General features: G+C 61.8%; 105 protein-coding genes. 65 read left to right on the forward strand and 40 right to left on the reverse strand.

The features are described from left to right. Window positions 1-408: 408 nt before the first annotated feature. The 3 genes from dcp to AC1DE1_RS17355 all read left to right on the forward strand — a co-directional run bounded on the left by dcp (window position 409) and on the right by AC1DE1_RS17355 (window position 3,728). The gene (dcp, locus tag AC1DE1_RS17345) at window positions 409-2,619 is read left to right on the forward strand and encodes a peptidyl-dipeptidase Dcp (RefSeq protein WP_477179162.1); all 2,211 of its coding nucleotides are present in this window, start codon (window positions 409-411) and stop codon (window positions 2,617-2,619) included. A 368-nt stretch (window positions 2,620-2,987) separates the two neighbouring features. Further along, window positions 2,988-3,335, forward strand: coding sequence for a hypothetical protein (locus tag AC1DE1_RS17350; protein ID WP_477179163.1), 348 nt, complete (start codon window positions 2,988-2,990; stop codon window positions 3,333-3,335). A gap of 120 nt (window positions 3,336-3,455) precedes the next feature. Then, a complete protein-coding gene (locus tag AC1DE1_RS17355) occupies window positions 3,456-3,728 on the forward strand; it encodes a hypothetical protein (protein WP_441603981.1) in 273 nt (90 codons plus the stop codon). 91 nt (window positions 3,729-3,819) lie between these two features. On the opposite strand, the gene AC1DE1_RS17360 is transcribed toward AC1DE1_RS17355, so the two are convergent. From AC1DE1_RS17360 to AC1DE1_RS17380, 5 genes are all read right to left on the reverse strand, one after another. Next, window positions 3,820-4,215 (reverse strand): STAS domain-containing protein, encoded by a 396-nt coding sequence (locus tag AC1DE1_RS17360; protein WP_441603980.1) that lies wholly within the window; start codon window positions 4,213-4,215, stop codon window positions 3,820-3,822. After that, on the reverse strand, window positions 4,205-6,529 hold the full coding sequence (locus AC1DE1_RS17365; RefSeq protein WP_477179164.1) for a SpoIIE family protein phosphatase: 2,325 nt from the start codon (window positions 6,527-6,529) through the stop codon (window positions 4,205-4,207). The genes AC1DE1_RS17360 and AC1DE1_RS17365 overlap by 11 nt, the downstream gene beginning before the upstream one ends. A gap of 313 nt (window positions 6,530-6,842) precedes the next feature. After that, window positions 6,843-7,169 carry a hypothetical protein gene (locus tag AC1DE1_RS17370; RefSeq protein WP_477179165.1) on the reverse strand — a complete coding sequence of 109 codons (327 nt, stop codon included), beginning with the start codon at window positions 7,167-7,169 and terminating at the stop codon, window positions 6,843-6,845. A 93-nt stretch (window positions 7,170-7,262) separates the two neighbouring features. Then, window positions 7,263-7,706 (reverse strand): MarR family winged helix-turn-helix transcriptional regulator, encoded by a 444-nt coding sequence (locus AC1DE1_RS17375; protein ID WP_441603977.1) that lies wholly within the window; start codon window positions 7,704-7,706, stop codon window positions 7,263-7,265. A gap of 207 nt (window positions 7,707-7,913) precedes the next feature. Beyond that, the gene (locus AC1DE1_RS17380; protein ID WP_477179166.1) at window positions 7,914-9,590 is read right to left on the reverse strand and encodes a c-type cytochrome; all 1,677 of its coding nucleotides are present in this window, start codon (window positions 9,588-9,590) and stop codon (window positions 7,914-7,916) included. 204 nt (window positions 9,591-9,794) lie between these two features. On the opposite strand from AC1DE1_RS17380, the gene AC1DE1_RS17385 reads away from it, so the two are divergent. Further along, window positions 9,795-11,912 (forward strand): TonB-dependent receptor family protein, encoded by a 2,118-nt coding sequence (locus AC1DE1_RS17385; RefSeq protein WP_477179167.1) that lies wholly within the window; start codon window positions 9,795-9,797, stop codon window positions 11,910-11,912. 47 nt (window positions 11,913-11,959) lie between these two features. Here the strand turns inward: AC1DE1_RS17385 and AC1DE1_RS17390 are convergent, their stop codons facing one another. Then, a complete protein-coding gene (locus AC1DE1_RS17390) occupies window positions 11,960-13,507 on the reverse strand; it encodes a M56 family metallopeptidase (RefSeq protein ID WP_477179168.1) in 1,548 nt (515 codons plus the stop codon). Then, on the reverse strand, window positions 13,507-13,881 hold the full coding sequence (locus AC1DE1_RS17395; protein ID WP_441603974.1) for a BlaI/MecI/CopY family transcriptional regulator: 375 nt from the start codon (window positions 13,879-13,881) through the stop codon (window positions 13,507-13,509). Before AC1DE1_RS17395 ends, AC1DE1_RS17390 begins: the two co-directional genes overlap by 1 nt. 261 nt (window positions 13,882-14,142) lie before the next feature. Between AC1DE1_RS17395 and AC1DE1_RS17400 the strand changes: the two genes are divergently transcribed. The 5 genes from AC1DE1_RS17400 (at window position 14,143) to AC1DE1_RS17420 (ending at window position 17,495) form a co-directional block, all read left to right on the forward strand. Beyond that, window positions 14,143-14,688 carry a DoxX family protein gene (locus AC1DE1_RS17400; RefSeq protein WP_477179169.1) on the forward strand — a complete coding sequence of 182 codons (546 nt, stop codon included), beginning with the start codon at window positions 14,143-14,145 and terminating at the stop codon, window positions 14,686-14,688. 90 nt (window positions 14,689-14,778) lie between these two features. After that, window positions 14,779-15,360: a TMEM175 family protein gene (locus AC1DE1_RS17405; RefSeq protein WP_477179170.1), complete on the forward strand. Its 582-nt coding sequence runs from the start codon at window positions 14,779-14,781 to the stop codon at window positions 15,358-15,360. A gap of 363 nt (window positions 15,361-15,723) precedes the next feature. After that, the gene (locus AC1DE1_RS17410) at window positions 15,724-16,398 is read left to right on the forward strand and encodes a hypothetical protein (protein WP_477177160.1); all 675 of its coding nucleotides are present in this window, start codon (window positions 15,724-15,726) and stop codon (window positions 16,396-16,398) included. A gap of 127 nt (window positions 16,399-16,525) precedes the next feature. Continuing rightward, window positions 16,526-17,110 carry a hypothetical protein gene (locus tag AC1DE1_RS17415; RefSeq protein WP_477179171.1) on the forward strand — a complete coding sequence of 195 codons (585 nt, stop codon included), beginning with the start codon at window positions 16,526-16,528 and terminating at the stop codon, window positions 17,108-17,110. A gap of 16 nt (window positions 17,111-17,126) precedes the next feature. Then, a complete protein-coding gene (locus AC1DE1_RS17420; RefSeq protein WP_477179172.1) occupies window positions 17,127-17,495 on the forward strand; it encodes a hypothetical protein in 369 nt (122 codons plus the stop codon). 120 nt (window positions 17,496-17,615) lie between these two features. Here AC1DE1_RS17420 and AC1DE1_RS17425 read toward each other — a convergent pair whose 3' ends face one another. Further along, a complete protein-coding gene (locus tag AC1DE1_RS17425; RefSeq protein ID WP_477179173.1) occupies window positions 17,616-18,524 on the reverse strand; it encodes a LysR family transcriptional regulator in 909 nt (302 codons plus the stop codon). 81 nt (window positions 18,525-18,605) lie between these two features. Between AC1DE1_RS17425 and AC1DE1_RS17430 the strand changes: the two genes are divergently transcribed. Both AC1DE1_RS17430 and AC1DE1_RS17435 read left to right on the forward strand, forming a co-directional pair. Beyond that, window positions 18,606-19,919 (forward strand): MFS transporter, encoded by a 1,314-nt coding sequence (locus AC1DE1_RS17430; RefSeq protein ID WP_477179174.1) that lies wholly within the window; start codon window positions 18,606-18,608, stop codon window positions 19,917-19,919. Window positions 19,920-19,931: 12 nt separating this feature from the next. Continuing rightward, on the forward strand, window positions 19,932-20,450 hold the full coding sequence (locus tag AC1DE1_RS17435) for a VOC family protein (RefSeq protein ID WP_477179175.1): 519 nt from the start codon (window positions 19,932-19,934) through the stop codon (window positions 20,448-20,450). A gap of 36 nt (window positions 20,451-20,486) precedes the next feature. Here AC1DE1_RS17435 and AC1DE1_RS17440 read toward each other — a convergent pair whose 3' ends face one another. Continuing rightward, window positions 20,487-21,374 (reverse strand): LysR family transcriptional regulator, encoded by an 888-nt coding sequence (locus AC1DE1_RS17440; protein WP_441603965.1) that lies wholly within the window; start codon window positions 21,372-21,374, stop codon window positions 20,487-20,489. Between the two features lie 148 nt (window positions 21,375-21,522). Here AC1DE1_RS17440 and AC1DE1_RS17445 point away from each other — a divergent pair, with 148 nt between their 5' ends. Both AC1DE1_RS17445 and AC1DE1_RS17450 read left to right on the forward strand, forming a co-directional pair. Continuing rightward, on the forward strand, window positions 21,523-21,951 hold the full coding sequence (locus AC1DE1_RS17445; RefSeq protein ID WP_477179176.1) for an ester cyclase: 429 nt from the start codon (window positions 21,523-21,525) through the stop codon (window positions 21,949-21,951). Window positions 21,952-22,010: 59 nt separating this feature from the next. Continuing rightward, window positions 22,011-22,235: a DUF2798 domain-containing protein gene (locus AC1DE1_RS17450; RefSeq protein WP_441603963.1), complete on the forward strand. Its 225-nt coding sequence runs from the start codon at window positions 22,011-22,013 to the stop codon at window positions 22,233-22,235. A gap of 38 nt (window positions 22,236-22,273) precedes the next feature. Here AC1DE1_RS17450 and AC1DE1_RS17455 read toward each other — a convergent pair whose 3' ends face one another. Continuing rightward, a complete protein-coding gene (locus AC1DE1_RS17455) occupies window positions 22,274-22,849 on the reverse strand; it encodes a TetR/AcrR family transcriptional regulator (protein ID WP_441603962.1) in 576 nt (191 codons plus the stop codon). Window positions 22,850-23,189: 340 nt separating this feature from the next. Here AC1DE1_RS17455 and AC1DE1_RS17460 point away from each other — a divergent pair, with 340 nt between their 5' ends. After that, window positions 23,190-24,560, forward strand: a complete 1,371-nt coding sequence (locus tag AC1DE1_RS17460; protein WP_477179228.1) for an amidase — start codon at window positions 23,190-23,192, stop codon at window positions 24,558-24,560. A 30-nt stretch (window positions 24,561-24,590) separates the two neighbouring features. Further along, on the forward strand, window positions 24,591-25,655 hold the full coding sequence (locus AC1DE1_RS17465; protein ID WP_477179177.1) for an SOS response-associated peptidase family protein: 1,065 nt from the start codon (window positions 24,591-24,593) through the stop codon (window positions 25,653-25,655). A gap of 49 nt (window positions 25,656-25,704) precedes the next feature. On the opposite strand, the gene arsH is transcribed toward AC1DE1_RS17465, so the two are convergent. Next, window positions 25,705-26,499: an arsenical resistance protein ArsH gene (arsH, locus tag AC1DE1_RS17470; RefSeq protein ID WP_477179178.1), complete on the reverse strand. Its 795-nt coding sequence runs from the start codon at window positions 26,497-26,499 to the stop codon at window positions 25,705-25,707. Window positions 26,500-26,594: 95 nt separating this feature from the next. On the opposite strand from arsH, the gene AC1DE1_RS17475 reads away from it, so the two are divergent. The 3 genes from AC1DE1_RS17475 (at window position 26,595) to AC1DE1_RS17485 (ending at window position 28,616) form a co-directional block, all read left to right on the forward strand. Beyond that, a complete protein-coding gene (locus tag AC1DE1_RS17475) occupies window positions 26,595-27,113 on the forward strand; it encodes an arsenate reductase ArsC (RefSeq protein WP_477179179.1) in 519 nt (172 codons plus the stop codon). Continuing rightward, window positions 27,110-28,192: an ACR3 family arsenite efflux transporter gene (gene arsB / locus AC1DE1_RS17480; RefSeq protein WP_477177148.1), complete on the forward strand. Its 1,083-nt coding sequence runs from the start codon at window positions 27,110-27,112 to the stop codon at window positions 28,190-28,192. The genes AC1DE1_RS17475 and arsB overlap by 4 nt, the downstream gene beginning before the upstream one ends. 64 nt (window positions 28,193-28,256) lie before the next feature. Further along, window positions 28,257-28,616: an ArsR/SmtB family transcription factor gene (locus AC1DE1_RS17485; protein WP_441603954.1), complete on the forward strand. Its 360-nt coding sequence runs from the start codon at window positions 28,257-28,259 to the stop codon at window positions 28,614-28,616. A 40-nt stretch (window positions 28,617-28,656) separates the two neighbouring features. Here the strand turns inward: AC1DE1_RS17485 and chrA are convergent, their stop codons facing one another. Both chrA and AC1DE1_RS17495 read right to left on the reverse strand, forming a co-directional pair. Next, complete coding sequence (chrA, locus tag AC1DE1_RS17490; protein ID WP_477179180.1) at window positions 28,657-29,853, reverse strand: chromate efflux transporter; 1,197 nt, start codon at window positions 29,851-29,853, stop codon at window positions 28,657-28,659. 172 nt (window positions 29,854-30,025) lie between these two features. After that, a complete protein-coding gene (locus AC1DE1_RS17495; RefSeq protein ID WP_441603952.1) occupies window positions 30,026-30,430 on the reverse strand; it encodes a MerR family transcriptional regulator in 405 nt (134 codons plus the stop codon). A 62-nt stretch (window positions 30,431-30,492) separates the two neighbouring features. On the opposite strand from AC1DE1_RS17495, the gene AC1DE1_RS17500 reads away from it, so the two are divergent. Further along, window positions 30,493-31,125 (forward strand): cation efflux transmembrane domain-containing protein, encoded by a 633-nt coding sequence (locus AC1DE1_RS17500; RefSeq protein ID WP_477179181.1) that lies wholly within the window; start codon window positions 30,493-30,495, stop codon window positions 31,123-31,125. Window positions 31,126-31,127: 2 nt separating this feature from the next. Then, complete coding sequence (locus AC1DE1_RS17505) at window positions 31,128-31,388, forward strand: GDCCVxC domain-containing (seleno)protein (RefSeq protein ID WP_477179229.1); 261 nt, start codon at window positions 31,128-31,130, stop codon at window positions 31,386-31,388. On the opposite strand, the gene AC1DE1_RS17510 is transcribed toward AC1DE1_RS17505, so the two are convergent. The 8 genes from AC1DE1_RS17510 to AC1DE1_RS17545 all read right to left on the reverse strand — a co-directional run bounded on the left by AC1DE1_RS17510 (window position 31,379) and on the right by AC1DE1_RS17545 (window position 40,525). After that, window positions 31,379-31,726: a copper-binding protein gene (locus AC1DE1_RS17510; protein ID WP_477179182.1), complete on the reverse strand. Its 348-nt coding sequence runs from the start codon at window positions 31,724-31,726 to the stop codon at window positions 31,379-31,381. The two genes, AC1DE1_RS17505 and AC1DE1_RS17510, sit on opposite strands and share 10 nt — an antisense overlap. After that, on the reverse strand, window positions 31,723-34,902 hold the full coding sequence (locus AC1DE1_RS17515) for an efflux RND transporter permease subunit (RefSeq protein ID WP_477179183.1): 3,180 nt from the start codon (window positions 34,900-34,902) through the stop codon (window positions 31,723-31,725). The genes AC1DE1_RS17510 and AC1DE1_RS17515 overlap by 4 nt, the downstream gene beginning before the upstream one ends. Continuing rightward, window positions 34,899-36,185, reverse strand: a complete 1,287-nt coding sequence (locus tag AC1DE1_RS17520; RefSeq protein WP_477179184.1) for an efflux RND transporter periplasmic adaptor subunit — start codon at window positions 36,183-36,185, stop codon at window positions 34,899-34,901. Before AC1DE1_RS17520 ends, AC1DE1_RS17515 begins: the two co-directional genes overlap by 4 nt. Continuing rightward, on the reverse strand, window positions 36,182-37,327 hold the full coding sequence (locus AC1DE1_RS17525) for a TolC family protein (RefSeq protein WP_477179185.1): 1,146 nt from the start codon (window positions 37,325-37,327) through the stop codon (window positions 36,182-36,184). The genes AC1DE1_RS17520 and AC1DE1_RS17525 overlap by 4 nt, the downstream gene beginning before the upstream one ends. 219 nt (window positions 37,328-37,546) lie before the next feature. Beyond that, entirely contained in the window at window positions 37,547-37,960 is a 414-nt protein-coding gene (locus AC1DE1_RS17530; RefSeq protein ID WP_477179186.1) for a hypothetical protein, read from the reverse strand. Between the two features lie 91 nt (window positions 37,961-38,051). Next, window positions 38,052-38,627 carry a DUF4136 domain-containing protein gene (locus AC1DE1_RS17535; protein ID WP_477179187.1) on the reverse strand — a complete coding sequence of 192 codons (576 nt, stop codon included), beginning with the start codon at window positions 38,625-38,627 and terminating at the stop codon, window positions 38,052-38,054. A 65-nt stretch (window positions 38,628-38,692) separates the two neighbouring features. Next, the gene (locus AC1DE1_RS17540; RefSeq protein WP_441603944.1) at window positions 38,693-39,391 is read right to left on the reverse strand and encodes a response regulator; all 699 of its coding nucleotides are present in this window, start codon (window positions 39,389-39,391) and stop codon (window positions 38,693-38,695) included. 279 nt (window positions 39,392-39,670) lie between these two features. Next, window positions 39,671-40,525, reverse strand: a complete 855-nt coding sequence (locus tag AC1DE1_RS17545) for a hypothetical protein (protein ID WP_441603943.1) — start codon at window positions 40,523-40,525, stop codon at window positions 39,671-39,673. Window positions 40,526-40,880: 355 nt separating this feature from the next. Between AC1DE1_RS17545 and AC1DE1_RS17550 the strand changes: the two genes are divergently transcribed. Continuing rightward, window positions 40,881-41,486: a hypothetical protein gene (locus AC1DE1_RS17550; RefSeq protein WP_477177133.1), complete on the forward strand. Its 606-nt coding sequence runs from the start codon at window positions 40,881-40,883 to the stop codon at window positions 41,484-41,486. A gap of 161 nt (window positions 41,487-41,647) precedes the next feature. Here AC1DE1_RS17550 and AC1DE1_RS17555 read toward each other — a convergent pair whose 3' ends face one another. Further along, entirely contained in the window at window positions 41,648-42,217 is a 570-nt protein-coding gene (locus AC1DE1_RS17555) for an OmpA/MotB family protein (protein WP_441603941.1), read from the reverse strand. 361 nt (window positions 42,218-42,578) lie between these two features. Here AC1DE1_RS17555 and AC1DE1_RS17560 point away from each other — a divergent pair, with 361 nt between their 5' ends. From AC1DE1_RS17560 to AC1DE1_RS17605, 10 genes are all read left to right on the forward strand, one after another. After that, window positions 42,579-43,250: a MarC family NAAT transporter gene (locus AC1DE1_RS17560; RefSeq protein WP_477179188.1), complete on the forward strand. Its 672-nt coding sequence runs from the start codon at window positions 42,579-42,581 to the stop codon at window positions 43,248-43,250. A 750-nt stretch (window positions 43,251-44,000) separates the two neighbouring features. Then, window positions 44,001-45,104 (forward strand): AI-2E family transporter, encoded by a 1,104-nt coding sequence (locus AC1DE1_RS17565; protein ID WP_477179189.1) that lies wholly within the window; start codon window positions 44,001-44,003, stop codon window positions 45,102-45,104. 57 nt (window positions 45,105-45,161) lie between these two features. Beyond that, window positions 45,162-45,638, forward strand: coding sequence for an ion channel (locus AC1DE1_RS17570; RefSeq protein WP_441603934.1), 477 nt, complete (start codon window positions 45,162-45,164; stop codon window positions 45,636-45,638). A 307-nt stretch (window positions 45,639-45,945) separates the two neighbouring features. Next, the gene (potE, locus tag AC1DE1_RS17575; protein WP_441603933.1) at window positions 45,946-47,277 is read left to right on the forward strand and encodes a putrescine-ornithine antiporter; all 1,332 of its coding nucleotides are present in this window, start codon (window positions 45,946-45,948) and stop codon (window positions 47,275-47,277) included. 89 nt (window positions 47,278-47,366) lie between these two features. Further along, the gene (locus AC1DE1_RS17580; RefSeq protein WP_477179190.1) at window positions 47,367-48,263 is read left to right on the forward strand and encodes a transporter substrate-binding domain-containing protein; all 897 of its coding nucleotides are present in this window, start codon (window positions 47,367-47,369) and stop codon (window positions 48,261-48,263) included. A 146-nt stretch (window positions 48,264-48,409) separates the two neighbouring features. After that, complete coding sequence (locus AC1DE1_RS17585) at window positions 48,410-49,885, forward strand: DcaP family trimeric outer membrane transporter (protein ID WP_477178606.1); 1,476 nt, start codon at window positions 48,410-48,412, stop codon at window positions 49,883-49,885. 68 nt (window positions 49,886-49,953) lie between these two features. After that, window positions 49,954-52,287, forward strand: coding sequence for an Orn/Lys/Arg family decarboxylase (locus AC1DE1_RS17590; protein ID WP_477179191.1), 2,334 nt, complete (start codon window positions 49,954-49,956; stop codon window positions 52,285-52,287). Window positions 52,288-52,379: 92 nt separating this feature from the next. Then, a complete protein-coding gene (locus tag AC1DE1_RS17595) occupies window positions 52,380-54,692 on the forward strand; it encodes an Orn/Lys/Arg family decarboxylase (protein WP_477179192.1) in 2,313 nt (770 codons plus the stop codon). A 12-nt stretch (window positions 54,693-54,704) separates the two neighbouring features. Beyond that, complete coding sequence (locus AC1DE1_RS17600) at window positions 54,705-56,000, forward strand: amino acid permease (RefSeq protein WP_477177124.1); 1,296 nt, start codon at window positions 54,705-54,707, stop codon at window positions 55,998-56,000. A 155-nt stretch (window positions 56,001-56,155) separates the two neighbouring features. Then, entirely contained in the window at window positions 56,156-56,839 is a 684-nt protein-coding gene (locus AC1DE1_RS17605; RefSeq protein ID WP_441603927.1) for a hypothetical protein, read from the forward strand. 54 nt (window positions 56,840-56,893) lie between these two features. On the opposite strand, the gene AC1DE1_RS17610 is transcribed toward AC1DE1_RS17605, so the two are convergent. Next, window positions 56,894-57,568: a VOC family protein gene (locus AC1DE1_RS17610; protein WP_477179193.1), complete on the reverse strand. Its 675-nt coding sequence runs from the start codon at window positions 57,566-57,568 to the stop codon at window positions 56,894-56,896. Between the two features lie 406 nt (window positions 57,569-57,974). On the opposite strand from AC1DE1_RS17610, the gene AC1DE1_RS17615 reads away from it, so the two are divergent. Both AC1DE1_RS17615 and AC1DE1_RS17620 read left to right on the forward strand, forming a co-directional pair. After that, window positions 57,975-58,955 carry a fatty acid desaturase gene (locus AC1DE1_RS17615; protein ID WP_477179194.1) on the forward strand — a complete coding sequence of 327 codons (981 nt, stop codon included), beginning with the start codon at window positions 57,975-57,977 and terminating at the stop codon, window positions 58,953-58,955. A 136-nt stretch (window positions 58,956-59,091) separates the two neighbouring features. Then, window positions 59,092-59,568 carry a hypothetical protein gene (locus tag AC1DE1_RS17620; RefSeq protein WP_477179195.1) on the forward strand — a complete coding sequence of 159 codons (477 nt, stop codon included), beginning with the start codon at window positions 59,092-59,094 and terminating at the stop codon, window positions 59,566-59,568. Window positions 59,569-59,797: 229 nt separating this feature from the next. On the opposite strand, the gene AC1DE1_RS17625 is transcribed toward AC1DE1_RS17620, so the two are convergent. Next, complete coding sequence (locus AC1DE1_RS17625; RefSeq protein ID WP_477179196.1) at window positions 59,798-60,178, reverse strand: DUF5329 family protein; 381 nt, start codon at window positions 60,176-60,178, stop codon at window positions 59,798-59,800. Window positions 60,179-60,427: 249 nt separating this feature from the next. Between AC1DE1_RS17625 and AC1DE1_RS17630 the strand changes: the two genes are divergently transcribed. Beyond that, window positions 60,428-61,993 carry a phospholipase D family protein gene (locus AC1DE1_RS17630; protein ID WP_477179197.1) on the forward strand — a complete coding sequence of 522 codons (1,566 nt, stop codon included), beginning with the start codon at window positions 60,428-60,430 and terminating at the stop codon, window positions 61,991-61,993. A gap of 34 nt (window positions 61,994-62,027) precedes the next feature. Here the strand turns inward: AC1DE1_RS17630 and AC1DE1_RS17635 are convergent, their stop codons facing one another. Together AC1DE1_RS17635 and AC1DE1_RS17640 are read right to left on the reverse strand one after the other, a co-directional pair. Further along, entirely contained in the window at window positions 62,028-64,856 is a 2,829-nt protein-coding gene (locus AC1DE1_RS17635; RefSeq protein WP_477179230.1) for a C1 family peptidase, read from the reverse strand. Window positions 64,857-64,980: 124 nt separating this feature from the next. After that, window positions 64,981-66,006, reverse strand: coding sequence for a DUF1254 domain-containing protein (locus AC1DE1_RS17640; RefSeq protein ID WP_477179198.1), 1,026 nt, complete (start codon window positions 66,004-66,006; stop codon window positions 64,981-64,983). 456 nt (window positions 66,007-66,462) lie between these two features. Here AC1DE1_RS17640 and AC1DE1_RS17645 point away from each other — a divergent pair, with 456 nt between their 5' ends. Beyond that, complete coding sequence (locus tag AC1DE1_RS17645) at window positions 66,463-67,251, forward strand: anti-sigma factor (protein ID WP_477179199.1); 789 nt, start codon at window positions 66,463-66,465, stop codon at window positions 67,249-67,251. Window positions 67,252-67,281: 30 nt separating this feature from the next. Here the strand turns inward: AC1DE1_RS17645 and AC1DE1_RS17650 are convergent, their stop codons facing one another. From AC1DE1_RS17650 to AC1DE1_RS17660, 3 genes are all read right to left on the reverse strand, one after another. Beyond that, window positions 67,282-67,812 carry a dihydrofolate reductase family protein gene (locus tag AC1DE1_RS17650; RefSeq protein ID WP_477179200.1) on the reverse strand — a complete coding sequence of 177 codons (531 nt, stop codon included), beginning with the start codon at window positions 67,810-67,812 and terminating at the stop codon, window positions 67,282-67,284. Between the two features lie 24 nt (window positions 67,813-67,836). Then, window positions 67,837-68,184, reverse strand: coding sequence for a YciI family protein (locus AC1DE1_RS17655; protein ID WP_477179201.1), 348 nt, complete (start codon window positions 68,182-68,184; stop codon window positions 67,837-67,839). A gap of 124 nt (window positions 68,185-68,308) precedes the next feature. Beyond that, window positions 68,309-68,575: a hypothetical protein gene (locus AC1DE1_RS17660; RefSeq protein ID WP_441603917.1), complete on the reverse strand. Its 267-nt coding sequence runs from the start codon at window positions 68,573-68,575 to the stop codon at window positions 68,309-68,311. Window positions 68,576-68,923: 348 nt separating this feature from the next. Between AC1DE1_RS17660 and AC1DE1_RS17665 the strand changes: the two genes are divergently transcribed. From AC1DE1_RS17665 to AC1DE1_RS17675, 3 genes are all read left to right on the forward strand, one after another. Then, complete coding sequence (locus AC1DE1_RS17665; RefSeq protein ID WP_477179202.1) at window positions 68,924-72,820, forward strand: ATP-binding protein; 3,897 nt, start codon at window positions 68,924-68,926, stop codon at window positions 72,818-72,820. A 209-nt stretch (window positions 72,821-73,029) separates the two neighbouring features. Continuing rightward, entirely contained in the window at window positions 73,030-73,227 is a 198-nt protein-coding gene (locus AC1DE1_RS17670) for a hypothetical protein (RefSeq protein WP_477177112.1), read from the forward strand. Between the two features lie 660 nt (window positions 73,228-73,887). Beyond that, entirely contained in the window at window positions 73,888-74,088 is a 201-nt protein-coding gene (locus AC1DE1_RS17675; protein ID WP_441603913.1) for a hypothetical protein, read from the forward strand. A gap of 40 nt (window positions 74,089-74,128) precedes the next feature. Here AC1DE1_RS17675 and ligD read toward each other — a convergent pair whose 3' ends face one another. Continuing rightward, window positions 74,129-76,669, reverse strand: coding sequence for a DNA ligase D (ligD, locus tag AC1DE1_RS17680; RefSeq protein WP_477177111.1), 2,541 nt, complete (start codon window positions 76,667-76,669; stop codon window positions 74,129-74,131). Window positions 76,670-77,140: 471 nt separating this feature from the next. Between ligD and AC1DE1_RS17685 the strand changes: the two genes are divergently transcribed. After that, on the forward strand, window positions 77,141-77,845 hold the full coding sequence (locus AC1DE1_RS17685; protein WP_477179203.1) for a hypothetical protein: 705 nt from the start codon (window positions 77,141-77,143) through the stop codon (window positions 77,843-77,845). A gap of 103 nt (window positions 77,846-77,948) precedes the next feature. On the opposite strand, the gene AC1DE1_RS17690 is transcribed toward AC1DE1_RS17685, so the two are convergent. Then, the gene (locus AC1DE1_RS17690) at window positions 77,949-78,704 is read right to left on the reverse strand and encodes a molybdopterin-binding protein (RefSeq protein ID WP_441603910.1); all 756 of its coding nucleotides are present in this window, start codon (window positions 78,702-78,704) and stop codon (window positions 77,949-77,951) included. Further along, window positions 78,697-79,665 carry a cytochrome b/b6 domain-containing protein gene (locus AC1DE1_RS17695; protein WP_477179204.1) on the reverse strand — a complete coding sequence of 323 codons (969 nt, stop codon included), beginning with the start codon at window positions 79,663-79,665 and terminating at the stop codon, window positions 78,697-78,699. The genes AC1DE1_RS17690 and AC1DE1_RS17695 overlap by 8 nt, the downstream gene beginning before the upstream one ends. 147 nt (window positions 79,666-79,812) lie before the next feature. Here AC1DE1_RS17695 and AC1DE1_RS17700 point away from each other — a divergent pair, with 147 nt between their 5' ends. Beyond that, window positions 79,813-80,124 carry an OmpA family protein gene (locus AC1DE1_RS17700; RefSeq protein ID WP_441603908.1) on the forward strand — a complete coding sequence of 104 codons (312 nt, stop codon included), beginning with the start codon at window positions 79,813-79,815 and terminating at the stop codon, window positions 80,122-80,124. 119 nt (window positions 80,125-80,243) lie between these two features. Here the strand turns inward: AC1DE1_RS17700 and AC1DE1_RS17705 are convergent, their stop codons facing one another. Further along, window positions 80,244-80,666: a VOC family protein gene (locus tag AC1DE1_RS17705; protein ID WP_477179205.1), complete on the reverse strand. Its 423-nt coding sequence runs from the start codon at window positions 80,664-80,666 to the stop codon at window positions 80,244-80,246. A 218-nt stretch (window positions 80,667-80,884) separates the two neighbouring features. Between AC1DE1_RS17705 and AC1DE1_RS17710 the strand changes: the two genes are divergently transcribed. Genes AC1DE1_RS17710 through AC1DE1_RS17725 form a run of 4 tightly spaced genes read left to right on the forward strand, consistent with a single transcriptional unit; the run spans window position 80,885 to window position 82,760 of the window. Beyond that, window positions 80,885-81,505 (forward strand): hypothetical protein, encoded by a 621-nt coding sequence (locus AC1DE1_RS17710; protein WP_477177110.1) that lies wholly within the window; start codon window positions 80,885-80,887, stop codon window positions 81,503-81,505. 19 nt (window positions 81,506-81,524) lie between these two features. After that, window positions 81,525-82,001, forward strand: coding sequence for a GNAT family N-acetyltransferase (locus tag AC1DE1_RS17715; RefSeq protein WP_477177109.1), 477 nt, complete (start codon window positions 81,525-81,527; stop codon window positions 81,999-82,001). A 30-nt stretch (window positions 82,002-82,031) separates the two neighbouring features. Continuing rightward, on the forward strand, window positions 82,032-82,280 hold the full coding sequence (locus tag AC1DE1_RS17720; protein WP_441603904.1) for a hypothetical protein: 249 nt from the start codon (window positions 82,032-82,034) through the stop codon (window positions 82,278-82,280). Window positions 82,281-82,331: 51 nt separating this feature from the next. Continuing rightward, window positions 82,332-82,760 carry a DUF4259 domain-containing protein gene (locus tag AC1DE1_RS17725; protein WP_477177108.1) on the forward strand — a complete coding sequence of 143 codons (429 nt, stop codon included), beginning with the start codon at window positions 82,332-82,334 and terminating at the stop codon, window positions 82,758-82,760. A 160-nt stretch (window positions 82,761-82,920) separates the two neighbouring features. On the opposite strand, the gene AC1DE1_RS17730 is transcribed toward AC1DE1_RS17725, so the two are convergent. Further along, on the reverse strand, window positions 82,921-83,124 hold the full coding sequence (locus AC1DE1_RS17730) for a hypothetical protein (RefSeq protein ID WP_477177107.1): 204 nt from the start codon (window positions 83,122-83,124) through the stop codon (window positions 82,921-82,923). Window positions 83,125-83,596: 472 nt separating this feature from the next. Here AC1DE1_RS17730 and AC1DE1_RS17735 point away from each other — a divergent pair, with 472 nt between their 5' ends. The 14 genes from AC1DE1_RS17735 to AC1DE1_RS17800 all read left to right on the forward strand — a co-directional run bounded on the left by AC1DE1_RS17735 (window position 83,597) and on the right by AC1DE1_RS17800 (window position 98,642). Beyond that, window positions 83,597-83,857: a hypothetical protein gene (locus AC1DE1_RS17735; RefSeq protein WP_477177105.1), complete on the forward strand. Its 261-nt coding sequence runs from the start codon at window positions 83,597-83,599 to the stop codon at window positions 83,855-83,857. Window positions 83,858-83,932: 75 nt separating this feature from the next. Beyond that, window positions 83,933-84,673: a ZIP family metal transporter gene (locus AC1DE1_RS17740; protein ID WP_441603901.1), complete on the forward strand. Its 741-nt coding sequence runs from the start codon at window positions 83,933-83,935 to the stop codon at window positions 84,671-84,673. Then, entirely contained in the window at window positions 84,670-85,638 is a 969-nt protein-coding gene (locus AC1DE1_RS17745; RefSeq protein WP_477179206.1) for a CDP-diacylglycerol diphosphatase, read from the forward strand. The genes AC1DE1_RS17740 and AC1DE1_RS17745 overlap by 4 nt, the downstream gene beginning before the upstream one ends. Further along, window positions 85,592-86,920 carry a phospholipase D-like domain-containing protein gene (locus AC1DE1_RS17750; RefSeq protein ID WP_477179207.1) on the forward strand — a complete coding sequence of 443 codons (1,329 nt, stop codon included), beginning with the start codon at window positions 85,592-85,594 and terminating at the stop codon, window positions 86,918-86,920. The genes AC1DE1_RS17745 and AC1DE1_RS17750 overlap by 47 nt, the downstream gene beginning before the upstream one ends. Window positions 86,921-87,158: 238 nt before the next feature. Beyond that, window positions 87,159-89,405 carry a GH92 family glycosyl hydrolase gene (locus AC1DE1_RS17755; protein WP_477179208.1) on the forward strand — a complete coding sequence of 749 codons (2,247 nt, stop codon included), beginning with the start codon at window positions 87,159-87,161 and terminating at the stop codon, window positions 89,403-89,405. 59 nt (window positions 89,406-89,464) lie between these two features. Then, window positions 89,465-90,598 carry a phosphatidylinositol-specific phospholipase C1-like protein gene (locus AC1DE1_RS17760; RefSeq protein WP_477179209.1) on the forward strand — a complete coding sequence of 378 codons (1,134 nt, stop codon included), beginning with the start codon at window positions 89,465-89,467 and terminating at the stop codon, window positions 90,596-90,598. 287 nt (window positions 90,599-90,885) lie between these two features. Next, complete coding sequence (locus AC1DE1_RS17765) at window positions 90,886-92,262, forward strand: S41 family peptidase (RefSeq protein WP_477179210.1); 1,377 nt, start codon at window positions 90,886-90,888, stop codon at window positions 92,260-92,262. 255 nt (window positions 92,263-92,517) lie between these two features. Then, complete coding sequence (gene mdcA, locus AC1DE1_RS17770; protein WP_477179211.1) at window positions 92,518-94,164, forward strand: malonate decarboxylase subunit alpha; 1,647 nt, start codon at window positions 92,518-92,520, stop codon at window positions 94,162-94,164. An 11-nt stretch (window positions 94,165-94,175) separates the two neighbouring features. Continuing rightward, window positions 94,176-94,493 carry a malonate decarboxylase acyl carrier protein gene (gene mdcC / locus AC1DE1_RS17775; RefSeq protein WP_441603894.1) on the forward strand — a complete coding sequence of 106 codons (318 nt, stop codon included), beginning with the start codon at window positions 94,176-94,178 and terminating at the stop codon, window positions 94,491-94,493. After that, the gene (locus AC1DE1_RS17780) at window positions 94,490-95,437 is read left to right on the forward strand and encodes a biotin-independent malonate decarboxylase subunit beta (RefSeq protein WP_477179212.1); all 948 of its coding nucleotides are present in this window, start codon (window positions 94,490-94,492) and stop codon (window positions 95,435-95,437) included. The genes mdcC and AC1DE1_RS17780 overlap by 4 nt, the downstream gene beginning before the upstream one ends. Further along, window positions 95,424-96,149, forward strand: a complete 726-nt coding sequence (mdcE, locus tag AC1DE1_RS17785) for a biotin-independent malonate decarboxylase subunit gamma (RefSeq protein WP_477179213.1) — start codon at window positions 95,424-95,426, stop codon at window positions 96,147-96,149. The genes AC1DE1_RS17780 and mdcE overlap by 14 nt, the downstream gene beginning before the upstream one ends. Then, a complete protein-coding gene (mdcG, locus tag AC1DE1_RS17790) occupies window positions 96,124-96,798 on the forward strand; it encodes a malonate decarboxylase holo-[acyl-carrier-protein] synthase (RefSeq protein WP_477179214.1) in 675 nt (224 codons plus the stop codon). Before mdcE ends, mdcG begins: the two co-directional genes overlap by 26 nt. Window positions 96,799-96,806: 8 nt before the next feature. Continuing rightward, window positions 96,807-97,700, forward strand: coding sequence for a triphosphoribosyl-dephospho-CoA synthase MdcB (mdcB, locus tag AC1DE1_RS17795; RefSeq protein ID WP_477179215.1), 894 nt, complete (start codon window positions 96,807-96,809; stop codon window positions 97,698-97,700). Window positions 97,701-97,703: 3 nt separating this feature from the next. Next, a complete protein-coding gene (locus AC1DE1_RS17800; RefSeq protein WP_477179216.1) occupies window positions 97,704-98,642 on the forward strand; it encodes an acyltransferase domain-containing protein in 939 nt (312 codons plus the stop codon). Window positions 98,643-98,735: 93 nt separating this feature from the next. On the opposite strand, the gene AC1DE1_RS17805 is transcribed toward AC1DE1_RS17800, so the two are convergent. Continuing rightward, a complete protein-coding gene (locus AC1DE1_RS17805; protein WP_477179217.1) occupies window positions 98,736-99,230 on the reverse strand; it encodes a DUF417 family protein in 495 nt (164 codons plus the stop codon). 178 nt (window positions 99,231-99,408) lie between these two features. Here AC1DE1_RS17805 and AC1DE1_RS17810 point away from each other — a divergent pair, with 178 nt between their 5' ends. Then, window positions 99,409-100,374: an AraC family transcriptional regulator gene (locus AC1DE1_RS17810; protein WP_477179218.1), complete on the forward strand. Its 966-nt coding sequence runs from the start codon at window positions 99,409-99,411 to the stop codon at window positions 100,372-100,374. Window positions 100,375-100,486: 112 nt separating this feature from the next. On the opposite strand, the gene AC1DE1_RS17815 is transcribed toward AC1DE1_RS17810, so the two are convergent. Next, window positions 100,487-100,693 (reverse strand): universal stress protein, encoded by a 207-nt coding sequence (locus tag AC1DE1_RS17815; protein ID WP_477179231.1) that lies wholly within the window; start codon window positions 100,691-100,693, stop codon window positions 100,487-100,489. A 362-nt stretch (window positions 100,694-101,055) separates the two neighbouring features. Here AC1DE1_RS17815 and AC1DE1_RS17820 point away from each other — a divergent pair, with 362 nt between their 5' ends. The 3 genes from AC1DE1_RS17820 (at window position 101,056) to AC1DE1_RS17830 (ending at window position 102,455) form a co-directional block, all read left to right on the forward strand. Then, entirely contained in the window at window positions 101,056-101,643 is a 588-nt protein-coding gene (locus tag AC1DE1_RS17820) for a c-type cytochrome (protein ID WP_477179219.1), read from the forward strand. A gap of 32 nt (window positions 101,644-101,675) precedes the next feature. Beyond that, window positions 101,676-101,918 (forward strand): hypothetical protein, encoded by a 243-nt coding sequence (locus AC1DE1_RS17825; protein ID WP_477179220.1) that lies wholly within the window; start codon window positions 101,676-101,678, stop codon window positions 101,916-101,918. Window positions 101,919-102,014: 96 nt separating this feature from the next. Further along, on the forward strand, window positions 102,015-102,455 hold the full coding sequence (locus AC1DE1_RS17830) for a hypothetical protein (protein WP_441603885.1): 441 nt from the start codon (window positions 102,015-102,017) through the stop codon (window positions 102,453-102,455). Window positions 102,456-102,743: 288 nt separating this feature from the next. Here AC1DE1_RS17830 and AC1DE1_RS17835 read toward each other — a convergent pair whose 3' ends face one another. The 3 genes from AC1DE1_RS17835 to AC1DE1_RS17845 form a co-directional block, all read right to left on the reverse strand. Further along, the gene (locus AC1DE1_RS17835) at window positions 102,744-103,451 is read right to left on the reverse strand and encodes an acid phosphatase (RefSeq protein ID WP_477179221.1); all 708 of its coding nucleotides are present in this window, start codon (window positions 103,449-103,451) and stop codon (window positions 102,744-102,746) included. Next, entirely contained in the window at window positions 103,451-105,661 is a 2,211-nt protein-coding gene (locus AC1DE1_RS17840) for a TonB-dependent receptor (protein WP_477179222.1), read from the reverse strand. Before AC1DE1_RS17840 ends, AC1DE1_RS17835 begins: the two co-directional genes overlap by 1 nt. Before the next feature lie 282 nt (window positions 105,662-105,943). Next, window positions 105,944-108,046 (reverse strand): S9 family peptidase, encoded by a 2,103-nt coding sequence (locus tag AC1DE1_RS17845; RefSeq protein WP_477179223.1) that lies wholly within the window; start codon window positions 108,044-108,046, stop codon window positions 105,944-105,946. 404 nt (window positions 108,047-108,450) lie between these two features. Between AC1DE1_RS17845 and AC1DE1_RS17850 the strand changes: the two genes are divergently transcribed. Both AC1DE1_RS17850 and AC1DE1_RS17855 read left to right on the forward strand, forming a co-directional pair. Next, window positions 108,451-109,764: a hypothetical protein gene (locus AC1DE1_RS17850; RefSeq protein ID WP_477179224.1), complete on the forward strand. Its 1,314-nt coding sequence runs from the start codon at window positions 108,451-108,453 to the stop codon at window positions 109,762-109,764. Between the two features lie 4 nt (window positions 109,765-109,768). After that, window positions 109,769-110,536, forward strand: coding sequence for an Ig-like domain-containing protein (locus AC1DE1_RS17855; protein WP_477179225.1), 768 nt, complete (start codon window positions 109,769-109,771; stop codon window positions 110,534-110,536). Window positions 110,537-110,625: 89 nt separating this feature from the next. On the opposite strand, the gene AC1DE1_RS17860 is transcribed toward AC1DE1_RS17855, so the two are convergent. Then, window positions 110,626-112,098, reverse strand: coding sequence for a mechanosensitive ion channel domain-containing protein (locus AC1DE1_RS17860; protein ID WP_477179226.1), 1,473 nt, complete (start codon window positions 112,096-112,098; stop codon window positions 110,626-110,628). Window positions 112,099-112,601: 503 nt separating this feature from the next. Between AC1DE1_RS17860 and AC1DE1_RS17865 the strand changes: the two genes are divergently transcribed. Beyond that, window positions 112,602-113,327, forward strand: a complete 726-nt coding sequence (locus tag AC1DE1_RS17865) for an MBL fold metallo-hydrolase (protein WP_477179227.1) — start codon at window positions 112,602-112,604, stop codon at window positions 113,325-113,327. Window positions 113,328-113,447: the final 120 nt, after the last annotated feature.

Consider the following 113,447-nt stretch of genomic DNA (forward strand, 5'->3'; position numbering starts at 1 on the left):
CGTGGTCGTGGTCATCGAGGTTGAAGGCGTAGAACAGCGGTGCTTGCGCAGCTTGCTGACGACCCATCATCGTGGCAACGTCCACTTGTCCGATGGGTAGGCAGTGAATCAGCTTCAGACGGCCGATTCAACTGACTTTTTCAACACAATCGACCAGAAGCAGACCCCAGCTGCCAGCAGACCGGCTCATCCGCTTGATTGGGAAGCTGAAGCTGGCGTCGCAACGGGCGCATTGCGGGGCTGTCGGGCCGAAAGTTCCTGGCTGCCCGGCATCGCGACATTTCGCGAATGGTTGGTAATGGAGGGGCGGCGGCCTGCTGAATAGGTGCGGGCCTGACTTTCGACCCATGGCAGGCGAGGCAAGGTGTGGTTAGGTGGGGGTTTGTGCAGTCCACCGGGGAAGTCCTGATGCCACGCCTTCGTACGCTCGTCATAGCCACGTCCATTGCTCTGGCTGCCTGTTCGCAGCAATCGAACGATCAGGCCGCGCCGCCTGGTCCCGCTGCCGCCGGCACCGCGCCAGCCAAGGCGTCCTCGGTGGCGCCGGCCGCCGAGGTCAATGCCGTCAATCCGTTCCTCTCGCCCAGCACGCTGCCGTTCGAGGCGCCGCCGTTCGACAAGATCAAGGATGGCGACTACCAGCCCGCGCTGGAGGAGGGTATGAAGCAGCACCTGGAGGAGATCAACAAGATCGCCGACAACCCGGATGCGCCGACCTTCGAGAACACCTTTATCCCCATGGAGAAGTCGGGGCAGCTGCTCTCCCGCGTTCGTCGCGCGTTCTTTGCGGTAACGGGTGCCAACACCAATGACGTACTGCAGAAGGTGCAGCAGGACGAAGCGCCCAAGTTTGCGGAGCATCAGGACGCCATCGTCCTCAACGACAAGCTCTTCAAGCGCATCCAGACGATCTACGACCAGCGCGATTCGCTCAAGCTCGACCCGGAATCCAGGCGCCTGGTAGAGGTTACCTACAAGAACTTCGTGCGCGGCGGCGCGAAACTTTCCGATGCCGACAAGACCAAGCTCAAGGACCTCAATAAGGAAGAGTCCGGCCTGCGCGCTCAGTTCACCAAGAAGCTGCTGGCTGGCACCAAGGCCGGTGCGCTGGTGGTAGATGACAAAGCCAGGCTCGACGGGTTGTCCGATGGCGATATCGCCGCCGCATCGCAGGCGGCAGCCGGTCGCAAGATGGATGGCAAGTGGGTGATCCCGCTGCAGAACACCACGCAGCAGCCGGCGTTGCAGAACCTCAACGATCGCGCTACGCGCGAGCAGTTGTTCAAGGCGTCGTGGAACCGTGCGGAAAAGGGCGACGACAACGATACGCGTGAACTGATTTCGCGCATCGCGCAGATCCGCGCCGAGCAGGCCAAGCTGCTGGGCTTCTCCAGTTACGCCGCGTGGAAGCTGGAAGACCAGATGGCCAAGACGCCGGAAGCGGCGATTACCTTCATGGACAAGCTGGCCCCGGCTGCCACGGCACGCGCCGAGCGCGAAGCCAAGGACATCCAGGACGTGATCGACCAGCAGAAGGGTGACTTCAAGGTCGAGGCGTGGGACTGGAACCACTACTCCGAGCAAGTGCGCAAGGCCAAGTACGATCTGGACGAATCGCAGATCAAGCCGTACTTCGAGTTGGACAACGTGCTGCAGAACGGCGTGTTCTACGCCGCCAACCAGCTCTACGGCCTGACCTTCAAGGAGCGCAAGGACATCCCCGTCTGGCAGCCTGACGTGCGCGTGTTCGAAGTGTTCGACAAGGACGGCACCTCGATGGCGCTGTTCTACTGCGACTACTTCAAGCGCGACAACAAGCAGGGTGGCGCCTGGATGAGCAACCTGGTGGCGCAGTCCAAGCTGCTGGGCACCAAGCCGGTGGTGTTCAACGTCGCCAACTTCACCAAGCCCGCGCCGGGTCAGCCGGCCCTGCTGTCGTTTGACGACGTGATCACCATGTTCCACGAGTTTGGCCATGGCCTGCATGGCATGTTCGCCAATTCGCAGTATCCGAGTCTTTCGGGTTCGGCAACGGCGCGCGATTTCGTGGAATTCCCCTCGCAGTTCAACGAGCACTGGGCGACCGATCCGAAGATCTTCGCCAACTACGCGAAGAACTATCAGACCAAAGAGCCGATGCCGCAGGAGCTGGTCGAGAAGCTCAAGAAGGCCAAGACCTTCAACAAGGGCTACGACATGACCGAACTCCTCGGTGCCGCGTTGCTCGACATGAGCTGGCACAGCCTGAGCGCCGATGCGCCCAAGCAGGACCCGGACAAGTTCGAGATGGATGCGCTCGCCAAGGCCAAGATCAACCTGAGCTACGTGCCGCCGCGTTATCGCTCCAGCTATTTCCAGCACATCTGGGGGAACGGCTATGCCGCCGGCTACTACGCCTACTTGTGGACGGAAATGCTGGCCGATGACGCCTTCCAGGGCTTTGTCGACAAGGGCGGCTTGACCCGCGAGAACGGTGACCGCTTCCGCGCGATGATCCTCTCGCAGGGCAACACGCAGGACCTGGCCACCATGTACAAGAACTGGCGCGGCAAGGATCCGAGCATCGAGCCGATGCTGCTCAACCGTGGTCTGAAGGAAGCGCCGCCGAAGAAGCAATGACGTCCAGGCGTTGAAACAGGAAAGGGTCGGCTACGCCGGCCTTTTTCCTTTTGGACGGCCATCAAGAACGTTGGCGACTTTCCGGCCAGCTGCCAGGTTCGGAGTGTTTGAACATCAAGTCCGACAAGAATGGGGTGCCCCGTCCATGCCGCAGCGTGGCCGGGCCAATCCCGGCGGATTGCGTGATAAATGGAAGCGTCTGACAATCGTTGTCGACGGAGCCACTGTAGGGGCCCGTGACTGGCTATGACCACAGGGAGTGTCTCGCCATGCATCGATGTGCACAGGGTTTAATCGTTTCGTCTGTTCTTTTCGTCGCCACTTGCGCCATGGCTCCGTTCGCCTCCGCGATGCCGGCGGTTGCTGCAATGACGCCGATCACAACCGTCGGTGTGACCTTTGTTCGCGGCGGCAGGATAGTCAACCAGACCTCGCTATCAGTCCCCGACGATCAACCGTCGGAGTACGCCTCAACGGATTCCGTCGAAGGCGACCATGCCGCCTTTCGGGTGCGCGTGTCGATCAGGCGGATTTGCAAGGACCCCAAGCAGCTGCATGTCTCGCTGATGACCGAAGCAGTCGCTCCCAATGCTCCCGGCAGTCCCTCTGACAATGCGTGGTCTGGGTGCATGGAGCTTCCCGTCGATGAAACCAGGACGATACGCCTGGGCGGACAGTGGCAAGTGCAGCTGCTGAAAGGCGTCGAGCGCTCCTAGGGTGACAAGAGCGGCTCGCATGTGACGCAAGCCCTCGCGGCCTGCCATGGGGCCGCTGACGGGCAGACATGATCAGCGGCGCGAATAAGGCGCGATGAAGCACACGGGAGGAACGCGAGGATGGAAAGCGTATTTGTCGTCCAGCATAGGCACACTCTTCCAGGCGGCATCGAAGATTGGAAGATGATCGGCGTCTATCGCACCCAAGTTGCTGCGCATGCCGCCATTGACCGTCTGGCGGTGCTGCCGGGCTTCGCCAATCATCCGAACATCATTGACCCCCATGCTGCAGACGATGAAGACGGCTTTGACGTCTCAGAGCGCCTGTTGGACAGCGACAGCTGGACAGAAGGGTTCGTAACCATGGTCGGTGACCAGGAGTATGTCCCCTAACCATGCATGATTCCGGCCCATGGCGAAAAGCTCATGGCCTCAATTCGTGGCCCCATGACTCCTGCCGGACCCCATCGTAATCACCCATGCGTCAGGGATCGCCGGCCGGGTCGTCACCGGTGATGTTGCGTTGCATGCGGTCGAGATACTCATCGAGTTCCCGCGCGTCGGCGAACACCTCGTTCACCGGCACCGCTTTGACGATGTCAAACACTTTGCGTACCTGCGGCTGGGGATTGAGCAGCAGCGTGTGTCCGTTGCGTGCACGCATGGTTCGACGGATCTTGGCGATGCTGCGCAGGCCGGCGCTGCTGATGTACCCAAGTTCGGATAGGTCCAGCACGATCGTGCTTTCCTCAGGGACGCGCGGGAGCAGGTCCAGCATGGCCAGATCGAAATCATTGAAAGTCTGCGCGTCGAGCCGGCCATGGAGATGGAGGATGGTTCGCTTGGGCGACTCGTTTTCAACGTTCAGGCTAAACGTCATGGTCTGGCTCCGGTCGTGCGGGATGGAGGAAGCGTAGCTGCAAGTGGTTGCCATGCTCGTCGTGGCTGTAGCTGAGTTCGCTGGCCATGGCGCGCACGAGGTGGATGCCCAGGCCGCCGACTTCGTCGGCGTCGGCAACATCGCCGGTGAGCGCGGGCGTGGGTACCTGCAAGGGATCGAAGGGATGTCCATCATGGTGGAGATCGATCAATACGGCGTCGTCGCCCAGACGCATGTGCAGTTCAATCTTGCGGTCTGCGCCGCCTGCATGACCGTGCTGCACCATGTTGACCATGAGTTCCTCCAGCACCAGCCGCACGTCGTCCCGCACGGCGGGCGACACGCCTTGGTCGCGCAGCGAGGTGTCGCAGCGATCAAGCGTGTCAAACACATCGTCCATCGACGCATGGATGGTCAGCTCGAGCATGAGTGCTTTCCCGTCGGCAAGGGCATGATGCCAGTTCAGGGCGAGGACGGTGATGTCGTCGGCTTGCCCTGCGCCTTCGGCGAAACGGTCGACCTCGGCCAGCAGGCCGGCAGCAAGATCGGCGGCGGATCCCGACGGGGATCGCCCCAGGCATGCCAGCATGCGTTCGGCGCCGAACAACTGCTGATCGGTGTCGGTCGCCTCGGTGATGCCATCGGTGTAGAGCAGCAGGGTCTGGCCGGGGCCCAGGCGCAGTGTACGCGGCGGATAGCGGGCCTCGTCATCAAGGCCGAGCGCGGCGCCGGTATCCAGTTCGATCAGGCGGACGCCGTCCGCGTCGCAGAGCACGGGCGGTTCATGGCCCGCGCTGGCCATCACCAGTTCTCCGGTCGTGGTATCGAGCATGCCGCACAGCAGGCTCACGAACATGCAGCTGTCGTTATTGCGGCAGAGTTCGACGTTGAGCATCGACAGCAGGTGCTGCGGTGAGCGCGCTCTTGGCGCCAGTGCCTTGGCGAGCGTGATAGTGCGCGCCATGAACAGTGCGGCGGGAATGCCCTTGTCGGACACGTCGCCCACCATCACGCAGAAGCGCCGCTCGTTGAGCATGAAGTAGCTGTAGAGATCGCCGCCAACGGCCCGGGCGGGTCGCAGCAGCGCATGCAGCTCGAAGTTTTCGCAGTGCGCGTCGAGGTAATGCTCGCCCGGCAACAGTGCTGTCTGAATCTGGTGGGCGATGTCCAGCTCGCTGGCCAGGCGCTGCTGTTCCTTCGCGTTGCGGGTGAGCTCCGCGATGTGCAGTGCCAGCTCCGTGCGCATGCGGTCGAAGGCCTGGGTAAGGCGGCCGACCTCATCGGGGAAGCGGGGAGGGGGCAATTCAAAGGTCAGTGCGCCGCGTGCCACCTGTTCGGCGCGCGAGGCGAGCATGCCCAGTGGGGTCAGGATGCGTCGCGTCACCGCCAGCGTGATCACCGCCAGGGCGAGCAGGGCGAGCAATCCCAGCAACAACGCTTGCATGAAAGCTTGCCGCACGCCGGCGTAGATCTTGGTCTCCGGTATGGCGAGGCCGAAGCGCCAGTGCGTGCCTTCGACGGGCACGAAGTAAATCCACACCGGCTTGCCTTGAGCCTGCGGGTTCTGCGCGACGGCAAGCCGTACGCGGCTGGCCTGGTGACTGGCCAGCGCCTCCAGCAAATTGGCCTGCCCACGCTTGCCGACCAGGGCAGGGTTGTCGTGGGCAAGGTACGCGCCGCTTTCGTCCAGCACAAAGGCATAGGCGCCAGCGGGCTTGCCGAGCTCCTTCAAAATGCGGCTGAGCCAATCCAGGGAGACGTCCGCGTTGACCAGGCCCGTCGGGCGGCCGCCGCTGCTGATGGCCACGGAGTAGTTGATCATTTCGCGCTGACGCGACTGCGAATAGAAGTGGCGTTGCCAGCAACCTTGCGCGCAGCTCAGGCCCGCCAGAAACCAGTTCGTGTCCCAGTACGGGTTGTTGTCTTTGCGCAGGTCGCGCCAGCCCAGCGAGCCGTCGTCCTGGCGATTGATGAAAGGCGACACGGGCGGGTTGTCAGCGGTGGGCACGAAGGCCACGGCCAGGCCGGAAAGGTCGGCATTGCGCGCGAGCGCGCCGCGCAGCGTGGCCTCGGCGCCGTCCGGATGCGTGCCCAGCACAACGGCCAGGGTCTGGGCGGTGTCGGCTACGCGCGCCAGGCGCTGTTCGATCCGGTTGCCGGCCTCATTGGCGAGCGCCGTCGCTTCGCCATGCGCTTTCTCCAGGATTTGCCCGCTGACCCGGTAGAACAGCACGCCGCCGGCAATGGCCAGTACCAACACGGAGCCGGCCAGCACCCAGAGAGACAGCCGCGTAGCGATGCTGCGCAAAACCATGGCGAAACCCCTGTAGACCTTGCCATTCAGCCATGCGCGGCCCGTTTCGGCAAGACAGCCGGATGACCGTTGTGCGCTGTGACGCATTTGCTCTCAGGCCGTGCGTGTTGGCTTTGCACCCGATTTGAGAACGCGCGCGACTGGGATGACCGCCTGCGCCGCGTTGGCGGAGCCGCTAAGGGTGAACATCGGCGTCGATATCGCACATTTGTCGCTGTAGTAGATGGTTTTGAATGTCCGTTTTCTAACCGGGGCGGACATGGATTACGAACCATTCCCTAGCCTCCCGCGGGCGCAGGAGGCGCATGCAAGATCAACTCTGCAGGTTGCCGCCATTGAAGCGACCGAATCGCTTGGCCAGCGCAAGACTGATCAGTAACGCGCCAAGTCCCAGCGCCACCATGGGTTGCGCGTCGCGGATATCGAGATTGCCTACGCGAACAAGCAGAAGATAGGCGAGCACGAAATTCACGAAGCTCCAGATGACGTTGATCGTCGAAGACGACAGGCCCTCACCGCGTGGGCGGGCGAACGGCGACTGGAATGGACGTCCGGAGATGCCCCAGACAAAGTGAGGAAAGGCATTGGCGAGAAACATGCCGCCGAAGAAATAGGAAAGATCTTGAAGCCACGTGACCACGATGTCACTCCTTTGCAGGTTGTAAGGCGTTGAGTGCCGAGAAGACACATCCACCCAGTTGACGAACTACGCGACGAACCCGGCAGCGTTGGGTTATGGCTCGCCCAGGCGCTTGATCAGCGGGATCGCATCCAGAATGGTTCGCTGTTCGTCGGGCTCAAGTCGCATCAATGCAGCAAGCAGCCATTCGCGCTTGGCGTGGCCGCGTTTGCGTCGAACGTCGACGCCTTTGCCCGTCACTGCGAAAAGAACTTGGCGACCGTCGGACGGATGAAGCTTGCGCTCCACTAGTCCCTCCTGTTCCAGGTTCGCGAGAACCGTTCGCATCGATTGGGGCTTCATCGATGCGGCGCGCGCGAGATCCGCCGTGCTCATGGGGCCGTGCAGATCCAGCTTCTCCAGGACACCGGCTTGCGAAAGATTGAGTTCATCCGTGGCCGTCTCTGACCGCAGGCGGCGTAGCAACTGCCCAACAGCCGTCGCCAGTTCATTGGCTGCCGATGCCATGGTGGCTTTGGAATGGGGTGTCTTGACCATGGGGCGAGTCTAGAATTTGACAGTTTAACTTGCAAGTTAAACTGTCAAGTTTACGTCACCCGGGAAACGACTGGGTGGATGAGTACCCAACCATTGCAAGGTGGTTTTGGGCATCTGGATCGCGTGGGCCGGGGTCCGCTTCCGGCCCATCGATACTTTCGCTAGGTCGAACCGCCGTGGCGACGACCACGGGGGCGGCGATCGCCCTCAGCCCCCGCCGTAGCTCACCCGCCAGATCACATTGGATCCATCGTCACTGACCAGCAGCGAGCCATCGCCTGCCGTGGTGATGCCGACAGGGCGACCCCAGGCCTGGCCGCTGGGCAGAACGAAGCCGGTGAGGAAGTCCTCGTAGTTGCCGCTGGCACGTGCGGTGCCGTGGCGTGGCACGCGGATCACTTCGTAACCGACGCGCGCGGAACGGTTCCATGAGCCATGCTCAGACGCAAAGATGTCGCCGCGATAGGCCTCGGGGAATTGCGCGCCGTCATAGAAGGTGAGTTGCAGCGAGGCGTTGTGCGGATTGAGCAGGACATCGGGCACGATGGCCTTGCTGGCCAGCTCCGGGTGCTTGCCGGCGTGGCGCGGGTCCTGATGGTTGCCGATGTACCACCACGGCCAGCCGTAGAAGCCGCCTTCCTGCACGTGGGTGATGTAGTCGGGCACCAGGTTGTCGCCCAGGCCATCGCGCTCGTTCACCGAGCACCACAGCTCGCCGCTCTTGGGGTCGACCGCGAGCCCGACTGCGTTGCGGATACCGTTGGCGAAGACACGCATGTCCGAACCATCGGGCTTGAACACGAGGATGTCCGCGCGGTTCTTCTCTTCCGGTGTGGTGTCGGTATCGTCCACGTTGGATTTCGAGCCGACCGAAACGTACATGCGAGCGCCATCGGGCGAGAAGGCGATATCGCGCGTTGAGTGTCCGCCGTCGCTGTGCGGCAAATCGGCGATGTGCTCGGGCTTGCCCGATGGCTGCACATCGCCTTCCTTGTATGCGAAGCGCACGACGGCATCCGTGTTGCCCACGTAGACCCATTGCGGATGGACGGCTGGATAGAACGCGATGCCGAACGGTTCGTTGAGGCCAGTGGCGTAGACGTGAGTTTCCTTCGGGCGGCCATCAGCGGTGATGCCGCGGAACATCGTAATGCGACGCGCCCCGGTCTCGGCCACGAACACGTCACCATTGGGCGCGGTGCGCAGCAGGCGCGGATTGTCCAGCCCCGTGGCGTACAGCTCCACCTTGAAGCCCGGAGGCGCCTTGGGCCATGCATCGGCCGGACGTTCCACCAGTTGCGGCGCATTGCCCACCGACTTGGTGGCGTACGGCTTGGGCAGGTCGGCCGCAGTGATCTTGCGGCTGGTGCCCGGCGATTCGTAACGGAAATCAGTGAAGGGCGGCGTCGGTGCAGGCCAGTTGCCTGGCGTCATCGAGGCGACCGCCTTGGGCGCTCCTGCGGCGGGCTTGCCGGGTTCCAGTGATTCCAAATAAGTCACGATCTTCCAGCGCTGATCCTCACTGAGCGAATCCCACGCAGGCATGCCGTTGGAGACGTCGCCGTGCGTGATGAACCAGAACAAGGCGCCGGGCGGAGCCTTCTTTACCGTTTTGCTCGCCAGTGGCGGCACGTTGCCGTTGCCCTGCGCAGCCGCGCCATGGCAGGCCGCGCAATAGGAGCCGAACAGCGTCTTGCCGTCGTTGGTCGCGTCAGCCTTGCCGGCGTAGGGATTGGGCGTGTTGTCGGTGGAGGCGGGCGCATTATGGAAACGCGCCAGGTCCTGCTGGGCCAGTGCAGGCATGGAAACGATGGCGATCAATGAAGCAAGCGCCAGGAGCGTGCCGGCACGGCGGGACTTGGRGGCGGGCCTTGAGCCGTTCATGTCGTTCCTTGGGGGTAGGGCGGAAGCACTGTCATGTAAAAGTCATGGGCCATCAAACGGACGTCCAGATGACATGAAGAGGCTGCAAGCATGCCCTAGCGCGCGTGCAAGTGGCGCATGTCGCGGATGACATATTTGTCACTTGCATCCATCGATGTCTATTCGTGATGATAGTCTGCTGCCTTCGATGCCACGGGAGGGGCGATGCATCCGCGGCGTGTCCACCTGATGATCGGCGCGGCGTGCATGACGTGTTGGCCGTGGATGGCCAGTGCACAGCAGGCCACGTTGCCGGCCGTGCAAGTCAATGCCAGTCGCCTCGACATGCCTGCGCTGGATGTTCCGGCGGCGCTCAGCATCGTCAAGGTGGCGCCGGCCGAAGTCGGCAATCCCGGTGTCAATCTTTCGGAGGTGCTGGTGGGCGTGCCCGGCATCCTGGCGCGCGACCGGCAGAACTATGCGCAGGACGAGCAGATATCGATCCGTGGCTTCGGCTCGCGCAGTACCTTCGGTGTGCGCAGCATTCGTCTTTATGTCGACGGCATTCCTGCGACGTTGCCGGATGGCCAGGGCCAGGTGTCGCACTTCGATTTTGATGTAGCCGAGCGTGTGGAGGTGTTGCGCGGCCCGTTCTCTGTCCTCTACGGCAACGCCGCCGGTGGCGTGGTGCAGCTGTGGAGCGCTCCGGGTACGGCCACGGCGCAGACCACGCTGGGCGTTTACGCTGGCAGCAACGACAGCTTCCGCTATCTCGCCGATACGCGCGGCACCGTCGGCGCCATGGATTACAACGTCGCCGCTTCGCAGTGGCTATCGGGCGGCTACCGTGACCACAGCCGCGTCAATCGCCAGACGGCACATGCGCGCCTCGGCTTTGACCTGGGGCAGGGACAGACACTCACGCTGGTGCTGAACCACCTGGATCAGCCCGTGGCGCAGGATCCGATGGGCCTCACCAAGGCGCAGCTGCAGGCGGATCCGCGGCAGGCGTCGCCCGCGGCGGAGCAGTTCGACACGCGCAAGAGCACTCGTCAGGACCAGTTGGGCCTGATCTACGAACGGCCTTCCGGCGACGACGGGCAATGGCGCGCAATGGCGTATTACGGCCAGCGCGAGATCACCCAGTACCAATCCATCCCCGTCGCCACGCAAGCCAATCCGCTACAACCCGGCGGCGTTGTTCAACCCGATACGCACTACGGCGGCGCGGATCTTCGTTGGACGCATCGCGGCGACTGGCTGGGTGGCGATGACGAATTCGTGCTCGGCGGCGGTGGCGACTACCAGCGGCAGCACCGCCTGGGCTACGAAAACTTCGTGGGCGACACGCTGGGCGTGAAAGGTGCGCTGCGTCGCGATGAGGACGACAACGTCAACAATGTGGACGCGTATGCGCAGTGGTACTGGCACTTTGCGCCAGCGTGGGCGCTGATGCTCGGATTGCGGCATGACGATGTGCGCTTCAGTGCGCACGATTACTACATCACGCCGTCGAATCCCGATGACAGCGGCGACGTAAACTACTCTGCCACCACGCCGGTCGCCGCCCTGCAATGGCGGCCAGGGGAGACGCTGCGGCTCTACGCCAGCTACGGCGAAGGCTTCGAAACACCCAGCTACAACGAGCTGGGATATCGCAGTGATGGCGCGCCGGGCCTTGCCCTCAACCTTCGGCCCGCGCGCAGCCGCAACATCGAGCTGGGCGCCAAGTGGCAGGCCACGCAAGCACTCGCTTTCAACGCGGCCTTGTTCCGCGCCGACACGCGCGACGAACTGGCCATTGATACCAGCGTCAATGGACGCACCACTTATCGCAACGTGCCTGAGGCGAGGCGGCAGGGCGTGGAGCTATCGATGGATGGCGAGATCGCGCCATCCTGGCATCTGGTCGCCGGCTATACGCACTTGCAGGCACAGTTCCGCAGCCATTTCCTCACTTGCACCGCCACGCCATGCCTCGCGCCGAACGTGCCGGTGCGCGCCGGCAGCCGCATGCCAGGCGTGCCGGAGGACTACGGCTCCTTGCTGCTGCGCCATGGCGGCGACGCGCGCTGGAGCCAGGGCCTCACGCTTACCGCGGCGGGCCCGACGACAGCCAACGATTTTGGCACCGCCCGCGCCGCCGGCTATGTCGTCGCGGACGCCGATGTAACCTACCGCTTCCCGCTGGGGCAGGCGGCGCGCATGCAACTGAGCGCCCGCGTGAATAACCTTGCTGACCACCGCTATGTCGGGTCGGTGATCGTCAACGACGGCAATGGTCGCTATTACGAACCAGCCCCGGGCCGAACGTGGATGTTCGGCGCGAGGCTGGTGTTCTGAGGAATCTTGTCCATCAGTTGGGGAGCTGCGACTGCGCAGCGGATGGCTCACGGGCGGCGGAACGCACCGTCGATGGTTCCATTACGGTCGAGCACAAAGGCAACTTCCTCGGTGCCATTCGCATGGCGAACCAGATACTTGTCCCATCCCTGGGGCGTGACTCCGGCAAACTCGTGGGATGTGACCGGACCAAGCCCGCTTAGAAAGGCATCGGCGCGCGGCTTCTGTTCGCGCATCAGCGCGGCCAGATCGGGGCTCAGGCGTGGAGCGTCGGGATTATAGGCAAGCAGGATCTGCAAGACCTGCTCGCTGTCGGGATAGGGCTGCTGGGCGCTCACACGTGTGTCGAGTGCGGTCTGGATGCCCTGGGCCGCTGCCGCGTCGATGCGCGGCGCCAAGACGTGGTTGCCGTTCTGGTAGAACTCGATGGCCGTGCTCTGGCCTTGCGCATTCACCACGAAATTCATATGTGCGTTGACCACTTTCAGGAAGAACGCAACATTGCTGCTCGGATAAATGGGAATGAATCGCTGCCCGGTAAGTTGCGTGGATAGCTGCGCCCCTTCCAGCTTCACCGTCATCACCGAGTAAGGGCCGAATTGATAGGTGCCCACATAGTTGGCGAGAATGGCGGGGCTCACATTCACCGCCTGCTGCGCCGAGGCATCGGCCACGTTGGGCGGCGTCACCTGCGCCGCGAATGCCGCCATGCCTACCGAGGCACCGATCATCGCCAGCGCGGTCAAGCGCGCACGCTTCCCTGGTTTAAGCAACATGATTTTGATCCTTTGCTCAAGAAATGATCCGGACTCCGACATGGCAGCCACGGCGCCTATGGAGCGGGACTGGTTCTGTCCCACTTGAATCAACGTTTCGCAGTAGCCCTTCACGGCCGACCCGCCGCGGAGGACGCGGGCGTCGCAATCCACTTCGATGGCGCGACGCAGCCGATGGAATTGCCACCACAGCGGTAGATTCCACGGCATGGCAACCAGCAAACACAGCGCGATGGAAAGCACGTGCGGGTCGCCTGCGTCCAGGTGCGATTGCTCGTGTGCAAGAACAAATCGCTGCTGCGCGGCGGGTTGTTGCAGTAACCAGGTCGGCATGACGATGCAGGGGCGAAGCAAGCCGACGACGGCGGGTCCGGCATCCGGGGCGATCAGCACCGGTGTGCCCAGGAGACTTCCCCGCGACCACAAACGTTTCCGCCAATACAGCAGGCTGCCGCTGAGCACCAATCCAGCCAAAACGAGCAGTGAAGTCGCCAGCCAGACCCCATGAAACAACGTCTCGAGCCGGGCGGGTGCGATGCTGGCGTTCTGCATGCCGTGATCGAGGGCTGCCATCGGGAGGTGCACCGAGGTTGCCTCACGCAACACGATCCGTTCCTGGACGCGTGCCTGCTTGATCAGGCTCGGCACCTGGATCGTGACGTTGGGAATGATCACCGGCAGCAGCAATGAGGCGATCATGGTGGTCAACCAGATCCAGCGCTTTGATGCCTGGCGCTGCGTGGCGGCGTGTTCGGCGATCAGCGCCGCCAGGCCCAGTAGCACGCCTACGATCAGTACATAACCAATCATGGAGAGCATTACGGCTTGTCCTTGTCGGACTGTGCAGCCAGCAACTGGCGCATGCGCCTGATCTGTTCCGGGCTCAGTTTCTGATCGGACACCAGGTGCGAGAACAGCAATTCCGTCGAACCCTTGAACAACTTGTCGGTCAGATGCTGCAGGGCGTTCTTGCGCGCCGCCTGCTGCTTCACGCTGGCAAAATAGCGATGACCGCGACCTTCCTCTTCGTGCCCTGCATAGCCCTTCGCTTCCAAGGTCCGCAGCACCGTGAGCACCGTGGTATAGGCAAGGGGATCGCTTAGACGCTCGCGGACCTCCGCGACGACCGAGGGGCCGTGGTCCCATAGCACCTGCATCACATCCGCCTCTCGGTCGGTGAGCGAGATCTTCATGGCGACGCATCCATCTACTATGTTGTTAGTAGATTCTATGCATCGGCGCGTGATTGTCAACTAGATCATTAGTAGATGCGCCATTCCGCCAATGCGGGTTGGCCCTGGATCCAGGGAAAGCCAAACGATGCGCGCCTATGGGCGCCACAAGTCGCGTTCGCCGGCCCAGACCTGGAAGTTGGTCAACGCACTCGACCCGGACCATCAGGCAGGCGTCTTGTCGCTGCAGGTAACTCTTGGAGGATCATTGGCGAATGGGCTATGGAGTCAGTCCCGGAATTTCTGCGGCAGACCCGTTGCATCGAGGAACCTGCTTTGACACCTATCACTCGTTTTCTACGCAACCTTGCCATTTCGCCGCTACCGGTGCCTGCGTCGTGGTACGCGCTGCCGCTGCGACTCATCGTCGGATTTGGTTTCGTCGAGCACGGCTATGCCAAGTTGGCCCGTGGATCGGAGGCGTTTGTCGCGATTCTCCACGCGATGGGCATGCCTTTCGCCGAGGTGTTTGGCTGGGCGACGATTGCCATCGAGGTCGTTGGTGGCTTGCTTGTGCTCTGCGGCGCCTTCGTGCCTGTTGCCGCGCTGCCCATGGCCATTGTGTTATTGGTGGCCATCGTTACGGTTCATCTGCCCAATGGTTTCAGTTCGATCAAACTGATGTCCTACGATGCCGCTGGTGCGCATTTCGGTCAGCCTGGGTATGAAACGGATCTTCTCTACCTGGCGGCATTGATTGCGTTGTGCATCGGCGGCGCCGGCCCGTTCTCGGTCGACGGCTTTCTTCGCAAGCGGCGATCGAGCTGATCGACTTGCCGATGGTGGAGTTGCCGGCAGGACCTTGCCAGCGATTCGCAAGCGATTCGATCCGGTGGACAGCGACGAGTGGAGACTGTCATGACCGTTCCCAGCAAGAGTCCTGAAAGGCTGATGATCTTTTCCGATGGCGTGTTCGCCATCATCATCACCATCCTGGTGCTCGAATTGCATCCTCCGCATGAGGCGTCGTTTGCAGCGCTGGGAAAACTCTGGCCTTCAGGCGTGGCCTATGCGGTGAGCTATCTCTTTCTCGCGATCGTGTGGGTGAATCATCACCATGTGTGTCGATACGTCGCCGAGGCTTCGCGCTCGTTGATATGGACGAACTTTGCGCACTTGTTCAGCGTGTCCTTTGTGCCCTTTACCACCGCGTGGATCGCTGAGTCGGGACTGGCTTCCGTTCCCGTATTGTTCTACGCCGTCGTCTTCGCCCTGATCAATGCCACCTATGTCTTGCTGTGCAAGGAGGCAATCGATCGGCAAGGCGCGCATAAAGTGACTGCCGCGGATCGACGGGTGATGAAGATCCGGTCACTGACCACCTTGGCCACTTTTGTGGCGGCTGCCTTCATCGCTGCCTGGCATCCGCTGGTGGCAATGGCCCTGATCTGTTGCTGCCTGATCATCTACTTGCGACCGGATGCCTCCAGTCGCACTTAGCGGCATTCTGTGCGTTCGCCGCAGTCGGCTCGCCCGGGACTCGATCCGAAAGGCGCAAAGGCTGCTTGCGACGGGAAGGCATGGCAGACGCTCGGGCGAGCGGATTTCGCGTGCAACCGGGGCGCGATTTTTAACGGGCGTCGTCATCATCGGGCTGCCGCTATGCTACGTCTTCGCGAGCGCGGTGCTGTATCGCCAGCACAGGCGCATGGATGAGCTGAGGGAAGAGGTCGCGAGGCTGTGCAAGAATGATGGTGAACGTTTGGTTGACTGAGTGACGTACCTTGCGTTGGCTCGCCGATGTGCGCCGCCTGGCTCAGGGCCGCTGGAATGAGAGCGCTTTGTTCAAGGATAGGAGGTCCCGTGAGACACGTACTGATCGCCGGCGTCCTGGTTGTGACGAGCTTTTGCACTTGGGCGCAGACGACCCTGCCTGCCGTCAAGGTCACGGCGCCGCCGTATTCATCGGAGTCTGGCGGCTATCTGATCTCCGGCGATTTCAAGGTCGATCCGCGCATGCCGTCGGTGGTGTTTCCCGCACAGCCCCTGGTCAAGGACGACATCCTCAGCATCGAGCCCATCCACCTGCAGGACAACGAATACCTGGTACTGCAGGAGTGTGCATCGGCGGATTGCCACGAGGCCTCGCTGGTCCGTTATTGGAACTCCGACGACATCGGAGGGAACGATACGAGACATAACCGCTTGTGGATCACGCATGAGAACAAGTACTTCATCTGGCTGAAGCGTCTGCCGGAAGTGTCTGGACAGAGCTGCGGGCAGGGCTGGTTCAAGTTCGATGCCACCACGACGAAATGCGGCAGTCATTTCAACCACTTCCAGCAGATCAGTCCGCCGCTGATGCTGATTCCCACGGGCGAATTGGCGGCCTATCACAAGGATATTCTGGAAAAAGCCGTGCTCGCCGACCCCTTGCAAGTGGTGAAGCAGACGCATGAAGGTTCCACGTATGTGGTGACCTATGACGGCGGCAGTACTGTACGCGTGCGACGCATGCATGCTGCACAGATCAATTAGCACGTTGCAGTTGGAATCTCAGCGAGGGCAGGGGTAAGGTTTGCGCCCGACGCATCGGGGGCATTGCCGGCGACCCGGGCGGTCGTCACACTCAATGGCGAATTGAACGATCGGAAAGGAGCTTCGCGTGCGGCCACAGGTGCTGATCGCAGTGATCGTTTTGGGGATGATGCTCCAGGGATGTGCCCGGTCGCCGACCGTGCTTGGCGAGAGTGAGCAACAGTCGCTGAAGTCGATGGCGCTGTTTGGCGACGATGGGAATCCTCGCTTCACGGCCTATGTGGCCTGCACCAGCGAAGATCAAAGCTGCGCCTTGGTCGACAAGGCTTTCTCGGCATGGGCCGAGCAGCGTCGCATTGTCATTAATCTCGTAGAAGATGATGACGCTGCGTTCAAGAGTGGCATTCTTTCGTCCGGCAAGGCATCAAAACCGCCGTATCGGCTGGCCTTGCAGATCAATCCACTGTTGGTCCCGAGCTTCTTTCAGTTTCGCGGCGGCATGCATGCCCAAGGGGGCTATAAGCCGCCACGAGTCGGCTATAGCGCCAGGATCTACGTCTTCGATGCGCAGACCGGAACGCTTCTGAAGGACATGCCGGTGCATCAAGAAGTCACGGCCAATCCCGATAGCACGGCAAACCGTTATATCCAGTCGGAAATGGGCGTTTTGATCAGCTCGGTTGATCCGTATTACCACATGACCAGCAAATGATTTGAGGGCGGTGGGCATGGTCTACCTCTCCATGCTGCTGGTCTATCTGGGCCTCACTGCGATCATGTTTGTTGCCGTGCTCGCTGTTTGGTTCGCTGCCAGGCGCATGCCTGACTCTCGAAGGTCGCTCGTGCTTGTCGTCGTCGCCACCTTGCTGCTCAGCCCGTCGTGGGGGCCGGCAACCATCGTCGTCGTTCCCGTCCCGTTCGGGATCTCGCTCCTCACGACACTGATGACGTGGTCTTGGAGTGAATTGGCCAGGTGGTTGGGCATGTTCCCGCTATGGCATGCGATTGCTTTTCCAGCCACCGCTTGCGTGTCTTACGTTGTGGTTCGAAAGCAGCCATCGGGCAAGTCGGAGACGGGCGGCTCTGCAGCCGTCTAGCTTCGATGGATTTTCAGGGCGAACGGTCCACTTCCGATCCAGGAGTCCGACTGTCCAGGGGAGTGGGGCTATACCGGCGGCCGCGGGGTGATCACCATTGCACGAGTAGCGCCGGTGGCCTCAGTCGATACGCAGCGAGGCAGTCAGCAGTTTGAGGATCGAATCAACCTTGGGGAGCAATTGACGGCTGCGCGGCCACACGAGATTGAGCGGCAGGCCTTCCACTTCCAGCTGCGGAAGAATCTTCACCAGCGTCCCTTGCTGCAATTCGTCCCTCACTAGCCAGGTCGCCAGCTGGGCAATGCCGCAACCGGCCTTGACGGCGCTGACCACCGCCTCGCCGCTGCCGAGGGCCATCGTCGCTTGCACCGTCCATGGTTCCGGCGGGCCGGCCTCTTGTGCGATCAACCAGGGGCTGGTGCTGCCGTCGGCTCGGCCGTAGACGATGGCCGCGTGCCGGGCGAGTTCCGCAGCCGACTGTGGCGCGCCATGCTGTTTGAGATACGCAGGCGAGGCGCACAGGCTCAGGCGTTCGGCGCCCAGGTATCGATGTCCCACGGCTTCTGGCCAGATATTCGCGCCGCCGATACGCACGGCCACATCGATGCCTTCATCCACGATATCGACAAAGCGATCCGTGAATGACAGATGGGGACGAAGGTTGGGATGCTGCTCGAAGAACGGCAACAACACCGGCAACACCTTCATGCGACCAAACGCAGCAGGCAGATCCAGGCGCAGATGACCGATGGGCTCCACGCGTTGCGCAGCGAGTACCGATTCTGCTTCCGCGAGGTCCGTGAGCACGCGCGCGCAAGTCTGGTAGTACGCGGCGCCCGCATCGGTGAGGGATAGTGTTCGAGTGGAACGTTCGAACAGGCGCACGCCCAGTCGCGCTTCCAGTCGCGCCACGCTTTTGCCAACCGCCGAATTGGTGAGATTCAAGCGCTCGGCCGCTGCGGTAAAGCTGCCGGCGTCGGCGGTGAAGACGAACGCCTCAAGCCCTTTCAGTCGTTCCGACGGAGTCATCTTGCGCTCTAATTATGGAAAATCTATCCAGAATATATGGAAATAATACCCTAATAGAGATTATATATCCGCAATAAGCTAGTGAATCCCTGGCTATTCCTCGATACGTTCATGTCTTCTCTACCAACAGCGACGCCGGGCGGCACGCCGTCCGGGCGTGGCGCTGGAGCGATCGCCATCCTGGCGGTGGCCGCCTTCGTCATCGTCACTACCGAGTTTGTGATCGTTGGCTTATTGCCTGCGTTGGCGCGCGAACTGCGCATCTCCATTTCTGCCGCCGGACAACTTGTTACGCTTTTTGCATTCACGGTGATGCTGTTCGGCCCGCTGTTGACCGGCCTGCTGTCGCATATTGAACGCAAGCGTCTATTCGTGATTATCCTGCTGATCTTTGCCGCGTCCAATGCGCTGGCTGCGATGGCGCCGAACATCTGGGTCCTGGCGTTGGCGCGATTCATGGCTGCGCTCTTGCTTCCGGTGTTTTGGGGCACGGCCAGCGAGACCGCCGGGCAACTTGCCGGATCCCAGCACGCCGGTCGCGCGGTATCGATGGTGTATCTGGGCATTTCCGCGGCGCTGTTGTTTGGCATCCCGCTGGGCACGCTTGCCGCGCACGCCTTTGGTTGGCGCACCGCCTTTGCCTTGTTGGCTGGCCTGTCGCTGTTGATGGCGATGTTGATCGCGGCCTTCATGCCGACGCTGGAACTTCCACGACGCATGCGGCTCGTCGAGCAGGCGCGCATTCTCAAGGACCCGCGTTTTGTCGCCCATGTCGGTCTGTCGGTGCTGATCTTCACGGCGATGTTCACTGCCTATACGTACCTGGCGGACACGCTGGAAACCTTGGTTGGCGTTGCGCCTGCGCGGGTTGGCTGGTGGCTGATGGGGTTTGGCGCGATCGGACTGATCGGAAACTGGCTCGGCGGCCGCGCGGTCGATCGCAGTCCACTGGGGGCCACGTCCCTTTTCGTGGTGATCCTTGGTGTCGGCATGGCGGCGAGCGTGTCGCTCGCACGCGCCGGTGGCTGGTTCGACATACCGTTCGTGCTTTGGGGCGTTGCTTACACAGCCCTGTTTCCGATCTGCCAGGTGCGCGTCATGCGAGTGGCCTCGCACTCCCAGGCGCTGGCGGGCACGCTCAATGTTTCAGCTGCCAACGCAGGCATCGGACTTGGCGCCATCATCGGAGGCTTGGTCATACCGCATGGGGGCCTGGGTGCGGTGGGCTATCTGGCGACGGCGATGGCGGGCTTGGCGTTGTTGACGATCCCGTTCATCGCTCGACTTGGAAAACCTCGAGCGCTTGAAGTTGGCGACACATCGCCTGGCGGAGCATTTCCGGCAACGACTGCCGAGTCCGCGGGAAATCACCAAAGGGGCTTTGCATCAAAGTAACTCGGAGAAGACATGAGCATTCCTGGCATCAAAAAAGTTGATCACGTCGGTTTTACCGTGCCCAACCTCGACGAAGCAGTGTCGTTCTTTCGCGATCATTTTGGTTTCGAAGTCGCCTATGAGTTTGGCCCTTTCGCCTCGAACGATGACTGGATGTCGGTGCACCTCAACGTTGCCAGCGACGCGGTCATCGACAGGATCGTGATGATGACCGCCGGCAATACGAATCTGGAGATCTTCGGTTATGCCCCGACCGAAACCCAGGAGAAAACCCCGCCACGAAACTCGGATATCGGTGGCCACCACCTGGCGTTCTATGTCGATGACATGGATAGGGCGGTGGCATACCTGCACCGGATCGGCCTTACCGTCCTCGGCGAGCCCACGGTGATGACGCAAGGTCCATCGGCTGGCGAAACCTGGGTCTATTTCCTCAGCCCGTGGGGCATGCAGCTTGAGCTGGTCTCCTACCCGAATGGGAAGGCCTATCAGTGGGTCGGGGATGCATCGTCCCCGCAGTGCAAGGCGTAGGCTCTGGTCAGACGCCGTCGTACCTCTGCGCAGGCGTTATTTTCTGACTCTCCTGGACGCACCTTCGGTCAGTGCTTCGATCAGCAGCGAGGTCAGGGTCTCGACGATATGGCGCGTCTCTGGCGACTCCCCAAGTACTGACACTTCGACGGTCGGCAGAGCTGGCCAGTGCCGGGAGGGCGCCATGGTTTTCATGCCTTCCTGTACGAGGGACTTGCTCAGCACCGTTACGCCTAAACCTCCCAGCACCGCCGCCCGTACGCCACTGAAACTGCCGACGGTGCAGGCCGCCGTCCATTCGCGTCCCGCTGACTCCAGCGCTTCGATCATGGTCTCGCGATACACGCAAGGCGGTTTCATCATCACCAGCTGTGCGGGAGTCTTCGGATCCATCCGGAATCCCGGATAGGCGGCCCAGACCAGAGGCTCGCGCCAGATCACACGCCCGCGTCGCAAGGCCCCGCTCTTTGGCGTCCTGGCTATGACGAGATCCAGTTGCTGCGATTCGTGGGCTGCGAGCAAGTCCTGGCTGGAGCCTGTAGTCAGATCGAGTGCGACTTCGGGATAGCGGCGACGGAATCCAGCGAGCAGGTGAGGTAGTTGTGTCTGCAGCAGGTTTTCCGAAATGCCGAGCCTGAGTACCGATGCCTTCGGCGGCTGCGTAACCTCCTGCATGAATGCCTGGTAGTGATCGAGCAGGCGTCTGCCCGCGACGAGCACCCGTTCTCCATCCTTGGTCAGATGCAGCGAACGGCTTGTTCTTTCAAACAGGCGCATCTGCAGCGCGTCTTCAAGTCGAAGCAGCTTTTGACTGACTGCGGACTGGGTGCGGCCGATGACTTCCGCGGCCGCCGTAAAGCTGCCCTGATCGGCCACCACGATGAAGGCCTTCAGCAGATCAAGGTCGATGTCGGATGCATTCATAAATAAGAAATATTTCTAGATGAGAGAAATATTATTCGGTTTACTTCTTGACAGCAACAACTGAAACTGCCTCCCTACCGCGCCGAGAGTTCTCAGTACGCAAGGCGCCAACACCTCAAATCTGGCGAATACGCAGGAGACTGATCCCATGGCCGAGAAGCATGCTGTTCAAATCGTCGAGCGATTCTGGCGCGAAGTGTGGCAGGGCAAGAACCCCGGGGCGGCCGATCACATCGTGGCCGAAGACTTTGGCGTCACCTCGGGTGGCGTCTTGATCGAACCGCGTGTTGCATTCAAGACATGGGTCAGGGCATTCCTGCGTTCCATCGACGACTTCAAATTCGACATTGTCGAGATGTTTCCCAATGACACGGGGGATCGAGTCGTTACACGCTGGATCGTCACCGGCCGCAACAACGGCTTCATGGGATTTGAGCCCTGCCATACGCCGATCCGCATGACGGGCACCTCGGTCATTCACGTGCGCGAAGATGGATTGCTTCAACACAACTGGGTGGAGCGCAATGCACTGGAAGTTCAGCGCAGCCTGGCTGCCGTGCGGCGGCAGGATCAGTGAGACGAACTGACCATGCTGTGCGAGGCGCGTTCGCGCTTTCGCATCGGCAGGCTATCCCGATGCGCAAGCTTCCCAAAAAATACTCCCACTATGTCTTTGGTGTGATCCAGTCGGGAATCACTTGCTCGATTGCGGCCGGCATAGCCTGCGCCCCCTTCGTATCCAGCGGGACTTTTCTATCCCATTGGGTCCACGCCTATCTCTATTCATGGGTGATCATGCTGCCGCTCGTGGTGATGGCGGCTCCCGTCATCCGGAAGTTGGCGGGTGCGATCACCGAATGACAGGCGTCACCGGAGGGCAGCCTGGCGGGCGAGGGCGCTTACGATGGCAGCAGCCCGGCCGCCTGGTAGTTCTTGATCAAGGCATCAAAAAGCTTGATATCGGAGCGACCGCGCGCCATCAGCTGCGCGCCCGCTACGGCGGCGAAAATGGCGTTGGCGCGTTTCCTGGCGTCCTTGGTGCCCACGATGCCCGCCGCCACAAGCGTCTTGCCGAGCCACGCGACGTTGACGTCGGTGAAGGTCTCGACCTCTTTTTTTACCGCGTCGGGAAGATCGTCGAACTCGGCGGTCATGAAGCTGCATAAGCAAATGCGGTTGTCGTTCTCCAGCGACTTTCGGAAGGTTCCTGGAAATCGTCGCAAGCGGTCGGCAGGATCGGGAGTCTTGGTAGACAGCACTTCCAGTACCGCGGCCGCATCTTCCCAGTAGCGCCTGGCAACGGCGGCCGCAAGGTCGGCCTTGCTTGGGAAGTGGTGGTAGAGGCTGGCCGCCTTGATGCCAACTTCTTCTGCAAGCGCACGCAGGTTCAGGCCACCGTAGCCATGCGCCTGCGCAATCTTTGTCGCGACGTCCAGGATCTTGTCCCTGGAACTTGTGCCTGCCTGACTATCCACGAATCTATCCTCGATGACTTGAGCTGCGCAGGTAGCACGCCAGCTCGGTAATGGTGTTCACCTGCAGGCCGCCGGCCAGTTGATCGCACGAGCGGGGGGGCGGAATTCGGCCCCGCTTTTCACGATGCATTCTCTCAACAGCCAAGGCCGGGGCCAAACCCCGCGCACCGAAAAGTGGTTGACGGGCGGATAGTATGATGCTTATCCTCCAACCTAACAAGCGTTAGGTAGGCCGGCTCTCTGACCTTGTTATCCCCCTGTCAAACACGTTGAGACTCCCCCTATGAGCAACGAACTTATCTACCAGGATGCAACCAGGCTCGCCGAGCTGATCCGCACCATGGAAGTTTCACCCGTCGAGGTCGTACAGGCGCATATCGACCGCATCGACCAGACCAATCCCAAGATCAATGCCATCGTCGCCATGGCGGACGAGGCGCTGAAAGCGGCGAAGGAGGCTGAGGCTGCCGTTCTGGCGGGTGACAAACTTGGCCCGCTGCACGGCGTTCCCTTCACCGCGAAGGACTCCTTCGACACGGCGGGCGTGCTCACCCAATTGGGCTCGCCGATCTTCAAGGGGCGTATTCCCGATAGCGACGCCACCGCCATCGCGCGAATGAAGAAGGCGGGCGGCATTCTTCTGGCCAAGACCAATCTCCCGGAGTTCTCCTACTGGATCGAGAGTGACAATTTGCTTTCGGGCCGCACGCTCAATCCATGGAATCCTGATCGCACGCCGGGTGGATCAAGCGGTGGTGAGTCGGCGGCCATCGCGGCGGGCATGTCGCCCATCGGCTTGGCGACGGACGTGGCTATTTCGGTGCGCGGCCCGGCGGCCCTGACCGGCGTCATTGGTCTCAAGGCAACCCATGGTCGAATCCCGATGACCGGCGTCTGGCCGCGCGTGCCGCGTCGTTTCTGGCACGCCGGCCCGATGGCTCGTTCGGTTCGCGATATTGCACTCGCTTATGAGCTCCTGGCAGGTCCGGACGGCGCTGATGGATTCTCCACCAGCCCAACCACCCTGGATGCCGGCGTTGGAGCCATGCCGAACCGCCGGGTCCGCGTCGGCTGGCTCGTCGAGCCGGGTTTTGGCGCCGTCGACAACGATGTCGCGGCAACGGTCAAGGCCGCGGCTGAAGCGCTGAAGAGTGCAGGAGTGATCGTGGAAGAGGTGCGCATCCCCGTGCTGGAGCAGATCAATGCGCTCGAACTCCTGTGGAAACTTCAGGCCATGGAGACCAAGCCTGCCTTCAGGAAGGCGACGGCCGGGCACGAAGCGCTGATCTACAAGCATGTCCAGGGCGTCTTTGACACGCCTGACACCTCGATCGAAGACTTTGTGATCGCCGAACAACAGATCGAGACGATGCGTGATGGCTTCGCTCAGTACTTTGCCCGCTATGACGCGTTGCTCTGCCCGGTGACGCCGGTGCCGGCGCATGCGCACGACGCGGCGGAGTTCGTGATCAACGGCCAGACGGTCTCCTCATTGCACGTGATGGATGCGACCGCACCCTTGAGCGTCACCGGTTTGCCGGGCATGTCGATGCGCTTTGGCACGAGCAAGGATGGCCTGCCGATCGGTGTGCAACTGGTGGCGCCGTGGTTTGCGGAATCCACGATTCTGCACCTGGGTGCGCTGCTGGAAGTCCTCAGTCCGGTCCGCGACCTGCACCCCAGCCTGGCCAACATGGGCATCGCGTCGTAATACCGTATTGACGCCGTCAACGGCATTGGATTGGGCCGAGTCGGCAATGACTCGGCCCGTCTTCCACAGAGATTCGAAGGGACGCCCTTTACGCAGGAACCACACGGCAGTTGTAAGCTCAATGCCATGTGCTACTCAGCGCAAATCGAAGCCGACTACGACAAGTTCGTTCGGGAGTTCGGCGCCGTCATCAGCCTGAAGCGCTTCGTCGAGCTGTTCTGGGAGAAGCGCAAGGACGGCGGCTGGAACAAGATCCCCAAGGCCATGCGCGAGCCGTTCCGAAAGCCGCGGGGCGAGGAGGGGTTTGAGCTGGCCAGGATTGTCGCCGAGGGCGATCGGGAATGGGTCGAGAAGCTGCAGGCGGAGCTGACGCTGCAGACGGAGCGGCTGCTCAATGCCGAGGCCATCCTGGCTGGGCCCAAGCCGACCAAAAAGGCTGCCGAAGATCAGCGCATCGCCACCAACAAGATCAAGGCGGCGCGCCGCAATCTGGAGGATCTTGAGCGCAAGGAGCTGCTCGACAAGGACTCGCTCATCTATCCCGGCAGCTATGCCCCGGTGATGGTCGAGCGCGATGGTCAGCGCATTGTCGTTCCCATGCGCTACCAGTGCCGTCTGCCAGGCTGGAACGATGCGATCGAGCGTCGATTTCCAGGTACCTACAATGCGCGCCGCGACAAACTCGAGGAGTCCTGGAGCAAGCTGTTCGGCTATCGCCACGGCATCATGATCGTGACCCGCTTTTATGAAAGCGTGGCACGGCACAAGATGGAGGGCAGGGAGCTGGCGCCCGGCGAGACGGAAGAGAGCGTCAAGCTAGAGTTCGATCCGCAGCCCGCGCAGGAAATGCTGGTTGCATGTCTCTGGAATATTTCGCCAGGCGCGGATCACGGCGTCGACTTGTTCTCGTTCGCCGCGGTCACCGACGAACCGCCGCCTGAAGTGGCCGCCGCCGGTCACGACCGCTGCATCATTCCCATCAAGCCCGAGCACATCGATGCCTGGCTCAATCCCGATCCGAATAATCTCGCCGCGCTGTACACGATCCTGGACGATCGGGCGCGGCCGTATTACGCGCACAAGATCGCGGCGTAGAGCTCGCGCAGAGAGGGGCTGGTGTGCCTCCCGAGCCAGATCAGCAGGCTCAACAGCCTCCGCTTGCGCAGCAGCGGGGCGATTTCGAACGTGCACTGTCCTGAGGATCAGTCGATGCGGCGACAACTTCCACGACCTTTGCCGCGGCGGACAAGGCACGTGCTTCGGCGGCGCCTTTGCGTTCGCTGTAGCGGTCAACCAGGTAGTCGCTACGGTCACGCACCATCAGAGTGAACTTGAATAGCTCTTCCATCACGTCAACCACGCGGTCGTAATACGGTGACGGTTTCATCCGGCCGCTTTCGTCAAACTCCTGCCAGGCTTTGGCAACCGACGATTGATTGGGGATGGTCACCATGCGCATCCAACGGCCGAGCATGCGCAGCGCATTGACGACGTTGAACGACTGCGAGCCACCGCAAACCTGCATGACGGCCAGCGTGCGGCCTTGGGTGGGGCGGACACTGCCTTCTTCCAGCGGCAGCCAGTCGATCTGGTTCTTGAAGACGCCAGTCACCGCACCGTGGCGCTCGGGACTTACCCACACTTGGCCTTCTGACCACAGGGAAAGCTCGCGCAGCTCCTGCACTTTGGGATGGCTCGCCGGCACGCTGTCCAGGACGGGCAGGTCGTTAGGATCAAATACGCGGGTCTCGGCGCCGAACTGTTGAAGAATCCGCCCGGCTTCAAGGGCCAGTTTTCGGCTGAACGACTGCGGACGCAATGAGCCGTAGAGGATGAGGATCCGTGGCGGATGATCGGAGCCTGCGGGCAGGGCGAGCTTTTCCAGGCTGGGCTTGTCGAGCGCGTCGGCCGTGATGTGGGGCAGGTCGTGCAGCGTCATGGCGGGTTTTCGAACCGGTTGCGTCGATGTAACGATTCTATCATTATGGAAATATAGAATTACAACCGTCACTGCCACCCTGGGTACCAGGCACCATGCATCCTTGTCGCGTTCTCTTTATCTGTACCGGCAATTCGGCCCGCAGCATCTTGTCCGAAGCCACCCTCAATCACCTGGGTAAAGGGCGGTTCGAGGCGTATAGCGCTGGCAGCAAGCCGACGGGTCAGGTCAATCCCTATGCGCTGGAGGAGCTGGCGACGGCGGGCATTCCTATCGAGGGGCTGAGCAGCAAGTCGTGGGACCGATTCGTCGGCGAAGACGCGCCGCCGCTGGATATCGTGATCACCGTCTGCGATAGCGCTGCGAACGAGCCGTGCCCGGTGTTGTTTGGCGACTTCGTGCGTTCGCACTGGGGGCTGCCCGATCCGGCGGCGGTCAAGGGCAGTCCCGTGGCCATCAATGAAGCCTTCCGCAAGGCACATATGCTGATCACTTATCGCCTCATGGCGTTGTTGAGCCTGCCTGTCGAGACGATGAGTCAGGAAGACCTCAAGTGGGCGCTCGATGGTATCGGTGCGCTGACCGGTGAAGACGACAACGAGGATGTCGCATGACCGAGGCGACCACTGCCATGGATGTCGCGCCGCAGGCGGAGGTGGCCCGCATCGGTTTCTTCGAGCGTTACCTGACCTTGTGGGTGGCGCTGTGCATCGTGGCAGGCACCTTGCTCGGTCATGTGTTGCCCGGTACGTTCGAAGCGCTGGGCCGCATGGAAGTGGCCAAGGTCAACCTGCCGGTGGCGGGGCTGATCTGGCTGATGATCATCCCCATGCTGCTGAAGATCGACTTCAGCGCGATGGCGGGTGTGCGACGTCAGTGGAAAGGCATTGGCGTGACGCTCTTCATCAACTGGGCGGTCAAGCCTTTCTCGATGGCCTTGCTGGGCTGGATTTTCATTCGGCACGTGTTCGCGGCATGGCTGCCTGCGGATCAGCTTGATTCCTATGTGGCGGGCCTGATCTTGCTTGCCGCGGCGCCGTGCACGGCGATGGTCTTCGTATGGAGCAACCTGTGCGGTGGCGAGCCCAATTTCACCTTGAGCCAGGTCGCGGTGAACGACGCCATCATGGTGTTTGCGTTTGCGCCGATCGTGGGACTGCTGCTCGGCATCTCGGCGATTACGGTGCCGTGGCATACGCTGATGCTATCGGTGATGCTCTATATCGTTGTGCCGGTGCTGATCAGCGTCGTCCTGCGTCGCGCTGTACTGGCGCATGGCGGGCAGGACGCGCTTGAGCGATTGCTGGCCAGGTTGGGGCCGATCTCGCTGGGCGCCTTGCTGTTGACCTTGGTGTTGCTTTTTGGCTTCCAGGGGCAACAGATTCTCGCCCAGCCGCTGATCATCGCGATGCTTGCGGCGCCGATTCTGATCCAGGTGTATTTCAACTCTGGCCTCGCGTACCTGCTTAATCGGAAGCTCGGTGTGCCGCACTGTGTTGCGGCGCCGTCGGCGCTGATCGGGGCGAGCAACTTCTTTGAGCTTGCCGTGGCCACGGCGGTGGGCCTGTTTGGCGTGCACTCCGGTGCCGCATTGGCCACCGTGGTGGGCGTCCTGATTGAAGTGCCGGTGATGCTCTCCGTGGTTCGGATCGTGACCGTGAGCAAGCGCTGGTACGAGGCTGACGCGGCCTGAGTACTCAACGACACTGCCATTGCTCTTACACTTGGAAGGTTCCTGACCGAGCTTCCGGCACGCCATGCAGACCAAACAAGCCATCACCGTCCTGTCCGCACTCGCCCAAGAGTCGCGGTTGGCCGTGTATCGCCTGCTCGTGGAGCACGCACCCGATGGCCTGGCAGCCAGTGCGATCGCCGAGCGGCTGGGGCTGGCCAACGCCACGCTCTCGTTCCACTTGAAGGAGCTCGTCCATGCAGGGCTGATCACGAGCCGGCAGGATGGGCGGTTCATCTACTACTCGCCGGTTCTTGACGTCATGAACGACCTGGTGGGCTATCTCACCGAGAATTGCTGTAGCGCGACGGGACAGTCCTGCGCGCGCCCGCCCGCGGTCAAATCCACCGGCACCCAAGCGCGCACCAGAAAGCGCACGGCATAAGGCCTCGATCGCTCGTGTCGAGATCCCTGGATCGGCCCGATCACATCCATAGCGTTCGCAGCACAGAGGCCACGACGCACCAGGCGACGACTCCCAGCGGAGACCATCGAGCCGCAACCAGCAGCGCAAAAGCGATCAAGGCGATGGCGAAGTCTTCTGCATCGCGCACCGCACTCACCCACACCGGGTTGTACAGCGCAGCGGCCAACAAGCCCACCACGGCAGCGTTAACGCCGGCGAGCATGCGCGCCGCTTGATCGCGCGCAGCAAGTGCCCGCCAAAAAGGCAGGCTGCCCGAGACCATCAATAGTCCGGGGAGGAAGATGGCCAGCAAACTGACCACGGCTCCGAGCATGCCGCCGTAGCCGCCTTGCATCCGTTCGCCCAGGAATGCCGACAGAGTGAACATCGGGCCGGGCACGGCTTGCGCGGCACCGTATCCGGCCAGGAAGGTATCGTTGGTGACCCATCCCGGGTCCACGACGGCCTGCTTCAACAGCGGCAGCACGACATGCCCGCCGCCAAACACCAGGGCGCCGGTTCGATAGAACGCTCCCGCAACCTGGCCAAGCGGCGGCAAGCCGGGTGCGATGGTCAACGCGGCGAGCAGCAAGACGGCATAGGCGCAAAGCAGTGTCGTGCCGAGGCGGCGGCCGTAATGCAACGAGAACGTCTCTCCCTGCCGTGCCGTCACGTTGCGGCACAGCCATGGTCCCAGCGCTGCACCGCCGGCAACCACCAGCAACTGCATCGCCGAACTGGCACTGACGGCAATCAAGGCGGCAGCGAGCGCGGCCATCAAAGCGCGGGGACGGTCCGGCGTGAGGGTTCGCGCCATGCCGAGCACGCCTTGCGCAACGACCGCCACGGCCACCAGCTTGAGACCGTGAATCACGCCCTGGCCGAGCGGGCTGGCAAAGCGATCGCTCAATGCGGCGAACGCGAACAGCAACAGTGCCGATGGCAAGGTGAAGGCGATGAAGGCGGCGATCGCGCCCAGCCAGCCGGCGCGCAACAAGCCCAGGGAGAACCCCAGCTGACTGCTCGCCGGCCCCGGCAGAAATTGGCACAACGCCAAGAGCTGGCCAAAATGTTCTTCATCCAGCCAGCGTCGCCGCTCGACAAATTCCCTGCGAAAGTAACCCAGGTGCGCGATCGGTCCGCCAAATGAGGTCAGGCCGAGCTTGAGGAAGGCGGCGCCCACTTCCCGTGCAGTGCCCTGGGCGGCGGCGTTCAAGTTTTCTTGCGGGACGGGAGACGATGTCGGCTTCATGGGCAATCGCACAGCGCCGCGATGCCATGGTTCCCAAGAAGCTGCCTGTGGCATTGGAGACATGAAAGCCGACACGGGTCGGCAACCACGTCGACCTCCATGGTCTGGCAGCCGCCCGGCAGTGGCGCGTTGTTGATCATGCCGCTGTTCTTTGCGATCCAGACAGGCCGCGCAGAATCGTGCATGTCTCGCGGGTGTCCTTGTGGCATGTATCGATCATGCGATGCAGCTCCTTGGCGAGCGCCGCCAGCTCCTGCTGTTTGGCTTGGACTTGAGCCAGGTGGTTGCGGGCGAGGGCGTCGACTTCCTGGCACGACAAGGTGGACTCAGAGGCCAGTGTCAGCAGACTCTTGATTTCATCCAGATGAAAGCCCAGCGCCCGGCTGCGCACGATGAATTGGAGTCGCTCGACATCCGTCTCACCGTATTGGCGATAGCCGGCGATCGAACGATCAGGCTTCGGCAGCAGGCCAATGCGCTCGTAGTACCGCACCGTCTCAAGGTGACAACCCGTTCGTTTGGCCAAGTCGCTGATGCGCATGGCTTGACTCCGTAGCAGCTACGGACTTTAGCCTAGGCCATTGTTCCAGGGAGCACTAGACCATGGCCTGCTGTGACTGCGAATCCACCGGAAAAGCGCTTGCCCGATCGGCCGCGCAGCGCCGGATCCTGTGGCTCGTTCTGGCCATCAATGTGGCGATCTTTGTGGGCGAGTTCGGTGCGGGCTTCTTGGCGGACTCGACCGCCCTGCAGGGCGATTCGCTGGACAGCCTGGGCGATGCCCTGGTCTATGGGCTGAGTCTGATCGTACTGGGGCGCTCGCTGCGTGCCCGCGCCGGGGCCGCTCTCGTCAAGGGAGGCGTCCAGCTCGCTTTCGCTGCTGCCGTGCTTGCCCAGGTCGTGCACAAACTGATCGCCGGCGCCGAGCCTTTGCCAGCCGTTATGGCCATCGCTGCAGGTGTGGCGCTTGTGGCCAACGCGACCTGCCTCTTGCTGCTGACGCGGTTCCGCAGCGACGACATCAATATGCGCTCGATCTGGCTGTGCTCGCGCAATGACGTGATCGGCAACGCCGGTGTTCTGTTGACGACAGCCGTGATCGCCTGGACGGGCTGGGCGTGGCTTGACCTGGTCTTTGGCGCACTGCTGGCGTTGCTCTTTGTGCGGACCGGGATGGACGTGCTGGCCTCGGCATGGCCGCAGTTCCGCTCGGGCCCGGTTTCATCCGGGTCATGACCATGGATTCAAAACGGACACTCATCCTGCAAAGCACGGTGACCTGTCCGTGGTGCGGGCATCGTTCGCAGGAGACGATGCCCACCGACTATTGCTGGTTTTTCTACGACTGCCCAGGCTGTGGCGAGGTCGTGCGCCCCAAAGCTGGCGACTGTTGTGTCTTCTGTTCCTACGGCACGGCGCCTTGTCCGCCGAAGCAGCAGGAAGGTTCCTGCTGCCATGGAGCCGATGCCGTGCGTTCGGCGCCGTCGGGTCAGGGCTGAACAGGCTTGATCGCCGTTACCGTGCTGTCCATACCTGCCGGATGCAGTGAGAACTGCACTTTGTCGCCGACCTTGATGGCCTTCAGCAGATCCGGCGAGGCCACTTTGAACGCCATCGTCATCGCTGGCCAGCCGGCGGAGGCGATCGCCTGATGCTGCAATGTGACGGTGTTCCTGGCCGTGTCGATCGCCTTGACGACACCGGTTCCGTGCGCATCGGTAGTGTGGGCATCGTGCTGCATGCCGGGCATGTTCGGGTCCATTGCTTGCGCTAGGGCGAAGCCGGGCGCTGCAGCCAGTGCGCCCAGAATGGCGAAGGCGGGCAGGTGTTTTTTCATCGAGTGGTTCCTTGTTCGGGAGCGAGTGCGACGGTCGCCTGGCCGGTCTTGCGCAGTCGATGCAGGACCAGAAGGCGAAACGCGGCCGGGATGACAAGCATGGATAGCAGCGGTGCGGTGAGCATGCCGCCCACCATGGGGGCAGCAATGCGCTGCATGACTTCGGAGCCGGCGCCATGGCCGAGCAGTATGGGAAAAAGACCGGCAAGGATGACGGCGACGGTCATCGCTTTCGGCCGCACGCGCTGCACGGCTCCTTCGCGAATCGCGTTGTCGAGTTCGGCCGGTCCGGCATGCGGATCGAGCGCGAGGTGCTGCTCCCAGGCGTGACGCAGATACAGCAGCATCACCACGCCAAACTCGGCGGCAACACCGGCCAGGGCGATAAAGCCGATCATGGTCGCCACCGACACGGCGTGCCCGAGTAGCAGGACCAGCCACAGCCCGCCGACGAGGGCCAGCGGCACGCTCATCATGATCATCAGGGCTTCGCTGGCTCGATGAAATACGGCATAGATCAGTCCGAAGATGATCAGCAGCGCGATGGGCACCACAAGCTTCAGTCGCTCCGTCGCGCTGGCCAGATACTCGAACTGTCCCGACCATGCCACCGTGATGCCTGGCGGCAAGGTCACTTGCTGTGCCACGACCCGCTGCAGGTTGGCAACGACGGCGCCAAGATCCCGATCCGTAGTATCGACGTAGACGTACGTGGCCAGCTGGCCGTTCTCGCTCTTGAGCATCGGGGGCCCCATGTCCAAGTCGATGTCGGCGACTTGACTGAGGATCAGTTGCGCGCCGCTGGCAGTGGCGATCGGCAACTGCCGCAATGCCGCGACCGAATCACGCGCGATGCGTGGATAGCGGACCACGATCGGATAGCGCTCCCGCCCCTGGATGGTCTGCCCGATGGGATCTCCGCCCACCAGTGTTGCGATCAGCTGCTGTACCTGCTGCTGGGTTAGTCCGTAGCGGGCCGCATCATCGGGACGAACGTGCACGTTGACATAGCGGCCACCCTCGGCGCGCTCGCCAATGGCTGAGCTGACCCCGGGCGCTTTCTTGGCCACGGCTTCGATCTGGTCGGCCACGGTTTGCAATACGGCTGGATCGGCTCCAAGCACTTTGATGCCGATTGGACTCTTGATGCCGGTGGCCAGCATGTCGATACGGTTGCGGATTGGCGGTACAAACAAATTCGTCAAACCTGGTACGCGCACGGCCTTGTCCAGCTCGATCTTGAGCTTGTCCATGGTCATGCCTGGCCGCCAAGCGTTCTTCGGCTTGAACGTGATGGTGGTTTCGAACATCTCCAGTGGTGCGGGATCGGTGGCGGTCTCGGCGCGTCCGGCCTTGCCAAACACGTGATCCACCTCGGGCACGGTCTTGATCATGCGATCCGTGAGCTGCAGCAGCTGCGCCGCCTTGCCGGCAGACAGGCTCGGCAGTGCAGTGGGCATATACAGCAGCGTGCCTTCGTCCATCGGAGGCATGAATTCGCTGCCCAGCTGGTTGATGGGAATCGCGGCGCTGAGTAGCAGGATGGCGGCCGCCACCAGTGTCGACTTCGGATATCGCAGCACGGCTTCCAGGATGGGGCGATAAAGTGCGATGAGGCCTCGATTGAGCGGATTGTCGCGCTCGGCGCGGATGCGGCCGCGCACGAGGTATCCCGTCAACACGGGCACCAGGGTAACGGCGAGGCCGGCGGCCGCCGCCATGGCGTAGGTCTTGGTGAACGCAAGCGGCTTGAACAGCTTGCCTTCCTGGCCTTGCAGTGCAAACACCGGTACGAACGACAGCGCGATGATCAGGAGGCTCACGAACAGCGCGGGCCCCACTTCGACAGCCGACTCCGCCACTAGTGACCAGCGTGCAGCGCCTTGCGGTTCCCGCCCATCGTGCGCATCACGCCAATGCTCCAGATGCTTGTGGGTGTTTTCAATCATTACCACGGCTGCGTCGACCATCGCACCGATGGCAATGGCGATACCTCCGAGTGACATCAGGTTGGCCGACACGCCTTGCAAATGCATCACCACAAACGCAACCAGCACACCGAGCGGCAGCGTGATCACCGCCACCAGGGCGGAGCGCAAATGCCCCAGGAACAACGCGCAGACCAGGGCGACGACAAGGAATTCCTCCAGCAGCTTGCCCCAGAGGTTATCGACGGCCGCATCGATCAGCTCGGAGCGATCATAGGTCGGCACAAGTTCCACGCCGGCCGGTAGACTGCGTTTAAGTTCGGCAAGCTTGACTTTGACGGCGGCGATCGCGGTCTTCGCATTCTTTCCCGTGCGCAATACAACAACGCCGCCGGCGACTTCACCCTGGCCGTCCAATTCAGTGATGCCACGTCGAAAGCCGGGTCCGCGCTGCACTTTTGCGACATCGCGCAGCAGTACCGGCACACCACCGGAGTTGGTGGCAATGGGCACACGCTCGAAGTCCTCACGGTTGCGCAGGTAACCTTCGCTGCGCACCATGAATTCAGCTTCGCCTTGCTCGATGACGGAACCACCGTTCGCGCCGTTGGCAGCGCGAATGGCTTCGACCAACTGCGTGATCGTGAGGTTGCGCGCGGCCAGCGCTTGCGGATCGGGCACGACTTGCCATGCTTGCTCCATGCCACCGAGGCTTGCCACTTCGGCCACATCGGGAACGGTCTTGAGCTGATAGCGCACAAACCAATCCTGCAATGCGCGTAGCTGGCCAATATCGTGCTGTCCCGTGCGGTCAATCAGTGCGTACTCGTAGATCCAGCCCAGCCCGGTGGCATCCGGGCCCAGCGAGGGGCTGACGCCAGCGGGCAAGCGATCGCGTACCTGGCTCAAGTACTCCAGCACGCGCGAGCGTGCCCAGTAGAGATCCGTGCTGTCATCGAACAACACGTAGACGTATGAGTCACCGAAGAACGAGTAGCCGCGGACCGTCTTGGCGCCAGGCACCGATAGCATGGTCGTGGCCAGCGGATAGGTGACCTGATCTTCCACCACCTGGGGCGACTGGCCTGGCCAGTTCGTGCGGAGGATCACCTGGGTGTCAGACAGATCGGGCAGGGCATCGATCGGCGTATGCATGGCAGCGAACGCGCCGGCCACCGCCAGCACCAGGGCAGCCAGCAACACCAAGGCGCGATGCGCGATCGCGGTGCGGATGAGCGTCGCGATCATGGACGATCTCCTGACATCGGAATGCCCGGCATCGACGCGCTGCTCGCAGGAGCAGGATTCGCGCCAGGATCGTTCAAGCGATCGAGCGCCCCCGACAGGCTGGCTTCCGAGTCGATCAGGAACTGGCCGGACACCACCACCTTCTCGCCGCCAGCGAGGCCGTCCAGGACTTCGGTGTAGCCGCCCGCCGAGCGTCCGGTGCGAATCGCGACGGCGCGGAAGCGACCGCGGTCGTTGGCGACGATCACCCGCGTGTGATCACCCGTGGCGATCAATGCATCGTCCGGCACCACTGGAAAGGCTTCCCCTGGCCATGGGTCGAACTGCACGGTGGCGAACATGCCGGGACTCAACGCGCCATCCGGATTGGCAAGCACGATGCGTGCACGTTGCGTGCGGGTAGCCATGTCGATATCGGGCAGCAGCGTTTCCACATGGCCGCGGAACACTTGGCCTGGCAGGGCATCGACGTGAACGTTGACCGGTGTATCCGCGCGCATCGTCCCGGCAACCGCCTGCGGCAACGCCGCTTCGACCCACACCGTGGATAGCCCGTTGATCGTCATCAGGGTCTGCCCGGCGTTGACGCGTTGCCCCTCGCGCACATCGAGCGTACTGATCACGCCTGCTTGCGGCGCATGCAGGGTGATCTGGCCGCTGCTCCCGAGGGCGCCGCTGTCTGCTGGTGACAAGCCCAGTGCCTGCAGTCGCTGTTGCGAGGCGCCGCGCAAGGCTCTGGCCTCTGCCGATTGCACATGTTGCAAGGCCTGCGATTCGGCCACGGCGCTGCTCCACTGCGGGGCGAGCAAGCTGGCTAGCGGCGCACCGGCAGCCACGTTCGCATACGGAGCGCGTACGTACAGCTTGCTGATGACTCCGTCCACGCGAGCACTGACGACGGTCGCCCGGCGCAGATCCCAGCTGATGGTTCCGGGCACTTGAATCGTCGCAGGGAGCGCACGACGCTCCACGGTCGCCGTGCGCATGCCCAGGTTCTGCACTGTCGCCGAATCAATGCGGATGGTGTTCGTGTCGACACCTGCATCGGCATATTTGGGCACCATTTGCATACCCATCGACGACAATCCCGGTTTGTCGGAATGCTGCCCGGGCGTCATCGGGTCGTACCAATACAGGACCCTGGTACGGGCCACCGGTGTAGCGGATCCTGTGGCTGCGGAAGATTCCGCCGGAGCATTGCCGTGGCGGCCTGCCCAGTAGGCGATGATCGCAGTAACGAGCAGTGCCGCGAGAATGAATGAGATCAGGACAGCACGTTTCATGGGGTGTCCCCCTCGGGAAGAAGGTAGGTCAAGGCTGCCCAGGCACGGCCGTAGTCGGTCAGCATGCGAGCAAAGTCGGTGTGGTGAGAGATTTCGTCGCGGCGCGCATCCAGCAAGGGTTGGATATCGCCGCCACCGCGATAGGCCGCCAGGGCCAGCGCAGCACGATCGTTGGCTTGCGGCAGTAGCTGGCTGAGATGTCGACGCACTTGCCGGCCCAGTGCATCCCATTGCGCCCAGGCTGCCTGCACAGCCTCGGCCTGTTGCCGCCGCGCGTCATCGCGCTCGGCTCGAACTGCATCGAGGTCTGCAGCACGCCCGCTGATGCCGCGGTCTTGCCGATTGCGCGTGAACAGAGGCAGGCTCACCCCGACCTGGAGCGACACCATGTCGGACAGGCCGCGCACACGAGAGCCATAGTTGAATCCCACGCTCCACTCGGGATGCTTCTCGGCCTTGGCAGCCTCCAGGGCGGCTTCGGCGGCGTGTTCGCGAGCAGGCCAGCCGAGGAGGTAGCCTTGATGGTCCAGGTTGGACAGCAAGGAGGATTCGTCGTGTGGGAGCACGGTGAAGTCGGGTGCGTCGGCCAGTGGTTCGTTGACCGGCGTGCCCAGCCATCGCGCCAATGCCGCTCGAGCCTGGGCTTCGCGCGAGTTGGCGTCGTCGATGCGGTTTTCCAGATCGAGCGCTTCATTGCGCATGGCCAGTACATCGGCAGCAGAGCCGTTGCCTCCGCGCAATCGCGCTTGGGCCACCACGACATCGATCGCCCACTCACGCCGCATGGCTTGCAACATCTGGAGTTCACGGTGAGCCCCCCATGCGCCGATCCAGGCGACGGCGACTTGTTGCTCGATGGCGAGCCGGGTCATCGCCGAGGTGGACGCGGCTTGTTCGACATTCGCTTGCGCGACGTCGCGCTGCGCCTGGCGCTTGGCCCGAGACGGCAGCGCCTGGGAAAGCCCGACGGTGCGCATGGTCATGGTGTCGCCGCCGGCCGTGAAGGCCCCCGGGCCTTGGATGGCCAGGTTGTCGATGCCCACGGTCAGCTGGGGGTCGGGGAGGGCGCCGGCGCGCCCAGCTTCTTCGCGGGCGGCGTCCTGCTGGGCAAGACGTGCCTGAAGAAGCGGCGCCTGCGCCATGGCGCGCCGGGTTGCTGCGTCCAACGTCAGGGTCGAGGCGGTATCGTCCGCCCAGGCCGAAGATGCCAACAGACCTGTGGCGACCGATAAAAGGCACAGCCAAAAGCGCGCCGTGCAGGCACGCGTCAGAATTCGATGCGAAAACATTGCTAGCTCCGATCACAAAACCGTACGAGCCATGCACGCAGGCATGGCCGCCGAGTGGTTAGCGATCGAGGGCTAGATCAACAGGGAGCAGAACCGCAGTGTCGGCGGCGGATCGGGACGAAGCAGTGCGGCATCAGGCATGGGCGCCTGCTCGGGCGCATGCGCGATGGTTCCCAGCAGCATCGGGGATGCCATGGGCAACAACAGTGGCGGAACGGCTGGCAGGCGAACATCATGTGCCGAACTCGCGTTGCCGGCACAGTGTTCGGCGCAACGCGCATCCGGACTTTGATGTTGGAAAGAGGCTTTCTCCATGGGGCCCGCGCCCATGGCCGCGCAATCGCCCGTCATCACCGTGTCGGCCGGCCTGGTGGGCAGCGTGCAGACATAGGCAGCCATGGCGAGCTGCTGGAACAACAGACAAAACAGCACCACCCCGGTCCAAAGGACGCGGTGACGGCGGCTGATGTGAAGGAGTGTGCGCATGAAGTGTTCATCATAGCGCAGCTGGACCCAGGTCCAGTCAAGAGGGTCCGATCCCGTTACCGGGCTGCCATCTCGGGGCGCCCGCGAGAGGTCAGCGAAGGACACCTTCGCTTTTCAGTTTCGGTATCAGCGTGGCGGCCAGGTCCCTGGTGGCCTGAGTGAGATCATTCGTTCGCACGCCTTGCGTAGTCACCGTCCATACGAGCTTCTCGCTCCTGACGTCCCACACGCTGGTCTCGAGCGTGACCACCTCGTATTGATGTACATCGGGGGTGGATGCCCAGGCTGATCCATACCAACCATTGAAACCTCCGTAGCTCGGGCCGCCCGGTGTCACATTGATCTTTTGCTCGACGCGCTCGACGCGCGTGGTGAGGACGCCATCGATTCCCGTGGTCTTCAGATCATTGAGATTCAGCGATGTGGCGCCTTGCGGAAGCCGGGCATAGCTGCGTTCTGCACGGATGCCTGCAGTCTGCAGTTCTTGGGAGAACACGTCCTCGAACACGCGCTTCATCGTGTCACTACGGGTAATGCCAACGACGAGCACGTTGGATAGAGGCGGTCCCGCAAAAGAGGGATTCCGCCACTGATTGCTGACACTCACCGTTGAGCAACCAAGCATCAGGGCCACAGTGCAAGCTCCCGGCACGATGAACAGCTTCACATCAGCGCTCCCTGTCTCGATGCCAGAGACGTCATGCAGGCGAAGTGACACGCACCCATCGCGGCTCAACTCAGTGCGGGATCCATGGACACTTCTGCCATGCGTCGGGCCATCCCTTGTCGCACGAGACCTTGCTTCTCCGCCTCACGAATAAGCGCGATGCTGTTGTGAACGCCAAACAGGCGCAGCAATGCCTGTCGATGGCTTTCCACCGTGCGGGGTGATATGCCCAGCGAAGAAGCGATCTCCGATGTACGGAATCCATCGGCGACGCAGTTGATGATCTGTCCCTGTCGGCGCGACAGTCGGTGAGTGGGTGGCGGCGCGAGCATGATGGCGGTGAGGGCGCTTGGGCTCAGGTACTGGTAGCCATGCGCAACCGCTTCCACCGCTCTGCAAAGTTCCTCGCTGGCCAGTTGCTTGATGACGTAGCCATTGCAACCAGAGAGCAGGGCCTCGCGCGTGACGGCTGGCTCACCATGCGCAGAAAGAACGATGAAGGGTACGGTGGATCCTCTCTCGCGCAACTGCTGTAATGCCTGCAACCCGCTGAGCAGCGGCAACGTGATATCGGAAACGACCAGGTCGATGGCGCCGGTGAGCGCGCGCTTGACCAGGGAGATTCCGTCGTGGGTGATTTCGAAGGATCCAACAATCGGAGCCAATAAGCCGGCCACTTCCTCGGCTATGCCCTGGTCTGCATCTGCCAGCAGCACGCGCAATGACGGCTTGTCGCTCGTCTGAAATGAAGTGTTCTCTGTCATGGTGGCACATCTCCCTGCTACAGCCTCAATGAACGAGGAGTCCAAGCGAACATCGATCCTTGCAACCGGGACCTGTCACCCTGGCGTGGGCGTGTTCGACACCGCCCTCGCGCCGGGAGATTCAGCAGCACTGTTCGCCCTTTGCTTGACGCTCGTTAACCGTTAGATCGCGTTTCGTTCCCCAGGCGTCGCCGTTCCAAGCCGATTGGGCACCGTGGCATCGACGCATCGATGCCTGCCGGCGAGTCCGCCAGAGAATAGCCCTGGCCAACCCGGATTTCAGAAGTGCCAGGTGTAGTTGAAACTTGGCCCACTGATCCTTGCCTCTTTGAGAAACTTGTCACTGCCGCCTTGCTCATATTTGATATCGCGATAGCTGATGGCGATATCGCCCCAGTGGAATGCGTAGCCCACGCCGACGTTCAATTGGTAGGTGTTGTCGGAGTCGCCCGTGCCGACGTCGGCGTAGTACGGAAAGTACCAGCCCGAGTCAGCGAACGGCGTCCAGCGACCTCGTACGCCGATAATCGCGTTACCGGCATGCGTCTGATTATGCAGGTGGCCACTACCTTGTAGGATCAAGGCATCCTGGTTGTTGACCACGTTGAGGTTCCAGCTGATGTTGCCTTTCAACCACACATAGCGCGCGCCGAAGAGCAGGTCGGCATAACCAAGCGTGCCGTGCCCAAGCGTATACAGCCCGGCCAGCGTAATCAGGCCGCCCTTCATTCCCCAGCGCGTATCCAGGCCGGCGTCGGCTCCGAAGCGTTCGCCTCCAATCGAGGTGAAGCGCCCCTTCTCGTTTGAGAATTTGATCCAGTCGATGTCGCCGAACATGCCCCAGTTCCCCTTGCGAATATCGCCTTCGAGCAGCAGGGCGCCACTGAGGCTGCTCAAGGGGTCTCTCTTGTTTTTGACGGTGACATCCGGGCCACTGGGAAGCTGGTATCGGGTTTCGCCGGACACGCCGGGAAGCCAGCCGTACGGCGTGATGCTGCCGTGCCAGTTTCCGTCCCAATAGTCTTCTGACTGTGCGAACGCCGGCATCGCGAACAATGAGGCAGCACCGGAGGTTAAAACGAGCCCTAGCGCGAGGGTGGCGCGAGCAAAAAGAGAACCGGAACGGCCACTCATGATGACCCCTCATCGCTCTAATCGACAATACATATTGGCGCAACTAATTGGGAATTCACAGCAAAAACTTGCAGCACTAAAGGCATAAGTAGATCTACGCGCTAATTAGATCGTGGGCAATTAGCAAACTCTTGCGTGTGCATTTTAGGTCTGCGTATTTCTACACAGAAATAATCGGTAATTAGCCACTGGAGATCTCATGCATCACAGCCGATGCTTGTAGAAGTCTATGCGCACTGCAGGCATGGGGCGGGGTGGCGTGCTGCGTGATTGGATGAAAAGGGCAGAGCAGCCCCGAAACGGGATGCTCTCATGGCATGTACGCCTTGATTCGTCGCTGACAGAGAGATGTGATATGAGCGCCTTCGACTTCCCACGTTGCTTGCTTCTAGCGGTCGTAGCGGCAGGCACACCTTTCCTGTCGGTCTATGCGCAGACCTCCACGGCGCCGCCGGTGACCGCGACGGCACACGAGCTGGCCAACGAGACGGAGACCGTGACGGCTACGGTGACGCAGATCGATTATCAAAAACGCCTGGTCACGCTTCGAACGGCCGCTGGCAAAGAAGACACGGTAGCGGTGGGGCCGGCCGCCACGCGGTTCGACCAGGTCAAAGTCGGCGACAAGATCACCATGACGTACCAACATGCCGTTGCGCTTGAGTTGCTTCCGGCCAACAGTGCGCAAGCGGGCACCGAGGTTGAAGGCGACATCACGCGGGATGAGAAAAGCAACAAACCGGGTGGTACGGCCGAGCAGGCCGTCACGGTGACCGCGAAACTCACCGCGGTCGACCTGAAGAAGCACACCGTCACGCTTACCGGGGCTGATGGCAAGACCCGTATCATCGAGGTGAAGGATCCCGCACGCCAGGCCCGACTCTCAAAGCTGAAAGTCGGCGACATGGTGCGCATCACTTATGCCGAGGCTTTGGCGGTCACCGTCACCCCGCAGGGGTAAGGGTGCGGCAGGCGGGTAGGACGTCGCGAGCATCACCCGATCCTTGGGTCATGGTGATGACGCAAGCGAACGATTCACGCCGGCGTGGATGTGAAGGTGGGCAACAGGCGACGGGCGCGGTCCATTTGGCCGCACCCGTCAAGTTCGATATCCGCGCCGATTCAGTTGCTCGTACCGGGGCTCGCTACGGTGAGCTCCACGCGACGATTCTGAGCCTTGCCCTCGGCGGTGTCGTTGGACGCTACGGGATTCTCCTCGCCATAGCCCTTGGCCGATACCAGGCTTGGATTGACGCCCTGCGAGATCATGAATTGCTGCACATTGTCCGCGCGCTTCTGCGACAGGATCTGATTGGTCGTGATGCCTTGCTTCGCCAGTTCCGGACCAATGGGTGTGCTGTCGGTGTAGCCGCTCACGTTGATCTTGTTCTTCTGATGAGGGGCAAGGATCTTGGCGACCTTGGCAATGCTGGTCTTGGCCTGCTCTGATATCTCCCAGCCGCCTGATGGAAACAGCAGCTGATCGTTGAGCGAAACCTTGATGGCATCCTGCATGCGCGAGATGCGCACGTCGCGGGACTGAATTTCGCTCCCCATGCTCGCATTGAGCTGCTGGTATTGCGCCTCCAGCTCCGCATTCTTCTGCTGCGACTCATCATATTTCTGCTGAGAGACACACCCTGCCGCCAGGAGTGCCACACCTAGTACGCATAGCTGCGGAAACTTGATCATGGTAGTTCCCTCACGTTGGTGTCTTATCAAAGGAGGCGATCTTCGATTGGTCCTGCCAGATATTTCTGGTTTTTGCTTCCTCTTGTTTATCTAATCTTCGCCGAATTGGCGTTAATAAAGTAGGAAGAAAATAACTCCATTTTTCCATGCATTAAACCATTAGGTGTAAACACGTAGACGCGTTGAGTAGATTGTCGCGACGCGCAATGCCCGGCGATAGAAATGCGCCACCAACGCACCGGTATCTTTGCTCGATGAACGATGATGCTTTCGATGCTCATGCGACGCGCCGGTCACGCTCCCATCATCGCGACAAGTGGATAAGGGCGGAGCTGATTTTCGTTCGCTTAGATACCCAGACATGCCCGCATTTCTCAATGACGTCGCGGTGGGGCTGTTGGGCCTGACGACCATCGCCAATCCAGTCACCAGTGCCACGGTGCTGTTGGCGCTGACAGCGCGCTATCCGGACGCGGAGCGCAATCGGCAGGTCTTGCGTGCCGCCATCTACGTATTCATTGTGCTTCTGGTCTGCTTCTATGCAGGCAGCGTTGTCATGCGCCTGTTCGGGATTTCGATCCCCGGCTTGCGGCTTGCTGGCGGCCTGATCGTCTCGTACATCGGTTTCGGCATGCTATTTCCGCCTGAGCGGATCACGGAGCAGGGGGCGCAGGAAGCATTTTCCGAGGCGACGCCGGCGACGCAGTTCCGGGATATCTCATTTGTTCCGTTGACCATGCCGTGTACCACGGGGCCTGGCACCATTGCCTTCATCATCAGCGCCGCCTCAACCATCCCCACGCGCAGCTATTCCTATTCAGTGCACCTGGCCGTCATTACGGTCGCCGTGCTCTTTACGCTGGAGTTCTGGGCTTGCCTGCGCGGAGCCACAACGATCTTGCGTCTGCTCGGCGAGGGCGGCGTCGATGCGCTGACCCGTGTGATGGGCTTTCTATTGGTCTGCATTGGCGTGCAATTTGCCATCAATGGAGGTCACGAGCTTCTTTTGAGCTGGCACATGGTTGCTTCGTAGGCTGGGTGGATCGAAACCGCGCCGCTGCACTTCGATCGTGTGACTGAGTCCTGAGTATCAATGACTACGTATTATTGCTTACGTCTGCGCGTGGGGATCATGCCGGCCGCTGAGTTCACGCTCGTTGAACGCTGATAGTTTTATTAACCGCCTACAACATCATCGTCGGGCCTGAAGGCGTGATGTTGCCCTGGGGATGCAGCGCATTTCTCGTCCTGCTCTTTGGTGCACCACGGTATTTGTATGCCGATGGGGCTCCTTGAATCGGAAACGCCGACACCATGTTTGGCAGGTTCGCCACGTCTTGCAATGCCATGCTGCAATTCGCCTTGTCGGCGACGACGGCGGCACTCGGCACTGCGGTAGCGATGGAACAGTCAAATCCAGCCCTTGAACTCGTCGGTGCCTGCGGGAGGTGCAGCATGTTTCCCTGGTGTCGCCTGGACACAGGCCTATGCCATGCCTAGAGCCAACATCATCGTCGTCGTGGATGACCGGGACGAAGTCGCGGCGGTTGACGCCTGGTTCTCACGGTGGCGTTCTGCGCTAAGCCGGGTGTCCGAGGATTACGGCTGGAATTGCTGCGTACATATCTGGCAACTCGAGGGTCCGGCGGAAGCCTTGGCCGAGCTTCCGCCCACCATCATTGCTGATGGCGAATGGACGAGCTAGCGAACACCCTCGTTCCAGAGCATTCAAGTTGCAGTCGCACAGGGATAGCTGAAATCCCACCGTTGAAGGGGCTAATCCATGTTGCTGAGACCCATGTACGAGAAAGCCCTGTCACGCGGGCTGCTCGATGTCTTGATTCGCGCCGGCCTGATCGCGGCGCTGGTGATCTTTTGCTTCGAGATCTTCAGTCCCTTCCTTCACCTGATGCTCTGGTCGGTGATCCTCGCGATCACCCTCTATCCCCTGCATCTCAGGCTGCGGGGGAGGCTGGGCAATCGCGATGGCCGCACGGCAACCCTGATCGTGTTGATCGCCGTCATCATCCTGATGGTGCCGGTCTACCTGTTGGGCACGTCGATGACCGAGTCGGTTGAAAAGGCGCTGGACGTGGTCAAGGAGGGTAAGGTCCGCATTCCCTCGCCGTCCGAGTCGGTGGCCAGCTGGCCGCTGATTGGAAAGCCTCTCTATGGCTTCTGGTTGCAAGCGGCCACCGACCTGACCGGCCTGGCACAGAAGCTCGCGCCGCAACTGAAGGAGTTCAGTCTTATGGCGTTGGGCAAGCTTGCCAACGCCGGCCTGGGTTTTCTGATGTTCATCGCTGCCCTGATCATCGCCGGCATCCTCATGGCCTTCGGTGAAAGCGGGGAACGCAGCGCGGTGAAGATTTCCACGCGCATCTTCAGCCCGGGACGAGGGCCGCAGATCACTCACCTGTGCACGGCCACCATCCGGGCCGTCGCCCAGGGCGTGATCGGCATCGCCTTCATTCAGATGCTGCTGGTTGGCGTCGGCTTCGTGCTGATAGGTATTCCAGGCGCCGGCCTCCTGGCCCTCGCCGTGCTGTTGCTTGGCATCATGCAGCTCCCGGCCACCCTGATCACGATACCGGCCATCGCCTACGTGTTCGCCACGGAAGGCGCCAGTGTCGGCACCATCGTGTTTGCGGTCTATGTCTTTGTTGCGGGCCTGGCCGACAACGTACTCAAGCCGCTCTTGCTGGGCCGCGGCGTCGATGTGCCGATGCCGGTGGTGTTGATCGGTGCACTGGGCGGCATGGTCACGGGCGGGATCATCGGCCTGTTCATCGGCCCGGTGGCGCTTGCAGTCGGCTACCAGCTGTTCTGGCAATGGGTTGAGGAACAGCCGCCGATCGACGAACCATCGGCGCCAAAGCAGACCTGACCCGGCCGCGCACGCCTCACCGTTGCCTGCCGCCATCGATGCGCGGAGGAGGTCCCCGTGTTGCTCAATCTATTGATCGGCCTCCCCGTGATGTTGGTTTGCCTGCTGCTGCAGGCGTTCTTCCTCAACATCAGCCTGCGTCAGTATGCCCGCTACAAGCTTTCCCACAGGGGCAAGGAAACGGCAACGGGCAACGTATTGCTGCTGTACACGGTGCTGCTCCTGCTGACGCTTGGTTACTTTGCCGAGACCGTGATCTGGGCGGCGCTGTTCATGCTGCTTGGCGAGTTCGATGATTTCAAGACGGCGCTCTACCACTCGGGGGTCAACTTCGTCACGCTGGGGTATGGCGATGTCGTGATGTCCCCGCGCTGGCGCATGCTCGGCCCGCTTGAGGCGGCCAACGGCATTCTGATGTTCGGCTTATCGACCGCGGTGATGACTGCCGCCGTTATGGACATCATCAACCAGAACAAGGCCAGGATAAAAAAGAGCAGGCGCCCATGGAGGCTTCGTCGGCGTCGAAGCCAATAAAACTACCTAGGAAAACTTGGTATTTCTAATTCAGTAATTACTGCATTGCAGAGTCGTTGGCAGGTTCATGATTAACTAAGTATTTGGCCATATAGCCTTCCAAAGAATTAAGCGCGAGTATTTGCGACGGTTCACGCTGATTTGATTGATGGTGGCTCACTATCGATTAAAGATGTTTTTTGTTGCTTGAGAATTCATTTCACAGGGGCGGGGCAATTCATTGATCGACTGCCGGTCGTTTCGGTCGGCTGCGAGTGCTTGCGTGGCGGGTCGCGCTAACTCCGCAATTCGGAATTGGGAGGCGGTGATGAACGGCAGCACGAAGAAGATGAGCATGATGCAGCTAACCGTCCTGGTGGCGGTCAACATGATGGGCTCAGGCATCATCATGCTCCCGGCAAACATGGCCCAGGTCGGTGCGATCTCGTTGACGTCGTGGGCTGTCACGGCGCTGGGTTCCATGGCCATCGCCTACGGTTTCGCACAGGCGGGGCTGCTCAGTCAGCGCGCCGGCGGCATGGCGGCCTACGCTGAAGAGGCCTATGGGAAGGGCGGCTACTTCCTGACGTTCTTTCTGTACTTCCTGTCGCTGGCCATCGGCAACGTGGCGATCGCCATCTCAGCGGTGGGCTATCTCGCCGCCTTCTTCCCGTGGCTGTCGTCGACGCCCATGTCCACCTGCATCAGCGTGATCGGGTTGATCTGGTTGACGACGCTCGCGAACTTCGGCGGTCCGAGTGTCACTGGCAAAATTGGCTCGATCACCGTATGGGGCGTCATCGTCCCGGTGGCTGGCCTGTCGATCATCGGCTGGTTCTGGTTCAAAGGGTCGACTTTTTCGGCCGCGTGGAATCCTCAAGGCTTGAGTTTCTTCAAGGGCATGGATTCGAGCATTGCGCTGACCCTGTGGGCCTTCCTCGGCATGGAGTCGGCGGCGCAGAACTCCGATGCCGTGGAGAATCCCAAGCGCGACGTGCCCATGGCATGCATGCTCGGCACGCTGGGCGCTGCCGTGATCTACGTCCTGTCCACCACGGTGATCCAGGGCATTGTGCCCAATGCGGAGCTGGCCAAGTCCACCGGACCGTTCGCGCTGGCGTACTCGCAGATGTTCAACCCGACCGTGGGCGCGATCATCCGCGCGCTGGCCATTCTTGCCTGCCTGGGCTCACTGCTGGGTTGGCAGTTCACCATCGCGCAAACGGCAAAGACGGCTGCCGAGGGACGCATGTTCCCGACGTTCTTCGCCAAGACCAACAAGATGACGGCGCCGGTCATCGGCATGATCGTGATGGGCGTGGTGCAGAGCCTGATGGCGTTGTCCACGGCATCACCCAGCCTGGGCGAGCAGTTTGCGGTGCTGGTCAACCTTGCGGTGGTGACCAACGTCATCCCCTATATTCTCGCGCTCTCGGCGCTGATGATCATGATGCGCAAGGCATCGGTTCCCCAACATACCTTCAGGCTCAACGCGTTCGTGGTTACCGTGGCGATGCTTTACAGCACCTATGCCATCTATGCATCCGGTATGGAGGCGGTGCTCGGTGCAACCATCGTGATGGCGCTTACCTTCGCCATTTACGGCTTCCTGGCGCCTCGCTTTTCGGCTCCCTTTGCCGGGGAGCCCCTGCGTGGATAACTCGCCGAGGCAGAACAAGGCTTTCCAGGAGAGACGACATGTCACGCATGAATAGTGTTGTTGTGCGTAACAGCCTGTTGCGCTGGGCGATGATCGGGCTGCTGGTGATGCAGGTGCCGACGATCGTGGCGCAGACCGTGAGCCCCGGCAGCGCTACGCTCGATCGCGTACGTGCGAGCGGCAAGTTCACCATTGGCTACTATGCCAACGCCCGGCCGTTCACCTATCAGGACAAGCCTGGCACCGCCGACGGCTACGCGATCGCCGTGTGCCGCCAGATTGTGGATGCGACACAGGAGCTCTTGCACGCGCCCAATATTTCCACGGAGTTTGTGGCGGTCGACGCAGCCGATCGTTTCAAGTCCGTTGCCGAGGGTCGTGTCGACTTACTCTGTGGGCCGTCCGCGCCATCCCTGAGCGCCATGTCCGAGGTGAGTTTCTCGATCCCGATACTGACGGGAGGTACCGGCGTGATGCTGCGCAAGGATGCGCCGGTCGCGTTGCGCGATCTGCTCGAGACGGGGGAGTCCGGTGGACGCCCGATCTGGCGAGGTTCGCCGATGCTCGCGGTGCTGCAGCAGCGCAACTTTGCCGTCATCGCGGGCTCGCTGTCCGAGAAGTTGCTCAAGGAGCGCCGCGACGAACTGAAGGTCAACAGCGTCGTTTCTTCCGTGCCCGACCTCGATACCGGCCTGAAGGAACTGCAGGATGGCAGGGTCGACGGATTCTTTGCCGAGCGCAATGTGCTTCTGGACCTGGCCAAGAAGGATGGGACGGGCCAGGTCGTCGTGCTCAACCGGGTTTTCGACAATGAGCCGTTGTCGTTGGCCTTGGCGCGCAACGACCCGGATTTCCGTCTGCTGGTCGACCAGGTGCTGAGCCGGCTCTATCGCACGGGAAAGATCAACGGGATCTACGAGCAGTACATGGGCAAGCCTGATCAGTCGGTCAAGGACTGGTTCCGCGATACGGCGTTACCCGAGTAGCGCCAGGAGGGCGCCGGCATACGCTTTGTGCCGGCGCCCTCTCGTTGTGTTTGGTTGAGCTGATGTCATTGCAGCGTTGAGGCGCCGCGCGAAGGTCCGGCACCAGCTTCCCGTTCAGTGCTACTAGGTTGACTGGAGGCATCAGCATGCATCGGCCATCGTTCGGCTTCATGCGACAGCAGACACTCCTGTGTGCGCCACTCCTGATAGGCGGTCTTGCGACCTTCAGTCCGGGGGCGATGGCGCAGTCATCGGAGACTGCAGAGCTCAAGGCACAACTGGAACAGGTCAAGGCGCAGATGCAGGCGCAGCAGCAGGTGATGCAGAAGATGCAGTCGCGCCTGGAGGAGCTGGAAGCAAAGGAGCAAAGCCAGGAAGCCACTGCCGCGCAAGCCAAGGCAGCGGCGCCGGCGCTGACGAGTTCGGCAACGGCTCCGCCGGCACCGACACCCTCCGGGCCGCCGCCCTACCGGCCGCCTTCTGCCGTTGCCGGCGCCTACGAACCACTGCCTGAAGGCTATGTGCGACTGGGTGATACGGGCAATCTGCTGAAGATCGACCTGGTGGCGCAGCTGGATGCGATGGCCGACAGCACTTACATGGGCGCGGCGGATCTGTTTGTTCCCTCGTCGATCCCGGTGCGCGGACAGCCGCTCTATGACAGTGGGAGGCGCTCCACCATGAGCGCCAGGCAAAGCATCTTCCGCATGGATTTCCAGCGCCAGACCGATTACGGGACGCTCAAAGTCGTCTACAAGAACAACTTCTTCGGCAGCGGCAGCGGCGACATGCCGTACAACCTGCAGGCGTTCTACGGCGAGCTGGACAACGAGCATTACTCCTTGCTGGCCGGCTACAACATCTCGGCGTTCACCGATATCGATGTGTTCCCCAACACGCTCGATTACGAGGGACCCAACTCGTTCACCTTCAAATATGGTCCGCAGATCCGCTTCTCACCCGTGCTGTACAGGAGCGGCGAGAGCGCCTTGACCTTGCCGATGTCGTTGGAAAAGCCCAATGCGGACATCAGTGTCATCGAAGGATTCAACACGTATTCGCGTCGCCCCGACATCACTCTCGGCTTGAGGTGGCAGGCGCCCAGCTGGCATGTCCTGTGGGCCAATATTCTTCGCGATCTGCGCGTGGAAAACGCCACGGCGCGCACGCGCAGCACGACGGGCTTTGCAACCCAGCTGACCGGCACCACGGCCCTGTTCGAACATGACAGCGTCCAGGGATGGGCCAGCTACGGCAAGGGTTACGCCAATTTCCTGCAGGATATTTCAGGGCTTGGACTGGACGCCGCCTTTACGACGCAAGGCGACCTGCGCGCCATCCGCGCACGAGGCTACGGCGCGGGTTACACGCACGCCTGGCGCGAAGACCTGACCTCAAGCCTGGCCTGGGGTTATCTCAGGATCAGCCCGCAATCGAACATGCTGATCAATCCGGACCAGCCCAAGAGCACCAAGTTCGGGTCCATCAACCTGGCCTGGAAATTCAGCGAGCGCGCCATGTTCGGTGTGGAGTACCTGTGGGGGCAGAACATTGCGCTTACCGATCTGCGTGGGCAGGGACAGCGTCTGCAAACAACGTTTCGCTATGACCTTAACCCCTGAGGTCGCGCGAATGCGCCGGGTTACCGCCTGTATCGGCAACGCTTGAACTGCACCGGAGTACGCACCTCATGTCGATGAATCATCCATGGATTCTTTTTGTCTCCACCGACTTGCCGAACGAGGGATCGGCCTTCCGGCTTGCGTTGTCCCGCCTGGGCAAGGCCATCGAAGATCGCGGCATCCAGGTCGTGCAGGCCATGAGTGGCGAGGACGGCCTGGCGATCGCGCGCGGCAAGCCCTCGTATTCGGCGGTGGCGATTGACTGGGATCTCGGTGAGACCGGGACGATGGCGGAAGAGTCGGCGATGAAGATCGTGCGTGCCGTGCGCGAGAAGTCGCTGAAGGTGCCGATCTTCCTGCTGACGCGCAGCATCCAGACGCCCGACGTACCGTTGAGTCTGATCTCGGAGGTGCGCGAATACGTGAACGTCGGCAGCGAGACGCCCGAGTTCTTTGCGCGCCGCCTGCAGTTCGCCGTCGACGACTATCACAGCGGCCTGCTGCCGCCGTACTTCAAGGCGCTCAAGAAGCTCACGGAAGAGGGCGCGTATCAGTGGGATGCCCCGGGTCACATGGGCGGTGCCGCCTATCTCAAGCATCCTGCCGGCGCGGAGTTCCATGAGTTCTTTGGCGAGAACATCATGCGGGCCGACATCGGCATATCCAATGCGGAGCTGGGTTCATGGCTGGATATCGAGGGGCCGCCGGCCGATTCGCAGCGCATGGCAGCGCGGGTATTTGGCGCGGACTGGACGTTCTATGTGCTCGCAGGTTCGTCAGCCTCCAATCGCATCGTGGTCCAGGCCTGCATCGGCAAGGACGAGATGGTCATTGCCGACCGCAACTGCCACAAGTCGCTCAACCATGCGATGACTTTGTCGGGGGCGCGGCCCGTTTATTTTCAGCCCAGCCGCAACGGCTACGGCATGATCGGCCTGATTCCTCCCAAGCGTTTCTCCCATGCGCATATCCAGAGCCTGATCGCCGATTCGCCTCTGTCGGCGGGCGCCAAGTCGAAGGAACCTGTCTACGCCGTGGTCACCAATCCAACCTATGACGGGTTGCTCTACCACGTGGACAAGGTGGTGGAGATGCTTTCAAGCAGCGTCCATCGCGTGCATTTCGACGAGGCGTGGTACGCCTACGGAAAATTCCATCCGCTTTACAAGCATCGTTTCGCGATGGGTGTGCCGCGTGACATCAAGAATCGCCCGACCGTCCTCGCCGTGCAGTCGACGCACAAGATGCTTCCTGCATTCTCGATGGCGTCCTATATCCACGTGAGCAACAGCAAGCGTGGCGAGCTGGCGATGGCGCCGGTGAAAGAAGCATTCATGATGCATGGCACCACATCGCCGTTCTACCCGTTGATCGCGTCGCTGGATATCGCCTCGGCCATGATGGATGAGCCATCGGGCCCGGCCCTGCTGCGCGAAACGGTTGACCTTGCCGTGGCGTTTCGCCGGACGGTCGCGCTGGTCGGTCAGCGTCTGCAGGACGACGGGCAATGGTTCTTTTCGCTGTTTCAGCCGCCGCGTGTTCCCATCAAGGGAAAACAGGTTCCATTCCATGAGGCGCCGCTCGATGTACTGGCCGAATCGACAGCGTGCTGGACCTTGCGGGCTGGCGACGCCTGGCACGGCTTGCCGGACGATGTGGTCAAGGATGATTTCTGCATGCTTGATCCGACCAAGGTCACCATTCTTTGCCCAGGCACGGATGCCAAGGGCAAGTTGGCCAAGCGCGGCATACCCGGTGCGGTGTTGACCAAGTTCCTCGATGCGCGACGGCAGGCGATTGCGCGAACCGGCGACTACACCGTGTTGGTGCTGTTTTCCGTGGGCACCACGCAGGGCAAGTGGGGCACCTTGCTGGAGACCTTGCTGTCGTTCAAGCGGCTGTACGACCGCAATGCGACGCTGGAAGAGGCGCTGCCCGACCTGGTGCATGCCTATCCCGATCGCTACCGCGAGATGACCCTGCCGCAGCTGTGCGATGAGATGCACGAGGCGATGAGTGAGCTCGATCTGCAGGCGATGGCGAACAAGGCCGGCGAGACGCTTTCCGAGCCCGTTTTGACCCCGGCGGAGGCTTATCAGCATCTGATTCATGGCACCACGGAAGAAGTGCGCATTGCCGATATGCCAGGGCGGATCGCCGCGCTGATGATTGTTCCGTATCCGCCGGGCATTCCCGTGCTGATGCCGGGCGAGCGCATGGATCCCAAAGGCGGCCCGATCTTTCGCTTCCTGCAGGCCGTGGAGGCCTATGGGCGCAAGTTCCCCGGCTTCGCAAGAGAAGTGCAGAACATGCACGCCGATGCCAATGGCGATATGTGGGTGCGCGTCGTGCTGGATAAGCAGGTTGCGGCCAAGCAGGCAAAGGCTACGCGCAAAAAATGAATGGTGGGCCGTGTCAGTGACGAACGATCACGGCGCGCAGTGGGTTTCAGATGGCGGCGGGCATACGCATGCCGCCAACCAGGAGAATCATCATGCTCGAGCGTCGTAACCTGCGTCAAAAGCTGCGCGTGTTGCTGGTTCACTCCAAAGTCGGCACCGACAGCGCCGGCGGCAGGGCCTGCCGCACGCTGGAGCAGGAGTTTGCCGACCGCAATATCGAGACGACCACGGCCTCGACCGTCGACGACGCGCGCTCCTCCATCGTCTCCGATGCTGCCATCCACGCCATGCTGATCGACTGGTCGCTGCCCAATGCCGAAGGCGTCGAGAAGGACAATGCGGCGGCCATCGGGCTGATCAACGTCATTCGTGCGCGCAACGAGAACGTGCCCATCTTTCTCATGACGGAACCGGAGAAGGCGCAAACGCTGAGCGTGGAGACGGTCCAGGCGATCAACGAGCTGATCTGGCTGTCGCAGGACTCGGCCACCTTTGTCAGCGGCCGTGTGCACGCCGCCATGCGGATTTACCTCGGGACCTTGTTCGGTCCGCTGACCGCCGCGCTGGCCAACTTCAATGAAGTGCACGAATACTCATGGCATACACCAGGCCACACCGGTGGCACCGCCTTCCTCAAGCATCCGACGGGTCGCGCCTTCTACGATTTTTATGGCGAGCATATCTTCCGCACCGATTTGTCCATCAGCGTGGGAGAGATCGGCTCGCTGCTGGACCATACCGGGCCGATAGGCGAGAGCGAGAAGTACATCGCGCGCATTTTCGGCTCGCATCGCAGCTATACCGTCACCAACGGATCATCCACGTCCAATCGCATCATCTTCATGGCCTGCGTGGGGCGCGACCAGGTGGTGTTGTGCGACCGCAACTGTCACAAGTCGATCGAGCACGGCCTGACCATGACCGGCGGCATTCCGCACTATCTGGTGCCGCATCGCAATCGATACGGGCTGATCGGGCCGATCTATCCGGACAAGTTTTCCCAGGCCAGCGTTCGCAGCGCTGTCGCGGCGAATCCCTTGTCGAAGAACCTGGCGGATCAACAGCCGGTGTTCGTGGTGGTGACCAACTCCACCTATGACGGCCTTTGCTACAACACCGCAAGAGTGCTTGAGGAAGTGGGTGGCTGGGTCGATCGCGTCCACTTCGATGAAGCCTGGTATGGCTATGCCAGGTTCAATCCGCTTTACTCCGGGCGACTGGCCATGCACGGGCCGGCCACGGCGCATGATCCGAACGGGCCGACGGTTTTCACCACCCACTCCACGCACAAATTGCTCGCCGCGTTTTCGCAGGCGTCGTATATCCACGTGCGCGACGGTCGCAGCAGCATCCCGCATGCGCGATTCAATGAGTCGTTCATGATGCACGGCTCCACCTCGCCGTTCTACCCGATCATGGCGTCAAACGAAGTCGCCGCTTCGATGATGGATGGTCTGGGTGGCGTGAGCCTGACCCGTGAGTGCATCGATGAGGCGATCCATTTCCGCCAGATCGTGGGGCGCTTGAATCGCGACTTCGCCCAGAAGGGCTCGTGGTTCTTCCGTACATGGAATCCGGAAGTGATCACTGACCTCAATACCGGCAAGAAGATCGAATTTGTCGATGCGGCACCGGAACTGCTCGCGGAGGATGCCAATGCCTGGGTCCTCCATCCCGGCGACAACTGGCATGGCTTCGGCGATCTGGAAGACGGCTACTGCATGCTCGATCCGATCAAGGTGACGGTGCTGACTCCCGGTGTCCAGGACGACGGTTCGCTGGGCGCGCAGGGATTCCCCGCGACGCTGCTCACGGCCTACCTCGGGGCGCGTGGCATCGTGGTGGAGAAGACCAGTGACTTCGGTGTCTTGTTCCTGTTCTCGATCGGCATCACCAAGGCGAAATGGAGCACCTTGATCACGGCCTTCCTGGATTTCAAGCGTGATTACGATGAAGACCGGCCGCTGGAGCGTGTGATGCCGGATCTGGTGTCAGGTCATCCGGAGCGTTACGGCATTCTTGGCTTGCGAGGCCTTGGCGACCAGATGTTTGCGGAGATGAAGCGGACCAGTCAGACGCAGCATCTGCAGCATGCCTATTCGAGCCTTCCCGAAGTGCGCATGTCGCCGGCAGACGCCTATCAACAGTTGCTGCGGGTGCAGATCGAGCGTGTGGCCTTGGCCGATCTGGCCGGCAGAACGCTGGCGACCAGCGTGGTTCCATACCCGCCCGGCATACCGATGCTGATGCCCGGCGAGGTGGCCGGTTCGGCCGATGGCCCTTACGTGGGCTACCTCAAGGCACTGCAGAGCTGGGATCACACCTTCCCTGGATTTGGCCATGACACGCATGGCGTGGAGGTCGAAGACGGTGAGTACTACTTGCAGTGTCTGAGGTCTTACTAGGCGAGTACTCCTATGGTCACCGGCGGCGGCAAGAAAATGGGGCTACTTGGGGCTTCCTCATTGGTCGTCGCCAATATGGTGGGGACCGGCCTCTTTCTGTTGCCGTCGAGTCTTGCCAGCGTCGGTAGTATTTCTCTCTTCGGCTGGATCGTCGCGGCCCTGGGCGCCAGCGCCCTTGGCCTGGTCTTCGCGCACCTGGGCATGGTCGAACCCAAGGCGGGCGGCCCCTATGCCTATGCTCGCGATCACATGGGGGCGTTTCCGGCCTTCCAGACCAACTTTCTCTATTGGGTCGCGAACGTCATCGGCAACGTGGCCATTGCGGTTTCGGTGACCGGCTACCTGGCTGTGTTTTTTCCGGTGCTGAAGGATCCGTGGATCGCCAACGCATGCACCGCCGGCGTCATCTGGCTGTTTGTCTGGCTCAATACGCGAGACGCTCGTGCGGTGGGGCACTTCACTGCGGTCAGCACCCTGGCCGGCATCCTGCCCATTGCATTTGTCGGCGTGCTCGGCTGGTTCTGGTTTCGGCCCGATGTTTTTGTCGCCAGCTGGAATCCCGGCGAGCTGCCCACGCTGACGGCGATCAGCCGAAGTGGCGCCATCGCCCTGTGGGCGTTTCTTGGCGTGGAGAGCGCCGCCGTTTCAGCGGGTGTCATCGAGAACCCGAAACGCAACGTGCCATTGGCCACCATCATCGGCTTGCTGATTTCGACGGCGATCTATATTTCCTGTTGCACGGTGCTGATGGGCATCATTCCCGGGGCCCAGCTGCGCATTTCGGGCGCGCCGTTCGCGGAGGCGGCCCAGGTGATGCTTGGTCCCTGGGCGGCCGTCGTGATTTCGCTGGCGGCCATCCTCAAGGCGTCCGGATCACTGGTGGGTTGGATTCTGATTACCGCCCAGTCGGCCGAGGCAGCTGGCCGCGACGGCATGTTTCCCCATCGGTTCTCCTTGACCAACCAGCAGGGGATGCCGGTTCAAAACCTCATCCTGACCGGCGTGATGATGACCTTGATGTTGCTCATCACGACATCGCCGGACGTGGCGACGCAGTTCTCCCACATTACCGATGCGACCGTCGTGCTGATGGTGCTTCCGTACCTCTATTCAGTCGTAGCCATGTGGCGGCTCAATCGTGAGATCGACATGTCGGCTGGCAAGGTTCGGCTTTATATCGTGATTGGCGTGGTGGCCTGCCTGTATTGCCTGAGCGTCGTGCTGGGGCAGGGCGCGGAACTGGGCCGCAAGGCGCTTCTGATCCTGCTTATTTCCGCGCCGCTATTCGCACTGATCAAAAAGAAATAGGACGGCCGTCTTTACCGCCGCCGCATCGATGCGTTCCAGCGGTCTTCGTGGTGAGACCGATCAGCAGGCCAGCACGTCGATCGCCGTTCCGTTGTCCGCATCCGGGTGCTCACTCGACACGCCCCGGCAACGGACCCGCTTAGAGGAGTAGCGTCATGAATCACGCGAGAAGCCCCTCAGAAGCCAAGCCATCCGTGGTTGCGGGAGCGGGTCTGGATGTGGTGGAGCGCGTTTCAGAGATGTGCTTTGGCCTGCTGATGGCGTTGACCTTTGTCGGCGCTGTCTCGACGGTCGGGCCCGATCAGGAATCCCCATCGACCATGTGGCGCGCCGCCCTGGGTTGCAACCTCGCCTGGGGCCTGGCCGACGCCATGATGTATCTCTTGCATACGCTGACCAGCCGCGGCCATCGGCTGACGCTTGCACTTGATATGAAGAGCGCACCCGATGCGGCGACGGGTATCGGACTGGTCCGAAACGCGCTGCCGTCGTTTATCGAGATCCTCGTGACGGACGCCGACCTGGAGCCATTGCGGGGCAGGTTGGTCCATCTTGAACCGCTGCCGGAACGCCCGCGGCTTTATTTCATCGATTTCTTGCGGGCTGCGCGCGTGTTCTTCATCGTCGTGCTGTCGACGTTTCCCGTCGTGCTGCCTTTCATGCTGATCGATGATGTGCCCAGGGCACTGTTGGTCTCGCGCGTGCTGAGCCTGGCCATGCTGTTCTTCGGTGGCTTCGTATTGGGCAGGTACGCCGGCCTGGGCGCCTGGCGGGCAGGCCTGGGCATGATGGTGATAGGCGTGTGCCTGACCATGGCGATCATCGCCCTGGGTGGGTGATGCATCGAAGCGCACCGGGCCGCATCGCTAGCTGACGCGCCCGGCTGGCGATGCTCACAGCGGCGGATCTTTCCCCGTCTGCTCGCTCATCATGTACTGGGCGTACCAGTCCGGCCAGTTCTCATCGTGTTTGCCGCCGTTGCGTTTCTCGTGCTCGCCGTGCGCGGCCCCCGCACGCCGCAGCGCCGCCGCGAGGTCGGTCGAGGAGGTGTACGTGGCCACGCCGGTGTCGATGCGCCCGGGTAGTCGCTGGGTGATCTCCTGGAACAGCCAGCCATTGCCGTCCGGATCGTGGAACGAGGCGAATGAGCGGTAGCTGTTGCGCTCGGGGTCCGGGCCGCTGACGCGAACCCGCCCGAACAGGTAGGGCTCATCGGAGCCGGCATAGGTGCCGGCACCGTGGAACACTTCACTGACCTGCACACCACGTCCAGCGAGTTCTTTGCGGGCCGCCTCGACGTCGGAGACGATCAAGTACAGGCCCTGGGCGGAGCCTGGCGCCGCCGCCGTCACATTCTTGCCAAAAATGACGGAGCAACCGGAGCCGGGCGGCGTGAACTGGAGAACGCGGAAGTAGCCGTCATCGGAGGCGAAATCGGCGTCCAGCCTCCAACCCAGGCTGACATAAAAGCGCTTGGCGCGCTCGACGTCCGACACGGGAATGACGACGATCTCAAACTTCATGTCGACGCCCCGCGCCTGCAGGGTCTCGGCGGCAGTGCTGCTCATGTGAACCTCCGATGGCTTGGACCGCAACGCGGCCTTTGCGTGGCCACAACAAGGCGGGTGGGCGGGACCGGGGCGGGGACACCAAGATCGCTAGTGTGCCGCGGGGCAGATGAAGCGGTCGTCGTCGACGCGCAGTGGGCTTCCCACCGTCCCGGGTGAGCGGTGCAGGTGCGGGGCGGTTCGCCAGGGTATGGGCCTCGGGCGTCTGGGCCGGGTTCCCCTGCGGGTTATATTCGCCCGGCCCGCCTGCGAACCCGAACTGAGATTTTGCCGGGCATATGGGTTTCAATAGGGAAAGATGGCGAACCGTTGCGGGGGAGCGGTTGTCAGCGCTGCGGATCGACCACTGAATGTCAAAAGGCACCGCTAGTTTAGGCGGGGACCATGGTGCACTTAAGGGTAGGCGATGGATCGACAGGCAGCGGTAGAAGCGGGTGGCGCTCAGGCAGCGACCGAACGGCGAACGTCCAGGCATGTCCCCATCGACCTTCGCGCCAACCTGGCGCTCCTGGGCGTCGTCGCCATCGCCATGCTGATGCAACTCATGGCATGGCCATTCTTGCTGCGGCAGTACGGGGCATCCGCACTGTGGATCGCGGTTCCGCTGGTGGTGGTGACGCCGATGCATTGGGGGCTGATCCATGAAGCCATCCATGGGCATTTGCTGCCCCGGCGCTGGCTCAACGAAGCCGTTGGACGCGCCCTGGCGATCGCCTTCATGTTGCCGTTCGACGCTGCCCGTTTCGGGCACCTGATGCATCACCGCTACACGCGCGAATCCTTTGACCGACCCGATGTGCATGATGGTGCGACGCCTCCCTTGCTTGCTCGCATCGGTTACTACGCGCATTTGCTGGGCGGCCTTTATCTGGCGGAACTTGCGCTGCCCCTGCTCACGCTGCTGCCGGCGCCATGGGTGTCCCGACTCGTCGCCCATAAGCTTCGCAGCGAAGAACCCACCGGCCGTGAGGTGCAACGCCTGTTCGTGGCCTTTGCCGGCAATGCGCAGCGACGCGCCCTGATACGGCGCGACTGGATGCTGTCGGTTGCGCTCCACGCCGTTGCATTTTATCTCTACGGGGCGTGGTGGCCTGTGCTTGCGGCAACGATGTTTCTGCGCGGACTGTGGCTCTCGGTCGCGGACAACCTGCCGCATTACGATGTGCTGCTGGACGAAGATGCGCGCGCCCGCAATTTTCGTGCTCCGGCCATCTGGCATCCCGTGCTGATGAATCACCATCTTCATCGCCTGCATCATCAGCATCCAACACTGCCGTGGACGGCACTTCCGCCGCTCGCTCGTGCGGGTTCCGCGGCTGCGGAAACCGAGACTGACTATTTCCGGGCAGCATTCCGCCAGTTTCGGGGGTTTGGCAAAGTGCGCTGACGAGGGGAGCCTGGTCGCGCCGCAAGCGCTGGGCGGACACTCCCACCATTCATCGACGCTTGCAGGTGTATAACCCGGCGTGCAGCCCTCTCGCGCAGGCAGCCGGGGCGCGCGACGCACGTGGAGGCTTGGATTCATGGCTGACAAACCCACTCAACAAGACGCCGCCCTTTGGCAGCGGCGTCTGGCTTCTCAGGCCAACAATCGAGCCTGGACACTCACCGAAATCGACCACCGCTCGGCTGAGGAAAGCGAAGAGATGCTGCAGGCTGCACATGCAGCCATGTACTTGTGGAAGATCGTCGGCGACGCAAGCAATCATGCCCATGCGGCGCAGCTGCTTGCTCATGCGTATGCGCTGCTCAAGCTTCCTGCGCCGGCAGCTCACTATCTCAGGAAATCATTGCCATACTTCGAGCAACACAACAGCGCACCGTGGGAGTTGGCATTTGCCCAGGCGGTCGCCGCCAATGTCGCCGCCGCCGAGGGCAATGCGGCGGCACATGCCAGGCACTACGCGCAGGCCCAGGCCGCGGCCGCGCTTATCACCGATCCACAGACACGCGAGATGTTTGCCGCCACGTTGCGCGTGGTGCCTGTACCCGATCCCTGATGTAAGCGCTGCGCGCTGACTGACGCATCGGTCGCGCCGGCGATGGCAAAATCCTTCATCGCTCAAGCGGAGCGAACGGAGGATTTTGCAGTCGATTCGAAGCGTGGTGAACGGCACGCTGGGTTTCCGCATGCGTTGGTGATGAGTATCTGCAAGCGAGCCCGCTCGGCAAGAGCGGGCTCGCGCGACATGACTGCTTTCAGCCATGCCCGAAGAGAAGAGACAATACCTAGGGCTGCGTCTTTCGCAGCAGCTGTAGTTCCTCTTTCAGCCAATCCGCCGAGGGCCGATCGGCGCCGCCGCAGTTCACCAGATAAGGCCGGCCGCTGAAACTGCTTACCGTGCCCGCGCGGTCGATGAACTCCTCCGCAGAATTTACTTTGTCTCGCTCCAGCAAGTAGTTGAGCTTCAGCTCAAGATGATTCTTCGCATCGGCCCCGCTATAGCTCTTGCCGTTGCGGATGAAGCTGCAATGGCTCTGGCCGACAAAGCTGAGCAAGGCTGCCACTTCCCGCTGGCCTTGGGCGTCCAGTCCGGCGTGCGCGACGGTCGAGGCGATCACCAGCGCGAACGCCATGACGATGTTGCCGAACGATCGTTGATAGCTCACGGCGTCATCTCGATGAGTAAGGCGTGCGATGCGATCAGTGCAGGTCTGGTGCGCCGCTATTACGCACACGTCGAAGGCCTGGGCGTCAATGCCCTTTATGAATGAAGAGCGAGGACTGTGCATCGCAACGATCGTGAGCGTGCCGGCAGTCAGCGGCGATAGTGCGTAGCTATGTTAACTAAATGATGGAAGTGGAATGGGAGCGGATCCACGATCCGTTGACGGCTTGCCCGATCCGAGGATGTAAACATGCGTGTGCATCGCTGGATCGTCGTACTTTCCTTCACCATTCTTTGTCACGTCCTTCAGGCGTGCTCCACACTGCCGCCCAATACCGACAAGGCACAAACGCATCACCTGCCGCCGGCCACCGATACCGCCTCAGCGCAGTACACGCACGCCGAAGTGGACAGGCATCAGCAGCAGTCAGGCTTCCGCTTGCTGACCTTGAGCACCAACGCTTTGCTGAGCCGGGTGGCGTTGGCCGATCACGCCGCGCACTCGATCGACCTGCAGTACTACATTTTCGCCAACGACATGACGGGGCATCTGATGTTGCAGCACCTGCTTGCTGCGGCGGATCGCGGTGTGCGTGTGCGCATGCTCATCGATGACAACAATTTCGACGACAAGGATCACCTGTTCGAGGCGCTGGACTCCCACCCGAATATCGAGATCCGCCTGTTCAACCCCTTTCAGACGCGCGATCCGAGCCTGTTGTCGCGTGCCACCCAGTTCATGCTGGAGTGGCGGCGCCTGAATCGACGTATGCACAACAAATCCTTCATCGTCGACAACAACGTGGCCATCGTTGGTGGACGCAACATCGGCGACCCCTACTTTGATGCGGGGAGCGACACGCACTTTCGCGATCTCGATGTTGTGGCCATCGGCCCCGTCGTGCAGCAGGCGTCCGAAGCGTTCGATGCCTATTGGAATTGCGATGCCGCGTATCCGCTCAACCAGCTCAAGAAGACGGATGGTTCCGGTCAGCAACTGGCCGCCGCGCGGCAGTTGCTCCAGAAGGACGTGCGAGCGTTCGCACAATCCGATTACGCCCAGTCCGTACTTGACGAATTGCCTGATGGCCCGACCGCCGACAAGCGCGGCGCATGGTTCTGGGGCGATGCGGAACTCGTGGCCGATCAGCCGGAGAAAATCGAAGCCACCCACGACGGGCCGGCACTGCGCATTGGTCCGCGGCTGAAGACCATGCTGGATGGTGCCCAGCACGAGATCATCGCGACAACACCGTACTTCATTCCCGGCGACGCCGGCACCAAGCATCTTGTGGCCCTGGCGCAGAGTGGCATCTCGATCAAGATACTCACCAACTCGCTCGCCTCGACCGACGAAACCGCGGCGCATGCAGGCTATGTGCACTCTCGCAAGGCGTTGGTCGAAGGCGGCGTGCAACTGTACGAGCTCAAGCCATCGTCCGGCCAAAGCCAGCCCTCCACCTCGATGGGCCAGTCGTCGGGCATCAGTTTGCACGCCAAGACCATTGTGGTGGACAGCCGCCAGGTCTTTATCGGCTCGCTCAATATGGATCAGCGCTCCAAGCTGCTCAACACCGAAATGGGCGTCATCGTGGATTCGCCAGGCTTGGCCAAGGCGATCAGCGATTTCTTCCAGACGGCAACGCAGCCCTCCAATGCCTATCTGGTGGAGATGGCTCCCGCCTCCCACCAACTCATCTGGCAAGCCGACGATGATGGCAAGCCGGTGACCTACAAGAGCGACCCGGGTGCGACCACCAAGCGGCGTACCGAAGTCACGTTCCTGCGTTTGCTCCCCATCGATGGCTTGCTCTAGTCGTTGAGGTGGGTGCGTGGTTACGCCTCGTCTTTTAGAACCCGCGCAGATCGTCGATCGGCATGGCCAGCTTGGCGCCGGTGATGCGCTCGAGCGTGCGGCTGACGACCTCGATGTTGTTGTCGAAGCTGCCATGTCCCGCACTGATGGTGCTGCCGGAGCTGCTGGTTTTCACCTTGTCGACATCAAGAATGCCGATGCGCTTGTCCAATCCGCTTTGCTTGGCCGCCTGGCGCCAGTTGCCCAGCGCTTCGCCGGTGCTCGATGAGCCGTCCCACCCGTTGTAGCCAACGTCCATGACGTTGGCCAGGCCGAGGATGGGCGTGCGCACATCCTGCTCAAGCGCGTCTGAAACCATATAGAGCAGTGACTTGCGGTAGACGGCCGCCACATCGTCGTCCCGTTCGTTCTGGTCGGACAGGATGTCCAGATACATCGACTTCATCAGCGCCTCGTGCGGCGTGTAGTGGCGATTGGCGAACTGCACGGTGCAAGCCGGAGCGTAGAGATGGATGGACGTGGCCCGCGCATCGAGTCCGCGCGCGGCCAGCAGGTCAACGAGCCAGCCAAGGAAGATGGAGCCCGCCGAATGCCCGATCAGGTGGATCTGAAGTTTGTCGCCCCAGCTCTGCTCGAGATTCTGCAAGGCCGTTACCAGCAGATCCGCCCCGCGCGTTGGAAAGCTGGAACCCTCTGCGTTCTCCTTCATCTCGCTCCAGATCGGACGCGCGAACGGACGTCCGATGGTTTGTTCGATCAATCCATCCGTCACATTCGTCAAGGCCTCGCGGACGCCGCCGACGCGCGAAGGGGCAGGCCGGAATCGGTCGGCAATGATGTCCTCGATCGATTCGAGCATGCCGGTCTTCCACACCATGAACAGCGGGTAGCAGCCATTGCCGATCAGGTAGGGGCCCATGATGCGCGCACGCGTGATGGCGGCGGCCTCGCTGTTGAGGCCGCCATGCGCATAGATCACCAGGCGCTTGGTGGCAGACGCCTGTTGGCGGAACCACTGATCCGGCAACGTGCACGCCTGGTAGAGCAGGCCTCGGTTCAAGGCGTCCTGCGTGAGATATCGCGTGACGCGCCCGTCATTGCCGAGCACGACGCTGTGTGCGTAGGCGTCGGCCTCGTTCCATGCGCCCGATCGATCGGCGCCGGCGCGCCCCGTTGCACCGGGGATGGCCGCCGCGCGCTGGCCAAACACCAGGCCGCGCACGCCCATCGCGGCCACCCACGCATCCATGCCGTTGGCCAGCCAGTCCGCGTAGGTCAGCACGGCAAAGCCGCCGCAGCCCCAGCTCTTGCCCCAGGAATTCTGCACGACGAAACCGCGCGTATTGAATCCCACCAGCGCGAACGCGTGGCCGTCGGTCTGCGAGGGACGTCCGTCGAACTCGATCACGGGCAGGGTGTCGTGTCCGGTGATTTTCTTGCGCGAGGTCGGCACGTTCTGCCAGCCATCATGCGTGTTCGCGGAGACGTAGATGGCGCCCACTTCCAGGATGGCGGCCTGCAGGTCGGTGATCGTCTTGAGGTCGATGCGGTAATAGATGCCCAGGGTGTTGGCGGTGGCGCGATCAGCGTATCCGAAGCTGGGCGGTTGTGTGTCCTCGGCTTGATAGGGCCAGTCTTCCTCCAGGCATACGCCATGGTAGAACCAGCCCTTCAGCGCGCCTCGGCAGCTTGATCCATCGTAATTGTCGCCGGCATATTCGTCGTACCGCCGCGCGAAGTTGTACAGCATGCGCGGGCTGACCGAGTCCAGCGTCGAAGGCATGCTGGCTTTTCGCCAACGCAGATAGTTGATGACGCACGCCAGGCCAAAGCCGGTGCATGCGCCTTCCTGTCCCTGATCCAGAATCAGGCCGGCGCTGCTGTAGGCAGGTAGAAGTTGCTGTACGTACTCGTCGCTGGGCGAGCAGTCGGGCAGGCTGACCGGTGGCGGCGTATAGGAACGATCGCGCAAGTCGACGGGGTCTTTGCTGGCGGTGAATTTGCGGGCCGGCGTCGGGGTAGTGGCCGTCTTGCGGACGCGTGCCGTACGACCTGCGCGGGCAACCACCGGCCACACCGAGTCCGCCAGCTGAAACACGCTGCGAAACTTGTCGAGCCCGTAGGTGCCGCCATTGACCAGCTTGCGCGCTGCGGCGTAGTTGCTGGACGCAAGCGCCACGCGCATCTTGTCAGCGGCATGATTGAGAAACACGGCCAGCAGCACGGCTGCCGCTTCAGGCGCATTCGCCAGGTCCGGAAAGCTTTCGATATCCAGGCCGATCTGTGCCGCGTAGGTGTGATAGTTCGCTCTTCCCGTCAGCTGCACAAAGCCACGGCCTTTAAAGCGCGCGCCATCACCGGGCTGTGTGTTGCCGAGCGAGGTGCGCCCATCGTAGGCGCTGTAGGCTGGCATGCCCGGCGTCGTGTTGAAGTGCGAGGGAAACTCGGAGATAGGCACAAAGCCTTCGGTCTCCGCGCGAATGGTGCCTAGCGCGGCGCAGATCATCGGGCGATCGCGCAGCCCGACGACGTTCAAGGCTGCCGCCACATAGGGAAGGTTGCGGGCAATATTGGACGCCTTGGTGGCTGGGAAGAGCTGCTTAACCGCATCCACGGTGATTGGCACGTCGGTCGCCTGCAAGGCGATCATGCCCAGAACGGTCTGGCAATACGGACCAACGATCCCATCCGCCACCAGGCCAATGCCCGATTGCCAGCGTCGGACCGCGGCGTCAGTGAGCTCGTCGAAACGATTGCCCGCCGCCAGGCCGGGAAACGCCTCGGCGTCTGCCTGCAGTGCCGATGCCAGTTTCTTGCGCAATTGCGTGACATCCGGCCCTGTTGCGTCCTTCATCAGAAGCATGGCCACGGTTCATTCTCCTGGTTATTTCGCGAGGAATGCTTGCCGCCTTCGCACGCTGCCCATGGGGCGGTGGTCGTATTGAGCCAGCCAAGCTATGCACCGGGGATGTCGTGCCCCTGGGGTCCTAAGTCGTCGGCTCTGGAAACTTCCAGGCGCCGCTCAGGATCGCGTCCCTCGGCCGGTAAAGCCTGACGGTGTAGTTCCAGCCGGGCATGATGGGAAGGCAGTTGGGGATCGTGACATTGCAACCGCCGAACTGGACGACGATGGAGCTGTCGGCGCTGCGTTTGGCGGTGATGTTGTTGAGCGTGTACGCGTTCAGTGCGTTCTTTTCGAAATAGCCTTTGGCGTCGTAGACGCTGATCGACCAGAAGGCATCGACCGGTACGTCCTTGACGGTGAGGTGGTAGACCGTCTTGCCATCATTGTTTGGCGGCGTGACGCCGAGATAGGTGGCGTCCTTGTCGGGGTTGCCGCCCCAGCCGGCTGCGGTGCCCAAGAGATGCGCGACGGGGTCGACGTCACCTTTCTTGCCGAACGCGTCTTTGAAACCGTTGGCGGATGAGGCAAGCACGAGCAGCGCATCGCGGATCTTCTTCTGGCTTACCGGATCCCAATGCGGCACGTCGAACGTGCCGCGGCTTGCCTGGGAGACCTTGATGGCGTCCTGTAGTGCATGGACGGCCTGCAGGTCTTTTGCGTCGTTGGGGTCGACCAGGGTGCGGATGGCAACGGCCACATACCGAGTGCCCACCTTCTCTTTGTCAAAGGTGTAGCTGCCCGCGCCGTAAACCACGGCAGGCACGTAGTGGTCTTCATTGATGGCTTGCAGCGACATGAAGCGCTTGCCGGCGTCGGGCAGGGTGATGGTGACCGGGCCGGCATCCAGGTCAAAGACGCCAAAGGTATAGAGCGTGTCGCGGTTGAGACGGATGACATCCTGCTTGTCGATGGAGGCGGGTTCGCGTTCGAAACGAAGAACGCCGAGGCCGCCGCGTTTTACCAGGGACGCGAGGTAGGTATCGGATTCGGCGCGGGCGAAGTTGTTGATCGTGACGGGCGTAACGTCCGTCGGCGCCGCACCTGCGTGGACGCGCGCGGTGCTGAGGAGGGCGATGCCAAGGGCGGTGCGTAAGGTCGGTATGCGCATGGCGTTTCCGATGGTTGTAAACGGGCGACGGATGATGTCCACAAGGCGCGAGGGTCACGGCTGTTGCGGCGGGCGCAGCGACCATGGCCGTAGCGGGCACGTGCGGCATCGAGATTTAGCGCAGGGCCGCGAGCTGGCGCTCAGCTTGCGCCGGCAGCATCGATGCCTGCATCGGTAAAACCCATCAAGTGCATTCAGTAGTTTTACCTAGCTCGCTGACGCCAGGCGCTTAAGTTTTTTGGGGCCTGTGCATCCGTTGGTCGCGCGCCTCCGTATCTAACAGTGCTTCCAGTCGGAAGTCGCCAGCTACGGAGATGAACATGAAGAGCAATCAACGCGTACGTTCGATGCTTCTTGGGATGGGTCTTGCACTAGGGGTTACTTCGCTTTCGCCATGGGCGATGGCCGGCAGCATGGACGCGCCAGCCTCCTGCAACTTCGCACGTGCCTGGACGCATGAATACACCACTGAACCACGACGACTCCCGGCTGCGCTACGCAGAATATGTGCTTGGCGTGCTGGATGCCGATGCGCGCGCCGCCGTGGCACACGAGCTGCAAACCAGCGACGAGGCCGCTACCGCCGTGAAGCTTTGGCATCGCAGATTGCAGCCAATGATTGAGGAGATTGCGCCGGTCGAGCCGCCCGATCATGTGTGGACTCGCATCCAGCAGGCGCTGCGCCTGGATACACGGGAGCGCGCATACACCCGGCCCCGCCTGTGGGACAGCCTGCGTTTCTGGCACTGGTTCGGCCTGGGCGCGATCGCCTTGGCCGCGGCGTGCCTGCTGTTGCTGTTTGTGAGCATGGGGCCGCGCACGAGGCCGGGCGCGCCAGCGGTTGCGTTCATGGCATCGACCATCACCCAGACGAATGGTCAGGTGGGTTGGACGGCTACGATGGATATCCAACAGGCCCGCATCATCGTCGTGCCGGTGGCGCCGACCTCGTTCGCCCAAGGCAAGGCGCCGCAGTTGTGGCTGGTGCCTTCAGGTCAAAAGCCCATTTCGGTCGGCATGATTGCCGCCAACGCGCCTACCACGTTGAAGCTCGATCCGGTTCTGCTCGCGCAACTGGGACCCACGGCCGCCCTCGCGGTATCGGTAGAGCCCATCAGTGGCTCGCCGACGGGCCAGCCCACCGGGCCCGTTGTCGCCACGGGCGCCATCGGCGCCGCACCGGACAGCGGCGGGCAGCCCCATACGGCAAGCTTGTACTTGCCACGGTGGAGATGGTGGAGTTAGTCGCTGGCGTCCGTCGGAGCCAGCGCGCCATCAGGCGGAAACGTAGGTCAGTCGGATCACATCCCCGTCGATGACATCATTGGCCACGAGGCGAAGCCGCGGCCGAGGGCCGGCGAAGTACGGCCTGCCTTGACCAAGCACGACGGGGTGCAGATAGATCTGATACGCGTCGATAAGACCAAGCTCGGTCAGGCTGTGCGCCAGATCGGGACCGGCGACTTCGATCTCCCCGGTGAGCTCGGCCTTCAGCCGCCGTATGGCAGCCTCGATGTCATCGGCGACAAGGGTGGCGTTGGGGCCGACCGACGACAGCGTGCGCGACACGACCCATTTCGGCTGGCGCCGCCACGCCATGGCGAAGTCGCGTTCGTCTGCGTTCCACTCGGGAGAGTCTTCGTCCCAGTAGCGCATGATCTCGTACATGCGGCGGCCGTACACGCTGCCCGTCAGGTTCTGCACCTGCTCTACGAAGTGACGAAACAGCAATGGACTGGGCCCAAACTTGTCGTGGTCGACATAGCCATCGAGGGACTGGTTCATTGCGAAGACAAGCGTGGCCATGGAAAGCCTCCCAGGCAGAAGCGGTCAGCTATGGCGGAGAAAGGCGCGCACCTCAACCGGTGCCCGACAGGCGACGACGGCCTTGCGTCCCCAGCTCAGCGCCTCGTCCATGTTGGCGGCATCCAGTATCCAGAAACCGCCAACATGCTCTTTGGCCTCGGCGTACGGGCCGTCGGTAACCAGTAACTCGCCGCTGGACTGCTTGCGCAGGGACCTCGCCTTGCCAGGCGACTCCAGGCCGCCGGCGAACAACCGGGCGCCTGCGGCGATCATCTCTTCGTTGAGCCGGTGGATATCGTTGATCATCGCTTCGCCTTCCTGCGACGGGTCATAGTTGTCGGGGTGATGAATGGCAACCAGATACTGTGGCATGACGACTCCCGTGAACACCCTGAGGCGGGCACAATGCCTGCCCTCACTGTCATGACGAACGGCAGGACGCGGATTCGACACGTCGTGCGAAAAACGTTTCGCGTGGACGCGGCATCCCGCGTGGCTAGGTCTCTTCCGGAGGAGGTTGCAGCGTCACGGCCAACTCCTCGAACGTGGCGATCTGGTCGTTCAGTGCATCGTGCAATTCGCTCTGGCGCGTCATCAGCGTCTCGATGGAACCGGCCTGCTTGAGCTTCTTCAGCTCGCCATCGAACAGTAACCACTGCGCCGTCAGCGCTTCTACGTTGTTCTTCGCGTAGTGACGCATTTCCTTGAGTTGCGCCAGCACATCGTTGACGTGCTCAAGCGGCGTCTTTGTAACTGCAGTCATGGCGATACCTCGGGTTTCCCAGGGTTTGCCTAGCGTAACGGCGCAAAGCTGGCTGTCGCCGAAACGGCAGCATGACCGCGCAATGCATGCCATGGAGCGCGTTGACGACGACGTCCGGGCGCCCACAGCCAGGCCTCGCTGCGGCAGCTTGGGAGTCACGAAACAGCGCCCATGAATCAACCAGCGCCACCGCCTGTAATTGAGACTATTCTTATAGATGCTGTCGATCGTGTGCGCCTAATCTGACTGATCGAATCGACAAGGCTGGGCACGTTTATGCATCGCTTTCACGGCCTGACCATGACTGCCTCACCTTCCAGTGGGTCGCGGCAGGGGGGCTGTCGGTGGGTGCTGTGGTCGCTGTTCCTGCTGTGCGCGTCGCTGTCGTTCGTTGCATCCGCCACGCAGGTCCCGCCCGATGTGCCGGTCAAGCCGGACGCCCAGGTCGCGCTGAGCGCAGAGGAGTTGGCCTGGATCGCTCGGCACCCTGTGGTCGATGTCGGCATTTTTGCGGGCAATCACTTTCCCATCGAGGCCTGGGTCGCGGGCGGGGCCGAAGGCATTGGCGTGGAATACGCCAAGCTGCTTGCTGGCCGCGTAGGACTCAGGTTGCAGTTTCGTCCGTTCACGGACTGGGATGCGGTGACCTTCAGCGATTCGGGCAAGCCCATTCCTTTCGACTTGCTGGTGGGCCAGCCGTACCGGCGTAGCGATCGCCTTGAATACCTCAACCCCTACGTCGAAGCCAGCCTGGTGCTGGTTGCTCGCAAGGGTGACCTGAAGGTCCGCACCGAGGCCGATGTGGTCCATGGGCGGATCGCGATGGAGCGCGTCGCCGGCGTCTACAACAAGATCATCAAGGATCGTTTCCCCCAGGCCACACTCATCTTCACCGACGATGGCCGCGAGGCGCTGGACATGGTGGCCCAGGGCGTGGCCGACGCGTACATCGGTTCCTCCGCACGCACGCGCTGGCTGCTGACGGAGCGCGAGCACGACGACGTCACCATCCTTCAGCGCCTTGCCGATATCCCGCCGCTGCAGGCCTCGTTGGCGGTGCCGCGCGATCACCTGGTGCTGGCCTCCATCCTGCGCAAGGCCGAGGCCACCGTGCCGGCGAACCAGCTGGCCAGTCTTCGACAGCAATGGGGTATGGACGAAGACTTCACTGCGCCGCTTCCACGCAGCACGGCGATCTCCGATGCCGACCGCCAGTGGCTCGCCGGCCTGGGCACGCTGCGCGTGGGCTACGAAACCGATCGTTATCCGTATAGCTTCATCAACAAGGACGGCATGCTCGATGGCCTGGCCGAAGACTATCTCTCGCTGATCAAGAAAGAGCTGGGCCTGCGTTTTGAATTGGTGCCTGCACGCGACCTGGACGAACTGCAACGCCGCGTCGGCGCCAATGAAGTGGACATGGTCGCGGCCGCGATGCCCGCCGACTACGACGCCGGGGCCATGGTATTCAGCCGCCCGTACGAGCGGTTTCCTGAAGTCATCGTGGCGCCGCTGCATGGCGCCGCGATCGCCGGCCCGGAAGACCTGCGCGGCAAGAAGGTGGCTGTTCGCGAAGAGGCGGGGCTGCTCGCCGGTCTCAAGATGCTGCTGCCGCGCAGCGAACTGGTGCCGGTCGCCAGCAATGAAGCAGGGTTGCGCCTGGTCGAAAAAGGCGAAGTGTCGGCTTACATCGGCACCTTGCCTGCCATTGATGCGCTGATCCGCGATCGCTATGCCGCCACCTTGCGAGTGGTGGCGCCGGCGGGCCTGGATCAGGACATCACCTTTGGCGTCAGTCGCGACAAGGCCCGTCTTGCGGGCTTGATCGATCGCGTGATTGCGGGCGTCAAGGACAATCAGCGACAGGCGATTCGCACGCGCTGGCTGCGCGCCGACTACAGCTACGGCGTGCCGTGGAACTGGGTGCTGATCGGATTGCTGGTGGTGGCGTCCATCGTGGCCATCATCGGTTTTGCCTATAAGCGCATGAGGGATGCCGAAGCGAGGGCTCGTGCATCAGAGCAGCGACTGGTTGACACCAACGAAAATCTCCCCGGCGTGGTGATCCGTCTGCACGTGGATGCCGCGGACCGCCGCACTTATGAATCAGTGAGCGGGCCCTCGATGGCCATCTTCGGCATGTCCCGCGAGGACATTCTTGCCGGCCACGCCGGTCCGCTCGAAGCGGCCGTCGATGAGGATCGCAAGATGGTCCAGAAGGCGGTGGATCAAAGCCTGCGATCGAAGCATTCGGGCGTGGTCGAGTTCAAGACCAGGGTGAACGGCGTGACGCGCTGGATTCGCGCCTTGGGCGGCGAACCCAAGCCCAGTGGGAAAGGCGGCTATTTCTGGAGCGTCTACTGCGCCGACGTCACCATCGAAAAGGAACAGGAGCGGGCACTGGTGGAAGCGAAGGCCACGGCCGAGGCGGCGGTGGCCGCCAAGGGTGCGTTCCTGGCCATGATGAGTCACGAAATCCGCACGCCCATGGCCGGCGTACTGGGGTTGGTGGAGTTGCTCTCCAAGACGCCGCTGAGCACCGAGCAGTCGCACATGGTCGGCATGGCGCAGGATTCGGCGGTGGCGCTGCTGCAGATCCTCGACGACATCCTGGATTTCTCGCGCATCGAGGCCGAGAAGCTCGAACTGGAGCCGCAGGCATTCGACCTGCGCCTGCTGGCCGACAGTGCGGTGGGCACCTTCGCGGCACGGGCGCAAGAGAAACACCTGCGCCTTTACCTGGTGCTGGACTGGCGACTCGCGTCGGAATATCGAGGCGACGCCAATCGCATTCGGCAGATCATCAACAACCTGATCAGCAACGCCCTCAAGTTCACCGCGTCCGGACACGTCAAGCTGCGTATCGATCTGCTCGACGAGGTCAAGGGAGGGCAGCGCCTGCGATTCAGCGTCACCGATACGGGCATGGGCATCTCGCCTGATCAGCTCAATCGCCTGTTCCAGCCGTTCACCCAGGCGGAGGCGTCCACCACCCGACGTTTTGGCGGCACGGGCCTGGGCCTGAGCATCTGTCGCCGCCTGGCGGGCATGATGGGCGGCGACGTTCGCCTTGAAAGCAAGGTGGGCGAGGGCACGCGAGCCACCGTCGAAGTGGTGCTGCCGGTGCTGCAGGGCACCAGCATCATTCCCGGTATCGAAGGCAAGCGAGCCCTGGTCTGCACGCGTGACGGCATGTTCGAGCGCGAGTTGGCCAACGCGTTGTCTGCGATGGGCTTTAGCGTGATCGAGACGGATGCGGAGGACGTCGCGGAACTCAGTAAAGACGATGCGGACGTCTATATCGCGGACGCGCGTCTGATCGAGCAAGGCGTCATCGTGGAGGGTGTGCCGGCGATTCACGTGATACCCGATACCGATACGCGGGGCTTTTATCGTGAAGGCGGCAAGATGATGCTCTGCGGCAGTCCCTTGTTGTGGCGGTCAGCGGTAGAGGCGTGCCGCGCGGCGCTGGGCCTGGACTCGGCTGGCGACAAGGAAAGCGTTGCCGCGCCCCGCCAGGCGCGCTCCGCCCGGATCCTGGTGGCCGAAGACCATCCCATCAATCGCGCCGTGATCGAGCGACAGCTGGATCTTCTGGGTTACGCATGCACCACGGCCGAGGATGGCCAGCGCGCCTGGGAAGCGCTGGCTGCCGCCCACTACGACCTGCTGCTGACCGACTGTCACATGCCCGTGCTCGATGGCTATGCGCTGTCGCAGCGCATACGCGATGCGGAAGTCGAAACGGGCGCCCATATGCCCATCATTGCGCTCTCGGCCAGCGCGTCGCCGGAGCAGGTGGAAAAGTGCCGGCGGGCCGGCATGGACGACTTCCTCGCCAAGCCGGCCCGCCTGGAAGAGTTGCAACAGAAGATTGAAAGCATGGTCGGCAGCCTGGCGAAAGTCGTCGATCGGCAAACCCAGGCCAGTGACGATGCAGTGACTCAGCTGGTCGCCATCTTCGGTTCGGAAGAACAAGTCGAGACGCTGTTGCACGGCCTGCTGGAAGCAGGGCGGTCGGATCTCGCCAGATTCGACGAGGCGGTGAAGGCGGGCGATACAACCGCCCAGCGCGATGTGCTCCATCGCATCACCGGCTCACTGCAATTGCTGCGCATGGGCCTGCAGGAACCGGCGCCTGGTCTAAGCGTCAACGAACGCCGCGACGCCGTCCTCGCCGAACTATCGCAGGTCGATGGAATGATCGAGCGATTGGAAGCAAAACGCCTGGTCCGGCAGCGCTGAGGTTAAACGCCACCGCGCGCGACCCTGTAGGAGCGCACTTGTGCGCGACCGAAGCGCCACCGTAACAGCGCTCCCCCAGGTGGTCGCGCACCAGTGCGCTCCTGCAAACGGCCGTCCATAGACGAAGTCACCGCTTGGGTCGGCGTTTGCGCAGCCGTTTGGCATTACTCATCGCCCGCTGGCGATACGGCTGCAGACCGGTCGTGAGCATGGCGGCAGACGAGCGCGATGCGCTGGCGGCGATGCCAGAGGAGGTGACGGCCTTGCGACCGCTCAGTCCCGTGCTCGCCATCCACTGGTTCCATCAGAACTGCGAGGCGGTGGCGCTCGCGCTGATCATCATGGCTGTGGCTGATTGCTGCGCGGCTGCCACCTTCTCCGTCACCATCGTGGTCAATTCCCTTTGATCGGCCGCGGAGGGCGGGTTGCTCATGCCACTGATCTGAGCACTGCACCGCAGGACCACCTCCGCCGAGGCGCTCAACATCTGTGTCGATTTCGCCGCCAGATCCCACCACCAGGCCATGGGCAACGCCTGGGTGAGGGCCCTGTTTTTCCGGATCGGCATGGCTGGAGTCCTGAGGGCTGCGAAGTGAGACAAAAAAGAGGGGCAGGGTCCGAATGCGGTACGGACGCTGCCCCGGTGCGAATGGCCTTGATGTCCTTGCCCGGTCGGAGAATCCAGCCTGGGTAGTGCGGACTCGCAGCCGATCGCCCGTGCATCCTTCCGCATCGCTCGTTGCGGCGGTGTGTAAATTGCCGGCGCGGCTTGTTATGGCTGCTGTGCCGATGTCGCAGGCGCCGGCTCGGGCCGCAAATCTTCATGCATCGCGGCGCGGTAGAAACCTGCGGCAAGGATAACCAGCAGTGCGACGATGAAGACGATCAAGGCCGCTCGGCGTGAAAATTTCATGACATGGGCTGACTGGCGAAACGATGAACTGTGCGTGGCTGCATGTATCGATGTTGTCGACGTTCTGTGGTGGATGTGCGATGTCGCGGACCGGTCACCATGACGCGCCGAGGGTAGTACCATCACGCACGAACGAGAACCCACGGAGCCTTCCATGACACCTCTCGACAAAACCCTGCGCCGCGAAGTCACCATCGATGGCGAGACCTACACCCTGGTGCTCGACGCGAATGGTTTGAAGTTGACGCCTCGCGGTCATCGCAAGGGCACGGAACTCCAGTGGAAGGACATCGTCAGCGGCGACGCCGCCGTGGCGTCGGCACTCAATGCATCGGCGGCGAACGACAGCGCCTGAAGGCTGCACAGGAGGCTGGGCCACCTATCGGTGACCGAGCCTACGATCTCGCTTCGAGCGCCTTCATGACTGTCGCCAGGCTCTGCCTGGTCGTGTCGATGCCTTCCCAAGGGTCGGCACGTTGCCGCTTCAGTCGTGCAAGAGCAGAGCGCATGTCGAACTGCGAAGCACTCTTCAGGCGGCTCAGCTCGCTCCAGCGCAAGGGCATGGCGACAGGTGCGCCTGGGCGGCCACGCAGCGAATAGGACGCCACTGCCGTGGCGCCGCGGCCGTTGCGCAGATAGTCCACGTAGATCCTGCCTGCGCGTCGCGTCTTGGAACTGACCGACACGAACTCCAGCGGGTACATCGATTCGAGCGCCTGCGCGAAGCCGTGCGCGAAGGACTTCACCTCGTCCCACGGTGCCACCGGCTTCAAGGGCACCACGACGTGCAGCCCTTTGCCACCGGTGGTGCGCAGGAAGCTCTTCAAGCCAAGCTGATCCAGGAGCTTGTTGAGCAGGCGAGCGGCGGCCTTCACGCGGGTCCATTCGACATCGGGGCCTGGGTCCAGATCGAACACGATGCGATCGGCGCCATCAGGGTCATCGATATGCGCACCCCAGGGATGGAACTCGATCGCGTTGTATTGCACCAGCTCGATGATCGAGTCCGCGCTGTCCGGATAGAGGTAGACAGCAGAGGCGCCGGTTTCCTCTTTCAGGCGGACGGAGCCGACATGATTGAGGCCGCCGGTTGGCAAGTGCTTCTGGAAGAAGCTGGGCTTGTTGATGCCGCCTGGCCAACGAATCACGGACATCGGCCGGTTGATGACGCCAGGCAGGAACCACGTCATGGCTGCCGTGTAGTAGTCGACGATGTCCTGCTTGGTGATGCCTTCCCCGGGATAGACCACGCGATCGGGATGTGTGATGACGATGCCTGCCGGTTCGGTCGACGTGCCACGGCGGGACTTTGCAGCCACATGGCTTTTGCCGGTGCGATCGCCACTGCGTAAGTCCCTGGGTGACTTGTCCGGCCGCATGGCCTTGAGACTGGGTTGCCGCAATAGTCCGTGATTGCCGATGCCGCGATAGAACACCTCGGCCACCGCGGTCGGCGCAATCCAGTGGGCATCGCGAGGCGCTTCGCTCGCATGCTTGATGGTGGGCGAACGCGAGCCGGCGCGCGCCAGCGTGCGGGTGAGTTCACGCAGCATCGCGTCGGTAAAGCCTGAACCCACGCGACCTACGTAACTCCACTCGCCAGCGGGCGCAGGCCTGGCCAGCAACAGCGAGCCAAATCCCTTCCTCGATCCCTTGGCAGCGGTATAGCCCACCACGGCGAACTCATCGGACTGCAGGCGCTTCACCTTGACCCAGTCGTCGCCACGTCCACCCCGATAAGGCGAACCGACGCGCTTGCACATGATGCCCTCGAGGTGGTGGGCGCTCGCACTCTCAAAGGCCGCTTCGCCGCCACCCACGATGTGGCTGCTATAGGCAAGCTGGGATGGGGCGTCCTGGAGCAGGCGCTGCAGCGCCTCTTTGCGATGGATCAGGGGCGAGCGGGAGAGGTCGTAGCCTTCCAGATAAGGCAGGTCGAACAGCACATAGGCCAGCGGCGACGCGCGTTCGCCCGACAAGGTCTGCTGCAGGGCGTTGAAGTCCGATTGTCCATCGACGAGGGCAATCAGTTCGCCGTCCAACTGCGCCGAGTTCAGCCCGAGCGCCTCGATGGCCTGCCTGATCTCGGGCAGCTTGTGGGTCCAGGGCAGGGCGTTGCGCGACCAGCATTCCACGTGTCCGTCGGTGATCGAGGTGAGGATGCGATAGCCATCCCACTTCACCTCGTTGAGCCAGTCGTCACCCGTGGGAGGCGCGTCGCGTAACGTCGCCAACTCCGGCTTGAAAAAGCCCTTGGGTGCAACTCGCTTCTTGGCGCCCTCGACTTTGGCGATCCATCGCGAGGGCGACACGCGTCGCTTGCCGGCGGTTGGAGCGTGTCTGCGCTTTGAGTGCGTCAACTTCTCCACCACCTCTTTCGCGCCGCCGCTCTTTCCCGATGCTCGCCTGGTGCTGGCAACCATGGTCGCGTCGAGCAGGTCATCGGCCTCGACCTTGGACACATAGGCATCCTCGTCCTTGATCAGGAACCACACGGGCTTCTTTTCCTGGCGATGACCTCGAACCAGGTGCCAGCCACCCTTGAGCCGCTGGCCGAACAGCTCGAAGCGCAGATGTCCTTTCTGAAGTTGCGCCTCCGCATCGCCCGAGGTCGCCCACACCCCCGTGTCGAAGGTATCGACGTGACCTGCGCCGTAGCCATCGGGAATATCGCCGTGGAAGGAGGCATACGACACCGGATGGTCTTCCACCTCCACGGCGAGCCGTTTCACCTTGGGGTCATAGCTGGGTCCCTTGGGGCAGGCCCAGCTCTTCAGTACGTCTCCCACCTGCAGCCGGAAGTCGTAATGGCGCCGCCGCGCGTGATGCAGTTGCACCACAAACAGTTCACGCCCGGCCTTTCCGACGGACTTTTCTGGACGAGGCTCCGGCGTTTTGTCGAAGTGCCGCTTGCGGGCGTAGTCGCGTAGTGACATGGCTGTCTTCCCGCCGCCATGGCGGCTTGCCTGGTCGTGACTGGGTGGCGTCTCATGGGATCGCGCAACGTCGATCCACCTCATGCAGCGCAACGATTCTCACGGGGCAGGTGAATCGACCGTCAACCTTTTGCAGACACGAAGCCCGATGTGCGCCTCCTGTTTAGCCTGTCTCGCGACATGCGCGTAGAGAGCGCGAGGCTCAGTAGTCCTGCGCAAGTCGCGCCGTCCAACGGCAACGGTGCTGCTCGCTGCATGACCTTCCAAAGGCCATCACGTGCGGATTGCGCCTTGAGCGGGCGTTGGCGCGGTTCCTGCTTTGGCCGGCCTGAGGCTCGTACGGCGCCCGGGTCGCCTCTGCTCGCTCCATCTTCATGCCGTTCCAACATCTCCTGAGTAACCTTCAGTTGATTCCAGGCGAAGTAACAGTGGTCACACCTGATCCGAGATATCCACTGGAGGTTGTTAGTCATGACATATGGAACTTTGAAACGAACGCTGTTGCTCGCCGGCATGGCCATCGCCATGGCGACCGCCGTACCCGCCATCGCCGCGGATCAAGCGGTGCATGTGCGCGGCACGGTGACGGATGTCACCGCCACGGGCTTTACGGTGCAGACGGCGACGGGCGCGCAGAACGTCGCGATCGCAGCCGATACCCATATCGCCGGCGTGGTGCCCAGCAATCTGGATGCGATCCAGCCAGGCTCCTACATTGGTTCGGCCAATGTGCCGCACGGCGCCGCCGCCAACGCCCTGGAAGTCGTGGTGTTTCCGCCGGCGATGAAGGGCACGGGCCTGGGTGACTACGCCTGGGATCTGCCCGCCCATGGCGGTGCCGGGTCGGCCATGACCAACGGCAGCGTGAAGTCGTCGGCGATGACCAATGGCACCGTCAAGAGCAGCGCAGCCGGTGGTTCGGCCATGCATTCGGCGATGACCAACGGCACGGTGAAGACGGCTGATGGCAGTGGCGCGCGCACGCTGGTGGTCGACTACGGCTCGGGCGAGAAGACGATCAATGTCACGGCGAACACGCCGATCGTGACCTTCGCGCCAGCCGACAAGAGCGCCATCGTCAAAGGTGCGAAGGTCTTCGTGGCCGGCAAGCCGGGCAATCCGGTGGCTGCCGGGTTCGTGGCAGTCGGGCTGAACGGTACTGCGCCGCAGATGTAACAGGCATTGCGTCGAGGCCATCGCGGTCGATCCGGACTTGTCCAAGCACCATGGACAAGTCCGGACTCCACGTGCGCTGTGCGACCCGGGTTCCGGCCTCGGGTCAGATGCCCGCGTACCACTCGTAACCCTGGTCTTCCCAATAACCGCCCTTGCCGTCGCCGATATCCTTGAACGAGCTCACCAGCTCGATGCGGCTGATGTATTTGGCCTGCTTGTAACCAAGCTGCCGGCCAAGGCGCAGGCGCAAGGGTGCGCCGTTCGGTACCGGCAGCGGCTGGTCGTTCAATTCAAAGGCCAGCAAAGTCTGCGGATGTCTTGCTTCGCGGATGTCCACGCTTTCGTAGTACGGCGTGTCCGCGTCCATTTCGTCAAAGCAATGAAAGACGACAAAGGCTGCCTGTGGACTCACGCCCACGTGGTCGAGCACGGCCGAGAGCACAGTGCCGCGCCACTTGCCGATCGCGCTCCAGCCTTCCACGCAATCGTGCCGGGTGATCTGGGTGCGGTCATCCAGCGCCTTCAGGTCGTCAATCGATAGCATCGCCGGATGCGTCACCAGTCCGTCCACTTGCAATTTGTAGTCGCGGAACTGGTTGGCCATCAATGCCTGATAGGCAGGCGTGTCCGGCATGGTGGTGCCATTGGGATGAAACACCGGGGAGATCTCGGCCTCGGAGTATTCCTTTGCCATGGCGGTGGAGGGCGACAGCAGCGTCTGCACGCGACGATTCAATCCTTCGGCGCTGCCCAATACCCGGGCACCCAGGCCGCTCTGGGAAATACGGTCGCAACCCGCGAGGAAAATGCCCGCGGCCCCCATGCCGGCCATACGCAGAAACGATCGGCGATCACTCATGGCGGGGGTCCTCCACGATCGGCATTTGTTCGGCAGTGGCGCGCTCGGGAGACATGGCGGGCGCCGCTGGCTCAGGCTTGGCATCGACAGTCGCCGCCGGTCCGGGCTTGACCTTGTAGTAGCCGGTAATCATGCCGCGCAACTGGTTGAAGACCCCGCTCACCAATACCTCGAAGACATGAATCACCACGAAGGCGACAAACGCCCAGGCGATGATGAAGTGAATCGACCTTGCTGACTGGCGTCCACCCAACGCTTCGACCAGGGGCGAAAGCACCGCATCCAGGCGCGGAGACATCGCCAGGCCCATCAATACGATGCCGATGCCGAAGATGAAGATCACGGTCAGATAAGCAAGCCGTTGCAGAATGTTGTAGCGCAGCGCCTCGTCCCCATGGGGGTGCTTGAACCGGATGTGATCGACGATGGAGCGGCCGATGCCACGCCAGTCCGCACGTGTCGGCCACATATCGCGTTGCAGGTGCTTATGCGCGAATGAGTAGGCGATATAGCAAAGCCCATTGAGCACAAACACCCAGGCAAAAAAGAAATGCCAGCGCCGACCCATGGCCAGCCAGCCCGCGCTGGGCACCGTCAGCCAAGAGGGAAAACCCCGCGCGGTCGGCGTGCCGTCGCTGCCTTTGGACACGCCCAGTACGCCGGTCGTGGTGACCTGGTGCTGGCCAACCCGCGTGGTGCCGACCAGATTGCCGGCCGTATCTTCATGTGCATCCAGGGCCAGCCAGGCGGTGCCCTCGTCGGAGCGGTTGCCCCAGTAGAGATTGGGATGCGCATTGAAGATCTGCAGGCCGCTGAGCAGCATCAGGGTCAATGCGATCACATTGATCCAGTGCATGATCCGGATCGGCAGCGTATGACGATAGACCAGCCGTGAAGCCGTCGACGACGACCTGGGTGTCACGGAAACACTAGGGGACTCGACGGCGCTGGGGGCGTTCATGTCGTTGCACCTGGGTGTGGCGATGACGGGCCAGTATGCGAACAGTGTACTCGCCTGAAGATGCGCAGACACTTGCTTGCCCGGTGGCTTGCCGCATGGTGAAAGGCTGTTGACGATAGCGCAGGTAGTTGCGCTTACAATCGATCGATGGACTATCAACTCATCATCAAGTTCTGGCGCAAGTCGCTGGCCGACGAAGCCTTCCTCGCAACGATCGAGGCAAGGCTGAAGGAGGCCCTGGGCCATACCGTCGAGCTGGAGGGCTACGATGTCAGCCCCAAAGAGATCAATCTTTTCATGCTCGCGTCCGATCCGCGGCTATCCTTTCGGCGCGCAAAAGACGTGTTGGAAGAACTGGGCATAACGAACGGCGTTTCCGCGGCATTCCGGGTGGCTGGCGGATCGAGCTTCACCTCGATCTGGCCGGTACGCGCCACGCGAAAGTTCAAGCTTCCCTAGTGCCTGTTCGCCTGAAGCCATGCCCTCATGCGGGCACTGGCGCACGCGCAAGCTGATGCCCGGCGATATCGTGGATCACTCACCTCAGAGGCCCTGAGCCGGTTCATGGGCCCGGGATGTCAGCCAAGTTCCTGGGCGAGTCCAATAAGCAGTCCTTCAGGACCGCGGATGTAGCAGAGGCGATACGCGTCTTTGTACTGGACGACGTCGCCCACAAGCTGCGCGCCACGCTTGCGAAGCCTCTCGAGCGTCTCATCGACATCATCCACGGTGAACATGACGCGCAAGTAGCCCAGCGCGTTCACCGGGGCGTTCCGGTGATCGGCGATCGTTGGCGGAGCGAGAAACCGGGAGAGCTCGAGCCGGCTGTGGCCGTCGGGTGTGCCCATCATGGCAATCTCGACGCGTTGATCGCCCAATCCCGTGACACGTCCGGCCCATGCTCCTTCGATCATGGTCCGCCCCTCGAGATCGAGGCCGAGCTCGCGAAAGAAAGCGATCGTCGCGTCGAGGTCCTCGACCACGATGCCTACGTTGTCCATCCGTTTAAGCGCCATGGATGCAACTTACTCGCGGGCCATTGTCCTGACAACGGACCGTGGAGTGCGTGTTCATTCGGCCGCGAGGGCAGGAGCCACGCCCGGCGACCCGCTTGCACGGCAGGTCATTTCGGCTTTATGATGTACCGTGGTACCAAGGTACCTAAATTGCAATGAGCGGACGGCGTGGTCGAGAGCCACCTACCTGGCTGGGGGTTTCAATGAGCATGAAGATGATACTGATCGGCCCTGTAGCCGCGTCCCTGGCGATCGGCCTGGGAGTGGCGATGGTGCATTCGCAAGGCGATGCGAAGGAGGGGCACGGTGTGCTTGCCGCACACGGCATCCACGGCGTGTCGAGCCCTTCATCCCATACAGGAGCTCCATCGATGTATGCAGAACGCGAGTTCGACTTCGACTTACCGGGAACCGTGGCGGCGCTGGCGCCCTATTTTGGGCCGGTAAAAGAGCGAGAGTGGACGCCCGACTGGAACCCTGAATTTGTGCGCCCCGCCGGTGGCGGCCAGGAAGTCGGCGCCGTTTTCCAGACGAAGTCGCAGTGGGGCGCTGCAACCTGGGTCATGGATCGCTACGAGCCCACGCAGGGCAAGGTCGGCTATCTCATCTTCATTCCAGCGACGGGAGTGTCGCGCTACGACATTTCGCTGAGCCAGAGAGACCCGGCAACCGTGCACGTGCACGTGTGGTGCAGTCGCACGCTGCTGAAAAACGCCGATGCCAGGTATCTCGCCGAGTTCGAGCAGTTCTTCACGGCGCAGGGCCCGGAGTGGCGCGACGCGATCGTCGGCATGCTTGCGCACTCCACCGCGCAACCCCACTAATCGGAATCGAGCAACTCCAATGAACGACGCGATCACCTCAAGCAACACGATCGATTTTCTGGAGACGGCGGCGAACTGCAGCCTGTTTCATCGCATCAGTTCGCATATGACGGCCGAGCTTCGCCAGAGCGGCCACGACCAGCCGGAGGGTTCACTCTCTGCGGAGGAGCTGCAGCAGGCCCATGTCATCTTCGCCATCCGTGATCTCTCGGTACTGGGCATGATCGTGGTCAGTCATGCTGCAGAAGCCGGACTTGCCAGGCTCTATCGCCTCTGGATTGTTCCTTCGGCACGGCGCTCAGGCATGGGACGGGCATTGATGATGCGGGCGGAACAATTCGTGGCGGGAAAGGGTGCCCGGACCATCGAGTTCGACACCGGCCAGGATCTCGTCTCCGCGGTTGCCCTCTACCGAAGCTTGGATTACAAGGAAGAGCCTTTTCTGGAGCGCAGCCCAAGGAGCCTCCTGTTCCGGAAGTCCTTGGCCAAGAGTTGATTTCGAATCTGGGCAACCGACAAATTCACCATGAATGACGAAAAGAAGATCGATCGCGTGCAGACAGGCGTACGCATCGAAAAGCGGATCTTGAAAGTACTCAAGAGCCTCGCCGAGACCATGGACATCTCATTGGGTGATCTGATTGAAGGGATCGCCTTGCATGCCTTTGAGAACAAGAAACCCTTTTCGACGAAGACGCTGCAGCACATCCAGAAGCTGCGAGAGGTCTACGGGCTGGACCTGACCGCCGAGGACAGCCACAGGTTGAAGGAATGACTGTGTCGCCAATGCAGCATTTCAACCAGCTATTGACGTAAGGAGAAGCAGATGGGTGCGTGGGCTGCAAGAGTCTTCGACGATGACACCGCTTTGGATTTCCTCGAGGAACAGCTCATTCCGCGGGCCGACCCGCGAGCAGTGATGCGAGCAGCATTCGAACGCGCGCTTGCCGTGGACTACGTGGACTATGACGATGGCCAGGCAGTGCTCGCTTGCGCGGCAGTCATCCTGTCGGCAAGGAACGGGCAGCCCTTGGACGATGACGAAACCGGAGCGCGGATAGCCTGGCGCGAAGGCCTGGCCTCACTCGACTTCTCCTCCCTGGCCGAGCTTGGTTCGAAGGCATGCTTGCGCGTCTGCGGCGAGTCCAGCGAACTGAGAGAGCTCTGGGAAGAAGACGCCGATTTGCTTTCCGCCTGGATCGGCCATGTCGAGTCGTTGGCCAGAGATATGAAACACAGCCGTTCCGGCCAGTGACCTGCAAGGACGCGAGATATCGCCTTCGACGGCGACGTCAGTGGGTCGATTCCACGCATGGCTAGACATGCCCAGTGCCACCCATGGCATCGTGCTCTTTGGCGACTCCATCTCGCCGGACGCGCCAGCATCCGGCGAGATGGGTCATGACCCATCTGTCCTATGGTTCATCACCATCTTTCAGTACCGTGGCATAAGCCTCATTCATGTAATCAAGCAGATCCGCACGAAGTGCCTGCAGCGTCTTTTGTGCGTCCGACTGGAAGGCTAGTGCGGCACGTTGAAAGTCGGACCACGGGAGGGTTGTCACCAGCGTGGTATCCAATACCGTGCTGACCGCCTTGCCGATGTTGAGTGGGGTCAAACCCCTTGGCATGAACGCGATGGGTTGGATGGACCGGCTTCACGCGCTCATGACGCCAGTCCATGGCCTGCTTCGACCGCGCGGCAGCGTGGCTGCCGTGCATTGCTTGAGGAAGTCATCGTCCGCGCAAGCGACGTTCTCCACTGTCATCGCGCCACTGTGCCGCCATCGACTGACGGCACTTTCGGTGACGCCCAACAGCGCGGCCAAGACGCTGAGCTTATAGACGCCACGTGCGTGCATGGCTTCCCCCAGCCGATTCCCCCGCACGTTGTCCATGGAACGATCGGCTCCTGGATATCAGATGCACCAAAAGTCTACGAAGCCATCGCCAAGGTTCCCGGCAATGACTCGATGAAATTGATCCCCGTGCATCGCCCGTGGGTGGAAGGAGGGCGAGGCGAAACGAACTTGCGAACGCATTGACGCGTGTACCGAGAAACCATGGCGCGCACCTCTGCCATCAAGTGATATGAAGGCGGTTTATGCGTCCACTGATTCGTATCGCGGAACCGTTCAAGAATTCGCAGAAAGCACCAAACTGCGCCATCCGTCAAAAGAAGTAGCGATGCGTTGTGCAGGGGGGATGAAGCTTCACCATGAATTTGGCGGCGGGCATTTCTGCGCATTTCTGCATACCGGGGCTCACGGCATGGCGCGCAATCGCATGGCCTTACTGGCGCGCCATGACTTCTGGCAGGGCTGTATCCGTCGCCCCAGTGCGTCACCATGATGTTATAACATAACATTTGATGGCCTCATTGATGGGCATGGATGTCGTCAAGCAACGGCCAATCGGGACGTATCCGTGCATGCTCGTCTGATCGAAATCTTCCTGGCGTCCCTCGTGCTTGGGGCGACGTCCTTGTTCTCCCGCATCGTAGTCTGGATGCCTGGCGGCGTGCGGACTCGCTGGCTGCCATGGCTGCAGGCCATGGCCGTGGGATTGCTGATCGGCGACAGCCTTCTGCATCTCTTGCCGCACGCGTTGGGGTCACATGACGACCTGAGCGAGATCATGCTCGCTTTCATGATTGGCGCGACATTTCTCGCCTTGGTCGAGAACGTGGTGCGTGCCCGGGGCCTCAGCGCAAGCGTGATCGCGCCGGCCGCGCGGATGACGCTCGCCAGCGATTTTATTCACCATTGCGTCGATGGGATCATCCTGGCCGGCGCTTTTTTGGCGAGTCCTGCGGCCGGATATGCGGCGCTTGCCGCTATTGCGATCCACGAGATTCCCCGTGAGATGGCGAGCGCCGGCGTGCTTGTTTCCAATGGCTATGATCCGCGGCGCGCCTTCATTCTGTCGCTCGCCATGGCCATCGCCGTGCCTGCCGGGGCGCTCGCCGTGGCAGCGACGTTGCCATCGGAGAGAGCAGCAGCGTTGACAGCGGCGTTCGCCGCCGGCTCCATCCTGTATGTCGCATTGGCGGACATCCTCCCCGCGGCGTGGCTCAAGGCAACCGGAAGTGCGCGGTTGGCGCCCGCCATCGGCATTGCCGCTGGCGTGGTGTCCATGTGGCTGTTGGCCCGGGGCGAACGGGCATGACGGCCAAGCGTTTGGTACGGACGGCCGGCAGGCGTTGCGCCACGGGTTCGATGATGAGCTGCGCAGCCTGGCACAAGCGACTGCGCCTGATTTTCCTCGGGCTGGTGTTGGCAAGCCTGTCGCAGGAAGTCACTGCCGATGGCCAGGTGCGAGAATCGGATGGCGTCAAAGACCGAAATGCACTTTGGAAGAAGCTGGGTCAAGTCTGCGCGCCTGCAGCGGCCTCCCGTGTCCACCCGCCATCGCCTTGCATCGTAGTTCCAGGCGATGGAACTCATGGTGGCTACGCGATCCTGAAGGATCAGAAGGGGCGCTATCAGTACCTGGTGATACCGCTTGACCGCATCAGCGGCGTGGAAGATCCGGCATTGCAGAAGGACCGCGTGCCCAACTATTTCGCGCGCGCCTGGGACGCGAAGCGATATGTGGAGGCGGCGTTGCACGGACCTCGTCCGCGTGACCAGCTGATGCTCGCGGTGAATTCCCGCTACGGACGATCACAGGATCAGCTCCACATCCATATCGACTGTGTGCGGACCGATGTGCACGAGGTTCTGGAACGCTTGCTTCCCACCATCGGCATCCAGTGGCAGAAGCTGGCTCAGCCGCTGCCTCCCATGGGGCATGCCTATGACGCCCGATGGGTGGGCGGCGAATCGCTATCGGTTGATCCGTTCAAGTCCTTGGCGGCCGCACTCCCTGCAGGAGACGCCATGGGTCGTCATGGCCTCGCCGTGGTCGGAGCGCGAGCGCCGGACGGCCGTCCAGGATTCATCCTGCTCAGCATCAAGGCGTCGCTCGACCAGGGCAACCGCGGCAGTGCCGAGGAATTGGAAGATCACCAATGCGCGATCGCAGGCGAACCACATCGCACCGATACCGCCATTTCGTTTCCCACGAGGCATCACGAGTCCCCACATGAAACTGTCTCAAACAAAGAAGCCATTCTGCTGGGTCCACCTTAAGCCACGAAGCGTTCGGTCAACGACGCTCAAGCTGATCTGTGCATGCATGGGCTTGGGGCTCTGTTCGTTGTCGATCGTTGCCGCAAAGCCCGTTCCGCGCGCTCCCGAGCCTGACTTCCAGATCGTTGAAAGCGTGCCGGAGGGGACGTTCTATGGTGAACCGGGCGTGCCGCGCACGCAGGCCATATGGCTGCAGATGATCCGCTCGGCCCACAAGAGCATCGACGTGGCCGCGTTTTACATCGCGGACAAGCCGGGCGGCGGGGCACTTTCGCCCGTATTGAACGCACTTGCCGAGCGCGCTGCGGCAGGTGTCGCCGTGCGGGTGCTGGTGGATCACACGTTCCTGAAGAGTAACCAGGAGGGCGTGGATCGCCTGCGTCAAGTACCTGGCATCACGATCCGCGTTCTTCCCGTGGACGAATTGACGGGTGGGGTGCTGCACGCCAAATACATGGTGATCGACGAGGAGGCGGTGTTCATTGGCAGCCAGAACTGGGACTGGCGAGCACTTGAACAGATCCACGAGATAGGCGCGCGTATTCGCAATGAGCGCTTCGCAAAAACGGTGGAAGCGTCCTTTGAATTCGACTGGCAATTGGCCGGCCATCCGGATTTGCCCAAGGCTGCCGAGGCGGCCCAGGTTTCGCCCGGCTTCACGCCCGCGACCGAAGACAATCCGGTCGTTCTCCAGGATGGCAACTCTTCACTGATCACGGCTTTCCCTGCTTTCAGTCCGCCGTCACTCATGCCGGCATGGGTCAGCAGCGAAGAGGGGGCATTGATCCATATGATCAACGCAAGCCAGCACGTCATGCGCATACAGGTCATGACACTGTCGGCGATCAGACATTTTGGCGCCAAAGGCTGGTGGTCTGATCTGGACACAGCCATTCGCGACGCAGCCGCCCGGGGCGTGGATGTCCGGATCATCGTCGGCGACTGGTCGCTCAGCGAACCTACGCAGTCCTACCTGAAGAGTCTTGCGTCGTTACCCAATATCACGGTGAAGTTCAGCCGTGTTCCTCCATCGCCAAGTGGATTCATCCCGTACGCGAGAGTGGAGCACGCCAAATATGCCGTCGCAGACGACGACAAATCGTTCGTCGGCACGGGCAACTGGGAGTGGAGCTATTTCCACAACACCGTGGACGTGTCGGTTCGCCTGAACGGGAAATCGGCCGCCAGCACCTTGGCATCGATCTTTGATCGCGACTGGAGTGGGGGCTACGTCACGACGCTGGTCCCCGGCGAGAGCTATCAGGCGCCGCGAACACATTGAAGATCGGCTGCCGATGGGCCTGGTTCACCTGCGTGCGCGCGCAACGTGCCTGCTGGCGACCTCGATTGCCGGTGCATGCCTGATCTAAGACTGCAACTTTCGTTGAGTAACCTGTCCGGCCATCGCAGCGTCCTCACGATGACGGCGCAGCGACGCGACCCGACGCTGATGACCTGTCCGGGCGCAACTCCGCGGTCCGGTTGACTTATACGAAGAAGACAGTCGAAAAATGATCCTGATGAAACGCTATCCATCGCTGCGCAAGGTCTTGCGCGTGACACTCTTTGGCCTTGCCACGCTCGTTTGCGCAGTTCCCGCGATGGCCGCCGATCATGCGGCGGACGTCGATCCCCTGATCGGCGAGGACTGGTTCGGCGAAGTGTTTGTCGGCGCGACCACGCCGTTCGGCATGGTGAAGCCAGGTCCCGATGTCCACGACTTCGGCGCCCGCAAGGGTTTCCAGAGCGAAGGCGACATCCGCGGCTTCAGCCATCTGCATCTGAGCGGTGGCGGCGGCAAGTACGACAACATCCGCGTCGCGCCGGTCATGGGGGCTCTTGATCCCAAGGACATCCATTCGCCACGCAGCGGCGAGCAGGCGAGCGCCGGCTATTACGCGGTGAACCTGGATCGCTACGGGGTGAAAGCCGAGCTGACTGCAACGCGTCGCGTGGGCATGCATCGCTATACGTTCGCGCAGGCCGGCGACGCACACATCACGCTGGACCTGGATCTGCTGGTCAAAGGGACGGGCGAGGAAACGCAGCGCTTCCTCGGCGGCGAGATGTCGGTCGTCTCACCAAATGAGATCGTCGGCGTGGGTCGCTACATCGGCGGCTGGAACGAAGGCGGCGAGTACGACGTGTATGTCGACCTGATCACCGATACGCCTTCGCAAGGCGCACAGACGTGGCTGGGCGACACCTTGAGCGCCACGCCCAAAGCCAGCACCGGAAGCGACCGGCCGCTGGGCGCGTCGTTGGACTATCGCGTTACGCCAGGGCAGGCGATCCAGGCGAAGGTGGGCATTTCCTTTGTGAGTGCAGGGCAGGCGCATCGCAACGCGACCGAAGAGGTGCGCGACTGGCGCTTCGACGACGTGCGCAACGCTGCCGTGGCGCAGTGGAACAAGGCGCTGGGCCGCATCGAGATCAGCGGCGCGACACCGTCGCAGCGTCGCCAGTTCTATACCGCGCTGTACCACACCATGATGATGCCGTCGGACCACACCGGCGAGAATCCGAAGTGGTCCTCGAAGGAGCCGTACTACGACGACTTCCAGGCGATCTGGGACACCTTCCGCAGCGATGCGCCCCTGCTGATCCTGATCGCGCCGGATCGCCAGCGCGACATCCTGCGCTCGCTGATCGACACCTATCGTCATGCCGGTTACATGCCCGATGCGCGCGTGGGCAACGACAACGGCCGCACGCAGGGCGGCAGCAATGCCGACGTGCTGGTGGCCGATGCCTACGTCAAGGGGCTTGGCGGCATCGACTACGCCACGGCGCTGAAGGCGATGGTGAAGGATGCGCAGGTGCCGCCCGCCAATGCACGCAAGGAAGGGCGCGGCGGCCTGGTGTCGTACAACAAGCTCGGTTACATCGCGCAGACGACCGAACGCGCCGGCTCGCGCACCGTCGAATACGCCTATGACGATTTCGGCATCGCCGAAGTGGCCTGCGGACTCGGCCATGCGAAGGAAGCCGAGCTGTACAAGTCCCATGCCGGCAACTGGGCGAACCTGTGGGATGCCTCGTGGCAACAGGAGGGCATCACCGGTTTCCTTCGTCCACGCAACGCGGATGGAAGCTGGGCGCCGCAATACCTGGTGCGCCGCGGCACCTGGCCGGATTTCTACTACGAAGGCGACTTGTGGACGTACTCGCTCTACGCGCCGCAGGACGTCCGCAAGTTGGTGCAGCTGTCCGGCGGCAACGAAGCCTTCGTCAAGCGACTGGATGCCCTGTTCGACGGCCTGCATTTCGACATCACCAACGAGCCAGGTTTCCTGATACCCGATCTCTATCTGTGGGCCGGACGCCCGGACCGCACGGCGGATCGCTTGCTGACCTATTTGCACAAGGCGTTCAAGGATACGCGTGACGGCATTCCGGGCAATGACGATTCCGGTGCGATGTCCAGCTGGTACGCGTTCCAGTCGATGGGCTTCTATCCGAACGCAGGGCAGGACGTGTACCTGATCGGCACGCCGTCGTATCCGCGCGTGGACATCGACCTCGGTGGCGGCCACACCTTCACCATCGTCGCGGACAACCTCGACGGGAACAGCGTCAATCGCTACATCCAGTCGGCCACGCTCAATGGCCAGCCGCTGGACAACGCGTGGTTCCGCCACGGCCAGATCGCCAAGGGCGGCACGCTGAAGCTGGTCATGGGGCCGACACCTTCACGCTGGGGCACCGCAACACCGCCGCCGTCCCTGTCCGATCCCGGCTTTGCGCTCTGCACGGCCAAGCGTTGATTCCCTGCATCGCGCCGGCGAACCCGGCGCGGTCTCTCCACGATTTCAGGATGTCCGACATGCTTCTCCGTCATTCCATTTCATGGTCGCTGTTTGCACTGACCGCCGTGGCGCTGGTGTCGCCGGCTGCGGCCGACGATGCGCTGCGCATCAACCAGATCCAGGTCATCGGCACGCACAACAGCTATCACATGGGCTTCGCGCCCAGCGCCACGCGGCTGATGCAATCGGAAGCGCCGCAGGCGCTCGCCGCCATCGACTACAGCCATCCGGCGCTCACTCGCCAGCTGGACGACGGCGTGCGACAGATCGAGCTGGACGTGTTTGCCGACCCTAAAGGCGGCAAGTACGCGCATCCGTCGATCTCGCACATGATCGACCTGGCCGGCCTGCCGGATGATCCGCCGATGGCGCCGCCGGGCGTGTTCGATCAACCCGGTTTCAAGGTGATGCACATCCAGGACATCGATCAGCGCAGCACCTGCCAGCCGTTCGCCGCCTGCCTCACGGAAGTGCGGACGTGGTCAAAGGCGCATCCGGGTCACGTACCGATCTTTATCCTGATCGAAACGAAAGAAGGCGCCTTGCAGGCAAAGATTCCCAGCGTGACGCCGGATCCGTTCACGCCGGCGGTGTTTGATGCACTGGATAAGGAGATCGCTTCCGTCTTCGCTGCCGACGAGATCATCACGCCCGACCAGGTGCGCGGCGGCCACGCCACATTGGACGAGGCCGTGCGCGAAGGCGGCTGGCCGACACTGACCAAGGCACGCGGCAAGGTGGTGTTCCTGCTCGACCAGCGCAAGGCGGAGTCTATCTATCTCGAAGGACATCCGGTGCTGAAGGACCGAATGATCTTCACCAACGCCACGCCGGGCGCGCCGGACGCAGCCTTCACCGAATGCAACGAGTGCACCGCAGCGCAGATCAACGAACTGGTGCATCGCGGCTACCTGGTACGCACGCGTTCGGACGACCCGGAACAAGGGCAGGGCAAGCGCAACGACGGCACCCGCCGCGATGCCATCATCAACAGCGGCGCGCAGATGATCAGCACCGACTATCCCGCCGGTGAACCATCGGAGCACGGCTATCAGGTTGGTTTGCCCGATGGCGTCGCTGCACGGTGCAACCCCGTGCTCGTGCCGGATGCCTGCAAGGGCAAGACGCTGGAGAAGCTGGCGAAGCATTGACTGTGAGGTGGCCCGCTGCCGATCGGGCGGGCCATTGCATGGCAGCGCTGCGCTTGCGACTGGAGGAAGTTATTGCGGTATCAGGTCACCCACCGGGCAGTTCAGCTTTATCCCCGCGAGCCAGGGCGCTCATGGCAAGCCTCCAGGCCCATGTGACTTGCGGCACTACTGGCTTATCAGGCGGCCGATGCAACCTGTAGGTGATGCTGGGCGTCACGGACTGAACAAACGGGTGATCAGTGCGCGCAATCCTTCGACGAGTGGCCCTTATTTCTGCAAGTGCGGCCTTGGCGCTCGTTGTGATCGCAGGCGGGTTCGCTCTTGCGTTGCACTTCAATTTCCATCGCGCTGCGCCAGACGCTAGTTATCCGACAGCGGCGTCGCCACTGGAGGCGCAGCAGCAAGATGTCGACTATTTCGCCAAAGTGGTAGCGCGCGATCGTGCTTTTTCACCTGCCGACCGCCAAAAGGCGGAAGCACGCATCGCCGCCCTGCGGGCCCTGCCAAGTGCGCTGCCGTCAGCCAAGTTGCACGTGGCGCTAATGCAAGTGATGGCGCTGGCCGACAATGGTCATTCCCGAATAGATGCAACGTCCGATCAGGGCACGCTGCTCGTTCCGCTAAGGGTGACGCGCTTTGCGGAAGGTTTCTACGTAACTCGGGCGGCGGCTGCCTATCGCGACATGCTCGGCGGCCGCGTAGTGAGTATCGACGGTCATCCGATCGATCAGATCTTGCTTCAACTGGACACGCTTCGCGGCGGCGTGGAGCCATTTCGCCAGGAAAACGATGCGGCATACATCAGCGTGCAGGATTTGCTTTACGGTTTGGGCGTCGCTGCCACCGCCACGGCTTCGACCTGGACTGTCGTGCTGCCCGACGGTCGAACGGTGACGCGTCCGCTGGATGCTTATTCGAAGCGCAAGGACGACAGCATGCCTCTGGAAGGACCCTGGCTGTCGCCCGAGTTGAGCAAGGGCGCCGAGCAAGGCTGGAGCGCATACCATCCGCAATCCGCCGAGCTGCCGCAAACGTGGCGGGATCTCGATAACCCTTACCGGATATTCCCCGCCGCGGGCAGCTGTGCCCAGGTTGTGCAACTGCAGAGTATCGGGGACGTCGGCAGCCACCGGATTGCGCCGTTTCTCAACGCGGCGGAAACAACGCTTCGCGCAAACCCGCCTTGCGCCGTGATACTCGACCTGCGCGGCGATGGTGGTGGCGATTACACCAACACCTGGCACTTCGCGCATGCACTACCCAACTTGATCGCGCGAGACGGCCGCATTTTCGTGCTCACCAATTCGCAGACGTTTTCCGCTGCGATCACGACGGCTGCATTCGTCAAAGACGCTGGCGGCGACCGGGTCACCATCATTGGCGAACCCGTCGGCGATCGCTTGTCCTTTTTCTCCGAGGGCAGTAAAGCCTGCTTGCCCAATCTCAAGGTATGCGTCTACGCGCAGACGGCGAAACACGACTACCAGCAGCCCTGCGAGAACTGGCGCGTATGCTTTTGGCTCAACTGGTTCTATCCAGTCAGAGTGAAGACTCTGCAGCCGGATATCGTCGTGCCGCTCAGATTTGAAGACTGGAACATGGGCAAGGACGCAGCCTTCGAGACGGCACGTCAGCTAGCTTTGCGTCCAGCCCGCAAGATGTAAGTTCGCGACCAGAACTCTCGCGTGGCCAAAAGGCGTGCAAAAATGTGCACTCTGACCCCCGATTTTGCACCCGCGCCGCCTCTCATTGAGGATGCCTCTGAATCCCCTCTGATAACTTCATAAATCCCAGTCGTTCCGCGCGTTAGGATCTTTCCATCGAATGCGAGGCATGTTGCAGCGGGCCTTCTGACCGCGACTCCCGTGTCATCGCTTATCGGCGGAAACGCTCTGATTGAAGTACGCGGAGGATTTTGTATGACCGTCTGGGACAGCGCGCAGCGCCTGCGCGATGAGAGGCTACGTGCAGGGGCGACGTACGCGCAGGGCAAGCGGGTTGCAAAAGCAGACGCCACGGCCTTGCTCGAGGCGGTTATTCGGCCCGGCGATCGGGTGTGCCTTGAGGGCGACAACCAGAAGCAGGCCGACCTGCTGGCGAGCGCGCTGGCTGCGGTCGACAAAGACAGAATCCATGACCTGCATATGGTGCAATCGGGCGTGGTGCTTCCCGAACACCTGGATCTTTTCGAGCTCGGTATCGCCAAGCGCCTCGACTATGCCTATTCGGGACCGCAGTCCCAGCGCATCGCCAAATTGCTTTTTGCCGGCAAGATCGAGCTTGGTGCGATACACACGTATCTGGAGCTTTTCGCACGTTATTACGTCGACCTCACGCCCCAGGTGGCATTGATCGCGGCGGTCAGTGCCGACCGCGAAGGTAATCTCTATACGGGGCCCAACACCGAGGACACCCCGGCCATCGTTGAAGCGACCGCGTTCAAGGACGGCATCGTCATTGCGCAGGTCAATGAGATTGTCGACAAGCTGCCCCGTGTCGATATCCCGGGCGACTGGGTGAATTTCGTCATCGAAAGCGGCAAGCCGTTCTACGTCGAGCCGCTGTTCACGCGCGATCCCGGCGCCATCACTGAAACACAGATCCTTACCGCGATGCTCGCCATCAAGGGCATTTACGCGCCCTATGGCGTGCAGCGCCTCAACCACGGCATTGGCTTCAACACGGCCGCCATCGAGCTGTTGCTGCCCACCTACGGCGAACGCCTGGGCCTGAAAGGGAAGGTGGCGAGCCACTGGGCGCTCAATCCGCACCCCACCTTGATCCCCGCGATCGAATCGGGCTGGGTGCGGCAAATCCACAGCTTTGGCTCGGAAGTGGGTATGGATGGCTATATCCAGGCGCGGCTCGACGTGTTCTTCACGGGCCCTGATGGCTCCCTGCGCTCCAATCGCGCCATGAGCCAGACCGCCGGCTTGTATGCCTGCGACATGTTCATCGGTTCCACGCTGCAGATCGACTTGCATGGCAATTCCTCCACGGTCACCGCTGACCGTGTGGCGGGCTTTGGCGGCGCTCCCAACATGGGTAGCGACGCACGCGGCCGGCGTCATCCCAGCCAGCCCTGGTTGCAGGCGGGCAAGGAAGCCGATCCCGATAGTCCTGCTCCGTTGCGTCGTGGTCGAAAGCTGGTCGTGCAGATTGGCGAGACCTTTGGCGAGAAGAACGCCCCCATGTTCGTGGAGCAACTGGACGCCTTGAAACTGGCTGCAAAGCTCGACCTGGAACTGGCGCCCGTCATGGTCTATGGCGACGACGTGACCCACATCGTCACCGAGGAAGGTATTGCAAACCTTCTGCTGTGCCGAAGCAATGATGAGCGGGAGCACGCCATTCGCGGCGTCGCGGGCTATACCGACGTAGGGCGCGCGCGCGACAAGAAGCTGGTGCAGCAGTTGAGGGAGCGCGGCGTGATCCGGCGCCCGGAAGATCTGGGCATTGATCCCCTGGACGCCGATCGCCGCTTGCTGGCTGCACGCTCCATCAAGGACCTGGTGCAATGGTCCGGCCATCTGTACGCACCGCCGTCCAAATTCCGAAATTGGTGAGGAGACCCATCGTGGAAACACTCAACTACCGCAACAAGGCGCAGCAGCGCGCAAAGGGCACAAGGCGACAGGCCATCGTCGGCGTGGTGGCCTCCGGAAATCTGGAGGTGCTGGTCGAACGCATACTTCCCGATGGGGAGTGTGAAGTGGACATTCGCACGGCAGCAGAAGGTTTCGGCGACGTGTGGCAGGCCGTGATTTCCGACTTCGTCGAACGCCGCTCGCCGGGAGGGCTGAAGCTCTCGGTCAACGACGGTGGCGCGCGACCCGACACGGTCGCTCTTCGACTGGCGCAGGCGGTCAGCGCCCTGGAAGGAGATCACACATGAGCACGCTTGCCCTGGACAATACGAAACTCGGACTCCAGTCCTTTGTATCAACCGATAGCTGGTACGAGGCCTCAGCCAGACAGCGTGTAGAAGGTCTTCTCGACGCGAACAGCTTCGTGGAATTCATCGGCCCGGAGATGCGCGAGACAAGTCCGCACCTGGCGCTGTTCAACCTGCCCGAGCAGTTTGACGACGGCATGATCGTAGGGCACGGCCGGATCGATGGCGCGCCCGTGTTCGTTGCCGCGCAGGAAGGCCGTTTCATGGGCGGCGCGTTTGGCGAAGTACACGGCGCCAAACTGACAGGACTGCTGCGTGCCGCCCGCGACATCGCCTCGGTGCCGGTGCTTATGCTGTTCGACACCGGTGGTGTGCGCCTGCAGGAAGCGAATGCCGGTGAACTGGCGATTGCCGAGATCATGCGCGCCTTGATGGAAGCGCGCTTCGCCGGTGTGCCCGTGGTGGGATTGGTGGGTGGTCGTGCAGGATGCTACGGCGGTGGCGGATTGATTGCAGGCTGCTGTTCGGCCCTGGCGGTGTCGGAACAGGGACGCATCAGCGTTTCCGGGCCGGAAGTCATTGAGACCAATCGTGGCGTAGAGGAATTCGACTCCAGGGATCGCGCCCTGGTATGGCGCACCATGGGCGGCAAACATCGGCGCCTGATCGGCGGTGCGGACGTGTTTGCCGACGACACCATCGACAGCTTCCGGGATGCCGCCCGCTATCTCATCGAGCTTGTGTCGGCGCCGACGCTGGCCACGCTGGAGGCGGAGCAGGCTCGCCTTGCACAGCGTATCGGCGACTTTGGCGCTTGCGCCGATGCGCTCGACATCTGGCGCTTATTGGGCGCGAGCGAGCCGGAAAACATTCCCGCCATGTCCTACGAGGCATTCGTTGCGCTGGCCGATCGACTTCAGGAGCTTCGTCATGACGCTCGATAAGATTCTTGCATCGCTGTTTCCTGGTGGCCACGACGTCGTCCGTGAGGGCGGCCTGATATCCGGGCGGGGCCGTCTCCCGGAGGGTGGTTCGATCGCCGTGATCGGCGTCGAAGGTCAAACGCCTGTCGGCGTGGAAGAGGCCGCCAGGCTTGCCAGTGACGTCATCGAAGTCATCAAGTCAGGTGGCAACGAGCCCATCCTGGTGTTGATCGACAGCGGCAGCCAGCGCATGAGCAAGCGCGACGAGCTGCTGGGCATCAATGAGTTCCTGGCGCATCTGGCGAAGTGCCTGATACTCGCCGACAGGCTGGGGCACCCCACGGTCGGCCTGCTTTATGGCCATACAGCCGCGGGGGCGTTCATCGCCACGGCGCTGGCAACACGCACGCTGCTGGCGCTGCCTGGTGCGGAGCCGGCGGTGATGGATCTTCCTTCCATGTCGCGCGTGACCAAATTGTCCATCGACGTGCTTGAGGAGAAGGCCAGGTCCACGCCGGTCTTTGCGCCTGGTCTGGACAACCTGTTTCAGACGGGCGCTGTGGCTGTCACGCTGGACCCGGCCAGTTCGCTCGCCGATCAACTGCAGGCGCAACTGTCCCGTCCGGCCGAGCGCGAAGACAACCGCGACCAACTTGGTGCACAACGCAACGGTCGCCCCAAGGCTGCCGATATCGCGAGGCGTGTCCATGAACTTGCACGCGCCTCAGTCTGATCCGCTGCTGCAGCGACACCGGCTGGTTCACGTCAGTTCCGCTGCGTGGAACGCGTTGCTGGCGTCACGTAGCGACTTGGCGAATGAGCCGTTGCTGCCCGGTTGGGTAGCTCGCGGCTGGCCACTCATCGTGCGTCGCCCCGCGCCTGGCGACAGTGACGGGATGCCGCTTGGCTTGCCGCTGCCGCCTTCGGCAGGCAAGCGACGCATAGCCATACAGATGGCCGCTGACGATATGGTTGCCACGACCCCGCTGCCCACACTGGCCGAATGCGTCGATACGGCTCCAGCTGCGTGGCAACCGAGCCTGCGGCAACTGGCAACTCACGCAGGGGCCTATGGCGTGGAGGCTCGTGTGTTCGGCAGCCTGGCATGGCAGCGGCTGACAGGGCTGACCTATCTGAGCCCGGGCTCCGATCTCGATATCGTTTGGACGCTTCCAGATTGCAATCGGATCAGCTGGTTTCTTTCGGACCTGGCTGATATCGATTCGCACGCTCCGGTACGAATCGATGGTGAACTTCTGCGTGCCGATGGCGCCGGCGTGAACTGGCGCGAACTGCACTCCGGCGTGCCTGAGCTGATCCTCAAGAGGGCTGCTGACGTGATCCTGTGTCGGCGTGAATCGTTCATCGGAATCGCATCATGAATGCTTGCATGTCCGCCGCGTCAAATGCCCTGCTGGCCGACCGCCTGCCTGTTCAATCATTCCAGGAGCGCGTGGCGGCATGGGCCGAGCGCAGTTTGATACTGGAAATCGAGACGTGGCCCAAGCCTGGCCTGGTGAGTCATGTCGATACGGGGAGCCATGTGGATATGGACGCCGACACCTTCAGGCGGAGCGCATCGGCTCTGCGGCCTTACTTTGCCGCCTTGACCGAAGCGGGCATGCACAATGCCTCCATGACAACACTACGCAAGATTGGTTTGCGCGCCGAACGCGTCATGCTCTCTGCCACCGGTGGCGTGAACACRCACCGCGGCGCGATCTTTGGCGTCGGCTTGCTCTGCGCGGCGGCAGGCTTGCGCGAAGCCGGCCTTGTCGATGCGGGTGAAGCCTTGGGCACCGTGGTGAAGCGTCGATGGGGCAGGGAGATCCTTGCCGGTCCGAGACTCCCCGATAGCCATGGCGAAATGGCCGGCGCGCGCTATGGTGCCGGCGGTGCTCGCCAGGAAGCAGCGCAAGGTTTCCCCAGCATCTATGAAGTTGGACTGCCTGCACTGCACGATGCGCAACGCCTTGCGCCGGGCCATCTCGAAGCGGCGCGCGTACAGGCGTGCTTTGCCCTGATTGCCGCCATCGAAGACACCAACCTGTTGCATCGCGGCGGCGCGGAGGGTCTGCGTTTTGCGCAGCAAGCAGCGCAAACGTTTCTCGACAAAGGCGGCGTCGGCGATCCGGCGTGGCAGGGACGTGCCGAACGCATTCATCGCGCGTTTGTCCGGCGCCGACTCAGTCCGGGTGGTGCGGCAGACCTACTCGCCATGAGCGTCTTCGCCATGGCACTGGAACAGCTGCCATCGCATCGCTCTGCCGCTGAGATGAGGTAAAGCATGGCACTGGCCATTCTTTGTTCCGGGCAGGGCGGTCAACACGCCGGCATGTTCGACCTGACAGGCGACGCACCTCAAGCCGCTTCATTGTTTTCGCATGTCTCGGCGCAGCTCGGCAGCGATCCCCTCACCCTGGTAAAGCAAGCCGACCAGGAGACACTCCACCTCAATCGGACGGCACAACTGCTATGCGCGCTCCAGGCGCTATGCGCAGCAGCGCTGCTCGATAGCGCACTTCCGGGCCAGCGCTGCGTGGCCGGCTACAGTGTGGGCGAAGTCGCCGCCTGGGGCGTGGCGGGATTGACAGGAGCCGTCGACACGCTCGACCTCATCGACACACGGGCTCGCCTGATGGATGCCCAAAGCCATGGCGATGAAGGCATGCTCTTTATTCGTGGATTGGATCGGGCGAGCGTCGATCAATTATGCGCAGGTCGCGAAGCAGCCATTGCGATTTGCAATCCCGCCAACGCCTGGGTACTCGCCGGTAAAAAGGACGCACTGGACCTCATCGCGCACGAATCCACCCAACATGGCGCCTTACGGGTTTCGTCGATTCCCGTGAACGTGCCTTCCCATACCTATCTGCTTGCCAACGCTTCTGTCGCTTTTGACCGCGCGCTGGCAGACGTCCATCTTCAAACCGCACGCCAACCGAAGGTTCGTCTCTTCAGCGGCATCGATGGCGATCCCGTGCTGGATGCCGGCACCGATATCCACAAGCTTGCTTTGCAGATATCGCATCCCATCCAATGGGAAAAATGCCTGGCGGGTTGCGTGGAGGCGGGCGCCACCGTCTTTCTGGAACTGGGTCCCGGTCGCGCCCTCGCCGATATGGCCGCAGGCGCCTATCCCGGGATTCCCGCGCGAAGCCTTGACGATTTTCGTTCGGTAGGCGGCGCACTCGATTGGTTGAAGCGAGTCATGGGATCGGCGTGAGCTCCATGCCTTTGCCTGATTTGTTCGACACGCGGCAACGGGGAGGCTCGATAGCCTCCCGCGCCGTACGACCTCGAAAGCAGGCCGCGACCATCAATGCTTGCGCGGAAGATTCAACGCGCGGATCACGTCTTCCCTGAGCAGATACACCGATACGACCAGCAGCACGAGGTCCTTCAACAGGAAGGCTGCGTTCATCGCCATCGCGGGAAAACCGCCGGCACCAGCGTCCCAGCCATCGGGTACGAACGGCAGAATCGTCAGGGTGGAGATGAAAGTGGCGATGGAGCCGAGCGCGCCCAACACACCCAGCCTCTTGTTCCAGAAGCCCAACAGCAGCAGCGAACCGAACGTCCATTCGGCAGTGCCAAGGAGGATGGCGGTGCCGTGGATGCCCAGCACCGGGATCGTCCAGAAGATCAGAGGCCCGTGCATGATCAGCGGTGCCAGGGCCGTGATCTCGGACTGGAACCATTTGTCGTAGCCGAACCAGGCGAAGATGACGACCATCGCAGCACGAAGCAGGTGGTAATCGAGGTCTTTCTTCAACAGGCCGGATTTGGCAAGAAGCTGGAGGAGGGCGTTCATGGCTTTTCCTTCGTGAGATGGGTTGGCAGAAGTCGCGTGGTGTGCATCGGGCCACCAGGGCGGCGTCACATCCGCTCGGGTTGATCTGTGCGACGGACCTACTTTACGAAGGACTGATGAGACGATTAATATCGAATCGTCTTGATTATATGCTCAAACGTATCAAAGGAGATGGGCCATGTCTCCACCGCTCGATTGGTTGAGCCGATTGCTGGAAGTGACGCCGGTGCACGGGCAGCTCGATTTGCGCTGCCAATACGGAGCGCCCTGGCGTATTGATCAGGCGGCTTTTGCAAGCGGGGAGATGGCCTACCACATCGTCCTGAGTGGCTCAGCATCCTTGGTCGATCCCGATGGAGGGAAGCCCGAAGTTCTGCAAGCTGGCGACATCCTGCTGTTGGCCCATGGTGAAGCGCATAGCTTGCACGACGGCAGCGGAGCTCGTGCCAAGCCCGCAAAGACTCGCGTTGCTGCCAACCTCGTGTTCAGTCACAACGCAGGCAGAGGCGATCGGCTGGATATGCTGTGCGGACGCTTTGTGCTGTCGCCCCCGCATGCGCGTCTCCTGCGCCGCTATCTTCCGGCGCGCCTCATCGCGCGCACCGGCGTTGCCGCGGCAATATCGGACGGCGAGGAAAGCGGCGCAGCGCTACACAGCCTCATGGCGCTCATGCAAGCCGAGAGTGGTGCTGATTTCCTGGGTGGACGCGCGATGCTCGACGCCTTGTCGACTGCCTTGTTTGCCCTGACTCTGCGGTTTGCCAGTGCGTCGGGCGAAGCGCCCGCCGGGCTGCTGGCATTGGCGGGGTATCCGCGGCTTGCTCCGGCACTGGATGCGATGTTCCACAACCCCGGACATCCGTGGACGCTTCCGCTGCTCGCGCAGAAGTGCAATATGTCGCGGGCGACGTTCGTCCGTCTGTTCCAGGAAAAACTCGGCATGTCGGCCAGCGACTTGCTGACGGATATTCGCATGACACTATCGGCGAACGAACTGCGAACGACGAACGCCTCCACCGGCGCCATTGCTGAAGCCATCGGTTATCAGTCCGAAGCCGCCTTCCAGCGAGCCTTCAAGCTGCACATGGGCGTGACCCCGGCACGCTGGCGAAAGCAGGCGGGAGTCGACGAAGGCGTTGGCTAGTTAGTTGTTGCGTGGTGAACACAAGAGCGCGGGACGATGATGCGAGGACGCGCGCGTGATCGGGCCACGGCGCATCGTGCGGTGCGCTGCCGTCCTCGTTCCATCATCGATCTCAATGACACACAAGGACAGGCACTTCCGTACTCAGAAGCAGTTTGTTGGTTTCGCTACCCAGTAAAGGGCGATCCATCCCCGAGCGGCCATGGGAACCCATCACGATGAGGTCACACCTTTGCTCGCGAGCGATACGGTCGATGGCTTCATGCGGGCGATGCGCGTATTCGAACCAGGATCGCCAACCACCATTCGATCCGACGATCTATTTGCGCTCGCGTGGCGTGAGCGTCAGCGAGACTTCGCTATACGCGAGCCCGTTGAACTCCGGTCCGGAGTTGATGCGAACAGCTGGGCGACTGTCTGCCGACTGCCTGGTCACATTGCATCTCCAGGGAGCGCGATGAAGGCACAAACGATAACGATGCGCATGCGCGGCATCGAAACAGGTAGCCGGTGTATCGTCGGCACTCCGCTTTCATGTAGTGCAGAACAATGCCTACTCCCCATGTTTGGCGACATCTCGCGTTCCCGCACACTCGGCACGACAAGGGCGAATCTCCCTCTGCCTCACTAAGTCGAGTCGTCACCCTTTGCATCCTGCTCGCTTTGCTGCCAGCACTTGCGATGGCCGGACCATCAGCCACGTCCACCGCCACCGCGATCTTGGCGACCCAGGCACCTCCTGTCGCCCTGTGCGTGAGCTGTCACGGCGATCGCGGGGCCGGTTCCGATGCAGTGGGTGCGCCTCGCCTGGCCGGTATGAATGCGGACTACCTCGCGCACGCCCTGTCGATGTTCAAGGACGGGACTCGAACCAGCGTCGTCATGCAACCGGTAGCACAAAGGCTCTCCGAGGACGACATGCACGCGCTTGCAACGTATTTTTCAGGGCAACATCCACCGCTTGCGCAGGCACAGCATATTCCCTCGGCGGAGATGATTTCGGCTGGCAGGCGGCTTGCCGAAAGCGGGGGCACGCATGGCGTTCCCTCTTGTTTTAGTTGCCACGGCCCATCCGGGCAAGGTAACGGCGCGCGCTTTCCGTCCATTGCGGGCCAGCCAAAGACATTCTTGATCGCACGGATTCACGAATTCCAGGCAAGGGCCCGAGCCGCACCGCCCAAGCCGGGATCGATGACCGAGGTTGCATCAAAAATGGACGATGCGCAGATCGAAGCGTCTGCTGCTTTCTTCTCTGTAACCATGCCCTGACCATCGTTTGCTCAGAGAACGCTTGGCCAGACATGGATCAAGCCGATACGTTCTCCACAACGGCACTTTGCCATGTCGCCGATGCTCGAATCCCTCGTCCGGGCCTGATCATCGGGTTTGGCCAGGGCAATGGCGTGCGCGGTGGCGACTTCGCCATCCAATGCAGCATGGATCAACCGGCACACCGGACTCTGCGTAAAACTACGGTTTTCTGCAGCGCGTCTTTGCGGGACGATGAGCTGCTGCTGCGGTATGGGTACGTGGAGAATCGGTGATCTTCACCCCGGTGATCGTCATCAGGATTCAGGTGTCGCGTCACCCAGCATGCGATGGATAGCCGGAACTTTCACTCTCAGTCACGGAGTCATCCTATGAAAGGTCGACGCCTCGTTCAGACATCCTTGGTGTTATGCGCGCTAACCCTCTGCCAGATCGTCAGTGCCGCCAACCTGGAATGCACCATGCGGTTCAACCTATCCGGCTGGTCGGTGATCTACAAGCACACGAGCGGAACCGGCGTGGTTACCTGCACGAACGGTCAGACCATGAAGGTCAAGATCGAAAGCCATGGCGGCGGACTGACGGCCGGCAAATCGCGCATTGATAACGGCATCGGCAATTTCAGCGATATCACCAAGATTGGCGATGTGCTCGGCACCTATGCACAGGCGGATGCCAGCGCAGGCGCCGTGAAATCCGGCACGGCACAGGTGCTCACCAAGGGCCAGGTCTCGCTTGCGCTATCTGGCGCAGGCCAAGGTATCGACCTCGGCGTGAGCATAGGTGGCATGACGATTTCGGAAGACAAGTAGCGCTGAAGCCTTTGTCGAAATGATGGGTCCCAAGACCATCGCCCAGGTCTGCTTCTGGCCCAACGCAGAGCTCGACGATTCCCGGGGAAGGGAAGGGAGTGCAGGGCTGCGCGGATCAGGGCAAGTTATCGCGGCGGGACCTTGATCCATTCGCCGGGCTCCGTCCACGAGCCCGACTGAACAGGGGGCGGAGCTGGTCAACTCTGGGGGCGTGGTTTGCCAGCTCCGCGCCGTTCGCGTTTTCCCGCGTTGGTCAGCACCAGTTAGATTCCCTGCCTCGAGTGCGTATCAAGGTGTTTGCGGGGGCGAGTGCGGCAATCGCAGTGCTGCCCGAAGCTCAGCGCACGCCGCCTGGTAGTCCGCCTGCCAGTCGGCTTGCTGCAGCAACTGCGCACCGATCACGGTACCGGCCAGGCGCCCGGCTTCCACGTCGCTTGGAAAATGCACGCCCATCACTACGCGATGCTGCGCGTAGAGGTCGGCCCGAGCGAATATTTCCGCGCGCTTTTCCGGCACCATGTTGGCAAGCAAGATCGCCGTCGTATAGCCGAAGGTGGCGTGTCCGCTCGGGTAGCTCCAATCGTCCGGCTTTTCCTTGGACAGCGGGTGCACCTGGTCGGACGTCACCGGGGGACGGGGCCGTCGCCAGTAAAGCTTGGCATCCTTCACCTCGGCCTTGTCGAAGTCGGCGACGCGTTCAAAGAATGCGGCCGTCTTCGGCAATGTCGCCGCTTGCATGGCCGGGCCAAGCGTGTCGGCAAAACGGAAAACGGAGCGTTCCATATCCGCTTTCGCTGCCGACTGTTCGTCGGTCGTTCGCGACCGTTGTACGGCGAGCACGGCCTGCAGATCCTGCCTGGCCGCAGCCGAACCTGCTGCCGGGGGAGGCGGCAGCAGGTTCGGCAGTTCGATAGAAGCACGATTCGGGCTGACGCCATCGGCCAGTGCGGGCTGGCCGATCAGCAACATCAACGACAAGAGCGCAAGGCGTTTCATCAGAACAGGTCAGCCGAAATGGTGAAGTTGAAGTTGCGTGCCGGAATGGTCCAGTACAGCGGCGTACTATCCGCCTGCGTGACGCCAGCCAGCGCGTTGATGTGGGTGTTGTTGAACAGATTGTTGAGCTGCACGCCGATCTTGATGTCCTTCACATCGCTGATGTGGGGGTCGAACTTGTAGCTGGCGGCAAAGTTGGTGATCGCATAGCCGCCGATCGGCGTGTCATCTTCAGCATTGGCCGTGTAATAGGTCTTGCCGACGAACTTGTCGAACAGCGATGCGTAGAAGGGACCATCGCTGTAGATGAAGCCCAGTGCGGCGGTCTTGTGCGGCGTGTTCGCGTTCCACTGGTTGTCCGTGGTCTGGATCGCACGGTTGAGCGAGCCGTTGGCGTAGACGCTGAAGCCGGCGCCGAGCATGTAGGTGCCTTCCAGCTCCAGGCCTTTGTAGTGCACGCCGCCGCCGTTGTAGAACTCGGTGACGCCGCCGACCTTCTGGCTCTGGACGAAGTTGTTGAAGTCGATCTTGTACACATCACCCGATACCGTCAGGCGATCGTCGGTCCAGGTGGTGCCGAGCTGGATATTGGTGGTCTTTTCCGGTGCCACGGCGCTATCGGAAACCGCCGGATTGGGCACGTACAGCAGGTTGAGGTTGGGCGCCAGGTAACCCTTGGCCCACTGCGCATAAGCCGTCCAGTTGGAGCTGAAGTTGTAGTGGAAAGAGGCAGAAGGCAGGGTGGCATTCCACTTCTTGGAATAGTCGAGCGGCGTTTCCGTCTTCTGGTTGACCGTTGCGTTCAGATCGCGCTCGAAGTTGTTGTACTTCACGCCGCCAATGACATACGCATTGTCGGTGATGTTCCACTGGTACTCGACGAACGGCTGGATCGTGATCAGCGTGTCGGTCATGCGCCGATCCGCCGACGCCAGCGCCAGCGAGGACGCGCCGGGCGCGATCACCGGATTGAGCTGGTTGATCGTGTCATCGAACTCATACAGCCAGCGGATGTCGTCCTGGTGGTCGTACCACACGCCGGCGCGCAATTCGCCAGGGCCCAGTTCCTTGCCCACGCGGAAGATGTCGCCCCACGAGCGGTTCGTGTTGCGCATGTGCTGGCCAGGCACGTCGGTGGCGCTATAGAACGTGCCGTTCGGCGTTTCACCGTTCGGATCCAGGCCGTTGAAACCGAAATGGTTGTAGCCGTACGTGTAGACCTTGTTGTCGATCGTCCAGCCATCGAACGCCGAGTGCAGGCCGATGTAACCGAAGTTGGTGTTGATCTCGTCCTTGTTGTAACGGTAGTAGGCCTGGCTGGTCGGATCGTCGTTCAGCGCATAGTTGTTGCCGTGCTCCGCGATCTGTGCCTTGGTGGCGCCGAACGGCACGTACTGGTTCAGCTCGTTGTCCATGGCGACGAAGGTCAGCGTGGTGTTCTCGCCCAAGGGCTGGACCACCTTGGCGAACACGGTCTGGCGGCGCTGGCCGGCAAAGGTGAGGTAGCCATCGGACGAGCTGTTCTGCAGGTTGATCACCGCGCTGGTGCCGCTGCTGGTGAAGGCGCCGGTATTGATCGTTGCGCCTTCGATCGCCGTTTCCCAGCTGCCCAGGCTGATGTACGGGTTGATGCCGAACTGCTGCTGCGGATTGAGCGAGTCCACCGAAATGGTGCCGCCGAAGGTGGCGTTGCCAAGCGTGCCGGCGGTGCCCGGGCCGCGATCCACCGTCACCGAGTTGGTTTGCTGGTTGGTGAAGTACGAGGTGGAGTGGTGCGTGAAGTCGTTGGAGTCCATCCACGGAATGCCATCGAACGTCACGTTGTACTGGCCGTCCTGGAAGCCGCGGATGGAGACGACCGGCGCCTCCATCAGGCCCGAACCGTTCGGCGTCACGGTGTACACGCTCGGCGAGATCTGCGCGATGTCGGTGTAGTCGCCGGTCGGCGGCACATTTTCCTGGATGTAGACGCGGCCGATGGTCGACTGCGGCTCGGTGGCCACCATGGAGGCTTGCGACGGGGCGATCGTGGTCACCGTGTCGGTGCCGGTCACCTGTACGGCATCGAGGCTCTTGGCCTGTTGCGGGGTGGCGCTGGTGTCGGCGGTGGCGTTGTCGCCAGCCCATGCGGGGGAGGCGATCGCGGCGGCCAGGCAAAGAGCAAGCGTGGTGCGGGGGCGCCCGAATAGCGCCGAAAGATGCCGTGTCATGGTGTGCCCGTTGTTGATTTTGGGAAGAGGCGACGTGGGGCGACACCGTAATGACGGCAAATGACAATTTGGCAACAAAATGATTATTCGATAATTCGCCAAATAATCGTATTTATTTTCGCTAAGATAATCATAAGATTTGTGAAAGTGATTTTGTAAGGTAAAGCTAAGATTTATTAAAGCGATTTAATAAGCCGGTCGTAAGGATTGCTGTGTCAGGGACTTGCGGTGCTTCGGAGGGGCGGCGCCAACGATGCCGCCGGATGTGGCACCGGATCGACTTCACCGAGCGGCCTGCCTTCGATTCGCGCTCGCAGCGCTGGATGTCCACCGGTCCATCCATTGAAAGACTTCGTCGTACCACTGGATGGTGTCCGCCGCTATTACTTCGTAGTGCCCTTCGTCGGGGAATACGATCAACCTGGATGGAATATTTCGCTCCTGCAGCGCTGTAAACGCCGCCACGGCTTGCCCACTGGGGCTTCTGAAGTCCTTTTCGCCAGTGATCACCAGCTGCGGCGTTCGCCAATGGGCAACGGCATTGACGGGATTCCAGCGCTCGTAGTCGGCGGGGGCGACGTAGTACGGCTGGTTTCCGAAGTCCCAGTGATCCTGGGCCAGTTCGTCCGTCTCGTAGGTCATCCCGCGTTCGTCGAAGATGCCGTCGTGCTGGACGATGCATTGGAATCGGTCCGGCCAATGGCCTTCGATCCAGTTCATCATGTAGCCGCCGTACGAGGCGCCTACCGCGCAGGCATGATCGCCATCGAGGAAATCGAAGCGCTCGATCGCTGCCGCCAGGCCGCGCTGGATGTCCTCAAGAGGCAGATCACCCCAATGGCGATTGACGGCATCCGTGAACGCCTGGCCGTGTCCCGTGCTTCCATGGAAATCGATGGAAACCACGCCATAACCGTGTTCCGCGTAGAGCGCCAGATTCAACGGCCATCGGGCATACCAGATGTCGCCGAGCGAGGATTGCGGACCACCATGAACAACCAGCGAGACGGGGGCTTTCTTGCCGCGAGCCAGCTCAGGTGGGCGTAGCGCCAGACCCCACACCTCGTCTCCCTTGGCGCCGATAAATGTGAAACGGAATACCTGTGGCCAGTCGATTCCAGCCAGTTTTTCGGCATTGATATGCGTGAGCCTCTCAAGCTCTCCCGAAGCTTCTCGACGCCACAGATCCGGCGGCTCCGTGAGGCCATCCTTCTTGAGGATCAGCGAACGATCGGGCTCGGCCGCTATCAGCGTGAAATGGCCAGAGGCGGTCAGCCGCCGCACGGCACCGCCTTCAACATCGACGCTGAACGCAGGATGGTCCAGCGTGTCATTGGCAGTCACGTAGAGCGTTCTCGAATCGGCGGACCAGACGATGGCATCAGGCGACCGATCCCATTCCTGGGTGAGCGGATGAATCATTCCGCTTGCCAGATCACGAAGCCACACCACGCGCCTGTCGTCGGCATAGCCCGGACGCGAGGCCGCGAGCCACGCCAGCCATCGCCCGTCGGGCGACACCGTGGGCAGCTCGTCCGCTGCTGCATTGGCAGCGGTGAGATCGACCGGACCATCGGAGCAGTCTGCTTGCCGGGCGTAGATATCTGTATTGGTTGATAGTGGCTCGATCCGGCCGGCAACTCTTAGTGAGAAATAGATCGTTTTGCCGTCCGCGCTCCACGTCGTCTCCTCTTTTCCGCCGCCAGGCTTGGATGGAACGTCTCCGACCAGCGTGGGCGCAACCGCGCAGCCTCGTCCTGTGACTTGTCCACTGCGCAAACGCATCAGGAATAACTGGGACCGATTGCCGTCTGCCCATTGGTTCCAGTGCCTGATGGGAAGATGATCGAAGATCCGTGCGCCGCTGATGGCTTGGGGCGCGCTGCCCTTCTCGTCGAGGAATGACGCGTGCGGCCGTCTATCCGCCCAGACGAGAATGGAATCGCCCCGTGGAGCGATGCGAAATCCCGCAAGGCCGTCGGATGCCAAAACGGCCGTTGGTCTGGTGCCATCCATCGCGACCCGAAAGATCGTCGGCGTCGCCGATGGCCGTTCGGACAGGAAGTACAACGCACCGTCCGCCCCAAACTCAGGAGCCGTCGGCGCGGCGTCATCAAGGGTGGTGAGTTTCTCGGGCTTGCCGCCGCTTCGTGTGAGATCAAGACGCCACAGCGAGCGTTGCGTTCGCTTCGCAAGCAGGTCCTCTGAGGATTGCTCCCATACCAGCCATTGTCCGTCAGCCGATACGGTGGCAGCACCGATCTGGGCCAGCTCGACAAGATCCGACTGCGTAAGAGGGCGGGCGAGGGTCGAGTCTGCAAACGCCATCATCAATCCGAAGGCGAAGGCGCATGCCTTCATTCTTTTTGTGCACGCAGGCTTCATTACCGACTCACTCTCGCGGCGACTGGCTGTTACTTGATGCCAGCCTGGAACAGTTGGATGCGTCGGGCGCGAAAATCGCTGCCATGACTCTTGACCCATGGGCGACTCGGTCACCAGACATCCTGCGTTCTGAAAGACAGCATGAAGCGCGCTGAAACGTACCGTGCTCCTTCATGTTGGTGAGGCTGTGGCTCCACAGGTGGTTCACGACATCGAAGCGTGTAGCGGTGGGTTCCTCGTTCGCTTAAGTTTTTGGCGAGCCCGACCTTCGATTGCCTCGGTCAAGGCCGAGGCGTTACTGGTATGTGAAATGCCATTGGTGCAAGTTGATCAATAGTGAGTTTCCTTGAGAACGCCTGGCGGCGAGCGTTGGAGATTCCCTAGCATCGGCGCAAGATACCAAGTTGTTCGACCACCTCTTGCAGAACGAGCAAGCCAAGACGGGCGATGACTTCGGTTCACCCGGAATTTCATTCCACAGTCGTGTCGAGGGGGTTTTTATGCGCCGCTCAATTATTGCCATGGCCTGCATTTTTGGCCTAACCGCCCATGCATTCGCCGCAGACGTCAAGTCGATCTCACGACTCGCGGCTGGGCCCGACAACATCCTTTTCGTTGCCGACTGGAAATCCGCGGAGGTTCACGCGATCGAGCTTGCGCCGGCGTCTCCGCAACCCGTGGGGACGACGTTCAATGTCCTCGACCTGGAGGCGCTGCTGTCGCCGCAGGTCGGCGGCGCAAAGGTCACCGTCGAGGACATGGTGGTTCGTCCCAAAACAGCGCAAGTCTACGTAGCGATCAGTTACGGTCCGGATAAGGCGCCGGCGCTGTTTCTCGTGACTAGCGACAAGAAAGCGCACAGGATCGATCTGAAGGCCGCTCATTCAACCTCAATAGCGCTTCGCGACGCCCCGGCGGCGAACGAGAAATTCTGGAAGCAAAGTCCTGAGCGCAGCTACACCGTCACCGACATGAAATGGCGTGATGGTGAGCTTTTCGTCGCAGGACTGTCGAACCAGGAGTTCGCATCGACGCTGCGGCGTATCCATTACCCGTTCGACGCCAAGCAGACGATCACCTCCCTGGAGATTTTCCATGGCGGACACGACCAGCTCGAGACGCGCGCGCCGATCCGCGCGATGAGTTTCGCGAACCTTGGCGGGAAGCCCTATCTCGTTGCCGCCTACACGTGCACACCGCTTGTGATCATCCCGCTGGATGATCTGAAAGATGGCGCCCACGTGCGCGGGAAGACGGTGGCCGAACTTGGCTACGGCAATACACCCGCCGATATGGTCTCGTTCACGAGTGCCGGGCAGGGGAAGGCCAAGGACTTCCTCATGCTTGTCAACTACAACCGCATAGCCGACGTCATCCCAGTGTCCGAGCTGGACGCAGCACGCGCTCGCCCCGGCATTGAGAAGCAAGTCCCATACGGGCAGATCACCGGGCTCGATGTGGGGGAGGCCCCGCTTGCTGGCGTGATGCGCCTGGACAATCTCGACGACAAGTCATTTGTTGTCGTTCGCCGTGACCTGCAGCGCGATGCTCTGCAACTGGTCTCCATGGGCAAAGACCTGAGCTTCCGATTGACGGATCACATCTCCGAGTACACGTTTCCCGATTTCAGCTTCAAGGGCAAAAAGCCCCAGCATCAGTACGTCAACATGTTGCTGAAGGATGAAGAGATGCCTGAGTTCATCAAGGCTTCGGACTAGAGCCGTGCGCTGGCGACCATTGCTCTGGGCCCTGGCCCTTGCGGCGGTATGGCAAGTCGCAATGGCCGGGCAGCCAACGCCGCAGGTCGCTCTCGTCCAGCCCTCGGGCGTCGAGGTTCCCGCCAATCTTCTGCGACTGTCGGTTGTTTTCGAGGCGCCGGTCGAAGGTGAAGTACTGTCGCGTATCGCCCTGGTACATGCCGACGGACGAACGGTTCGGGAGCCGTTCCTCCCGCAGGAATTGTGGTCGCCCGACGGAAAGATCCTGACTCTTCTGTTGCATCCTGGGCGCGTGAAGACTGGTCTGGCTGCGCGCGAACAATGGGGCCCTATCCTGAGCGAGGGCGACGACATCGTCCTCACTTTCGATGGACGCCCTATCCAGCATTGGCATATAGGCCCCGTGGACGCGAACGGCCCGGTCGTGTCCGCGTGGCGGCTGTCGCAGGTGAGCCCAGGTTCACGACAGCCTCTCGTCGTCACCCTCGATGCTCCGATCGACGGTCGCGATGTTGACTACCTGGTCGTGGTTGGGGCTGACGATCGACTTGTCGAAGGCAGGGCTCAATTGCGCAAAGGCGAAGCGACCTGGACGTTCACGCCAGGCGCGGCGTGGCGTCCGGGTGAATATCGACTCGTCATTCGAGGCACGCTGGAAGACCCTTCCGGAAATCGGCTTGGTGGTCACTTTGAAACGCCCATGGATTCCCCGCAACCGATCGCGACGGATGCCTCCATTGCCTTCAGGCTAGGCAGCGATCAGGCGTTGTAGGCATTGCCGTCAGTGAAGCGGCCGGCATTCCAACCAAGGCGAGAAACCCGCAGGACTCAATCAGCGACATCACGAGAGAGCATCGCCTGCTATTTCCGCGCGACGCCATGCAGCCGCCGCAAGCCATCCATCAGCTTCTGGAATATCCCTTCCTTCTCGCTTGCCTGATGGGTGCTTTCCCTCAGCAGCTCGGCTTCCTGCGCCTGAAACGCGAGCAGGTCGCTGAGCATGGATTTCGCGAGCTCTGGAAACTCTTGAAGTAGCGGAGTGACCGCATCCTTGTTTAGCCGAATAACCGAAACAGCGCTTAGCGCCTGAAGTCTGATACCGGAACTCACCCCCGTAAGGATGCTGGACCGGCCAACGGCATCACCCGGCGCCAATCTTCGCAGCTCGATGTTTCCTTCCTCGCGCGGAGCCAGCAGGACGGCGACTCCGGATGCCACGATACAAAGCGCTCTTTCGTCATCCGGGCAATCAGAGCTGACGTCGTAGATCATTTCTCCTGCGGAAAACGCCTGCCTTACGGAGGCAACAGCCAACTGTTCGATCTGTGCCGCGCTCAGGGACTTGAACATCTCGATGTTGCGTAGAAGTCTCTCCGGGTTGCCCGTGAACTCATCGCTTTGCTGCTCTTGCCCGAGGCAGATGCCATGGGCGTTCAAATGCCGATGGACCTGATCGATGACCTGATTCTGCGCGCCCGTCTTCTTGTTGGCCGACGCAACGTAGACCAGAATTTCGTATTCGATGAATTTTCTGTGTATCCCGAGCGCAGAGACCACGGGTGCGGGATGAGCCAGGACGTCAGTCGTGCTGCTGATGGCGTCCTCCAGGGCGGAAATCACCAGTGCAGGCCGAATGGCTGGCGACAGACGAATTCGCACGGTGATGCCGTGAATCTGGGGTGGGCGACTCAGGTTGACGATGTTGGCTTTCGCAGCCACGCTGTTTGGCACCAGCACATAATTGCCACGACTGTTCAGTAACGTCGTGGCCCGCCAGGTCCGGTCGATGACATTGCCCTGGGTGTCACCGATGGTTACCGAGTCGCCAACTTGAAACGGCTGGGTCGCATTGAGCACGACGCCGGAAAATACGTCGCTCAATGTGCTCTGGACGGCAAGACCGACGATGATTGCCATGGCGCCTGAGGTGGCGAGCAGCCCGCCCACGGGAAGCTCAAGGACATAGGCCACCGCGGCGACTGCTGCGGCAACAAAGACGATTGCCCTCAGTATGTCCTGGAACAATCGCTCACGTTGCAATGCGGATGGAAGAACGATTTTTCCAAGCACGGCGGCCGAGATCTGCGCGAGCTGCAGCCACCAGAGGAATTCGACCGCTTGTGCCAAGAGATGCCGTACGGTTCGGTCTGGCCAGGGAGCGACTTGAAATGGACTCAGTCGTGCGGTCCACAAAACATAGCTGAGCAGCAGGAAGAGACTCAGTCGTATCCCAAAACGGGCCCACTCCTGGCTGAGCTTCAGGAAGCGCCACGCCAGGAAATCCAGAAGCAAGACGCCAAAGCCAAGCAGCACTCCGCGGTCGGTGGGGTTCATGGCAGCCACTATCTGGTGAGTTGGACCCGTTCCTGCGTCCTTCCCCTTGTATTTCGATTCGATTTGGGCGAGGCATTGTCCCACCCGCAGGGGTGTTGGCGGTGTCTAGGGCCGGGACCAGGGTGGAAATGACATGCAGCCCTCTTTGAAGGGAGCGGGGTGCATGGGCCGACAAACGCCCACTTGGTCTGCACCATTTTCACCACGCCAACTGATCGACCCATCAAACGACATCGACGGGCATGACGCCTGCCGAGCCACACGATCGTCTTGTCGCCCTGGATGGGTAAGCTTTTGGCAATGCGTTAATGACTTGTGTAGCGCACTCTTTCGACGCTGCCCCGCTCAAGCGGCGCCATGAAAACCATGTGATTGCCGCGAGCAAAGGAGAAGATGGGAACGTGACACTTGTAGGCAATAGCGATCGGGCGCGACAATCGAACTTCTGCTCGCGGTTGTGCAGGCAACAAGTCTGCTGACAATACGGTTGGAAGGAGACAAGCATGAGCTTGGATTCAACTTCTCGCCCCGATAGGCAAAGTCTCGCCGCCTTGGTCCCATCGCGTTACGCGCTACAGGTTGGTGACATTGAGGTCTTGGTGATCAGTGACGGTGTGCTGCCGCTGCCGCCCGAGACGCTGGCTACGAATGCCGAGCCGGCCGAGCTCGCGGCCTGGCTGGACGAAAGACTTCTCCCATCGGACGTGTTCAAGTGGCCAGTGAATGTGGTCGTGGCCCGCAGCGGCGATCGGACTGTGCTCATCGACTCTGGCATAGGCGATGAGTTCACGCCCTCCGGATTATTGGCAGACCGTCTCATGGCCGCCGGTATCGATCCCGCATCCGTGACCGACGTGGTGATCACTCACCTGCACGTGGACCATGTTGGCGGCCTGCTTGGCGAAGGGCTGAAAGGTCGGTTGCGTCCTGGTGTGCCGATCCACCTGGCAGCCGCCGAGATTGAGTTCTGGAAGTCGCCCGATTTCTCCCGAAACACATTTGGCGGAATGTCCGAGGTGCTACGGTCGGCCGAAGAGCGGTTTGTCGCCGTTTACCGCAGCCAGCTGCGGCCGTTCGAGATGGAGTACGAGGTGGCGCCAGGGGTCGTCGTCAGCCGCACTGGCGGCCATACCCCCGGGCACAGCGTCGTGCGCGTGGCGTCTGGGGGCGACCGATTCACGTTCCTTGGCGATGCGGTGTTTCAGGTGTTGCTGCGCGTTGAAAATTGACCAGCAAAACGGGGTTCTGCTCACTGAAAATTGACCAGGGTGTTCTTCACTAGCCTGCGGGTTCCGACCCAGCAGGAAGACGAGGTGCATACCATGGCGATGTACGCGAAGGTGCGGCGA

The organism is Dyella sp. 05T440 (genome assembly GCF_056395965.1).

Excerpts from the sequence above, each read along its gene's own strand:
- AC1DE1_RS17395 (WP_441603974.1), bottom strand. The coding sequence starts at position 13,881 with ATGAAGATCTCGCTCACCGACCGAGAGGCGGATGTGATGCAGGTGCTA.
- AC1DE1_RS17715 (WP_477177109.1), top strand. The coding sequence starts at position 81,525 with ATGAACGACGCGATCACCTCAAGCAACACGATCGATTTTCTGGAGACG.
- AC1DE1_RS17475 (WP_477179179.1), top strand. The coding sequence starts at position 26,595 with ATGCATCCTTGTCGCGTTCTCTTTATCTGTACCGGCAATTCGGCCCGC.
- AC1DE1_RS17545 (WP_441603943.1), bottom strand. The coding sequence starts at position 40,525 with ATGAGTGGCCGTTCCGGTTCTCTTTTTGCTCGCGCCACCCTCGCGCTA.
- AC1DE1_RS17460 (WP_477179228.1), top strand. The coding sequence starts at position 23,190 with ATGGAAGTTTCACCCGTCGAGGTCGTACAGGCGCATATCGACCGCATC.
- AC1DE1_RS17550 (WP_477177133.1), top strand. The coding sequence starts at position 40,881 with ATGAGCGCCTTCGACTTCCCACGTTGCTTGCTTCTAGCGGTCGTAGCG.
- AC1DE1_RS17445 (WP_477179176.1), top strand. The coding sequence starts at position 21,523 with ATGGCCGAGAAGCATGCTGTTCAAATCGTCGAGCGATTCTGGCGCGAA.
- AC1DE1_RS17685 (WP_477179203.1), top strand. The coding sequence starts at position 77,141 with ATGACATATGGAACTTTGAAACGAACGCTGTTGCTCGCCGGCATGGCC.
- arsB (WP_477177148.1), top strand. The coding sequence starts at position 27,110 with ATGACCGAGGCGACCACTGCCATGGATGTCGCGCCGCAGGCGGAGGTG.
- AC1DE1_RS17780 (WP_477179212.1), top strand. The coding sequence starts at position 94,490 with ATGAGCACGCTTGCCCTGGACAATACGAAACTCGGACTCCAGTCCTTT.
- AC1DE1_RS17755 (WP_477179208.1), top strand. The coding sequence starts at position 87,159 with ATGAAACGCTATCCATCGCTGCGCAAGGTCTTGCGCGTGACACTCTTT.
- AC1DE1_RS17540 (WP_441603944.1), bottom strand. The coding sequence starts at position 39,391 with ATGACAGAGAACACTTCATTTCAGACGAGCGACAAGCCGTCATTGCGC.
- arsH (WP_477179178.1), bottom strand. The coding sequence starts at position 26,499 with ATGACGCTGCACGACCTGCCCCACATCACGGCCGACGCGCTCGACAAG.
- AC1DE1_RS17355 (WP_441603981.1), top strand. The coding sequence starts at position 3,456 with ATGGAAAGCGTATTTGTCGTCCAGCATAGGCACACTCTTCCAGGCGGC.
- AC1DE1_RS17590 (WP_477179191.1), top strand. The coding sequence starts at position 49,954 with ATGTCGATGAATCATCCATGGATTCTTTTTGTCTCCACCGACTTGCCG.
- AC1DE1_RS17720 (WP_441603904.1), top strand. The coding sequence starts at position 82,032 with ATGAATGACGAAAAGAAGATCGATCGCGTGCAGACAGGCGTACGCATC.
- potE (WP_441603933.1), top strand. The coding sequence starts at position 45,946 with ATGAACGGCAGCACGAAGAAGATGAGCATGATGCAGCTAACCGTCCTG.
- AC1DE1_RS17495 (WP_441603952.1), bottom strand. The coding sequence starts at position 30,430 with ATGCGCATCAGCGACTTGGCCAAACGAACGGGTTGTCACCTTGAGACG.
- AC1DE1_RS17865 (WP_477179227.1), top strand. The coding sequence starts at position 112,602 with ATGAGCTTGGATTCAACTTCTCGCCCCGATAGGCAAAGTCTCGCCGCC.
- AC1DE1_RS17405 (WP_477179170.1), top strand. The coding sequence starts at position 14,779 with ATGACCGTTCCCAGCAAGAGTCCTGAAAGGCTGATGATCTTTTCCGAT.
- AC1DE1_RS17825 (WP_477179220.1), top strand. The coding sequence starts at position 101,676 with ATGGATCAAGCCGATACGTTCTCCACAACGGCACTTTGCCATGTCGCC.
- AC1DE1_RS17385 (WP_477179167.1), top strand. The coding sequence starts at position 9,795 with ATGCATCCGCGGCGTGTCCACCTGATGATCGGCGCGGCGTGCATGACG.
- AC1DE1_RS17750 (WP_477179207.1), top strand. The coding sequence starts at position 85,592 with ATGAAACTGTCTCAAACAAAGAAGCCATTCTGCTGGGTCCACCTTAAG.
- AC1DE1_RS17760 (WP_477179209.1), top strand. The coding sequence starts at position 89,465 with ATGCTTCTCCGTCATTCCATTTCATGGTCGCTGTTTGCACTGACCGCC.
- AC1DE1_RS17400 (WP_477179169.1), top strand. The coding sequence starts at position 14,143 with ATGGAGTCAGTCCCGGAATTTCTGCGGCAGACCCGTTGCATCGAGGAA.
- AC1DE1_RS17425 (WP_477179173.1), bottom strand. The coding sequence starts at position 18,524 with ATGACTCCGTCGGAACGACTGAAAGGGCTTGAGGCGTTCGTCTTCACC.
- AC1DE1_RS17655 (WP_477179201.1), bottom strand. The coding sequence starts at position 68,184 with ATGCCACAGTATCTGGTTGCCATTCATCACCCCGACAACTATGACCCG.
- AC1DE1_RS17845 (WP_477179223.1), bottom strand. The coding sequence starts at position 108,046 with ATGAAGCCTGCGTGCACAAAAAGAATGAAGGCATGCGCCTTCGCCTTC.
- AC1DE1_RS17555 (WP_441603941.1), bottom strand. The coding sequence starts at position 42,217 with ATGATCAAGTTTCCGCAGCTATGCGTACTAGGTGTGGCACTCCTGGCG.
- AC1DE1_RS17595 (WP_477179192.1), top strand. The coding sequence starts at position 52,380 with ATGCTCGAGCGTCGTAACCTGCGTCAAAAGCTGCGCGTGTTGCTGGTT.
- AC1DE1_RS17860 (WP_477179226.1), bottom strand. The coding sequence starts at position 112,098 with ATGAACCCCACCGACCGCGGAGTGCTGCTTGGCTTTGGCGTCTTGCTT.
- AC1DE1_RS17690 (WP_441603910.1), bottom strand. The coding sequence starts at position 78,704 with ATGAGTGATCGCCGATCGTTTCTGCGTATGGCCGGCATGGGGGCCGCG.
- AC1DE1_RS17515 (WP_477179183.1), bottom strand. The coding sequence starts at position 34,902 with ATGATCGCGACGCTCATCCGCACCGCGATCGCGCATCGCGCCTTGGTG.
- AC1DE1_RS17440 (WP_441603965.1), bottom strand. The coding sequence starts at position 21,374 with ATGAATGCATCCGACATCGACCTTGATCTGCTGAAGGCCTTCATCGTG.
- AC1DE1_RS17500 (WP_477179181.1), top strand. The coding sequence starts at position 30,493 with ATGGCCTGCTGTGACTGCGAATCCACCGGAAAAGCGCTTGCCCGATCG.
- AC1DE1_RS17820 (WP_477179219.1), top strand. The coding sequence starts at position 101,056 with ATGGCCGGACCATCAGCCACGTCCACCGCCACCGCGATCTTGGCGACC.
- AC1DE1_RS17835 (WP_477179221.1), bottom strand. The coding sequence starts at position 103,451 with ATGAAACGCCTTGCGCTCTTGTCGTTGATGTTGCTGATCGGCCAGCCC.
- AC1DE1_RS17600 (WP_477177124.1), top strand. The coding sequence starts at position 54,705 with ATGGTCACCGGCGGCGGCAAGAAAATGGGGCTACTTGGGGCTTCCTCA.
- AC1DE1_RS17520 (WP_477179184.1), bottom strand. The coding sequence starts at position 36,185 with ATGAAACGTGCTGTCCTGATCTCATTCATTCTCGCGGCACTGCTCGTT.
- AC1DE1_RS17375 (WP_441603977.1), bottom strand. The coding sequence starts at position 7,706 with ATGGTCAAGACACCCCATTCCAAAGCCACCATGGCATCGGCAGCCAAT.
- mdcE (WP_477179213.1), top strand. The coding sequence starts at position 95,424 with ATGACGCTCGATAAGATTCTTGCATCGCTGTTTCCTGGTGGCCACGAC.
- AC1DE1_RS17620 (WP_477179195.1), top strand. The coding sequence starts at position 59,092 with ATGGCTGACAAACCCACTCAACAAGACGCCGCCCTTTGGCAGCGGCGT.
- AC1DE1_RS17560 (WP_477179188.1), top strand. The coding sequence starts at position 42,579 with ATGCCCGCATTTCTCAATGACGTCGCGGTGGGGCTGTTGGGCCTGACG.
- AC1DE1_RS17450 (WP_441603963.1), top strand. The coding sequence starts at position 22,011 with ATGCGCAAGCTTCCCAAAAAATACTCCCACTATGTCTTTGGTGTGATC.
- AC1DE1_RS17365 (WP_477179164.1), bottom strand. The coding sequence starts at position 6,529 with ATGGTTTTGCGCAGCATCGCTACGCGGCTGTCTCTCTGGGTGCTGGCC.
- AC1DE1_RS17650 (WP_477179200.1), bottom strand. The coding sequence starts at position 67,812 with ATGGCCACGCTTGTCTTCGCAATGAACCAGTCCCTCGATGGCTATGTC.
- AC1DE1_RS17510 (WP_477179182.1), bottom strand. The coding sequence starts at position 31,726 with ATGAAAAAACACCTGCCCGCCTTCGCCATTCTGGGCGCACTGGCTGCA.
- AC1DE1_RS17640 (WP_477179198.1), bottom strand. The coding sequence starts at position 66,006 with ATGCGCATACCGACCTTACGCACCGCCCTTGGCATCGCCCTCCTCAGC.
- AC1DE1_RS17390 (WP_477179168.1), bottom strand. The coding sequence starts at position 13,507 with ATGCTCTCCATGATTGGTTATGTACTGATCGTAGGCGTGCTACTGGGC.
- AC1DE1_RS17695 (WP_477179204.1), bottom strand. The coding sequence starts at position 79,665 with ATGAACGCCCCCAGCGCCGTCGAGTCCCCTAGTGTTTCCGTGACACCC.
- AC1DE1_RS17610 (WP_477179193.1), bottom strand. The coding sequence starts at position 57,568 with ATGAGCAGCACTGCCGCCGAGACCCTGCAGGCGCGGGGCGTCGACATG.
- AC1DE1_RS17810 (WP_477179218.1), top strand. The coding sequence starts at position 99,409 with ATGTCTCCACCGCTCGATTGGTTGAGCCGATTGCTGGAAGTGACGCCG.
- AC1DE1_RS17505 (WP_477179229.1), top strand. The coding sequence starts at position 31,128 with ATGGATTCAAAACGGACACTCATCCTGCAAAGCACGGTGACCTGTCCG.
- AC1DE1_RS17615 (WP_477179194.1), top strand. The coding sequence starts at position 57,975 with ATGGATCGACAGGCAGCGGTAGAAGCGGGTGGCGCTCAGGCAGCGACC.
- AC1DE1_RS17530 (WP_477179186.1), bottom strand. The coding sequence starts at position 37,960 with ATGCGCACACTCCTTCACATCAGCCGCCGTCACCGCGTCCTTTGGACC.
- AC1DE1_RS17630 (WP_477179197.1), top strand. The coding sequence starts at position 60,428 with ATGCGTGTGCATCGCTGGATCGTCGTACTTTCCTTCACCATTCTTTGT.
- mdcA (WP_477179211.1), top strand. The coding sequence starts at position 92,518 with ATGACCGTCTGGGACAGCGCGCAGCGCCTGCGCGATGAGAGGCTACGT.
- AC1DE1_RS17660 (WP_441603917.1), bottom strand. The coding sequence starts at position 68,575 with ATGACTGCAGTTACAAAGACGCCGCTTGAGCACGTCAACGATGTGCTG.
- AC1DE1_RS17800 (WP_477179216.1), top strand. The coding sequence starts at position 97,704 with ATGGCACTGGCCATTCTTTGTTCCGGGCAGGGCGGTCAACACGCCGGC.
- AC1DE1_RS17705 (WP_477179205.1), bottom strand. The coding sequence starts at position 80,666 with ATGGACAACGTAGGCATCGTGGTCGAGGACCTCGACGCGACGATCGCT.
- AC1DE1_RS17725 (WP_477177108.1), top strand. The coding sequence starts at position 82,332 with ATGGGTGCGTGGGCTGCAAGAGTCTTCGACGATGACACCGCTTTGGAT.
- mdcG (WP_477179214.1), top strand. The coding sequence starts at position 96,124 with ATGAACTTGCACGCGCCTCAGTCTGATCCGCTGCTGCAGCGACACCGG.
- AC1DE1_RS17735 (WP_477177105.1), top strand. The coding sequence starts at position 83,597 with ATGAAGGCGGTTTATGCGTCCACTGATTCGTATCGCGGAACCGTTCAA.
- AC1DE1_RS17420 (WP_477179172.1), top strand. The coding sequence starts at position 17,127 with ATGGTCTACCTCTCCATGCTGCTGGTCTATCTGGGCCTCACTGCGATC.
- AC1DE1_RS17350 (WP_477179163.1), top strand. The coding sequence starts at position 2,988 with ATGACGCCGATCACAACCGTCGGTGTGACCTTTGTTCGCGGCGGCAGG.
- AC1DE1_RS17840 (WP_477179222.1), bottom strand. The coding sequence starts at position 105,661 with ATGACACGGCATCTTTCGGCGCTATTCGGGCGCCCCCGCACCACGCTT.
- AC1DE1_RS17635 (WP_477179230.1), bottom strand. The coding sequence starts at position 64,856 with ATGCTTCTGATGAAGGACGCAACAGGGCCGGATGTCACGCAATTGCGC.
- AC1DE1_RS17435 (WP_477179175.1), top strand. The coding sequence starts at position 19,932 with ATGAGCATTCCTGGCATCAAAAAAGTTGATCACGTCGGTTTTACCGTG.
- AC1DE1_RS17565 (WP_477179189.1), top strand. The coding sequence starts at position 44,001 with ATGTTGCTGAGACCCATGTACGAGAAAGCCCTGTCACGCGGGCTGCTC.
- dcp (WP_477179162.1), top strand. The coding sequence starts at position 409 with ATGCCACGCCTTCGTACGCTCGTCATAGCCACGTCCATTGCTCTGGCT.
- AC1DE1_RS17830 (WP_441603885.1), top strand. The coding sequence starts at position 102,015 with ATGAAAGGTCGACGCCTCGTTCAGACATCCTTGGTGTTATGCGCGCTA.
- AC1DE1_RS17745 (WP_477179206.1), top strand. The coding sequence starts at position 84,670 with ATGACGGCCAAGCGTTTGGTACGGACGGCCGGCAGGCGTTGCGCCACG.
- AC1DE1_RS17525 (WP_477179185.1), bottom strand. The coding sequence starts at position 37,327 with ATGGCGCAGGCGCCGCTTCTTCAGGCACGTCTTGCCCAGCAGGACGCC.
- AC1DE1_RS17485 (WP_441603954.1), top strand. The coding sequence starts at position 28,257 with ATGCAGACCAAACAAGCCATCACCGTCCTGTCCGCACTCGCCCAAGAG.
- ligD (WP_477177111.1), bottom strand. The coding sequence starts at position 76,669 with ATGTCACTACGCGACTACGCCCGCAAGCGGCACTTCGACAAAACGCCG.
- AC1DE1_RS17360 (WP_441603980.1), bottom strand. The coding sequence starts at position 4,215 with ATGACGTTTAGCCTGAACGTTGAAAACGAGTCGCCCAAGCGAACCATC.
- AC1DE1_RS17580 (WP_477179190.1), top strand. The coding sequence starts at position 47,367 with ATGATCGGGCTGCTGGTGATGCAGGTGCCGACGATCGTGGCGCAGACC.
- AC1DE1_RS17710 (WP_477177110.1), top strand. The coding sequence starts at position 80,885 with ATGAGCATGAAGATGATACTGATCGGCCCTGTAGCCGCGTCCCTGGCG.
- AC1DE1_RS17645 (WP_477179199.1), top strand. The coding sequence starts at position 66,463 with ATGAATACACCACTGAACCACGACGACTCCCGGCTGCGCTACGCAGAA.
- AC1DE1_RS17585 (WP_477178606.1), top strand. The coding sequence starts at position 48,410 with ATGCATCGGCCATCGTTCGGCTTCATGCGACAGCAGACACTCCTGTGT.
- AC1DE1_RS17605 (WP_441603927.1), top strand. The coding sequence starts at position 56,156 with ATGAATCACGCGAGAAGCCCCTCAGAAGCCAAGCCATCCGTGGTTGCG.
- AC1DE1_RS17805 (WP_477179217.1), bottom strand. The coding sequence starts at position 99,230 with ATGAACGCCCTCCTCCAGCTTCTTGCCAAATCCGGCCTGTTGAAGAAA.
- AC1DE1_RS17675 (WP_441603913.1), top strand. The coding sequence starts at position 73,888 with ATGACACCTCTCGACAAAACCCTGCGCCGCGAAGTCACCATCGATGGC.
- AC1DE1_RS17670 (WP_477177112.1), top strand. The coding sequence starts at position 73,030 with ATGGCGGCAGACGAGCGCGATGCGCTGGCGGCGATGCCAGAGGAGGTG.
- AC1DE1_RS17700 (WP_441603908.1), top strand. The coding sequence starts at position 79,813 with ATGGACTATCAACTCATCATCAAGTTCTGGCGCAAGTCGCTGGCCGAC.